110 protein-coding genes and 1 pseudogene (1 of these 111 only partly in view) are annotated in these 108,282 nt (G+C 73.0%); 72 read left to right on the plus strand and 39 right to left on the minus strand.

Annotated features, from left to right (window positions below):
* A protein-coding gene (locus RKE38_RS11015) for an Fpg/Nei family DNA glycosylase (protein WP_316007465.1) crosses the window boundary here: on the plus strand, positions 1-269 show its 3' end. Its footprint begins 559 nt before the window's first position; 269 of the gene's 828 nt are visible here — the last part of the coding sequence; its start codon lies beyond the left edge, outside the window; the stop codon is at positions 267-269.
* Between the two features lie 19 nt (positions 270-288).
* Here the strand turns inward: RKE38_RS11015 and RKE38_RS11020 are convergent, their stop codons facing one another.
* Genes RKE38_RS11020 through RKE38_RS11040 form a run of 5 tightly spaced genes read right to left on the minus strand, consistent with a single transcriptional unit; the run spans position 289 to position 5,230 of the window.
* Positions 289-1,416, minus strand: coding sequence for a vWA domain-containing protein (locus tag RKE38_RS11020; protein WP_316007466.1), 1,128 nt, complete (start codon positions 1,414-1,416; stop codon positions 289-291).
* 1 nt (position 1,417) lies between these two features.
* Positions 1,418-2,401: a vWA domain-containing protein gene (locus RKE38_RS11025; RefSeq protein WP_316007467.1), complete on the minus strand. Its 984-nt coding sequence runs from the start codon at positions 2,399-2,401 to the stop codon at positions 1,418-1,420.
* Complete coding sequence (locus tag RKE38_RS11030; protein ID WP_316007468.1) at positions 2,398-3,294, minus strand: DUF58 domain-containing protein; 897 nt, start codon at positions 3,292-3,294, stop codon at positions 2,398-2,400. Before RKE38_RS11030 ends, RKE38_RS11025 begins: the two co-directional genes overlap by 4 nt.
* The gene (locus tag RKE38_RS11035) at positions 3,273-4,307 is read right to left on the minus strand and encodes a MoxR family ATPase (RefSeq protein WP_316007469.1); all 1,035 of its coding nucleotides are present in this window, start codon (positions 4,305-4,307) and stop codon (positions 3,273-3,275) included. Before RKE38_RS11035 ends, RKE38_RS11030 begins: the two co-directional genes overlap by 22 nt.
* Before the next feature lie 59 nt (positions 4,308-4,366).
* Entirely contained in the window at positions 4,367-5,230 is an 864-nt protein-coding gene (locus RKE38_RS11040; RefSeq protein ID WP_316007470.1) for a S1C family serine protease, read from the minus strand.
* A gap of 155 nt (positions 5,231-5,385) precedes the next feature.
* Here RKE38_RS11040 and paaK point away from each other — a divergent pair, with 155 nt between their 5' ends.
* From paaK to RKE38_RS11070, 6 genes are all read left to right on the plus strand, one after another.
* A complete protein-coding gene (paaK, locus tag RKE38_RS11045) occupies positions 5,386-6,666 on the plus strand; it encodes a phenylacetate--CoA ligase PaaK (RefSeq protein WP_316007471.1) in 1,281 nt (426 codons plus the stop codon).
* A 138-nt stretch (positions 6,667-6,804) separates the two neighbouring features.
* Positions 6,805-7,317, plus strand: a complete 513-nt coding sequence (locus tag RKE38_RS11050; protein ID WP_316007472.1) for a hypothetical protein — start codon at positions 6,805-6,807, stop codon at positions 7,315-7,317.
* A 309-nt stretch (positions 7,318-7,626) separates the two neighbouring features.
* Entirely contained in the window at positions 7,627-10,149 is a 2,523-nt protein-coding gene (locus RKE38_RS11055) for an ATP-dependent Clp protease ATP-binding subunit (RefSeq protein WP_316007473.1), read from the plus strand.
* Positions 10,150-10,503: 354 nt separating this feature from the next.
* The gene (locus RKE38_RS11060) at positions 10,504-11,523 is read left to right on the plus strand and encodes an LCP family protein (protein ID WP_316007474.1); all 1,020 of its coding nucleotides are present in this window, start codon (positions 10,504-10,506) and stop codon (positions 11,521-11,523) included.
* On the plus strand, positions 11,516-12,016 hold the full coding sequence (locus tag RKE38_RS11065) for an amino-acid N-acetyltransferase (protein ID WP_316007475.1): 501 nt from the start codon (positions 11,516-11,518) through the stop codon (positions 12,014-12,016). The genes RKE38_RS11060 and RKE38_RS11065 overlap by 8 nt, the downstream gene beginning before the upstream one ends.
* Positions 12,017-12,104: 88 nt before the next feature.
* Positions 12,105-12,560, plus strand: coding sequence for a hypothetical protein (locus tag RKE38_RS11070; protein ID WP_316007476.1), 456 nt, complete (start codon positions 12,105-12,107; stop codon positions 12,558-12,560).
* 77 nt (positions 12,561-12,637) lie between these two features.
* On the opposite strand, the gene RKE38_RS11075 is transcribed toward RKE38_RS11070, so the two are convergent.
* From RKE38_RS11075 to RKE38_RS11120, 10 genes are all read right to left on the minus strand, one after another.
* Positions 12,638-13,054, minus strand: coding sequence for a VOC family protein (locus RKE38_RS11075; RefSeq protein ID WP_316007477.1), 417 nt, complete (start codon positions 13,052-13,054; stop codon positions 12,638-12,640).
* Complete coding sequence (locus tag RKE38_RS11080) at positions 13,051-14,541, minus strand: MFS transporter (protein ID WP_316007478.1); 1,491 nt, start codon at positions 14,539-14,541, stop codon at positions 13,051-13,053. Before RKE38_RS11080 ends, RKE38_RS11075 begins: the two co-directional genes overlap by 4 nt.
* Positions 14,538-15,458, minus strand: coding sequence for an A/G-specific adenine glycosylase (locus tag RKE38_RS11085; RefSeq protein ID WP_316007479.1), 921 nt, complete (start codon positions 15,456-15,458; stop codon positions 14,538-14,540). The genes RKE38_RS11080 and RKE38_RS11085 overlap by 4 nt, the downstream gene beginning before the upstream one ends.
* Positions 15,455-16,531 carry a DNA integrity scanning diadenylate cyclase DisA gene (gene disA, locus RKE38_RS11090; RefSeq protein ID WP_316007480.1) on the minus strand — a complete coding sequence of 359 codons (1,077 nt, stop codon included), beginning with the start codon at positions 16,529-16,531 and terminating at the stop codon, positions 15,455-15,457. Before disA ends, RKE38_RS11085 begins: the two co-directional genes overlap by 4 nt.
* 40 nt (positions 16,532-16,571) lie before the next feature.
* Complete coding sequence (gene radA / locus RKE38_RS11095; protein WP_316007481.1) at positions 16,572-17,954, minus strand: DNA repair protein RadA; 1,383 nt, start codon at positions 17,952-17,954, stop codon at positions 16,572-16,574.
* Positions 17,955-18,081: 127 nt separating this feature from the next.
* Positions 18,082-18,549, minus strand: coding sequence for a GyrI-like domain-containing protein (locus RKE38_RS11100; RefSeq protein ID WP_316007482.1), 468 nt, complete (start codon positions 18,547-18,549; stop codon positions 18,082-18,084).
* A 70-nt stretch (positions 18,550-18,619) separates the two neighbouring features.
* Positions 18,620-19,048, minus strand: coding sequence for an SRPBCC domain-containing protein (locus tag RKE38_RS11105; protein ID WP_316007483.1), 429 nt, complete (start codon positions 19,046-19,048; stop codon positions 18,620-18,622).
* 44 nt (positions 19,049-19,092) lie between these two features.
* Complete coding sequence (locus RKE38_RS11110; protein ID WP_316007484.1) at positions 19,093-19,791, minus strand: class I SAM-dependent methyltransferase; 699 nt, start codon at positions 19,789-19,791, stop codon at positions 19,093-19,095.
* Positions 19,788-20,591 (minus strand): hypothetical protein, encoded by an 804-nt coding sequence (locus RKE38_RS11115; protein ID WP_316007485.1) that lies wholly within the window; start codon positions 20,589-20,591, stop codon positions 19,788-19,790. Before RKE38_RS11115 ends, RKE38_RS11110 begins: the two co-directional genes overlap by 4 nt.
* Positions 20,592-20,616: 25 nt before the next feature.
* On the minus strand, positions 20,617-21,120 hold the full coding sequence (locus RKE38_RS11120) for a hypothetical protein (RefSeq protein WP_316007486.1): 504 nt from the start codon (positions 21,118-21,120) through the stop codon (positions 20,617-20,619).
* A gap of 66 nt (positions 21,121-21,186) precedes the next feature.
* Between RKE38_RS11120 and RKE38_RS11125 the strand changes: the two genes are divergently transcribed.
* The 9 genes from RKE38_RS11125 to RKE38_RS11165 all read left to right on the plus strand — a co-directional run bounded on the left by RKE38_RS11125 (position 21,187) and on the right by RKE38_RS11165 (position 28,108).
* Complete coding sequence (locus RKE38_RS11125; protein ID WP_316007487.1) at positions 21,187-22,113, plus strand: Ppx/GppA phosphatase family protein; 927 nt, start codon at positions 21,187-21,189, stop codon at positions 22,111-22,113.
* A 55-nt stretch (positions 22,114-22,168) separates the two neighbouring features.
* The gene (locus RKE38_RS11130; protein WP_316007488.1) at positions 22,169-22,999 is read left to right on the plus strand and encodes a sugar phosphate isomerase/epimerase family protein; all 831 of its coding nucleotides are present in this window, start codon (positions 22,169-22,171) and stop codon (positions 22,997-22,999) included.
* 40 nt (positions 23,000-23,039) lie between these two features.
* Positions 23,040-23,633: a TetR family transcriptional regulator gene (locus RKE38_RS11135; RefSeq protein WP_316007489.1), complete on the plus strand. Its 594-nt coding sequence runs from the start codon at positions 23,040-23,042 to the stop codon at positions 23,631-23,633.
* Between the two features lie 51 nt (positions 23,634-23,684).
* The gene (locus tag RKE38_RS11140; RefSeq protein ID WP_316007490.1) at positions 23,685-24,410 is read left to right on the plus strand and encodes an ABC transporter ATP-binding protein; all 726 of its coding nucleotides are present in this window, start codon (positions 23,685-23,687) and stop codon (positions 24,408-24,410) included.
* Positions 24,407-25,141, plus strand: a complete 735-nt coding sequence (locus tag RKE38_RS11145; protein ID WP_316007491.1) for an ABC transporter permease — start codon at positions 24,407-24,409, stop codon at positions 25,139-25,141. The genes RKE38_RS11140 and RKE38_RS11145 overlap by 4 nt, the downstream gene beginning before the upstream one ends.
* Before the next feature lie 69 nt (positions 25,142-25,210).
* Complete coding sequence (locus tag RKE38_RS11150; protein ID WP_316007492.1) at positions 25,211-26,161, plus strand: proline dehydrogenase family protein; 951 nt, start codon at positions 25,211-25,213, stop codon at positions 26,159-26,161.
* Positions 26,162-26,198: 37 nt separating this feature from the next.
* The gene (gene proC, locus RKE38_RS11155; RefSeq protein ID WP_316007493.1) at positions 26,199-27,005 is read left to right on the plus strand and encodes a pyrroline-5-carboxylate reductase; all 807 of its coding nucleotides are present in this window, start codon (positions 26,199-26,201) and stop codon (positions 27,003-27,005) included.
* Positions 26,998-27,546 (plus strand): GNAT family N-acetyltransferase, encoded by a 549-nt coding sequence (locus tag RKE38_RS11160; protein ID WP_316007494.1) that lies wholly within the window; start codon positions 26,998-27,000, stop codon positions 27,544-27,546. The genes proC and RKE38_RS11160 overlap by 8 nt, the downstream gene beginning before the upstream one ends.
* A 34-nt stretch (positions 27,547-27,580) precedes the next feature.
* Complete coding sequence (locus RKE38_RS11165) at positions 27,581-28,108, plus strand: GNAT family N-acetyltransferase (protein ID WP_316007495.1); 528 nt, start codon at positions 27,581-27,583, stop codon at positions 28,106-28,108.
* A gap of 16 nt (positions 28,109-28,124) precedes the next feature.
* Here the strand turns inward: RKE38_RS11165 and RKE38_RS11170 are convergent, their stop codons facing one another.
* Positions 28,125-28,790 carry a TrkA family potassium uptake protein gene (locus RKE38_RS11170; RefSeq protein WP_316007496.1) on the minus strand — a complete coding sequence of 222 codons (666 nt, stop codon included), beginning with the start codon at positions 28,788-28,790 and terminating at the stop codon, positions 28,125-28,127.
* Between the two features lie 100 nt (positions 28,791-28,890).
* Here RKE38_RS11170 and RKE38_RS11175 point away from each other — a divergent pair, with 100 nt between their 5' ends.
* The 5 genes from RKE38_RS11175 (at position 28,891) to RKE38_RS11195 (ending at position 33,772) form a co-directional block, all read left to right on the plus strand.
* Positions 28,891-30,087: an acetoin utilization protein AcuC gene (locus RKE38_RS11175; RefSeq protein ID WP_316007497.1), complete on the plus strand. Its 1,197-nt coding sequence runs from the start codon at positions 28,891-28,893 to the stop codon at positions 30,085-30,087.
* A 462-nt stretch (positions 30,088-30,549) separates the two neighbouring features.
* A complete protein-coding gene (locus RKE38_RS11180) occupies positions 30,550-30,750 on the plus strand; it encodes a helix-turn-helix domain-containing protein (protein ID WP_056915613.1) in 201 nt (66 codons plus the stop codon).
* A 177-nt stretch (positions 30,751-30,927) separates the two neighbouring features.
* Complete coding sequence (locus RKE38_RS11185; RefSeq protein ID WP_003792170.1) at positions 30,928-31,026, plus strand: 30S ribosomal protein bS22; 99 nt, start codon at positions 30,928-30,930, stop codon at positions 31,024-31,026.
* 95 nt (positions 31,027-31,121) lie between these two features.
* Positions 31,122-32,171, plus strand: coding sequence for an NAD-dependent epimerase/dehydratase family protein (locus RKE38_RS11190; protein ID WP_316007498.1), 1,050 nt, complete (start codon positions 31,122-31,124; stop codon positions 32,169-32,171).
* Positions 32,171-33,772 (plus strand): lysophospholipid acyltransferase family protein, encoded by a 1,602-nt coding sequence (locus RKE38_RS11195; protein WP_316007499.1) that lies wholly within the window; start codon positions 32,171-32,173, stop codon positions 33,770-33,772. Before RKE38_RS11190 ends, RKE38_RS11195 begins: the two co-directional genes overlap by 1 nt.
* Positions 33,773-33,835: 63 nt before the next feature.
* On the opposite strand, the gene RKE38_RS11200 is transcribed toward RKE38_RS11195, so the two are convergent.
* The 3 genes from RKE38_RS11200 to RKE38_RS11210 all read right to left on the minus strand — a co-directional run bounded on the left by RKE38_RS11200 (position 33,836) and on the right by RKE38_RS11210 (position 36,852).
* A complete protein-coding gene (locus RKE38_RS11200; protein ID WP_316007500.1) occupies positions 33,836-35,032 on the minus strand; it encodes a DUF5667 domain-containing protein in 1,197 nt (398 codons plus the stop codon).
* 111 nt (positions 35,033-35,143) lie between these two features.
* Positions 35,144-35,860, minus strand: coding sequence for a sigma-70 family RNA polymerase sigma factor (locus RKE38_RS11205; RefSeq protein ID WP_316007501.1), 717 nt, complete (start codon positions 35,858-35,860; stop codon positions 35,144-35,146).
* A gap of 182 nt (positions 35,861-36,042) precedes the next feature.
* Positions 36,043-36,852, minus strand: coding sequence for an HAD-IB family hydrolase (locus RKE38_RS11210; protein WP_316007502.1), 810 nt, complete (start codon positions 36,850-36,852; stop codon positions 36,043-36,045).
* A 50-nt stretch (positions 36,853-36,902) separates the two neighbouring features.
* Here RKE38_RS11210 and RKE38_RS11215 point away from each other — a divergent pair, with 50 nt between their 5' ends.
* From RKE38_RS11215 to hemB, 6 genes are all read left to right on the plus strand, one after another.
* Entirely contained in the window at positions 36,903-37,160 is a 258-nt protein-coding gene (locus RKE38_RS11215) for a glutaredoxin family protein (protein WP_316007503.1), read from the plus strand.
* A gap of 182 nt (positions 37,161-37,342) precedes the next feature.
* Positions 37,343-38,032 carry a redox-sensing transcriptional repressor Rex gene (locus RKE38_RS11220; protein ID WP_316007504.1) on the plus strand — a complete coding sequence of 230 codons (690 nt, stop codon included), beginning with the start codon at positions 37,343-37,345 and terminating at the stop codon, positions 38,030-38,032.
* Positions 38,029-39,336 (plus strand): glutamyl-tRNA reductase, encoded by a 1,308-nt coding sequence (locus RKE38_RS11225; protein ID WP_316007505.1) that lies wholly within the window; start codon positions 38,029-38,031, stop codon positions 39,334-39,336. The genes RKE38_RS11220 and RKE38_RS11225 overlap by 4 nt, the downstream gene beginning before the upstream one ends.
* Positions 39,333-40,406 carry a hydroxymethylbilane synthase gene (gene hemC / locus RKE38_RS11230; RefSeq protein WP_316007506.1) on the plus strand — a complete coding sequence of 358 codons (1,074 nt, stop codon included), beginning with the start codon at positions 39,333-39,335 and terminating at the stop codon, positions 40,404-40,406. Before RKE38_RS11225 ends, hemC begins: the two co-directional genes overlap by 4 nt.
* Positions 40,403-42,043, plus strand: coding sequence for a uroporphyrinogen-III synthase (locus RKE38_RS11235; RefSeq protein ID WP_316007507.1), 1,641 nt, complete (start codon positions 40,403-40,405; stop codon positions 42,041-42,043). The genes hemC and RKE38_RS11235 overlap by 4 nt, the downstream gene beginning before the upstream one ends.
* Position 42,044: 1 nt before the next feature.
* The gene (hemB, locus tag RKE38_RS11240; RefSeq protein ID WP_316007508.1) at positions 42,045-43,079 is read left to right on the plus strand and encodes a porphobilinogen synthase; all 1,035 of its coding nucleotides are present in this window, start codon (positions 42,045-42,047) and stop codon (positions 43,077-43,079) included.
* On the opposite strand, the gene RKE38_RS11245 is transcribed toward hemB, so the two are convergent.
* The 3 genes from RKE38_RS11245 to RKE38_RS11255 all read right to left on the minus strand — a co-directional run bounded on the left by RKE38_RS11245 (position 43,069) and on the right by RKE38_RS11255 (position 45,740).
* On the minus strand, positions 43,069-44,007 hold the full coding sequence (locus RKE38_RS11245) for a LysR family transcriptional regulator (RefSeq protein WP_316007509.1): 939 nt from the start codon (positions 44,005-44,007) through the stop codon (positions 43,069-43,071). The two genes, hemB and RKE38_RS11245, sit on opposite strands and share 11 nt — an antisense overlap.
* Positions 44,008-44,180: 173 nt before the next feature.
* On the minus strand, positions 44,181-45,008 hold the full coding sequence (locus RKE38_RS11250) for a hypothetical protein (protein WP_316007510.1): 828 nt from the start codon (positions 45,006-45,008) through the stop codon (positions 44,181-44,183).
* 198 nt (positions 45,009-45,206) lie between these two features.
* The gene (locus RKE38_RS11255) at positions 45,207-45,740 is read right to left on the minus strand and encodes a YceI family protein (protein ID WP_310153709.1); all 534 of its coding nucleotides are present in this window, start codon (positions 45,738-45,740) and stop codon (positions 45,207-45,209) included.
* 141 nt (positions 45,741-45,881) lie between these two features.
* Between RKE38_RS11255 and RKE38_RS11260 the strand changes: the two genes are divergently transcribed.
* From RKE38_RS11260 to RKE38_RS11295, 8 genes are all read left to right on the plus strand, one after another.
* Entirely contained in the window at positions 45,882-46,412 is a 531-nt protein-coding gene (locus RKE38_RS11260) for a MarR family winged helix-turn-helix transcriptional regulator (protein WP_316007511.1), read from the plus strand.
* 74 nt (positions 46,413-46,486) lie between these two features.
* A complete protein-coding gene (gene hemL / locus RKE38_RS11265) occupies positions 46,487-47,821 on the plus strand; it encodes a glutamate-1-semialdehyde 2,1-aminomutase (protein WP_316007512.1) in 1,335 nt (444 codons plus the stop codon).
* 35 nt (positions 47,822-47,856) lie between these two features.
* Entirely contained in the window at positions 47,857-48,471 is a 615-nt protein-coding gene (locus RKE38_RS11270; protein WP_316007638.1) for a histidine phosphatase family protein, read from the plus strand.
* A 29-nt stretch (positions 48,472-48,500) separates the two neighbouring features.
* Positions 48,501-49,097: a TlpA disulfide reductase family protein gene (locus RKE38_RS11275; protein ID WP_316007513.1), complete on the plus strand. Its 597-nt coding sequence runs from the start codon at positions 48,501-48,503 to the stop codon at positions 49,095-49,097.
* Positions 49,098-49,109: 12 nt separating this feature from the next.
* Positions 49,110-49,892: a cytochrome c biogenesis CcdA family protein gene (locus RKE38_RS11280; protein WP_316007514.1), complete on the plus strand. Its 783-nt coding sequence runs from the start codon at positions 49,110-49,112 to the stop codon at positions 49,890-49,892.
* A gap of 1 nt (position 49,893) precedes the next feature.
* Positions 49,894-51,525 carry a cytochrome c biogenesis protein ResB gene (locus RKE38_RS11285; protein WP_316007515.1) on the plus strand — a complete coding sequence of 544 codons (1,632 nt, stop codon included), beginning with the start codon at positions 49,894-49,896 and terminating at the stop codon, positions 51,523-51,525.
* Positions 51,522-52,520 carry a c-type cytochrome biogenesis protein CcsB gene (ccsB, locus tag RKE38_RS11290; protein WP_316007516.1) on the plus strand — a complete coding sequence of 333 codons (999 nt, stop codon included), beginning with the start codon at positions 51,522-51,524 and terminating at the stop codon, positions 52,518-52,520. Before RKE38_RS11285 ends, ccsB begins: the two co-directional genes overlap by 4 nt.
* Before the next feature lies 1 nt (position 52,521).
* Positions 52,522-52,803 (plus strand): DUF4229 domain-containing protein, encoded by a 282-nt coding sequence (locus RKE38_RS11295; protein ID WP_316007517.1) that lies wholly within the window; start codon positions 52,522-52,524, stop codon positions 52,801-52,803.
* A 13-nt stretch (positions 52,804-52,816) separates the two neighbouring features.
* On the opposite strand, the gene RKE38_RS11300 is transcribed toward RKE38_RS11295, so the two are convergent.
* From RKE38_RS11300 to menE, 3 genes are read right to left on the minus strand one after another with little or no spacing between them, the layout of a single operon-like run.
* Positions 52,817-53,704, minus strand: a complete 888-nt coding sequence (locus RKE38_RS11300) for a 1,4-dihydroxy-2-naphthoate polyprenyltransferase (RefSeq protein WP_316007518.1) — start codon at positions 53,702-53,704, stop codon at positions 52,817-52,819.
* 44 nt (positions 53,705-53,748) lie between these two features.
* Positions 53,749-54,021 (minus strand): PLD nuclease N-terminal domain-containing protein, encoded by a 273-nt coding sequence (locus RKE38_RS11305; RefSeq protein ID WP_316007519.1) that lies wholly within the window; start codon positions 54,019-54,021, stop codon positions 53,749-53,751.
* Positions 54,018-55,250 carry an o-succinylbenzoate--CoA ligase gene (gene menE, locus RKE38_RS11310; RefSeq protein ID WP_316007520.1) on the minus strand — a complete coding sequence of 411 codons (1,233 nt, stop codon included), beginning with the start codon at positions 55,248-55,250 and terminating at the stop codon, positions 54,018-54,020. The genes RKE38_RS11305 and menE overlap by 4 nt, the downstream gene beginning before the upstream one ends.
* A gap of 87 nt (positions 55,251-55,337) precedes the next feature.
* Between menE and RKE38_RS11315 the strand changes: the two genes are divergently transcribed.
* Positions 55,338-55,790 carry a hemerythrin domain-containing protein gene (locus RKE38_RS11315; protein WP_316007521.1) on the plus strand — a complete coding sequence of 151 codons (453 nt, stop codon included), beginning with the start codon at positions 55,338-55,340 and terminating at the stop codon, positions 55,788-55,790.
* Positions 55,791-55,812: 22 nt separating this feature from the next.
* On the opposite strand, the gene RKE38_RS11320 is transcribed toward RKE38_RS11315, so the two are convergent.
* Positions 55,813-56,751, minus strand: a complete 939-nt coding sequence (locus RKE38_RS11320) for a 1,4-dihydroxy-2-naphthoyl-CoA synthase (RefSeq protein ID WP_316007522.1) — start codon at positions 56,749-56,751, stop codon at positions 55,813-55,815.
* 171 nt (positions 56,752-56,922) lie between these two features.
* Between RKE38_RS11320 and RKE38_RS11325 the strand changes: the two genes are divergently transcribed.
* Positions 56,923-57,102: a hypothetical protein gene (locus tag RKE38_RS11325; RefSeq protein WP_316007523.1), complete on the plus strand. Its 180-nt coding sequence runs from the start codon at positions 56,923-56,925 to the stop codon at positions 57,100-57,102.
* Positions 57,103-57,111: 9 nt separating this feature from the next.
* On the plus strand, positions 57,112-57,513 hold the full coding sequence (locus tag RKE38_RS11330) for a VOC family protein (RefSeq protein ID WP_316007524.1): 402 nt from the start codon (positions 57,112-57,114) through the stop codon (positions 57,511-57,513).
* Positions 57,514-57,571: 58 nt separating this feature from the next.
* Here the strand turns inward: RKE38_RS11330 and RKE38_RS11335 are convergent, their stop codons facing one another.
* Complete coding sequence (locus RKE38_RS11335) at positions 57,572-58,054, minus strand: glutathione peroxidase (protein WP_316007525.1); 483 nt, start codon at positions 58,052-58,054, stop codon at positions 57,572-57,574.
* A gap of 168 nt (positions 58,055-58,222) precedes the next feature.
* On the opposite strand from RKE38_RS11335, the gene RKE38_RS11340 reads away from it, so the two are divergent.
* The 10 genes from RKE38_RS11340 to RKE38_RS11385 all read left to right on the plus strand — a co-directional run bounded on the left by RKE38_RS11340 (position 58,223) and on the right by RKE38_RS11385 (position 67,983).
* Positions 58,223-59,215, plus strand: a complete 993-nt coding sequence (locus RKE38_RS11340) for an o-succinylbenzoate synthase (protein WP_316007526.1) — start codon at positions 58,223-58,225, stop codon at positions 59,213-59,215.
* A gap of 78 nt (positions 59,216-59,293) precedes the next feature.
* Positions 59,294-60,523, plus strand: coding sequence for an ATPase (locus RKE38_RS11345; protein ID WP_316007527.1), 1,230 nt, complete (start codon positions 59,294-59,296; stop codon positions 60,521-60,523).
* Between the two features lie 15 nt (positions 60,524-60,538).
* The gene (locus RKE38_RS11350; RefSeq protein WP_316007528.1) at positions 60,539-61,453 is read left to right on the plus strand and encodes a hypothetical protein; all 915 of its coding nucleotides are present in this window, start codon (positions 60,539-60,541) and stop codon (positions 61,451-61,453) included.
* Between the two features lie 13 nt (positions 61,454-61,466).
* On the plus strand, positions 61,467-62,612 hold the full coding sequence (locus RKE38_RS11355) for an alpha/beta hydrolase-fold protein (protein WP_316007529.1): 1,146 nt from the start codon (positions 61,467-61,469) through the stop codon (positions 62,610-62,612).
* Positions 62,613-62,622: 10 nt separating this feature from the next.
* Positions 62,623-63,345: an esterase family protein gene (locus RKE38_RS11360; protein WP_316007530.1), complete on the plus strand. Its 723-nt coding sequence runs from the start codon at positions 62,623-62,625 to the stop codon at positions 63,343-63,345.
* Positions 63,342-64,733, plus strand: coding sequence for a M20/M25/M40 family metallo-hydrolase (locus RKE38_RS11365; RefSeq protein WP_316007531.1), 1,392 nt, complete (start codon positions 63,342-63,344; stop codon positions 64,731-64,733). Before RKE38_RS11360 ends, RKE38_RS11365 begins: the two co-directional genes overlap by 4 nt.
* Complete coding sequence (locus tag RKE38_RS11370; protein ID WP_316007532.1) at positions 64,730-65,503, plus strand: VOC family protein; 774 nt, start codon at positions 64,730-64,732, stop codon at positions 65,501-65,503. Before RKE38_RS11365 ends, RKE38_RS11370 begins: the two co-directional genes overlap by 4 nt.
* A 317-nt stretch (positions 65,504-65,820) precedes the next feature.
* Positions 65,821-66,141: a hypothetical protein gene (locus RKE38_RS11375; protein WP_316007533.1), complete on the plus strand. Its 321-nt coding sequence runs from the start codon at positions 65,821-65,823 to the stop codon at positions 66,139-66,141.
* Positions 66,142-66,233: 92 nt separating this feature from the next.
* Positions 66,234-66,560: a hypothetical protein gene (locus RKE38_RS11380; RefSeq protein WP_316007534.1), complete on the plus strand. Its 327-nt coding sequence runs from the start codon at positions 66,234-66,236 to the stop codon at positions 66,558-66,560.
* Entirely contained in the window at positions 66,553-67,983 is a 1,431-nt protein-coding gene (locus tag RKE38_RS11385) for a hypothetical protein (protein WP_316007535.1), read from the plus strand. The genes RKE38_RS11380 and RKE38_RS11385 overlap by 8 nt, the downstream gene beginning before the upstream one ends.
* 78 nt (positions 67,984-68,061) lie before the next feature.
* On the opposite strand, the gene RKE38_RS11390 is transcribed toward RKE38_RS11385, so the two are convergent.
* The gene (locus RKE38_RS11390; protein WP_316007536.1) at positions 68,062-69,261 is read right to left on the minus strand and encodes an ROK family transcriptional regulator; all 1,200 of its coding nucleotides are present in this window, start codon (positions 69,259-69,261) and stop codon (positions 68,062-68,064) included.
* An 86-nt stretch (positions 69,262-69,347) separates the two neighbouring features.
* Here RKE38_RS11390 and RKE38_RS11395 point away from each other — a divergent pair, with 86 nt between their 5' ends.
* Both RKE38_RS11395 and menD read left to right on the plus strand, forming a co-directional pair.
* The gene (locus RKE38_RS11395; RefSeq protein WP_316007537.1) at positions 69,348-70,640 is read left to right on the plus strand and encodes a DUF1479 domain-containing protein; all 1,293 of its coding nucleotides are present in this window, start codon (positions 69,348-69,350) and stop codon (positions 70,638-70,640) included.
* Between the two features lie 45 nt (positions 70,641-70,685).
* Positions 70,686-72,467 (plus strand): 2-succinyl-5-enolpyruvyl-6-hydroxy-3-cyclohexene-1-carboxylic-acid synthase, encoded by a 1,782-nt coding sequence (gene menD / locus RKE38_RS11400; protein ID WP_316007538.1) that lies wholly within the window; start codon positions 70,686-70,688, stop codon positions 72,465-72,467.
* Here the strand turns inward: menD and RKE38_RS11405 are convergent.
* Complete coding sequence (locus tag RKE38_RS11405; RefSeq protein ID WP_316007539.1) at positions 72,464-73,759, minus strand: isochorismate synthase; 1,296 nt, start codon at positions 73,757-73,759, stop codon at positions 72,464-72,466. The genes menD and RKE38_RS11405 overlap by 4 nt on opposite strands.
* Positions 73,760-73,868: 109 nt before the next feature.
* Between RKE38_RS11405 and RKE38_RS11410 the strand changes: the two genes are divergently transcribed.
* The 20 genes and pseudogenes from RKE38_RS11410 to RKE38_RS11505 all read left to right on the plus strand — a co-directional run bounded on the left by RKE38_RS11410 (position 73,869) and on the right by RKE38_RS11505 (position 97,523).
* Positions 73,869-74,579, plus strand: a complete 711-nt coding sequence (locus RKE38_RS11410) for a demethylmenaquinone methyltransferase (protein WP_316007540.1) — start codon at positions 73,869-73,871, stop codon at positions 74,577-74,579.
* Positions 74,580-74,679: 100 nt separating this feature from the next.
* The gene (locus tag RKE38_RS11415; protein WP_316007541.1) at positions 74,680-76,002 is read left to right on the plus strand and encodes a geranylgeranyl reductase family protein; all 1,323 of its coding nucleotides are present in this window, start codon (positions 74,680-74,682) and stop codon (positions 76,000-76,002) included.
* 148 nt (positions 76,003-76,150) lie between these two features.
* A complete protein-coding gene (locus RKE38_RS11420) occupies positions 76,151-76,513 on the plus strand; it encodes an NADH-quinone oxidoreductase subunit A (protein WP_310153794.1) in 363 nt (120 codons plus the stop codon).
* Positions 76,514-76,589: 76 nt separating this feature from the next.
* A pseudogene (locus RKE38_RS11425) lies at positions 76,590-77,138 on the plus strand (NuoB/complex I 20 kDa subunit family protein); the annotation flags it as partial.
* Between the two features lie 131 nt (positions 77,139-77,269).
* Positions 77,270-78,160, plus strand: a complete 891-nt coding sequence (locus RKE38_RS11430; RefSeq protein ID WP_316007542.1) for an NADH-quinone oxidoreductase subunit C — start codon at positions 77,270-77,272, stop codon at positions 78,158-78,160.
* Positions 78,160-79,512: an NADH-quinone oxidoreductase subunit D gene (locus RKE38_RS11435; RefSeq protein WP_316007543.1), complete on the plus strand. Its 1,353-nt coding sequence runs from the start codon at positions 78,160-78,162 to the stop codon at positions 79,510-79,512. Before RKE38_RS11430 ends, RKE38_RS11435 begins: the two co-directional genes overlap by 1 nt.
* Positions 79,512-80,408, plus strand: a complete 897-nt coding sequence (gene nuoE / locus RKE38_RS11440) for an NADH-quinone oxidoreductase subunit NuoE (RefSeq protein WP_316007544.1) — start codon at positions 79,512-79,514, stop codon at positions 80,406-80,408. Before RKE38_RS11435 ends, nuoE begins: the two co-directional genes overlap by 1 nt.
* Complete coding sequence (gene nuoF / locus RKE38_RS11445) at positions 80,405-81,718, plus strand: NADH-quinone oxidoreductase subunit NuoF (protein WP_316007545.1); 1,314 nt, start codon at positions 80,405-80,407, stop codon at positions 81,716-81,718. Before nuoE ends, nuoF begins: the two co-directional genes overlap by 4 nt.
* Positions 81,715-84,225 carry an NADH-quinone oxidoreductase subunit G gene (locus RKE38_RS11450; RefSeq protein WP_316007546.1) on the plus strand — a complete coding sequence of 837 codons (2,511 nt, stop codon included), beginning with the start codon at positions 81,715-81,717 and terminating at the stop codon, positions 84,223-84,225. The genes nuoF and RKE38_RS11450 overlap by 4 nt, the downstream gene beginning before the upstream one ends.
* 47 nt (positions 84,226-84,272) lie before the next feature.
* Positions 84,273-85,631: an NADH-quinone oxidoreductase subunit NuoH gene (gene nuoH, locus RKE38_RS11455; RefSeq protein ID WP_316007639.1), complete on the plus strand. Its 1,359-nt coding sequence runs from the start codon at positions 84,273-84,275 to the stop codon at positions 85,629-85,631.
* Positions 85,624-86,328 (plus strand): NADH-quinone oxidoreductase subunit NuoI, encoded by a 705-nt coding sequence (gene nuoI, locus RKE38_RS11460; protein WP_316007547.1) that lies wholly within the window; start codon positions 85,624-85,626, stop codon positions 86,326-86,328. Before nuoH ends, nuoI begins: the two co-directional genes overlap by 8 nt.
* Positions 86,325-87,095 carry an NADH-quinone oxidoreductase subunit J gene (locus tag RKE38_RS11465; RefSeq protein ID WP_316007548.1) on the plus strand — a complete coding sequence of 257 codons (771 nt, stop codon included), beginning with the start codon at positions 86,325-86,327 and terminating at the stop codon, positions 87,093-87,095. Before nuoI ends, RKE38_RS11465 begins: the two co-directional genes overlap by 4 nt.
* Complete coding sequence (nuoK, locus tag RKE38_RS11470; RefSeq protein WP_310153813.1) at positions 87,092-87,391, plus strand: NADH-quinone oxidoreductase subunit NuoK; 300 nt, start codon at positions 87,092-87,094, stop codon at positions 87,389-87,391. The genes RKE38_RS11465 and nuoK overlap by 4 nt, the downstream gene beginning before the upstream one ends.
* A gap of 13 nt (positions 87,392-87,404) precedes the next feature.
* Complete coding sequence (gene nuoL, locus RKE38_RS11475) at positions 87,405-89,342, plus strand: NADH-quinone oxidoreductase subunit L (protein ID WP_316007549.1); 1,938 nt, start codon at positions 87,405-87,407, stop codon at positions 89,340-89,342.
* Entirely contained in the window at positions 89,342-90,874 is a 1,533-nt protein-coding gene (locus RKE38_RS11480) for an NADH-quinone oxidoreductase subunit M (protein ID WP_316007550.1), read from the plus strand. Before nuoL ends, RKE38_RS11480 begins: the two co-directional genes overlap by 1 nt.
* An 8-nt stretch (positions 90,875-90,882) precedes the next feature.
* Positions 90,883-92,484: an NADH-quinone oxidoreductase subunit NuoN gene (gene nuoN / locus RKE38_RS11485; RefSeq protein WP_316007640.1), complete on the plus strand. Its 1,602-nt coding sequence runs from the start codon at positions 90,883-90,885 to the stop codon at positions 92,482-92,484.
* 41 nt (positions 92,485-92,525) lie between these two features.
* Positions 92,526-93,566, plus strand: a complete 1,041-nt coding sequence (locus RKE38_RS11490; protein WP_410055443.1) for a polyprenyl synthetase family protein — start codon at positions 92,526-92,528, stop codon at positions 93,564-93,566.
* Positions 93,567-93,778: 212 nt separating this feature from the next.
* Entirely contained in the window at positions 93,779-94,930 is a 1,152-nt protein-coding gene (locus RKE38_RS11495) for an amino acid deaminase/aldolase (protein ID WP_316007551.1), read from the plus strand.
* Positions 94,927-96,261 (plus strand): D-arabinono-1,4-lactone oxidase, encoded by a 1,335-nt coding sequence (locus RKE38_RS11500; RefSeq protein ID WP_316007552.1) that lies wholly within the window; start codon positions 94,927-94,929, stop codon positions 96,259-96,261. Before RKE38_RS11495 ends, RKE38_RS11500 begins: the two co-directional genes overlap by 4 nt.
* 62 nt (positions 96,262-96,323) lie before the next feature.
* Positions 96,324-97,523 (plus strand): alpha-L-fucosidase, encoded by a 1,200-nt coding sequence (locus tag RKE38_RS11505; RefSeq protein ID WP_316007553.1) that lies wholly within the window; start codon positions 96,324-96,326, stop codon positions 97,521-97,523.
* A 7-nt stretch (positions 97,524-97,530) separates the two neighbouring features.
* Here the strand turns inward: RKE38_RS11505 and rarD are convergent, their stop codons facing one another.
* The 10 genes from rarD to RKE38_RS11555 all read right to left on the minus strand — a co-directional run bounded on the left by rarD (position 97,531) and on the right by RKE38_RS11555 (position 106,600).
* Positions 97,531-98,463 (minus strand): EamA family transporter RarD, encoded by a 933-nt coding sequence (gene rarD / locus RKE38_RS11510; protein ID WP_316007554.1) that lies wholly within the window; start codon positions 98,461-98,463, stop codon positions 97,531-97,533.
* Between the two features lie 22 nt (positions 98,464-98,485).
* A complete protein-coding gene (locus tag RKE38_RS11515) occupies positions 98,486-99,565 on the minus strand; it encodes a 2-oxoacid:ferredoxin oxidoreductase subunit beta (protein WP_316007642.1) in 1,080 nt (359 codons plus the stop codon).
* A 17-nt stretch (positions 99,566-99,582) separates the two neighbouring features.
* Positions 99,583-101,490, minus strand: coding sequence for a 2-oxoacid:acceptor oxidoreductase subunit alpha (locus tag RKE38_RS11520; protein ID WP_316007555.1), 1,908 nt, complete (start codon positions 101,488-101,490; stop codon positions 99,583-99,585).
* Between the two features lie 127 nt (positions 101,491-101,617).
* The gene (locus RKE38_RS11525; RefSeq protein ID WP_310153840.1) at positions 101,618-101,866 is read right to left on the minus strand and encodes an SCO4226 family nickel-binding protein; all 249 of its coding nucleotides are present in this window, start codon (positions 101,864-101,866) and stop codon (positions 101,618-101,620) included.
* 69 nt (positions 101,867-101,935) lie between these two features.
* The gene (locus tag RKE38_RS11530) at positions 101,936-102,763 is read right to left on the minus strand and encodes an urease accessory protein UreD (RefSeq protein WP_316007556.1); all 828 of its coding nucleotides are present in this window, start codon (positions 102,761-102,763) and stop codon (positions 101,936-101,938) included.
* Positions 102,764-102,809: 46 nt separating this feature from the next.
* The gene (gene ureG / locus RKE38_RS11535) at positions 102,810-103,502 is read right to left on the minus strand and encodes an urease accessory protein UreG (RefSeq protein WP_316007557.1); all 693 of its coding nucleotides are present in this window, start codon (positions 103,500-103,502) and stop codon (positions 102,810-102,812) included.
* A complete protein-coding gene (locus tag RKE38_RS11540) occupies positions 103,495-104,163 on the minus strand; it encodes an urease accessory protein UreF (protein WP_316007558.1) in 669 nt (222 codons plus the stop codon). The genes ureG and RKE38_RS11540 overlap by 8 nt, the downstream gene beginning before the upstream one ends.
* A gap of 26 nt (positions 104,164-104,189) precedes the next feature.
* Positions 104,190-105,899 (minus strand): urease subunit alpha, encoded by a 1,710-nt coding sequence (locus tag RKE38_RS11545; protein WP_316007559.1) that lies wholly within the window; start codon positions 105,897-105,899, stop codon positions 104,190-104,192.
* A gap of 50 nt (positions 105,900-105,949) precedes the next feature.
* A complete protein-coding gene (gene ureB / locus RKE38_RS11550) occupies positions 105,950-106,288 on the minus strand; it encodes an urease subunit beta (RefSeq protein WP_316007560.1) in 339 nt (112 codons plus the stop codon).
* Between the two features lie 9 nt (positions 106,289-106,297).
* Positions 106,298-106,600, minus strand: a complete 303-nt coding sequence (locus tag RKE38_RS11555) for an urease subunit gamma (RefSeq protein WP_316007561.1) — start codon at positions 106,598-106,600, stop codon at positions 106,298-106,300.
* Positions 106,601-106,738: 138 nt separating this feature from the next.
* On the opposite strand from RKE38_RS11555, the gene RKE38_RS11560 reads away from it, so the two are divergent.
* Positions 106,739-107,041, plus strand: coding sequence for a DUF2087 domain-containing protein (locus tag RKE38_RS11560; RefSeq protein WP_316007562.1), 303 nt, complete (start codon positions 106,739-106,741; stop codon positions 107,039-107,041).
* Positions 107,042-107,073: 32 nt separating this feature from the next.
* Entirely contained in the window at positions 107,074-108,048 is a 975-nt protein-coding gene (locus tag RKE38_RS11565; RefSeq protein WP_316007563.1) for a glycoside hydrolase family 68 protein, read from the plus strand.
* The last annotated feature ends 234 nt before the right edge of the window (positions 108,049-108,282 follow it).

The raw sequence follows: 108,282 nt of genomic DNA on the forward strand, positions 1-108,282 counted from the left end.
GCCGCACCACCTGGGACGCCATCTGGCGCGACCTCGTCGACCTGCTCCCCATGGGCGTGGCGACCGGTCGCATCGTGACGGTCGAGAAGCAGGTCGAGCAGGTCAGGGCCGAGCTGGCGGGTGGGTCCGCGACGCCGCTCCTCGAGCGCACCTCCTACGTCTACCGCCGCCAGGGCGAGCCGTGCCGCGTCTGCGGCTCACGGGTCCGGACGCAGGTCGTGGCCGGCCGGAACCTCTTCTGGTGCGGCCGCTGCCAGCGTCGTCGCTGACCCCACCGCAGCTGCCACCTCACTGGGGGTGGGTGACCCACCTGCCCCCGAGGGCGAGGCCGAGCACCAGCACGAGGGCGGCGAGGGCCGCGAAGCCGACGCTGATGTCGACGGTGCGCTCCTGGCGGTCCACCTGCGCCGGCAGGTCCTTCAGGACGTCCTGCAGCTGGCCGGCGTCCTCCGCCTTGAAGTAGCGCCCACCGGTGGTGTCGGCGACGTTCTTGAGCGCGGCCTCGTCGACGACGAGGAAGTTGCGCCCGCCGGGACCGATCGCCCCGCCGAAGCCGCCCCCGAATCCCCCGGGCGGCCCGTCGAGCGCGCCCCCACCGAGCTGCTGGCGGGTGCAGACCATCTGGGTGGGCTGGGTCGTGCCGAAGCCGATGGGGAAGACCCGCACGCCCCGCTGGGCCGCCTGCTGGGCCGCGGCGGCAGGCGTGACGCCGCGGGTGTTCGCCCCGTCGGTGAGCAGCACGACGATCTCCGGCGCGGTGCGCACGCCGCTGGGCGGTCCCGGCGTCGGCGACCCGGGCGCCGGCTCGGTGGGCACCGGCTGGGCGGGATCGGTCTGCGGCATCGCGGCGGTCGGGTCGGACGGCGCGACCTCGGGGTTGATCTCGGAGATGGCGTCGATGGACTTGAGGATGGCCGAGCCGATGGCGGTGCCGCGCCCGGTGGTGAGCGCGTCGACCGCCTGGCGCAGCTGGTCGTGGTCGGTCGTGGGCGCGACCGCGAGCTCGGAGAACCCCGAGAAGACGACGAGCCCGATCCGCAGGTCGCCGTCCTGCCGGTCGATGAACTGGCGCACCGCCTGCTGGGCGGCCGTGAGCCGGTTGGGCTGCACGTCGGTGGAGCACATCGACCCCGAGACGTCGATGGCGAGGATGACCGCCGAGCTCGACACCGGCACCTGCGCCCTGACCTGGGGCCGCGCCCCGGCGACCGCCAGGAGGGTCAGCGCGGCCAGCACGAGGGCCACCGGCACGTGCCGACGCCACCGGCGCTGCCGCGGGAGCGCCGCGCGCAGGAGGGAGACGCTGGAGAACCGGATCGCCTGGCGCCGGCGTCGGCGCAGCTGCCACACGTATGCCGCGGCGAGCGCCGGCACCGCCAGGAGTGCCAGCAGTGCGTATGGGAGCCCGAAGCGCATGTCAGACCACCCGTCCCGACCGCAGGATCGACAGGGCGGCACCGGCGAGCAGCAGGACGGCAGCAGCAGCCGCGAACCACGAGGTGACCTCGCGCTTCTCGCTGCGCGCCGTCCAGGCGAGGTGGATCGAGTCGTAGACCTTGGCCAGCGCGGCGGCGTCCGTGGCCGACCGGTACTGCCCGTCGGTCCGCTGGGCGATCTGCTGCAGGGTGGCCTCGTCGAGGGCGGTCGAGATGGAGAAGCCGTCGACCTGCAGGACCGTTCCCTGGGGGCTGCCGAGCCCCACCGGGTAGACGCGCACCCCGGCTGCGGATGCGAGGTCGGCGGCCGCGAGCGGGTCCGGCGGGGTGGTGTTCTCGCCGTCCGACAGCAGCACCATGACCGCCGACCCGTAGTAGCCGACGTCGACACCGTCGAGCGAGCCGCTGTCGTCCTGCGGCACCGTGATCGGCTTGCCCGCGATGGCCCCGAGCGCGGCGACGATGCCCTGCCCCAGCGACGTCCCGCCCTGGGGGCTCAGCCGGTCGATCGCGGCCAGCACCATGGTCCGGTCGTCCGTGGGCTGCTGGGCCACGACCGCGCTGTCGCCGAACGCGACGACCCCCAGGCGGATGCCGGCGGGCTGGCGGCGCACGAACGAGGCCGCGGCGGCCTTGGCCGCCTCCAGGCGGGTGGGCGTGACGTCCTTGGCCCCCATGCTCGTCGAGACGTCGAAGGCCAGGACGACCGTGCCCTCCCGGTGCGGCTCGGTGATCGTCGCCTCCGGCCGGGCCAGCGACAGCAGCAGCAGCGTCAGCGCCGCGAGCATCAGGGCCGCCGGCACGTGCCGCCCGCGGCCCGGCTGCGAGGACTCCGGCACGACGAGTCCCTGGGCGGCCAGGCGCGCCCGGCCCGCGGCGCGACGACGCTCCTGGCCCCGGTACGCCACGACGAGGACGGGGACCACGAGGAGGGCCAGCAGGGCGAGCGGCCAGACGAACGTCATCCGCGCCTCCGGCGGCGCAGCTCGGAGATCCTGGCGAGGGAGCGCACGAGGTCGTCGTCGGTGGCCACCCGGTGCAGGTCGGTGCCCGCCCGGCGTGCCGTCGCGACCAGCTCCTCCTGGCGCTCCCCGGCCGCCGCGGCCAGGCGCTCGCGGAAGACGGGGTCGCTCGTGTCGACGAAGATCTGCTCCCCGGTCTCGGCGTCCTCGACATAGACCATGCCCACCGACGGCAGGTCGGTCTCGCGGGGGTCGGCCACCTGCAGGGCCACGACGTCGTGGCGGCGGGTGAGCAGCGACAGCGGCCGTTCCCACCCCGGCTGGCTGATGAAGTCGGAGACCACCACGACCAGCGAGCGCCGCCGGGCCACCCCGAGGCCGGCGTGGAGCAGCACTCCGAGGTCGGTGGTCGTGCGGTCGGCCGGCTCGCGCGGCGGCTCGAGCAGCGCCCGGGAGATGCGCAGCACCTGGTTGCGCCCCGAGCCCGGTGGGATGGTCCGGACTCCGTCGTCCAGCAGCAGCGCGCCGATCCGGTTGCCGCCGCGGGCCAGCAGGTAGGCGAGGGTGGTGGCGACCTCGGCGGTGACGAGCGACTTCTGCCGGTCCACGGGGCCGAACGACATCGAGGCGGACCGGTCGAGCAGCAGCCACGCAGTGACTTCACGGTCCTCGACGTACTCGCGGACGTACGGGGTGTCCATCCGCGCCGTGACGTTCCAGTCGATGTGCCGCAGGTCGTCCCCGGCCTCGTACTCGCGCAGGTCGGTGAAGTCCAGGCCGCTGCCCCGGAACAGCGTGCGGTAGTCGCCCTGCAGCCGCCCGTCGAGGCGGCGCACGACCCGCCACTGCAGCCGGCGCAGCAGGCTCTCCGGGGTCAGCGTGGCTGCGGCGTCCACGGTGCCTCGCTGGTGTGGTGGCGGCGGTCGCGCAGCGGCACGTCCGGCATACCGACCGCGTCGAGGACCGGCCCGAGCAGGTCGTCCGCGGAGATGCCCTCGGCGAGCGCCTCGTACGACAGGACCAGCCGGTGGCGCATCACGTCGCGGGCGAGGTCGCGCACGTCCTGCGGGCGGGCGAAGTCGCGCCCGCGCAGGAACGCCAGGGCCTTGCCGGCCAGCACCAGGTTGATCGACGCGCGCGGGCTCGCGCCGAAGGAGATGAACCGCGCCAGCTCGCCCAGGCCCACCTCGGCCGGTGCACGGGTCGCGCTCGCGAGCCGCACGGCGTACTCGATCACCGCGGGGTCGACGTAGACCCGGTCGGTGCGGCGCTGGTACTCGATGAGCTGCTCGGTCGTCAGCACCTGCTGGGCCTTCTCGAACGTCGTCGTCATCCGCTCGACGACGACGAACTCCTCTGCGGCAGTGGGGTACCCGATGAGGACCTTGAGCATGAACCGGTCGACCTGCGCCTCCGGCAGGGCGTACGTGCCCTCGGACTCGATCGGGTTCTGGGTCGCCATGACGAGGAACGGGTCGGGCGCCTGGTAGGTCTCGCGCCCGATGGTCACCTGGCGCTCCTGCATCACCTCGAGCAGCGCGCTCTGCACCTTCGCCGGCGCCCGGTTGATCTCGTCGGCGAGGACGAGGTTGGCGAACACCGGGCCGAGCGAGACCTGGAAGTCGCCCTCCTTCTGGTTCCAGATGCGCGTGCCGACGACGTCGGCGGGCACGAGGTCCGGCGTGAACTGGATCCGCTGGAACTGGCCGCCGACGGCCTGCGCGAGCGTCTTGACCGCCATCGTCTTGGCCAGGCCGGGCACGCCCTCGACGAGCAGGTGCCCCCGGGCGAGGAGCGCGACGAGCATCCGCTCGAGCAGCTGGTCCTGCCCGACGATCGTCTTCTTCACCTCGTAGAGCGCCTGCTCGAGCGGGTGCTGCCGGCCGGGCTCGGGTCGGTGCGGGTCCATGCGGTGCTCCTCCGGGTTTCCGACGGGGTCGTCGCGGTCGTGCGGACTGGGAAGTGTGGTCACTGCGGCGGGGCTCCGGCGGCGCCGCCGGCGGTGGCGATGGGCACCGCGAAGCCGATGCCGACGAAGAAGCTCTGGCGCGAGGGGTTGGCCAGGCCGGTGACGACACCGACGACCTGCCCGTCCCGGTCGAGCAGAGGGCCACCGGAGTTGCCGGGGTTGACGGCGGCGTCGAACTGGATGAGGTCCTTGAGGGTCCGGCCCTGCTCGACCTCGACGGTGCGACCCGTCGCCGAGACCACGCCCGCCGACAGGGAGTGGGTGAGCCCCAGCGGGTTCCCGAGGGCGAAGACCGGGTCGCCGACCTGCACCCCGCCGCCGAGGACCGCCGGGACGAGCACCTGCGGCAGCCGGCTCGGCAGGAGCACGGCGATGTCGGAGGCCGCGTCCTGCTTCTCGACCGTGGCCGGCGAGCGGGTGCCGTCGGCGAAGGTCACCTCGATGCTCGACGCCTTGGCGACCACGTGCAGAGCAGTGAGCACCGTGCCGTCCTGGGCGATGACGGTGCCCGCCCCGGTGGAGGTGCCGCCCGCGAGCCTCCCCTCGACCGTGACGAGGGACGGCCGGGCGGTGTCGTATGCCGTGGCCGCGTCGGGGGGTGCCTGCCGCGCCTTCTTCTCGGCGTCGGCGATGCCGTTGCGCACCGCCGCGTTGACGTCGGCCCTGGTCAGCGGCGGCGTGCCCGGACCGCGGGTGAGCGCCCACGTGCCGACGGCCAGGAGGGCGACGAGGAGCACGACGGTGGCCACGAGGGCGCGGCCGCGGAGGCGGGGCAGCCGGTCGCGCCAGGGGCGGCGTGCGGGGTCGTCGACCGTCTCCCCCCTGGGCTCCCGGTCGACCGCAGGGAGCCCCAGCCGGTCCACCCTTGCGAGCGTACGTCCGAACGTCCCGGCGCGACACGGGTGCAGCGGTTTCACCGGAAGTTCTCAGGGTTGGGGGGGGGGGCGGCCGGCCACGGGGCCACGGTCGCGGGCACGCGGCATACCGGCGGGGGAGGAGCCGGTGCGAGGATGCGGCCATGGACACCGTCGTCTCCACCGTCGAAGAGCTGCGCGCCCTCCAGCTGGACCGGCTGCGCTGGAGCCTTGCCCACGCGTACGAGAACGTCCCGCACTACCGCAAGGCCTTCGACGACGCCGGCGTGCACCCGGACGACCTGCGCGAGCTGTCGGACCTCGCCCGCTTCCCCTTCACCGCCAAGGCGGACCTGCGCGACAACTACCCGTTCGGCATGTTCGCGGTCCCACGGGAGCAGGTCGTGCGCGTCCACGCCTCCAGCGGCACCACGGGACGCCCCACGGTGGTCGGCTACACCAAGGACGACATCGACACCTGGGCGGACGTCATGGCCCGCTCGATCGAGTCGGCCGGGGGCCGGCCGGGTGACGTGCTGCACGTCGTCTACGGCTACGGGCTGTTCACCGGTGGGCTCGGCGCGCACTACGGTGCCGAGCGGCTCGGCTGCACGGTGGTGCCCATCAGCGGCGGCATGACCGAGCGGCAGGTCCAACTCATCGTCGACTTCCGGCCGCGCGTGATCATGGTGACCCCGTCGTACTTCCTCGCGATCCTCGACGAGATGGAGGCGCAGGGGATCGACCCCAAGGACACCTCGCTCGAGATCGGCATCTTCGGGGCCGAGCCGTGGACCGAGGCGATGCGCGAGGAGGTGCAGCGCCGCTCGAACATCCGGGCCGTCGACATCTACGGCCTGTCCGAGGTCATGGGCCCCGGCGTCTCGCAGGAGTCCGGCGAGACGCAGGACGGGCTGCACATCTGGGAGGACCACTTCTACCCGGAGGTGGTCGACCCGATCACCGGTGAGGTCCTGCCCGACGGCGAGGAGGGCGAGCTCGTCTTCACCTCGCTCACCAAGCAGGCGATGCCGGTCGTGCGCTACCGCACCCGCGACCTCACGACGCTGCTGCCCGGCACCGCGCACCCGCAGTTCCGCCGCATGGCCAAGATCACCGGCCGCACCGACGACATGATGATCGTGCGCGGGGTCAACGTGTTCCCGTCGCAGGTCGAGGAGCACCTGCTCACGATCGAGGGGCTGACGCCGCACTACCTGTGCGTCCTCACCCGCCCGGGCCGGATGGACGAGCTCACGGTCCAGGTCGAGGCCGCGTCCGCGTCGTCGACGCCGGAGCAGCGTGCCGGTATGGCGCGCGACCTCGCCGCCCGAATCAAGCACCGGATCGGGGTGACCGTGCGGGTCGAGGTGCTCGACCCGCACAGCCTCGAGCGGTCGCTCGGCAAGGCCAAGCGGATCAGCGACCAGCGCCACCTGCGCTGACTGACCGGCCCGCCCGGCCCGCCCGGCCCTGGTTCGGGGCCCGGCGGGCGGGCCGCTGTGACCGCTCGGTGCGGGCGTTCGCCGTGGGCGGACGCGCCAGCACTTCCGTATGCCGTGTCGATGAGTAATTCTTATTACATGACCACACGCACTACTGCCGAGGCGTGGCTGGCCGGCCGCCTCCCGCAGGACTGGTTCACCGGCCCCGTCGAGGTCAGCCGCGACCGCGACGAGCTCATCCTCTGGGGCGACCTCGCCGTCCCCGAGCTGCCCGACGACGCCGACGAGGCCGACCGCGAGGTTGCGGCCCGCGCCCGCGCCAAGACCTTCCGCGAGGAGACCCGCGAGCGCCGCGTCGAGATCGCCCGCGAGCTCGAGCACCTCTCCGGCCGCAAAGTCAGCTGGGGTGTCCGCGTCGGCGGCCACGACGTGCTGTTCACCCACCTCGCCGCGCCGGTGATGACCCGGCTGCGCCAGCCCGAGCGCAGGGTCCTCGACACCCTGGTCGACGCCGGGGTCGCACGCTCGCGGGCGGATGCGCTCGCCTGGTGCGTCAAGCTGGTCGGCGAGAAGTCGGACGCGTGGCTCGGAGAGCTGCGGGCGGCGATGGAGCACGTCGAGGAGGTCCGTCGCAAGGGCCCCGGCGACTGACGACGGCGCTCTCGTCCGCCCGGGGCGGCGTGGCCTCTTGTCCGCCCACGGCGACGGAGCCCTGTGTCCGCCCACGGCGACGGAGCCCTTTGTCCGCCCACGGCGGAATTGAGCCGACCCGACTCAGGGCCGGGAACAGGGTGGCGAACCGCCGCGTTGCGCACGGTGAGCCACCTGACCGGCCCGCAGGACGGACGTGGGAGGGGTGGCCCGTTCGTCCCGATCCCGTATCGGTCGCCGAATGGGACGCGCCACGGTCAGGCAGCACGGATAGCATCGAGATGATCTCGATAGGCAGGAGCAGAAGAGATGTTTGAACGGTTCACCGATCGGGCCCGGAGGGTGGTCGTGCTCGCGCAGGAAGAGGCGCGCATGCTCAACCACAACTACATCGGGACCGAGCACATCCTGCTCGGCCTCATCCACGAGGGTGAGGGTGTCGCCTCCAAGGCCCTTGAGAGCCTTGGCATCTCGCTGGAGTCGGTCCGCGAGCAGGTCCAGGAGATCATCGGCCAGGGGCAGCAGGCCCCGAGCGGCCACATCCCCTTCACGCCGCGTGCGAAGAAGGTCCTCGAGCTGAGCCTGCGCGAGGCGCTGCAGCTCGGCCACAACTACATCGGCACCGAGCACATCCTGCTCGGGCTCATCCGCGAGGGCGAGGGCGTCGCCGCCCAGGTCCTCGTCAAGCTGGGCGCGGACCTCAACCGCGTGCGCCAGCAGGTCATCCAGCTCATCTCCGGCTACCAGGGCAAGGAGGGTGGCGCGACCGCCGGCGTCGGCGCAGGCGTCCAGCAGGAGGGCACTCCCGCCGGTTCGCTGGTGCTCGACCAGTTCGGCCGCAACCTCACCATGGCCGCCCGCGAGGGCAAGCTCGACCCGGTCATCGGGCGCGAGAAGGAGATCGAGCGGGTCATGCAGGTGCTGTCCCGCCGCACCAAGAACAACCCCGTCCTCATCGGCGAGCCCGGTGTCGGCAAGACGGCGGTCGTCGAGGGCCTGGCCCAGGACATCGTCAAGGGCGAGGTGCCCGAGACCCTCAAGGACAAGCAGCTTTACACCCTCGACCTCGGCGCGCTCGTCGCCGGCAGCCGCTACCGCGGTGACTTCGAGGAGCGGCTGAAGAAGGTCCTCAAGGAGATCCGCACCCGTGGCGACATCATCCTGTTCATCGACGAGATCCACACCCTCGTGGGTGCGGGTGCCGCCGAGGGCGCGATCGACGCCGCCAGCATCCTCAAGCCGATGCTGGCCCGGGGTGAGCTCCAGACCATCGGTGCGACCACCCTCGACGAGTACCGCAAGCACATCGAGAAGGACTCGGCGCTCGAGCGCCGCTTCCAGCCGATCCAGGTTGCCGAGCCCACGCTGAGCCACGCGATCGAGATCCTCAAGGGCCTGCGCGACCGCTACGAGGCGCACCACCGCGTGTCCATCACGGACGCCGCGCTGGTCTCCGCGGCCAACCTCGCCGACCGGTACATCAACGACCGGTTCCTGCCGGACAAGGCCATCGACCTCATCGACGAGGCGGGCGCGCGACTGCGCATCCGCCGGATGACCGCACCGCCGGACCTGCGCGAGTTCGACGAGAAGATCGCCTCGGTGCGGCTCGAGAAGGAGTCGGCCATCGACGGGCAGGACTTCGAGAAGGCCGCGCGCCTGCGCGACGACGAGAAGAAGCTGCTCGCCCAGAAGGCCGAGCGTGAGTCGCAGTGGAAGTCCGGCGACATGGACGTCGTGGCCGAGGTCGACGAGGAGCTCATCGCCGAGGTCCTGGCTGCCAGCACCGGCATCCCGGTCTTCAAGCTCACCGAGGAGGAGTCCTCGCGGCTGCTCCACATGGAGGACGAGCTGCACAAGCGCATCGTCGGCATGGATGACGCCATCAAGGCGCTGTCCCAGGCGATCCGCCGCACCCGCGCCGGCCTGAAGGACCCGCGTCGTCCCGGTGGCTCGTTCATCTTCGCCGGCCCGACCGGTGTCGGTAAGACCGAGCTGGCCAAGACGCTCGCCGAGTTCCTCTTCGGCGACGAGGACAGCCTGATCCAGCTCGACATGAGCGAGTTCTCCGAGAAGCACACCGTCTCGCGGCTGTTCGGCTCGCCTCCCGGCTACGTCGGGTACGAGGAGGGCGGCCAGCTCACCGAGAAGGTGCGGCGCAAGCCGTTCTCGGTCGTGCTCTTCGACGAGGTCGAGAAGGCCCACCCGGACATCTTCAACAGCCTGCTGCAGGTGCTCGAGGACGGCCGCCTCACCGACTCCCAGGGTCGGATGGTCGACTTCAAGAACACCGTGATCATCATGACCACGAACCTCGGCACCCGTGACATCGCCAAGGGCGTCTCGCTCGGCTTCTCCGCCGGGCCGGACTCCCGCAGCGACTACGAGCGGATGAAGAACAAGGTGCAGGACGAGCTCAAGCAGCACTTCCGCCCCGAGTTCCTCAACCGGGTCGACGACACGATCGTCTTCCCGCAGCTCACGCAGGCCGAGATCGTCGCCATCGTGGACCTCGAGATCGCCAAGCTCGACAAGCGGCTCAAGGACAAGGACATGGGCATCGAGCTCACCATCGACGCCAAGAACCTCCTGGCGAAGAAGGGCTACGACCCGGTCCTCGGCGCCCGTCCGCTGCGTCGCACGATCCAGCGCGAGATCGAGGACGTGCTCTCCGAGAAGATCCTCTACGGCGAGCTCAAGGCCGGCGAGCTGGTCCTGGTCAAGACCGAGGGCGAGGGCAAGGCGGAGACGTTCACCTTCACCGGCACCCCGCACCCCGGCAGCCTCGACCTCCCGGTCGTGGAGACCGTGGGCGACGCCGCCGAGGGCTGAGCCGAGACCTCCCAGCCGGTATGCCGCGTGGGCGACCACGCGGCATACCGGAACCGCACGAAGGGGCGGCACCCCGAACGGGTGCCGCCCCTTTCGTCGTCGTGGCGGCGGTCAGGCCAGCCGCTGGTCGGGCGACACGGGCGGCGGTCCGGACCCTCGTGGTCCGGGCCGCCGTGGTGTCCCCCTACTCTGGTGACCGTGCGTTTCGAGAACCTTCCCCGTCGTTCCGTGGTCCTGGGCGGTGCCGCAGCCTCACTGGTGCTGGCCGCCTGCTCCAAGGCGAAGCCCAAGCCAGCCCCGTCGAGTACTTCCTCGACGACGACGACACCGACGACCCCCCTAGCCAAGCCCCGTGTGAGCGGTGCCGGCCTGCCGGCGGACCTGCTGACCGTGCTGACCTCCCTCTACCTCGGTGGCTCCGTACCCGCCTCGGGCGCCGTCGCCGCCGCATTGGGCAAGCGCAAGCCGGTCGCCCAGCCGCCGAAGGTCGTGGGCACGACGGGGGCGTGGAAGGGCACGCCCATCGCCACCGTCACCTCCGGCAAGGACGTCACCCTGCTGGTCAAGGGCGGCAAGGGCTGGACCGTCGCCGGCGGCTGGTGGCCGTCGCTGGCGGTGGTACGTCCCCCGATGAAGGTCATGAAGGTTCTCGCTATCGGGTCCGACGCGCGCAACCCGCAGCCGGTGACCAAGTGCCGCGGCGATGCGATCCACATCATCGGCGTTGACCCCGCCAGGGGAGTCGGGGGCATCGTGGGCATCCCGCGGGACTCGTGGGTCCCGCTGGCCGGCGGCGGCAGCGCAAAGATCAACGCCGCCCTCGTCTTCGGCGGCGTGTCCGGGATGGTGCACTCGGTAGAGCATGTGTCGGGAGTCGCGATCGACGGCTACGTCATCACCGGATTCAAGGGATTCCGCGGCATGGTCTCCAGTCTCGGCGGCATCGTGGTGAGCTATCCTCGAGCGCTCAGGAGCAACGACGGCTACCAGATTCTGAGGGCCGGGACAAACCGGCTCGACGCCAAGCACGCCCTGGGCTTCGCCCGCGAGCGAAAGCACCTGCCGAACGGTGACTTCGGCCGGTCGGCCAACCAGGGCCTGCTCATCAAAGCGGGGGTGGCGATGGCACAGCGGGCAGGCATCGCCGGCCTGGCCGGTCTCCTGTCGAAGATGGGCCCGTGGCTGCAGACGAATCTGTCGGTCGAAGAGGTCCTCAACCTGTCGGCGAGCCTGTACCTCTCGCCGGCAGCGAAGATCCCCAACAAGGTCGTCCCCGGTGACGTCGGCACCCGCGACGGCCAGTCGGTCGTCCTGCTGGGCGGCGGGGCCAGGTCGGTCTTCGCCGACATGCGGGACGGCCACCTCCGTGCCTGACGTCCTCGTCCGGCCGGCACGCGCGGCGGACATCCGGACGATCCGGGAGATCGTCCGGCCCCTTGCCGAGTCCCGGGTGCTCGTCTCCAAGGACGCGGTGACGTACTACGAGGCGCTGCAGGAGTTCCGCGTCGCCGAGCTCGACGGGATCGTCGTGGGCTGTGGTGCCCTGCACGTCATGTGGGAGGACCTCGCCGAGATCCGCACGCTGGCCGTCCGACCCGAGGCCAAGGGATCGGGGGTCGGTGGCCGGCTGCTCGACGCGCTGGTCGAGGACGCGAGGGCGCTGGGGCTGAGCCGGTTGTTCTGCCTCACCTTCGAGGTCGACTTCTTCGCCCGCCACGGGTTCGAGGTGATCGAGGGCCAGGCCGTGGACCCCGCGGTGTATGCCGAGCTCGTGCGCTCCTACGACGAGGGGGTGGCCGAGTTCCTCGACCTCGAGCGGGTCAAGCCCAACACCCTCGGCAACACCCGCATGCTGCGGACCCTCTGAACCGCGTCATCGGCCCCGCCCGACCTCCTCGGCGCCCTAGGGTGGCGGCGTGGCCGGGGGACGGCCGCAGTGACAGGAGGGGATCGGGATGTTCCGGAGCGCGGAGGAGAAAGAGTCGGAGCGCCAGGCCCGCGAGGCCGCACGAGCCCGCGAGGAGCAGGAGGCGCAGCAGCGGCGGCGGGCGGTCGAGGCTGAACGCCACCACGCGGCATTCCTCGCCTCGCCCCTAGGCCGCGCGACGGCTGCCCGGGACGCAGGTGACCGGTTCCTCGAGCTGCAGCTCGAGGTGGGCGCCCGCACGGGTGACGCGTCGTTCGGGCAGGTCACCACGACCGGCTCCGTGGGAAGCTCGGCGCAGGTGCTCGCCGAGGTCGAGGACGTGGGCTGGCGGCTCGAGCACGCGTCGTACTTCTTCGTCGTGACGAGCCAGACGAGCACGGACCGGGTGTTCCTGTCCGGGGAGAACACCGCCGTCCAGGGGGTGACGATGGGCGCCTACCTGTTCCGTCGCTCGCCCACGGCCGCCGGCGGCCCCACGGGGTGACGGCGCCCTGGCCCGGCCGCCCGGGACGCGGGAAGCGTGCTGCAGCCGGCAGGAACCCGCGAGCGGAGGGCGCCGCCTCAGTCGCTGTCGCGGTCCTCGTCGACGTACAGGCAGAAGGGGTGGCCGTCGGGGTCCAGCATCACCCGGACGTCGTCCTGCGGCTGGTACCCGGCGACGGTCGCCCCGGCGGCCTCGGCGTGCTCCACGGCCGGAGCCAGGTCGCGGACCCCGACATCGAGGTGCGACATCATCTGCTGCTCGCCGGGACGGCCCGGCCACGTCGGCCGCCGGTAGTCCTCCTCCCGCTGGAACGCGAGGTTGGCCCTGGCACCGGGGACGGGGATGGTGCACCACTGCGGGGTGTCGGTGTCGACCGGCCAGCCCAGCAGTTCCTCGTAGAACCGGGCCAGCGCCTGGGGGTCCGGGCTGTCGAGCACGGTGCCCAGCCGGCCCGTGAGGTGGGGGCGGGGTGCGGGGGTGTGGCGGTCGCTCACGGCATACCTCCTGGTGGGTGGGGTCCACCACCGTCCCAGGCGCCGCCGACACGGGCCCGTCGCGTTGAGAGGCGGATCCGCACGGTGGCCGCCAGGACCAGGACCAGCAGCCCGCTCACCACGCCGAAGCCGAGCTGCGGCACGAGCGGCAGCGCGATCCCGATGGCGCCACCGACGACCCAGGCGGTCTGCAGCACCGTCTCGGACCAGGCGAAGACCCGGGTGCGCACCGACTCCTCGATGTCGCGCTGCACGACCGCGTCGCTGCTGAGCTTGATGAGCTGCCCGGTCAGGCCCGCGCACAGGCCCAGTGCGAGCAGGGTGCCGAGCGAGTAGAAGACCGCGGCAGCCAGGGCGGCGAGGACCTCGGCGAGGAGGGCCACGGCCACGATGACGTCCGGCCGCCGCCTGCGCAGCGCGTTGCCGACGACGGTGCCCAGGGCGTTGCCGGCGCCCGCGGCGCCCACGACCAGACCGAGCACGAGGGTCCCGTTGTGGCCCGGGATCGGGTGCTCGCGCATGAGGAAGGCCATGAACAGGGTCAGGAACCCCGTGAGCAGCCGTGCGCCGATGGCGGCGCACAGGGCGGCCAGCACCGTCGGCGGGAGGGCGGAGACGCGGGCTCGGGCCCGGCGAAGGAAGCCGCCGCCGGGCTCGAGGTCCGCCGTGCGTGGCAGGTGCAGGGGCACCGTGTCGGCGATGTCGTGCTCCCCGGCGCTGGAGTCCACCCGGGCCGGCAGCCGGATCGCCATGACGGTCGCGACGACGTAGATGAGGAACGCCAGCCGCAGCGACCACTCCGGCCCGACCCGGGCGGCCGCACCGGCCAGCCCGCCGCCGATGGCCATCCCCGCCACACCGGCGAGGGCGCTGCGGGAGTTGGCGTTGACGAGGCTGAAACCCGCCGGCAGCAGGCGCGGGACGGCGGAGGACCGGGTGACGCCATAGGCCTTGGACGCCACGAGGCACCCCAGCGCCGCCGGGAAGAGCCAGGCCGAGTGCTCGGCGACGGCCCCGGCGAGCACCCAGCACAGGAACGCGCGCAGGGCCAGGGTGGTACCGATCGCCCAGCGGCGACCGTGCCGGAAGCGGTCGAGCAGCGGCCCGATGAACGGTGCCAGCAGGACGAACGGCGCCATGGTGAGCGCCAGGAACTGCGCCACCTGGCCGCGGGCCTCGTCGGTGGGGATCGCGAAGATGGTGCCGGCGAGGGAGACGGTGAGCGCGGCGTCGCCCATGAGGTTGACGAAGTGCAGCTCGATGAGACGGGCCAGCCCGGTCTCGCCCGCGCCGGCCGACGCGGTGTACGCCCGCGCCCGCTGGGCGCCTGCCCTGCCGCCCCGCCCGGCCAGGCGTACCCCGGCCACGGTGCCCCGCCCGATGGCGCGACCCGTCCGCGTCGCCCGGTCACGCAGCGATCCGGTCCCCTTCCGGTGGTCCGGCGAGCCGGGTGGCTGCCGACCCGTCGCGCCAGGCTTCTCGGTCATGTCGACGCGCTCCCCCCGGGCAGCGCGAAGAGGTCGTCGTCGAGCGGCTCGACCAGGCCGTCGGCCACGAGGGAGTCCAGGCAGCGCTCGCGCTGGACCACGTCGTCCGACAGCGCCTCGAGGGCGGACCGGTGGACGGGCTCGGTGCTGTGGCGCAGGGCGGCGAGCAACCTCCCGCGCAGCTGCCGGTCGGTGCCGTGCCAGGACTGCCCCCGCCGCGCGGGTCCCGCGTGCGGCGGGTGGCCGGCGAGCCGCCAGGCGCACACGTCCACGAGCGGGCACTGGTCGCACCGGGCCGTCCGCGCGGTGCAGACGAGGGCGCCGAGCTCCATGACGGCCACGCTCCACGTCCGCGCCTCCCCGGGAGCCACCGGCACGAGCGCCTCGGCGCGCGTGAGCTCGGCCCGGGTGGGCGACGCGGCGGGGTACTCGACGCCCTCCACGGCGCGCGCCAGCACCCGGCGGACGTTGGTGTCGACCACGGTGGTGCGTTCCCCGAAGGCGAAGGTCGCGACGGCAGCGGCGGTGTACGTGCCCACACCCGGCAGGGTCAGCAGCTCCGCCTCGGTGCCCGGCACGGCTCCGTCGAAGCGCGACATCATCGCCGCGGCCGCCGCGTGCAGGCGCAGCGCGCGACGGGGGTAGCCCAGCCGGCCCCACTCCCGCACCGCCTCGCCGGGCGCCACTGCCGCGAGGTCGGCCGGCGTGGGCCACCGCTGCAGCCACTGCTGCCACACGGGCAGGACCCGCACGACCGGGGTCTGCTGGAGCATGACCTCGGAGACGAAGATGCCCCACGGCGTGGCGTCGTCACGGCGCCAGGGCAGGTCGCGGGCGGCGGAGGCGTACCAGGGCAGGACCCGGGCGTGCAGCAGCTCTGGAGCGTGCAGCAGCTCGGCAGCCGACGGGCGGCTCACACGTAGCGTTCGAGGATGCTCGACTCGGCGAGGCGCGACAGGCCCTCGCGGACGGCGCGGGCGCGGCCCTCGCCGACGCCCTCGACGTCCATGAGCTCCTCGAGGTTGGCGGCGAGCAGCTTCTGCAGGCTCCCGAAGTGGTCGACGAGGCGGTCGACGATGGCGCCGGGGAGGCGCGGCACCTTGCTGAGCAACCGGTAGCCGCACGGGCTGACGGCCGAGTCGAGGGCGTCGCCGCCGATGGTGAACCCGACCGCCTTGGCGCCGGCGGACAGGTCGAGCAGCTCGGTGGAGGTCAGCGCCTCGAGGGCCTCCATCGCCTCCTCGAGGGTGAGCTCGGCGCGGGCCTCGGGCAGGTAGTCGCGGATCACGAGCTCGCGGTCGTTGCCGAGGCCACCGGTCAGCTCCTCGAGCTGCAGGGTGAGCAGGCGGCCGTCGACCCCGAGCTCGACGACGTAGCCGGAGATCTCGTCCTTGATGCGCCGCACCATCTCCAGGCGCTGAAGGACGCTGGCGACGTCGCGCACGGTGACGAGGTCCTCGATCTCGAGGGCCGACAGGGTGCCGGTGACCTCGTCGAGGCGGGCCTTGTACCGCTCGAGCGTCTGCAGGGCCTGGTTGGCGCGCGACAGGATCGCGCTGGAGTCCTCCAGGACGTGGCGGCGGCCGTCGACGTAGAGCGCGACGATCCGCATCGACTGGCTCACCGAGATGACGGGGTAGCCGGTCTGTTTGGCCACGCGCTCGGCGGTGCGGTGGCGGGTGCCGGACTCGCTCGTCTCGATCGAGGGGTCGGGGACGAGCTGGGTGGCGGCGCGCAGGATCCGCGACGCCTCGCGGTCCAGGACGATGCCGCCGTCCATCTTGGCCAGCTCGCGCAGGCGCGTCGCCGAGAACTCGACGTCGAGCGGGAAGCCGCCGGTCGACAGGCTCTCGACCATGCGGTCGTGGCCCAGCACGATCAGGGCGCCGGTGCGCCCGCGCAGGATCCGCTCGAGGCCGTCCCGCAGCTCGGTGCCGGGTGCCACGGCGGCGAGGGTGGCGCGCAGCGCATCGTCCTCGCGAAGTTCCACTCAGGGCCCCTTGTTTTCTGCCGGTCGGTCTGGCGGGAGTCTAACCGGGAGGGGACTGCAGTGCGGAGCGCACCGCGGAGCGGATGTCGGGGCACTCCACGACGGCCATCCCCTCCGGCGCCGGGCCGTTGCCCGCGGTGCCGGCAGGCACGTAGGCCGTGCGGAACCCCAGGCGTGCCGCCTCGGCCAGCCGGCGCGGTATGCCGGTGACCGGGCGCAGCTCGCCGGCGAGCCCGAGCTCGCCGAAGGCGACGGCGTCCGGCGGCAGCGGCTGGTCCTTCACCGCGCTCGCCATCGCGAGCGCGACGGCCAGGTCGGACGCGGGCTCGGTGAGCCGGACGCCCCCGACCGTGGACAGGTAGACGTCGCTGCCCCCGATCGGGGCGCCCGCGCGCTTGGCGATGACCGCCACGATCATCGCCACCCGGGCGGAGTCCAGGCCGCTGGTCGCCCGGCGGGGCGTGGGGATCTCGGACTTCGCCACGAGCGCCTGGACCTCGGTCATGAGCGGACGCCGTCCCTCGAGCGTGACGGTGACGCAGGTGCCCGGCACGGAGAGCGTGTTGCGCGACAGGAAGAGGCCGCTGGGGTCGGAGAGCCCGACGATGCCCACGTCGGAGAGGTCGAAGCAGCCGACCTCGTCGGTGGGGCCGTAGCGGTTCTTCACCGCACGCACCAAGCGCAGCCGGGAGTGCCGGTCGCCCTCGAACTGCACGACGACGTCGACGAGGTGCTCGAGCACCCGTGGGCCGGCGATCGACCCGTCCTTGGTGACGTGGCCGACGAGCAGGGTGGCGATGCCGCGCGCCTTGGCGACGGCGATGAGCGACGCCGTCACCTCACGCACCTGGGTGACGTTGCCCGCGGCGCCCTCGACCTCGCCGCTGGCGATGGTCTGGACCGAGTCGACGACGAGCAGGTCCGGCTGCACGGCCTCGACCTGCCCCAGCACGGTGGCCAGGTCGGTCTCGGAGGCCAGGAAGAGCGAGGAGGCCATCGCCTCGATCCGCTCGGCGCGCATGCGCACCTGCGCGGCCGACTCCTCGCCGGTGACGTAGAGGACGGTGCGCCCGGTCTCCTGCCGGGCGGCGCGGGCGGCGACGTCGAGCAGGAGGGTGGACTTGCCGATGCCGGGCTCCCCGGCCACGAGGACCACGGCGCCCGGGACGAGCCCGCCGCCGAGGACCCGGTCGAACTCGCCCACCCCCGTGGGACGCGCTTCCGCCCGGCGGACGTCGACCTGCCCGATCGGCAGCGCGGGACGGTCCACGCGGGCGGCCGGGGTCGTGCGGGCGCTGACCGCCCCCACCTCGCTCACGCTGCCCCACGCCTGGCACTCGCCGCAGCGGCCGACCCACTTGACCGTGCTCCAGCCGCACTCGGAGCAGCGGTAGCCGCTCGAGGTCCTCGTCTTCGCCGCCATGGCCCAGAACCTACGTGGCAGCGCCGACAGCGCTCCGCAGGCGCTCCCTCACGGGTCCGAGCGGGCCCGGGCGGGTCCGGGGTGCGGCCCCCGACGGCTGGGCCGTCCTGGCCCGTCCCCGGCTGCCTCAGTCGTCCTGGGGCACGACGGGCCAGCACACGACCGTGCGGGTCTGCTCGGGCGGCGTGCCCGGTGGGCTCCAGTACTCCTCCCACATGATCCCGTCCTCGACAAGCCGCCGGCCGTGCGCCAGCACTCCGGCGCGCAGGGCGTCGTACGCCTTGGCCAGCTCGTCGTAGGGCCCCGCGTGGGTGGTGGTCGCGATGTCGCAGCTGGGCAGCTGGCACTGCTCCACGCCGTCGCCGGGCTGGACCTCGCCCTCGACCACGAAGCCGGACGCGACGTCGAAGACCTCCGGTCCCGTGGTGTAGCAGGACACCGCGGGGCCGGTCACCGGCGTCCCTGTCCTGGCGAGGTGCTCGGCCACCCTCCCGAACGCCTCACCCGCCTTGGCGCCGATCTCCTCGGCCCGGGCCTGGTAGCAGACGACCGCGACGCGGCGACCGCTCTCGCGGGTGAACGTGACGTCGTACACGGCGACCTCCCTCCGTCCACCTCAACGCTAGGCACGCGTCGGGTGCGGGGGCAGGGACCATCGACCCGGCTCAGCCGGCCTCGACGACCCGTTTCATGCCGTCGAGCATGCCCTGCCAGCTCTGGGAGAACTGCTCGGCCTGCTCCTCGTCGGTGCACCCGTCCTGGGTGAGGGTGACGACCGTCCCGGTCTCGGACTGCGCCAGCTCGTAGCGGACCGTGTGGTAGTTCTCGGGCCGGTCCTCCTGCCCCATGAGCGGGCTGTAGTGCGTGACCTCGAGCAGCCAGCCCGGGTCGGCGCGGAGCACCTCGCCCTTGTCCTGGTAGGGCTTGCCGTCGAGCTCGCCCGACCACGTGATCGGGCTGCCGACCTGCCAGTCGGTCTCGACGCGGCTGCCCATCATGTACCGCGCGACCTGGTCGGGGTCGGTCAGCGCCTCCCACACCCGATGCGCGTCGGCGGCGACCTCGGTCTGCGCCCTGGCGATGGAACCGGTCATGGCGAACCTCCGTTCGTTGCGGTGCCCCACATCCTGCGCCGGTCTCAGAACCGGCGCCACCACAGGTTGACGGCGTAGTCGACGGACGTCCCCTCGTGCTCGGCGAGGATCCCCTCCGCGGCGGTCTCCGGGAACTCGATCCGCACCACGGCCTCGAAGTCCTCCCGGCTGTCGTGCTCCCACGTGATCGTGAGCGGGTGTCGCTGCCAGCCCTGGCGGGTCCAGAACCGCTGCACCGCGAGGGCGTCGTACCCCGGGTAGGCGCGGGCGAACCAGCGCCCGAACGTCGAGCGCGTGGCGTCGTTGTCGATGACGTATGCCGTGCCGCCCGGCCGCAGGACCCGCGCCACCTCGGCGAGGCCCGGCTCGCACCCGGCGCCGAAGAAGTACGCCCACCGCGCGTGGACGATGTCGACGGAGTCGTCGGGGAGGGGCAGGTCCTGGGCCACACCCTCCTCGACGCGGACACCCGGCATACCCGAGACCCGTTGGCGCGCAAGGGAGACGAGGGGAGGGTGGGGCTCCACGCCGACCACAGAGGCGCACCCGAGGGCGAGGAAGCGCGGCAGGTGGTAGCCGCTGCCGCAGCCGACGTCGAGCAGGTCGGCGCCCTCGAACCGGTGGTGCTCGGCCATCGCCGCCTCGACGAGGCCGGCCCGGTCGACGCCGCGGTTCTCCAGCTCGTAGACGTCCGGGCTGTCCCAGATGTTCGGGCTGCGGGTGGGCTCGTGCTGCTCGGTCACCGGCGGTTGCGGGCGGCTTCCTGGGCGGCGAGCGTCGCCGGGTGGACGAGGAGCGGCAACATCTTGCGGGAGTAGGCGTTCCGCGCCGCCTTCACGCTCGCGAGGTGTGCCTCGCAGCGGAGCTCCAGCTCGGCATACGCGGCCTCGCCCATGAGCTCCACCAGCTCGCCCTTGTTGCTGCGGAAGACCGGCTCGCGACCCACGTGGGCCTCGGGGTTGCCCGAGCAGTACCAGTCCAGGTCGTGGCCGCCGGGCCCCCAGCCGCGGCGGTCGTACTCGGTGATCGTGACCTCCTGCCACGACGAGCCGTCGGGCAGCTCGACCGTGCGGTAGGTGCGGCGGATCGGCAGCTGCCAGCAGACGTCGGGCTTGACGGTGTGCGGCTCCTTGCCGGTGAGGACGGCGTGCTGGTGCAGCGCGCACCCGGCACCGGCGGGGAACCCGGGCCGGTTGAGGAAGATGCAGGCGCCGTCGACGACCTTGGTCTTGAGCGCGCCGTCCTCGAGCTCGGTCCAGGCGCCCTGCTTGGTGGAGCCGGGGTGGTGCTGCCACTCGTCCTCGCCGAGCTCCCTGGCCACCTTCTTGACCCGCTTGACGTCGTCGTCGTCGGTGAAGTGCGCGCCGAGGGTGCAGCAGCCGTCGTCGGGCCGGTCGGCGTAGATGCCCTGGCACCCGCTGCCGAAGATGCAGGTCCAGCTCGAGGTGAGCCAGGTCAGGTCGCAGCGGAAGCGCTGGTTGCCGTCGGCGGGGTCGGGGAACTCCACCCAGATGCGGGCGGTGTCGAGGGGGGTCTCAGCCACCCGGCCACCCTACGTCCCGCCCTTGTCACGCCTGCGGATCCGGCCGGCTGCCGGACTGTCGCACCCGCCGGGCCACCACGGCTGCCAGCGCGAGGAGGAGGACCGCGGCCGCGAGCCAGTTGAGCCGCGTGAGGTCGGCGACGAGGTCCGTGGCGGCGAAGGGGCGCCGTGGGTCGGGGTCGGCGGGGTCGCCCGGGCTTCCCGCCATGTCGGCGCCGAGCACCGCGACCACCGCGGCGGGGACCGCGAGGAACAGCAGCCCGAGCCGGCAGCGCGACAGCAGGCCGATGGCGCAGAGCAGCAGCACCGGCACCATCGCGGTGAGCAGGACCGCCCCGGACTCGGCGTAGCGGTCACGCGACGGGATGTCGCCGAAGAAGGGCGCCGAGTTGATGCCCGCCGCGAAGACGTCCCAGGCGAGCAGCAACCAGCCGAGGAGCACCAGCGCGGCGGTCCGGGGCCAGGTCCGGGCGGGCGCGTCCGCCGGCCGGGCGGGGTCGTGGGTCGTGGTGCCTGCTGCGGAGGGCATCCCCCATGATGACCACCGTCCGGCCGTTCCCGCCTGAGCACGGCTACCCGGGACTACGGTCGGTCCATGCGCCTCGGAGTGGTCGACGTCGGGTCCAACACCGTGCACCTGCTCGTCGTCGACGCCCACCGCGGCGCGCAGCCGCTGCCGGCGACGTCGCACAAGATCGAGCTGCGGCTCTCCGAGCACGTCACCGACGACGGCCACATCGCCGACTCGGGCGAGGAGGCGCTCGCGCGCTTCGTCCGCGACTGCCTCGGCGTGGCGGAGGACCAGGGCGTGGAAGAGGTGATGGCCTTCGCCACCAGCGCGATCCGCGAGGCACCGAACGGCGAGCAGGTGCTCGAGCGCGTGCGCGCCGACACGGGGATCGACCTGCAGGTTCTGTCCGGCGAGGACGAGGCGCGGCTGACCTTCCTGGCGGCACGCCGCTGGTTCGGCTGGTCGAGCGGCACCCTCGCGGTCGTCGACATCGGCGGCGGCTCGCTCGAGCTCGCCGCCGGCATGGACGAGGACCCGGACGCCGCGGTGAGCCTGCCGCTGGGGGCCGGCCGCCTCACGCGGGACCTCCTTCGCGGCGACCCGCCCACGCCCGACACGGTCCGCGAGGCGCGCCGCTGGATCCGCCAGCGGCTCGCCGCGTCGGTGCGGCCGATCAGCAAGGTCGGGCCGGTCGACCGCGCCGTCGGCACCTCCAAGACGATGCGCTCGCTGGCGCGGATCGCGGGTGCGGCCCCCAGCAGCGAGGGCCCGTACGTGCCGCGCTCGCTCGCGCGCGACGACGTCACCGAGATCGTCGGCCGGGTCGCGACGATGACGGCGGCACAGCGGGCGCAGCTGCCCGGGGTGTCGCGGGAGCGCTCGCGCCAGCTGCTGGCCGGCGCGCTCGTGGCCGAGGCGGCCATGGACCTGCTCGACCTCGAGCGGCTCGACATCTGCCCGTGGGCGCTGCGCGAGGGGGTCCTGCTCGACCGCCTCGACGCCATGCGCTGACGCGGCTCCGGCGGCCCCCGGGCCGGTGCGGGAGGCCCTCGGTACGCTCGTGGCCATGGCCGGAGCGGTGTCGATCCCAGGTGCCACGGTGGCCCTGTCGACCGCGTCGGTCTACCCCGAGTCCTGCGCGTCGGCGTTCGCCACCGCGGCCCGTCTCGGCTACGACGGCGTCGAGGTCATGGTCTGGACCGACCCGGTCTCGCAGGAGGCCGGCGCCCTCGCGGCGCTCTCCGAGCTGCACGGCATACCGGTCGTGTCGGTGCACGCGCCCACGCTGCTGCTCACCCAGCGGGTGTGGAGCACCGACCCCTGGACCAAGGTGGACCGGTCGATCGAGCTGGCCCAGGACCTCGGGGCGTCGACCGTCGTGCTGCACCCGCCGTTCCGCTGGCAGAAGGAGTACGCCCGCGACTTCGTGGAGGGGATCGCGCTGCGCGAGCGCGAGAGCGGGGTCGCGCTCGCCGTCGAGAACATGTTCCCGTGGCGCGCCCGCCAGCGGGAGTTCGAGGCGTACCTGCCGCACTGGGACCCGGTCCTGCAGGCGTACGACAACGTCACCCTCGACCTCTCGCACACGGCGACCGCGGGCTCGGACGCGATGGCGATGGCCGCCGCCCTGGGGGCCCGGCTGCGGCACGTGCACCTGGCCGACGGGCTCGGCTCCCTCAAGGACGAGCACCTGGTCCCCGGCCGTGGCGGGCAGCCGTGTGCCGAGTTCCTCGAGCTGCTGGCGACCCGCGGGTTCGCCGGGTCGGTCGTCGTCGAGGTCGGCACCCGGCGCGTGACGCCCGAGCAGCGCGACGTCGACCTCGCCGAGGCGCTGGCCTTCGCCCGGCTGCACCTGGCGACCGCCAGCCCGGCGCAGGCCCCCGCGAGCCCCCGATGAGCCCCCGATGAGCCCCCGATGAGCCCGAGGTGATCCCGCGATGAGCCCCCGTGGCCGGCGCCCCGGCGGGGCGGACACCCGGGCGGGCATCGTCGCCGCGGCCCGGGCGGAGTTCGCCGAGAACGGGTACGACGCCACCTCGCTGCGTGCCGTCGCCCGGCGCGCCGAGGTGGACCCCGCCCTCGTCCACCACTACTTCGGCGGCAAGCCGCAGCTGTTCGCGGCCGTCATGGACGTCCCGGCCGACCCCGCGGCCCTCGTCGACCGCGTGGTCGCCGGGCCCCGCGAGCAGGTCGGCGAGTCCCTGGTGCGGACCTTCCTGGCCCTGTGGGACTCCCCGGAGGGCCGACCGCGCTTCCAGGCGCTGATCCGGGCGGCGGTGAGCCACGACGAGGCGACCCGGATGCTGCGCGAGTTCCTCACCCGGGAGATCTTCGGCCGGGTCACGAACGCCCTGGCCGCCGACGGTGAGCCGGCGGCCGACCTGGAGCTGCGGGCCGGCCTCGCCGCCTCCCAGATGATCGGCGTCGCGATGATGCGCTACGTCGTGGAGTTCCCCGCCGTGGTGGCCGCGAGCCACGAGGAGCTGGTGGCCCAGGTGGGCCCGACCCTCCAGCGGTACCTCGCCCCCTGACCGCCCGAAAGACCCTTGTGCGGGCCCCGCCGTCGGCGTACATTTCAACACATGATGAAAAACGTCATCGAGATCGACCACCTCCGGGTGGTGCGAGGGGGTCGCACGGTCCTGCCCGACCTGTCGGCGCGCATCCCCGCCGGGCAGGTCATCGGGCTGCTCGGCCCCAGCGGCAGCGGGAAGTCCACGCTCATCCGGGCGATCGTGGGGGTGCAGGTCGTCGAGGCGGGGGACGTGCGCGTCCTCGGCGAGGTGGCCGGGTCCCCGTCGCTGCGCCGCCGCGTCGCCTACGTGACCCAGTCGCCGAGCGTGTACGACGACCTCACCGTGCGGGCCAACGTCCGCTACTTCGCCGACGTGCTCGGCGCGGACCGCTCCACCGTCGAGTCCGCCATCGAGTCGGTCGACCTCATGAGCCACGCCGACGTGCTCGTGGGCCGGCTGAGCGGCGGCCAGCGCTCGCGGGTCTCGCTCGCGGCGGCCCTGGTCGACGACCCCGAGCTACTGGTCCTCGACGAGCCGACCGTGGGCCTCGACCCGGTGCTCCGACGCGACCTGTGGAACCTCTTCAAACGCCTTGCGGCGCAAGGCCGCTCGCTCCTCGTCTCCAGCCACGTGATGGACGAGGCCTCCCGCTGCGACCGGCTGCTGCTGCTGCGCGAGGGCGAGGTGCTCGCCGACGCGACCCTCGAGGAGCTGCTCCACCGCACCGGCGCCGACGACGCCGAGGGCGCGTTCCTCGCCCTCATCGACCGAGCCGAGGAGAACGCCCGATGAACCCCCGCCGCACCGCCGTCACCGCCGGCCGCGTCCTGGCCCAGCTGAGGGCCGACCACCGCACGATCGCGCTGATGCTGGTCGTGCCGCTCGTCCTCATGGGCCTGCTGGCCTGGGTCTTCAGCGGCACCCCGGTCTTCGACGCGATCGGGGCCGCCCTGCTCGGCGTGTTCCCGTTCATCGTCATGTTCGTCGTGACGAGCGTGGCCACCCTGCGCGAGCGCACCTCCGGCACGCTCGAGCGGCTGCTCACGACGCCGATGGGCAAGGGCGACTTCATGCTCGGCTACGCGATCGCGTTCGGCCTGATGGCCGTCGTCCAGGCGCTCGTCACGACCGCGTTCGCCGTCTGGGTCTGCGGCCTCGACGTGGCCGGCTCGTTGTGGCTGCTGGTCGTCGTGGCGGTGCTCGACGCCGCGCTCGGGACCGCGCTCGGCCTGCTGGCCAGCGGGTTCGCGCGCACCGAGTTCCAGGCGGTGCAGTTCATGCCGGCGTTCGTGCTGCCGCAGTTCCTGCTGTGCGGCCTGCTCGTGGCGCGCGACCAGCTCCCGGACTTCCTGCGCTGGGTCTCGGACGTGCTGCCGCTGTCGTATGCCGTGGACGCGATGAAGTCGGTGACGACCAGCTCCGCGGCAGGCGGCGACGTGGCCTCCGACGCCGGGATCATCGTGCTCTGGGTCGTGGTCGCCCTCGTCCTCGGCAGCCTCACCCTGCGCCGGCGCACGGCCTGACGCCCGCGGTCGTGGCGGGGGCCGCCCACCGTTAGCCTTGTCCGCGGCCCCCGCCGCGAAAGGAACCCCGTGGACGCCAGTGACCTGCTGCGCAACAGCCTGCTCCAGCTCTCCAAGAGCGACGCCGTGCGCCGCACCATCGAGAAGGCGCCGGTCAGCCGCCAGGTCGTGCACCGGTTCATCCCCGGCGACAGCACCGCCGACGTCGTGCGGGCGACCGCCGAGCTGCGGACGACCAACCGGCTGGCCACGATCGACTACCTGGGCGAGGACACCACCGACCTCACCCAGGCCATCCGCACGCGCGACGCCTACCTCGAGCTGCTGCGGGCCCTCGCCGACGCCGACCTGTCGCAGCACGGCATGGGCGAGGTCAGCCTGAAGCTGTCGGCCCTCGGCCAGTACCTGCCCGGCGACGGCCACAAGATCGCCCTCGAGCACGCCCGCGAGATCTGCGAGGCGGCCTCCGCCGCCGGCACCACGGTGACCCTCGACATGGAGGACCACACCACCACCGACGCGACCCTGGAGACGCTGCGCGAGCTGCGCAGGGACTTCCCGTGGGTGGGCGCGGTGATCCAGTCCTACCTGCGCCGCAGCGAGGGCGACTGCCGCGACCTGGCCCACGAGGGCAGCCGGGTCCGCCTGTGCAAGGGCGCCTACAAGGAGCCGGAGTCCGTGGCGTACCAGTCGGGCGCCGAGGTGGACCAGAGCTACGTGCGCTGCCTCAAGGTGCTCATGGCCGGCGACGGCTACCCCATGGTGGCCAGCCACGACCCGCGGCTCATCGAGATCGCCGGGGCCCTCGCGGCCCACCACGAGCGGGACGCCACGAGCTTCGAGTACCAGATGCTCTACGGCATCCGGCCCGAGGAGCAGAAGCGGATCGCCGACCGGGGCGACCAGATGCGCGTCTACCTGCCCTACGGCGAGGAGTGGTACGGCTACCTCATGCGTCGTATGGCCGAGCGCCCCGCCAACACGGCGTTCTTCCTGCGCGGTCTCGTCACCAGGAACTGAGGGGCGCCGCCGGGCCACCGGCTGGAAGACTGCCCCCATGTCCACAGTCGCGATCCTCGGCGCCGGCGTGATGGGGGAGACCCTGCTGTCCGGCCTTGTCCGCTCCGGCCGCAGCGCCGCCGACCTCGTGGTGACGACCCGTCGCCCGGAGCGCGCCGAGGAGCTCGTCGAGCGCTACGGCGTGCGGGCGATGTCCAACACCGAGGCCGCGGAGGCCGCCGACACCCTCGTCCTCGTCGTCAAGCCCCAGGACATGGCCGGTCTCGTCGAGGAGATCCGCGACCACGTCCAGCCGGGCAACCTCGTCGTCAGCCTCGCCGCCGGCATACCGACCTCGTTCCTCGAGAGCCGCCTCCCGGAGGGCGTCGCGGTGGTGCGCGTCATGCCCAACACGCCCGCGCTCGTCGACCAGGGGATGGCCGCGATCAGCGGTGGCCGCAGCGCCGACGCCCCGCACCTGGCCGAGGCGGCGGAGCTGTTGCGCTCGTGCGGCCGGGTGGTGGAGGTCGCCGAGAAGCACCAGGACGCCGTCACGGCCATCAGCGGGTCGGGACCGGCCTACATCTTCTACGTCGTCGAGGCGATGATCGAGGCCGGCGTCGTGCTGGGCCTGCCGCGGCCCACCGCCACCGAGCTGGTCGTCCAGACGCTCTTCGGCGCCGCGACGATGATCCGCGAGACCGGCCAGCACCCCACCGTGCTGCGCGAGCAGGTCACGTCGCCGGGCGGCACGACCGCGGCGGCGCTGCGCACCCTCGACGACCACAAGGTCAGGGCCGCGTTCATCTCCGCCATGGAGGCCGCGGCCCGCCGCTCCCACGAGCTCGCGAGCGGCCATGACTGAGCCTGCCCGGGACGACCTGCGAGTCGTCCGCGTGGACGACTCGAACTGGCGGACCTACCGGGACGTCCGGCTCGCCATGCTCCAGGATGCGCCCCGGGCCTTCTGGACGACGTATGCGCAGGCCGCCGCCCGCAGCGACGAGGAGTGGCGCCGCATGGTCGGGCAGTCCCACACCTGGCTCGCCCTCGGTGGCGCCGAGCCGCTCGGCTCGGTCGCGTGCGTGCGCCTGCCCGAGCAGCCCGAGGACGAGTGCGTGCTCGTCGGCATGTGGGTCGCACCGTCCGCCCGGGGGCGTGGCGTGGGGGAGCGCCTCGTCCGCACGGTCCTGGAGTCGGCCGCGCAGCGGGGGCTGTCGCGGGTGCTCCTGGAGGTGGCGCACGAGAACGCCCCGGCCCGGGCCCTCTACGAGCGGATGGGTTTCACGCCGACCGGCCGCACCGGGGAGATGCCGCACGACCCCTCGATCACCGAGCTGGAGATGGAGCTCGTCCTCAGCGACGACACGGTGCGCTCTTGGCAAACTCTGGGCAAACCCATCTGACTTCCCGACCCTCGCGCATGCGAGAGTGGGGCGCATGAGCGAGATCACCGTGCGCGGGCTGACCGAGGACGAGTGGGAGACCTACCGCTCCGTGCGCCTGGCTGCGTTGGAGGAGTCGCCCGAGGCGTTCGCGGCGACCCTGGCCGAGGAGCAGGGCTACGACGAGGACCTCTGGCGCCTGCGGATGCGGCGCTCGCAGCGGCTCCTCGCCGAGGACGCCGACGGCAACGCGGTGGGCGTGGCGAGCGTGGGCCATGCCGAGGACGCGCCCGAGCGGGTGGCCGAGCTGTTCGGGCTGTGGGTGCGCCCGCAGGCCCGGGGGACCGGGGTCGCGACGCAGCTCGTGCAGGCGGGCGCCGACACGGCGCGGGCCCAGGGCCGCAGCCACCTCGCCTACTGGGTGGGCACGGACAACGGTGCCGCGGTGGCCTTCGCGAGCGGGTTCGGGTTCCGCCCCACGGACAGCCGCCGCCCGATGCGGGTCAGCAACGGCGCCGACGAGGACGAGATCGCCATGGTGCTCCCGCTGGGGGACGACCGCGGTGTGCCGACGCTGGCCTGACGCCCCGGTCCTGCCGTCAGGGACGGGACGCGAGCCGCTCGATGAGGGACGTCGGACCGCTCACGATGAGGGTGTCGTGCCCGCTCACCTTGGTCTCCGGCACGGCATACGTGAAGTCCTGGCCGGGGGACTTGACCCCGACCACGGTCACGCCGTACTTCGAGCGGATCGCGCTCTGCGCCAACGTGAAACCGATCGCCTCCTGCGGCGGTCGCATCTTCACGATCGCGAACCCGTCGTCGAACTCGATGTAGTCCATGAGCTTGCCGTTGAGCAGGTGTGCGACCCGGCGGCCGCTATCGGCCTCGGGCGCGATCACGTGCTGCACGCCGATCCGCTCGAGGATCCGCTGGTGCTCCGGCGTCAGGGCCTTGGCCCAGATGGTGGGGATGCCGGCGTCGACGAGGTTCATGGCGCACAGGACGCTCGCCTCGACCGAGGAGCCGATGCCCACCACGGCCAGCTTGAAGTTGCGGGCCTTGAGGTTGCCCATCGCAGCCGGCTGGCTGGCGTCGACCTGGACGATCTTGGCGACCTTCCCGAGGAAGGTCTCGGCGCGGGCGGCGTCGAGCTCGACGGCGACCACCGTGTGCCCGAGCCGCTGCAGCTCGACCGCCACGGCGCCGCCGAAGCGGCCGAGGCCGATGACCAGGACGTCGTCCTCGTAGAGCTTCTTCGCCACGGGGGAACGCTACCGCGTGTTCGCGGCCCGTATGCCGGGCCGTCCGGCCGCGGTGGCCCGGTGGATGCCTGGCCCTGCTGCGGCGGGTAGCGTGCGGGCCATGCCCTCACAGGTGCGGGTGGTCTGGGACCCCGGGTTCACCGCGTACGACTTCGGTCCGGGGCACCCCATGAACCCCGCGCGCCTCGACCTGACCGCGCGGCTCTGCGACGCCCTCGGGGTGTTCGACGCCGAGGGCGTCGAGGTCTTCTCGCCGGGGGCGCCCGAGGACGAGCTCCTCCTGACGGTCCACGAGCCCGCCTACGTCGAGGCGGTCCGCGCCGCGTCCGAGGACCCCCGGGCGGCCGACACCTCGCGCGGCCTGGGGACCGACGACGACCCGGCGTTCCGCGGGATGCACGAGGCGAGCGCGCGGGTGGTCGAGGGGACGCGCCAGGTGTGCGCCGACGTGTGGGAGGGCAGGGCCGCGCACGGCGTGAACTTCTGCGGCGGGCTGCACCACGCCATGGCAGGGAACGCCTCGGGGTTCTGCATCTACAACGACATCGCGGTCGGCATCCGCTGGCTGCTCGACCACGGGGCGCAGCGGGTGGCGTACGTCGACGTGGACGTCCACCACGGCGACGGGGTCCAGAGCGTCTTCTGGGACGACCCGCGCGTGCTGACGATCTCGGTGCACGAGTCCGGCCGGGCGCTGTTTCCCGGCACCGGCTGGCCGTTCGAGACCGGGGGCGAGGGCGCGGAGGGCTCGGCCGTCAACGTCGCCCTGCCGCCGGGCACCGGTGACTCGGCCTGGTTGCGGGCGCTGCACTCCACCGCCCTGCCCCTCGTGCGGGCCTTCCGTCCCGACGTGCTCGTCACCCAGCACGGCTGCGACACGCACGTGCAGGACCCGCTCGCCCACATGGCGTTGTCGGTCGACGCCCAGCGCGGCGCGGCCGACGCCCTGCACCGCCTCGCGCACGAGGTGTGCGGTGGGCGCTGGGTGGCCCTCGGCGGGGGAGGCTACGAGCTCGTGCACGTGGTGCCGCGCACGTGGACGCACCTCACCGCGATCGCCGCGCACGCGCCCGTGCCGCTCACCGCACCCGTCCCGGAGGACTGGCTGGAGCACGTGCGCACGGCATACGGCCGCGAGGGGCCGCGCCGGATGGGTGACCTCGACCCCGCCGAGGGCCCGATCTGGCACCAGCCGTGGGACATGGGCTACAACCCGCACAGCGAGGTCGACCGCGCCATCATGGCGACCCGCGAGGCGGTCTTCCCGCTGCACGGCCTCGACCCCTGGTTCGACTGACGACGACAGTCCGAGGATCGCAGCGAGCGCCAGCGAGCGAGGACCGGAGGACGGAGGAGTCGGTCGCATTGGTTCGACTGACGACGACAGTCCGAGGATCGCAGCGAGCGCCAGCGAGCGAGGACCGGAGGACGGAGGAGTCGGTCGCATTGGTTCGACTGACGACGACAGTCCGAGGATCGCAGCGAGCGCCAGCGAGCGAGGACCGGAGGACGGAGGAGTCGGTCGCATTGGTTCGACTAGGCACGGCGTCTGCTGCAGGGGTGGCCGGGGGCGCCGTGGTGTGCGAGTCTCGAAGGAAATCCCGGTCGGGGTGCGGCGTGTCGGCTGGACTTCGGCAGGGAGTTTCCTGAATGACTTCCCCACTGGTCACATCTGCCCCTACAGTTCACTCTGCACGAGCGTAGAGGTCCGCCGGAGGGGAAGCCGGCGATGCGAACGTGTGAGAGATCGAGGTGACACATGTCCAACGAGCGACAGCTCGCCGAGGTGCGGTTCCTGACCGTGGCCGAGGTGGCCTCGATCATGCGCGTGTCGAAGATGACGGTGTACCGCATGGTGCATGCCGGGGAGCTTCCCGCCATCCGCGTGGGCCGGTCCTTCCGGGTTCCGGAGGACGCCGTGCACAAGTACCTCCGGACGTCGTACGTCGACACCGCGTGACGATGTGCTGACCGCACGAGACGGGGGCGGGTCGGGCCGGTCGGCCGGGCCCGCCCCCGTTCGTGTGCCGGGCCCCGGGTTTGGGCTCCCCGGCCATCGCCGCTAGAGTGTCGACCACTGTTCGGCGTGGTGCGTTGTTGCCCCGTCCGGCAACACGACCACGACCAAGAGGACACCATGGGCTCTGTCATCAAGAAGCGCCGCAAGCGCATGGCGAAGAAGAAGCACCGCAAGCTCCTTCGCAAGACGCGTCACCAGCGTCGCAACAAGAAGTGAGAAACGGCCCCCGCCACGGCGGGGGCCTTCTCGTTCCCCGGGCTGCGACGGACGTCACCCGGCCGTGTGCCGCCGGTCTCGGTAGGGTTTCGTCCGTGGCTGACGTCGTCCTGGTGACCGGGGTCTCCCGCTACCTCGGCGGGCGGTTCGCGCGTGCCCTGACGCAGGACCCGGCCGTGTCCCGGGTGATCGGCGTGGACGTCATCCCGCCCCCGCACGACATCGGGCGGGCGGAGTTCGTCCGGGCCGACATCCGCAACCCGATGATCGGCAAGATCATCGCCCAGGCCGAGGTCGACACGGTCGTGCACATGAACGTCATCGCGACCCCGGTGCACGCCGGTGGGCGGGTCTCCCAGAAGGAGATCAACGTCATCGGCACGATGCAGCTGCTGGCCGCCTGCCAGAAGGCGCCGAGCATCAGGCGCCTGGTCGTCAAGTCCTCGGCCGCGGTCTACGGCTCCAGCCCGCGCGACCCCGCCATGTTCACCGAGGACATGGGGCCCAAGTCCCTGCCGCGAGCCGGCTTCGGCAAGGACTCCGTCGAGGTCGAGGGGTACGTCCGCGGGTTCTCCCGCCGCCGGCCCGACGTCGAGATCTCCATGCTGCGGTTCGCCAACATCATCGGGCCGGTGATCCGCACCGCCCTCACCGACTACTTCTCGCTGCCGGTCGTGCCCGTGCCGTTCGGGTACGACGCGCGGCTGCAGTTCGTGCACGAGAGCGACGCCGTGGGTGCCCTGCTGCGCGCGACGACCGGTCCGGCCACCGGCATCACCAACATCGCCGGCGACGGCGTCATCACCGTCACCCAGGCGGCCAGCATGGCCGGGCGGCCCGTCCTGCCCGTCCCGATCCAGGCCGCCGGCCTGCTCGGCGGGCTCGTCAAGCGCTCGGGCCTGGCCGACTTCAGCAGCGACCAGGTCCAGTTCCTCGCCTTCGGGCGTGGGCTCGACACCCGCCGGATGCGCGAGGAGATGGGCTTCGTGCCGGCATACACGACCCGGGAGGCCTTCGCGGACTTCGCGAGCGGCCTCGGTCCGGTGGTGCCGGGCAGCGCCGCCGTCGGCTCGGCCGTCTCCGGTGTCGCCGGCACGGCCGCACACGCGATCGGCTCCGTCTGGGCCGCGGGGAGGAACGACTGATGCCCGGCTCCACCCGGAAGTCCGCCGCGAAGAAGGCGACCACCACGACGAGGACGGCCGCCACCAGGAAGTCGGCGGGGACCAAGGCCGCCGCCCCGAGGAAGTCGGCGACGGCGAAGACCGCCGGCACGCAGAAGGGCGCCGCGGCGAAGAAGTCCGCGACTGCCGCGGCTGCCGGCCGTGGGTCGCGCGGGGCAGCACGCCCGGGAGCCCTGGCCGCCGGCGCCGCCCGCGCGTCCGGGGAGCGCGCGAAGCGCAGGAGCACGCCGCTGCTGGGCGCTGCCCCCGCGGCCGGGACCGGGACCACCGCCGCCGGGCAGGGTCGCACCGCGACGACGGACGCGAGGACCACGAGCCCGACGACCGCAACCACCTCGAGCGCACCGACGTCGAGCGCAAAGACCGCGACCGCAGAGACCTCGACGTCGGCGACCTCGACGGCCAAGCACCGTCCGCGGCCGGTGGCCAAGGCCGTGCCGTCCAGCAAGGCGGTGGCACGGTCCGGTGTCCGGGCCCCGCGGACCGCGACCTCGCGGCGGCGCACCCGGGGCGGCGGCGGCTCGGCCGCGCGCGCCCAGGACGCGCCGGTCCGCGTGCTCGCGGCGGTCCGCGACGAGCCGGACGAGGCCGCGTTCCGCACCGGCCCGCCGCCGGTGGGCGCCCCCGCCGGCGCGACTGAGACCGGCCCCGGCGTCGAGGAGCTGCTCACCGCCGGCATCAGTGCCATCCGTGTCGCGGCCGAGGCGGCCGGGCTGTCACCCGACGACGTCGAGCGTCACCTCGCGGCCATGCTGGCGTTCGTGCGGCGTCGGCTCACCGGTGACTACACCGTCGACGACTTCGGCTTCGACCGCGACTTCACCGAGCACTTCTACCTGCCGGTGCTGCGCCCGCTGTACCGCCGCTGGTTCCGGGTCGAGGTGCGCGGCGTCGAGAACATTCCCGCCGAGGGCGGCGGCCTCGTCGTGGCCAACCACTCCGGCACCATCGCCATGGACTCCCTCATGACGCAGGTCGCCGTCCACGACGAGCACCCCGCCCACCGCCACCTGCGCATGCTGGGCGCCGACCTCGTGTTCCAGACCCCGGTGATCGGGAACGTCGCCCGCAAGTCGGGGTCCACCCTCGCGGCGAACCCCGACGCCGAGCGGCTGCTGGCGTCCGGCGAGCTGTGCGGCGTCTGGCCGGAGGGCTTCAAGGGGGTCGGCAAGCCGTTCAGCGAGCGGTACAAGCTGCAGCGGTTCGGGCGGGGCGGCTTCGTCTCCGCCGCCCTGCGCACCGGGGTGCCGATCATCCCGTGCTCGATCGTCGGCGCCGAGGAGATCTACCCGATCCTGGGCAACGTCAAGACGGTCGCCCGGCTCCTCGGCGCACCGTACGCCCCCATCACCCCGACCTGGCCGCTGCTCGGCCCGCTGGGCCTGGTCCCGCTGCCGAGCAAGTGGATCATCGAGTTCGGGGCGCCGGTGTCGACGGCGGACCTCGGGCCGAGCGCCGCCGACGACCCGATGCTCGTCTTCGACCTCACCGACCAGGTCCGCGAGACGATCCAGCAGACGCTGTACTCGCTGCTGATGCAGCGCCGCTCCGTCTTCTTCTGACGAGCCGGCGCCGTGGCGTCCGGCGCGGCAAGCGCTCCGGGGCGTCGGGCGAGGCGGGCTTCGTCAGGGGAGCGTGAGGGTGACGCCCGGGAGCGTGACCGGCCCGAGGGTCGAGTTCGGCACCGTGGCGCTGACCCCGCCGGTCCCCAGCGTCGCCGAGGGGAGGGGAACCGTGGCCGAGGCCGACGGCAGGGGCACGGTGGCGCTGACGGTGGGCAGCCCGACGCCGACGCCACCCGTGCCGGCGGTGACGCCACCGCCACCGGCACCTGCGGTGACCCCGCCGACGCCCACGCTGGCCGAGGGGCCGGTCAGGGACCCACCCGCGCCGGAGCCGGACTGGGTGGCGCTCGCCCGGGGGACCGTGGCCACCACGGTGGGAGCACCCGAGGGCCGGGTCGACGACGACGTCCCGCTCGGGGCGGCGCTCGTGGTCAGCGACGGCAGCGTGGCCGGGCCGATGGTGGACGCGAGCTCGGAGCAGGGCGAGCCACAGGCCGCGATCCGCCGGGCTGTCTGCTGCTGCGACTGCAGGAGGAGCGACTCGAGCTCGGCCACGAGCGGGATCGACTGCTGCGGCACCTCGCGGCGCAGCACGTCGACCTGCGGCAGCGCCCGCGCCGTGAAGTCGCGCATCGAGAGCAGTGCCTGCGGGTTGCCCGTGGTGGCGTATGCCGTGTCGAGCGACTGCTGCCCGCGCCGGACGGAGGTGATGGCGGCCCGCAGGGCGACGTCGACGTTGTCGTGCGGGGACTGGTGCTCGGCGAGGTCGCGGGCGTCGGAGATGTGCTCCTGCGCCTGGTCGAGGTAGGTCCGGCCACGGTCGAGGTCGTTGTCGGCGAGGCGCACCTGGACGCCGTCGAGCCAGCTCTTGACCGGGTAGAGGGCCTGCCCCGGCACGGCGCTGCGGGAGGCGGCGCCCACGATGCCGCCGACGAGCACCGCGGAGGCCGCCACCCCGGCGACGAGCCTCGGGGTGCCGCGGCCGAGCACCACGACCACGGGGGTGGTGCGAGCGGCGGCGCGACGGGCAGCAGCGGCCTTCGCGGCGGTGGGCGAGGGTGCCGGCATACGCTCCGCCTCGGCCATCAGCCGCGTGCGCAGCGCCGCGACGAAGTCCGGGTCGGGCCCGGCGACGTGCGTGCCGGCGCCGGCGAGCCGGTGGCTGGTGCGGACCAGCTGCTCGAGCTGGGGGTCGGCGACGCGCTCGCCCTCCAGCGCTCGCTGGAAGCGGTCCGCCGAGCGGTTCAGCAGTGGCATGCCGGCACCTCCCTCCCCAGCTCGGTCACGGTTGTCCGCGCTGAGAACGAGCGGGTGGCGCGGAAGTTACGCGCCGAGTCGTAGCGATATCCGTCGGCTGCGTGCGACGGCCTACAGCTCCACATCGGCCAGCTCCCGGTGCAGCGCCCGGACGGCCCGCAGCTGCAGCTGCTTGACCGCCCCCTCGGACTTGCCGAGGACCTTTGCCGTCTCGGCCAGGGACAGGCCCTGGAGGAACCGCAGGACCACGCACTCCGCCTGCTCGGGCTTGAGGGTCTTGACCGCCTGCAGGAGGCGCTCGTCGCGCAGCCGCTCGAGCACCTCGCCCTCCGGGGCGGCCTCCACCCGCGGGTCGGCGTCCAGCATGTCGGCCGTGCTGACCTCCATGCGGAACCGCGCCGACTTCGCGTTGTCGGTGATGAGGTTGCGCGCGATGGTGATGAACCACGCGGCGATGTCACGACCCTGCCAGGAGAAGGAGTCCATCCGGCGCAGGGCCCGCAGGAACGTCTCGGAGGTGAGGTCCTCCGCGAGCTGGCTGGTCCCGACCCGCACGTAGACGTAGCGGTACACGGTGTCGACGTACCGCTCGTAGAGCATGCCGAAGGCCTCGGCGTCCCCGCGCTGGGCGAGCTCGACGAGGGCCGCGACACGCTCGAAGTCCTGCGGGGCCTCGCCCGGACCGAAGCCTGCGCGGGCGGCGCCCCCTCCGGTCCCGCGCCCGTCGCCCGACAGGGTGCCTGCGTCGCCGGCGACACTGAGCAGGACGCGCAGGGTGGAGAGGAAGTCGGCAGTGGCCGGACCCATCCCGTGCCCGGCGTAACCCACGGCGGGGACGGTCGTTGTCAGGGTGGGGACAGCCCGACCCGGCACCGCGAAGGGTGCTGCGGGCGCGTTCCGGCGTGGGCGAGATCGGATAGGGGACACCTCCTGACCGAGGGACAGTTTCCCCGATTGCGGAGCATTTGTCAGGAGACCCCGGTCACATCGCCCTGCTCGCGCGGATCCGTTCAGCGCCGCCGTCGACGGGCGGCTGCCGCGAGGACCCCGGCGAGCGCGGTGGCGCCGACGGCCTGGGCGCCGACCTTCGCCGCGCGCCGGCCGGTGCGGTAGTCGTGGATGGTCCAGCCGTGCGCCCGGGCGTGGTCGCGCAGCGCGCCGTCGGGGTTGATGGCCACCGGGTGCCCCACGAGGGAGAGCATCGGGATGTCGTTCGCAGAGTCCGAGTAGGCGGCGCACCGGGACAGGTCGAACCCGCGCTCGGCCGCCAGCGCCTCGACGGCGCGCGCCTTGGCGGCACCGTGCAGGAAGTCGCCGACCATGCGCCCGGTGTAGATGCCGTCCACCGACTCGGCCACCGAGCCGAGGGCGCCGGTGAGGCCGAGCCGGTCGGCGATGACCGTGGCCACCTCGACCGGGGTGGCGGTGACGAGCCAGACCTCCTGCCCGGCCTCGAGGTGCGTGCGGGTGAGGGCCTGGGTGCCCGGCCAGATGCGGTCGTGCATGGCCTCGTCGAAGACCTCCTCGCCGATGGCGTGGATCTCTGCGACCGAGTGCCCGGCGATGAACCCCAGCGCCTGCTGCCGGATCTGCTCGACGTGGGCGAGGTTCTCCCCGAGGAGGGCGAAGCGGACCTGCTTCCAGGCCATCGCGCTGACGTCGCGCAGCGTGAAGAAGTCGCGCCGCCACAGGCCGAGGGCGAGCTGCCAGATGCTCGCGCCGCGGATGACCGTGTTGTCCACGTCGAAGAACGCGGCCGCCCCGGGGTCGCGGGGCGTCGCCGGCTCGGTGTCCAGCTCGGTGGCGGCGGCCTCGGTCATGGCCCCGAGCCTAGGGCTCGCCCAGGTGCGCCGCGGCATACGCTGGAGCGGTGTCCGCCACACCCGCACCGCAGCCCCGCATCACCCTCATCGGCAAGCTCGGGTGCCACCTGTGCGACGACGCCCGCGTCGTCATCGAGCGCGTGGCCGGCGACCTCGGGGTGGGCTGGCACGAGGTGTCGATCCTGGAGGACAAGGACCTGTTCGAGCGGTACGCGGAGCAGATCCCGGTGACCCTCGTCGACGGCCGGCAGCACGACTACTGGCGGGTCGACGAGGCCCGTCTGAGGGCCGCGCTGGGGGCCTGACGGCGGCGCGGCCGCAGCAGGTCGACGGCCTCCGCGGCCCTGCCGGGGTGACCTGTCTCACGCACGGGACGGGGGCCTGCTTGTGACTTTGTGCATCCGTTCACAAAAGCGTAACCTGCAATGGCTCCCGTCCGCTCCAGCCAGGTGCGGGCTGCCTGTGTCGAGAAGGAGCCCGAGAGAACGTGTCAGCCGAACCGAGCGCCCGTCGGGGCATCCCCGACGCCACGGTTGCCCGGCTACCCGAGTACCTCCGAGCCCTGACCGGGTTCGCCGAGCGGGGCATCACCTCCGTCTCCTCCGAGGAGCTCGCGGCAGCTGCGGGCGTGCGCAGCGCCAAGCTCCGCAAGGACCTGTCCCACCTGGGGTCCTACGGCGTGCGTGGCGTGGGCTACGAGGTCGACCACCTCGCCTACCAGATCTCGCGCGAGCTGGGGCTGACCCAGGACTGGCCGGTCGCCATCGTCGGGATGGGCAACCTCGGGCACGCGCTCGCCGCCTACAGCGGCTTCGCCACCCGCGGCTTCCGTGTCGTCGCCCTGCTCGACCAGGACGAGAAGCTCCACGGCCAGGAGATCGCGGGCATCGCGGTGCAGTCCATGGACGCCCTGCCCAGCCTCGTGCAGGAGCAGGGTCTCGCGATCGGCGTCATCGCCACGCCCGCCGCCTCCGCCCAGGACGTCTGCAACCAGCTCGTCGCCGCCGGCGTCTCCTCCATCCTGAACTTCGCGCCGAGCGTTCTCGTCGTGCCCGAGGGCGTCGACGTGCGCAAGGTGGACCTGTCCACCGAGCTGCAGATCCTCGCCTTCCACGAGCAGCGCAAGGCGCTCGCGGGTGAGGGCCTGCGACCGCTGGCCAAGGCGGTGGTCCGGTGAGCCTCGTGATCCTGGGCCTGTCCCACCACACCGCCCCGCTGCCGCTGCTCGAGGCGATGTCGCTGGACCCGTCGCGCCGCGCCGACCTCGAGAACCGGCTCACCGCGCGCGAGAACGTCTCCGAGGCCATCGTCGTCTCCACCTGCAACCGCACCGAGGTGTATGCCGAGTCGCTCACCTTCCACGGTGCCGTCAGCGACATCACCGAGGCGCTCACCGAGGCCACCGGCGTCGACAACGTCCAGCTGCGCGAGCACCTCTACGTGCACTACGAGGACCGCGCCATCGCGCACGCGTTCACCGTCGCCTGCGGCCTGGACTCGATGGCCGTCGGCGAGGCCCAGATCCTCGGGCAGATGCGCACGGCGCTGCGCGACGCCCAGCGCACCGGGCACGCGGGCCCGGCCCTCAACGCCCTCTTCCAGCAGGCCCTGCGGGTGGGCAAGCGTGCCCACACCGAGACCGGGATCGACGCCGTCAGCGTCTCGCTCGTCGAGGCCGGGATCGCCCGCGCCGAGTCCCACCTCGGGCCCCTGCAGGACCTGTCGGTCCTCGTCGTGGGCGCGGGCGGTATGTCCTCGCTGGCCGCCACCACGATGACCCGCCGCGGCGTCGGGTCGCTCACCGTCGTCAACCGGACGCTGTCCAAGGCGCAGCGCCTGGCCGAGCGCACCGGTGGCACCGCCCGCCCGCTCGCCGAGCTGGCCGACGCCCTCGCGACCGCCGACCTCGTCGTGTCGTGCACCGGCTCGACCGGTGTCGTCGTCGACCTCGCCACGGCCGCCGACGCCCAGGTCGCCCGCGCCGGGCGCCCGCAGGCGTACGTCGACCTCGCCCTGCCGCACGACGTCGCACCCGAGGTCGCCTCGCTGCGCGGTGTCGTCGTCGCCGGCCTCTCCGCTCTCGGCGACGACCTGTCCGCAGGCCAGGCCTCCGCCCAGGTGCAGGAGGTCGCGGACCTCGTCATCGGCGAGGTCGCGGCATACCTCACCTCGCGCGCCGCCGAGTCGGTGGCGCCGACGGTCGCCGCGCTGCGCCGGCACGCCGCCGACGTCGTGGCCGGCGAGCTCGGCCGGCTCGAGCAGCGCCTCCCCGGCCTCGACGAGGCCACCCGCGCCGAGGTGCAGCTCGCGGTTCACCGGATCGTCGAGAAGCTGCTCCACACCCCGACCGTCCGCGTCAAGGAGCTGGCCGTGGGCGGACAGGGCGACGACTACGCCCAGGCGCTGCGCGAGCTCTTCGACCTGCGTCCGGGACAGACCGCCACCGCGTCCGTGCCGCCCTCCCAGGGAGGTATGCCGTGAGCAGCCGGCGCACCCTGCGCCTCGGCACGCGCCGCAGCGCCCTCGCCACCACGCAGTCCGGCTGGGTGGCCGACCGCCTGCGCGCGCTCGGCCACACCGTCGAGCTCGTCGAGGTCGTGACCGAGGGCGACACCTCGACCGCCTCGTTGTCCTCCCTCGGCGGCACCGGCGTTTTCGCGGCGGCCCTGCGCCGCGCCCTGCTCGCCGGTGAGGTCGACCTCGCCGTCCACTCGCTCAAGGACCTGCCCACCGCACCGGAGCCCGGCCTGGTCGTGGCCGCGGTGCCGACGCGCGAGGACCCGCGCGACGTGCTCGTGTCCGCCGACGGGCGCACGCTCGGCGAGCTCGGCGACGGCGCCGTCGTCGGCACCGGGTCGCCGCGCCGGGTCGCCCAGCTGGCAGCCCTGGGAATGGGCCTGTCGTTCAAGGACATCCGCGGCAACGTCGACACCCGCGTGGCGATGGTCCGCGACGGCGCGCTCGACGCGGTCGTCCTGGCCCGGGCCGGCCTGGCCCGCCTCGGCCGGCTCGACGAGGTCGCCGAGGCGATCGACCCGCTGCAGGTGCTCCCGGCCCCCGGGCAGGGTGCCCTGGCGGTGGAGTGCCGCGCCGACGACACCGACACGCTCGCCGTCCTCGCCGCCCTCGAGGACGCTGACACCCGCGCCTGCGTCACCGCCGAGCGGGCCCTGCTCGCGGCGCTCGAGGCCGGCTGCTCCGCCCCGGTGGGCGCGCTCGCCGAGGTCGTCGAGGGCGAGGACGGCCTCGAGCTGTCCCTGCGCGGGTTCGTCGGCTCGGTCGACGGCTCGTTCGACCTGCGCCGCTCCCTCGTGGGCCCGGTCGGCGAGGCCGAGTCGCTCGGCCGTCGCCTGGCTGCGGTCCTGCTCGAGGACGGTGCCGCCGAGATCGTCGGCCCCGAGCCACGACCACCGGCCGGTGGTGACCCCGGACCGCGCACCGACCCCCGCCCGCCCGACCCAGCCGGGGCGACCGGACCGCATTCGGTCGCCGCCGTCGACAGCAGCAACCCCCGCAGCCCAGAACGAGACAGCACGGAGCGTGCACTGTGAGCCCCACGCGCTCGACCCAGCCCACCCAGACCCGCCCCACCCGCGCCGCCAAGGCGCCCGGTCGCGTCGCCTTCGTCGGCGCCGGCCCGGGTGACTCCGGCCTCATGACCGTCCGCTCGGTCGACCTGCTGGCCGCGGCCGACGTGGTCGTCATCGACCAGGTCGCCCGCGAGTCGGTCGTCGCCCGCTACTGCGGCCCGGACGTCGAGGTCGTCGACGCGGGCCACGGCGACCACGGCCAGCCGCTGACCCACGCCATGCGCGCCAAGCTCGTCGTCAAGGCCGCCAAGTCCGCTGCCGGCGGCCTCGTGGTGCGGCTCATGGACGGCGACCCGGCCCTGTTCAACGGCCTGGCCGAGGAGGCCCTGGCCTGCCACAAGGCAGGCATCGGGTTCGACATCGTCCCCGGCGTGAGCGCGGTCTCGGCCGTCCCGGCATACGCGGGCATCCCGCTGACCTCGAGCAGCTCGCCCGCGGTCCACGTGATCTCCGCCAACGACCGCAACGTCGACTGGGCGGCCTCCGCCGCCGACTCGGTGACGGTCGTCCTGCTCGGCCCGCCCGAGGACCTCGGCGCCGCCCTGGCGAAGCTGCTCGACGCGGGCCGTCCCGCCGACAGCCCGGTCGCGCTGACCGAGCGCGGCACCACCATCCGGCAGTCGACCCGCGTCACCACCCTCGGCGAGGTCGCCAAGGTGATGAAGTCGGTCGAGTTCCCGGCCCTCGCCGTGGTCGGCTCGACCGTGGCCATGCGCTCGGAGCTCTCCTGGTTCGAGACCAAGCCGCTGTTCGGCTGGAACGTCCTCGTGCCGCGCACGAAGGAGCAGTCCGGCCGCACCATCGCCCGGCTCGAGTCGTACGGCGCGACCGCCGAGGTCGTCCCGACCATCTCGGTCGAGCCGCCGCGGACGCCGCAGCAGATGGAGCGCGCGGTCAAGGGCCTGGTCACCGGCCGCTACGAGTGGATCGGCTTCACCTCCGTCAACGCGGTCAAGGCCGTCCGTGAGCGGTTCGAGGAGTTCGGTCTCGACGCCCGCGCCTTCGCCGGTCTCAAGATCGCGGCCGTCGGCGGCGTGACCGCCGAGGCGCTGCGCGAGTGGGGCATCGTGCCCGACCTCGTGCCGTCCGGTGAGAACTCGGCCCAGGGCCTGCTGGCCGACTGGCCGCCGTTCGACGAGGTGCTCGACCCGATCAACCGGGTCTTCCTGCCCCGCGCGGACATCGCCACCGACACGCTCGTGGCCGGCCTGCAGGAGATGGGCTGGGAGGTCGACGACGTCACGGCCTACCGCACCGTGCGCGCCGCCCCGCCGCCCGCGCCCGTCCGTGAGGCGATCAAGGGCGGCCAGTTCGACGCGGCCGTCTTCACCTCGTCCTCGACGGTGCGCAACCTCGTCGGCATCGCCGGCAAGCCGCACCCGTCGACGGTGATCGCCTGCATCGGCCCGGCCACCGCCAAGACCGCCGAGGAGCACGGCCTGCGGGTCGACGTCCTCGCGCCCGAGGCGTCCTCCGACGCCCTGGTCGACGCCCTGGCCGACTACGGACTGGGCCTGGCGGCTGCGGCGCTCGAGGCCGGCGAGGAGGTCGTGCGCCCCTCGCGCAAGAAGGCCTCGGCGCGCCGGCGGGCCCGCTGACGTGGAGCACCTGAGCAGCACGCCGCGGCCGGAGCCGGCCGGTCCGGTCCTCCGTCCGCGGCGGCTGCGCCAGTTCCCGGCCCTGCGCCGGCTCGTCGCCGAGACGCGCCTGCACCCGGCCGAGCTGGTGCTGCCGGTGTTCGTCCGTGAGGGCATCACCGAGCCGCAGCCGATCTCGGCCATGCCCGGGGTCGTGCAGCACACGCTGGACTCGCTCGTCGAGGTCGCGCAGGAGGCGGTCGAGGCCGGCATCGGCGGCCTCATGCTCTTCGGCGTGCCCGAGCACAAGGACGCCGTCGGCTCGGGCGCCGACGACCCGGACGGCATCCTCAACGTCGCCCTGCGGCGCGTGGTCGAGGCCGTCGGCGACCGCACCGTCGTCATGGCCGACCTGTGCCTCGACGAGTTCACCGACCACGGCCACTGCGGGGTGCTCACCGAGCGCCGCCCCGGTCACCTCGTGGTCGACAACGACGCCACGCTCGAGCGGTATGCCGCGATGGGCCTGGCGCAGGCGCGTGCCGGTGCCCACGTGCTGGGTCTCTCCGGGATGATGGACGGCCAGGTCGCGCACGTCCGGGCAGCGCTGGACGCCGAGGGCTTCACCGACACGGTGATCCTCGCGTACGCCGCGAAGTACACCTCGGGGCTCTACGGCCCGTTCCGCGAGGCGGTGCAGTCCTCGCTGCAGGGTGACCGCGCGGCCTACCAGCAGGACCCGGCCAACGCGACGGAGTCGCTGCGCGAGCTGGAGCTGGACATCGCCGAGGGTGCCGACATGGTCATGGTGAAGCCGGCCATGCCGCACCTCGACATCGTGGCCGCCGCGGCGGCGATGTCGCCGGTTCCCGTTGCGGCGTACCAGATCTCGGGGGAGTACTCGATGATCGAGGCGGCTGCGGCGAACGGGTGGATCGAGCGCGAGCGGGCCGTCATGGAGTCGCTGCTCAACATCCGTCGTGCCGGCGCGCAGGTCATCCTGACCTACTACGCGCTGGAGGCGGCCGCGGTCCTGCGCCGGTCCGTCACGGGCTGACGCCTCCGCCCGGAGCGGGGTCGAGCGGGCTCCCCAGCACCCACGGCCCGATCTCGCGGACGATGTGCCGCGCCTCGACGTGCATGGCCTGCACCACCTCGGGCGGTTGCGGCCGGGACAGCAGCCGCACCCCGGCCGCGGGGTGCTCGGCCAGCCGCGCCGTGCCGTACTCGGGGGAGCCGAGCACCCGGGCCACCCAGCCCGGTCCGAACGCCCCGACGGTGCCGGAGAGGATCGCGTCGCGGGTCTGCTCGATCCCGCCGACCGGCGGACCGGCTCGCCGGTAGTCCGCAGCCCCGTTGGTGAGCCAGGCGAGGGTCCAGAAGCGTGTGACCGCCTGCCCGGTCTCGGCTGCGAGGTCGGCCAGGGGCAGCCGCAGCGCGTCCTCCAGCCTGATCACGCCGGGCCGGTCGGGGAGCAGGTTCCACGGGTAGGCCAGGACGACCTCGTCGTCGAGCAGCTCGGTCACGAGCAGCTCGCGGTCAGGCCACGGCGGGCTGGCGACGAGCAGGTCGAGCTCGTCGCAGAGGTCGTCGTGCCAGGCGCGCAGCTCGACGTCCCGGACGACGACGTGCACCCCGGGGAAGCGGCTGGCCAGGCCGGTAAGCAGCGGCGTGGTCAGCTCGGCTGCCCCGCCGGGCATGAGTCCCACGGTGACCGTGCCGGTGTGGCGCAGGTTGGCGGCGGTCCTGCGGGCGCTCTCGACCGCGTCGACGAGGTGCTGCGCGGGACCGAGGAGGGCCGCGCCGGCGGCCGTGAGCTCGACGCCGTCCGTGCGGCGGACCAGCAGGGTCACGCCGAGGCCGCGCTCGAGGTCGCGCACCTGGGCCGACAGGGCGGGCTGGCTGACGTACGTGCGCGCCGCCGCGCGGCGGAAGCCCCCGTGCTCGGCCACGGCGAGGAACGCCTGCACCTGCCGCAGCTCCACGCGACCACCCCTCCCTGCGCGTCCTGGGGTGCAGCCCATGGTGCGCTCGTGCGGGGGCGCCCGCAAGCAGATTCGCCGAGGTCAGGGGCCCGGCTCCCGATCGTCACGCGTGGTGGGGGAGCGTCCCCGGGCGGGCCGTTTCCCCCGTGCCCCTGTCGGCCCGCCCGGGGGGTCTAGGGCACCAGGGTGTACGTCCCCGTCCACGAACCCCTGGTGAAGGACGCCGAGGGCCGGGTGAGGACCACCGGCTGGGCGAGGTGCGCGAAGTACGGCGCGAGGCCGCTGTCCGGCGGCACGGTGACCACCGAGCTGGCGGTGGAGGTCGGTCGGAGGCTGTTGTCGAACGCGACCTGCACGAGCCCCTTGTCGCCCGCCACGGCATACCGGAAGCTGCCGGCCGGGGACGTCGTCACGGGCTCGGTCGCCGGCTCGACGGCCGTCGCCTCGCGGCTGTGGGCCACGGCGCTGTCCCCGACCCGGTAGGTGACCCGGCTCCGGCCGCCGCCGAGGTCCGTGACCGTCGCGTCCGCGTCCTGCAGCACCGTGGTCGGCGCCCCCAGCCGGGTGAGCACGGACGCGAGCTGGGGGTTGGTCGTGCCGTGCCAGAGCATGTACGCGCCGCGGGTGCCGGTCGCCCTGTCGAGGACCTGGACGATGCCGATCGTGGTGAGGCTGGCGCGGGGCCAGGTCGCCGACCCGGGGCCTACCGACGTCTCGTCGCAGACGTAGTCCACGAGGTAGAGGAGCGTGCGCGTCGGGTTGGTGGGGACCAGCACGGGCGTGAACCGCTCGAAGAGGGCGGCCGGGAGGGTGCTCGTCGGGACGCCCTGGCTCTCGCCGAACTCGAAGCAGTCCTGCTCGCTCGTCACGACGCTGCGCGCCGCGCCGCCGTACGCCTCGGCGGTCGCGGCCGGCGCCGTGAGCAGGGCCGCAGCGCACGCGCCCACGAGGGCCGTCGCGGCGGCGAGGACCGGCCGGGCGACGCGTCGGGAGCTGTTCACGCGGACAGGCTCGCAGCGACCGGCCCGGGGCGGCAGGGGGTCGGGCCAGGTTCGTGATCGCGATTCCTGATCGGTTCGCTGTCACCCGGACGGGGGCGGTCGCCCGGCACACAAAACGGCGGTTGCTCGGCAACACTCGGGAAAGGATCCCGCGGTATGCCGGGCAACCGCCGTTTCGCGGTGGGGCGCAGTCCTGGCTCAGGCGGCCTTGAGGAGCTGCACGTCCAGGGTGATCTTGATCTTCTCGGAGACGAGCACGCCGCCACCCTCGAGGGCGACGTTCCACTCCAGGCCCCAGTCCTTGCGGTTGATCTCCGCGGTGGCCTCGAAGCCGGCCTTCTGGTTGCCCCACGGGTCGGTGGCCAGGCCGTTGAAGTCGAGGTCGAAGACGACCGGCTTGGTGACGCCCTTGATGGTCAGGTCGCCCTTGAGGGAGTCCTCGGTGACCTCGGTGGAGGTGAAGCTCATGGTGGGGTTGTTCTCGACGTCGAAGAAGTCGGCGGACTTCAGGTGGGCGTCGCGGTCGGCCGACCCGGTGTCGACCGAGGCGAGCTGGGCGACGGCGGTGACCTGCGAGTCGCTGATGACGTCGCCGACCTTGACGCTGCCCTCGAACTCCTTGAACTGTCCGCGGACCTTGCTGACCATGAGGTGGCGGGCGGTGAAGCCGAGCTCGCTGTGCGAGGCGTCGACGGTCCAGGTGCCGGCGGGGAGGTCGTGGATGCTGGCCATGGTGGTGGTCTCCTGTGGTTCGTGTTCTGCCGGGGAGGTCCCGGCTGGTTCGTCCTCTTCAACCTAGCAGACGTCGTTTATATTTCAACTACAGCGAAGTGACGTGGGTCACACCTCTGCCCGGTGCCATACTTCGGGGCCATGAGCACCCAGGGGGAACCGCGCTGGCTCAGCGCCGAGCAGCAACGGGCGTGGCGCGCCTACCTGCGCGGCAGCCGGCTCATCGAGGAGGCCCTCGACCGGGACCTGCAGTCGCACGGCGTCCAGCTCACCGAGTACGAGATCATCTCGATGATCTCCGAGGCGCCCGGCCGAAGGCTGCGGATGTCCACCCTGGCCGACCTCGTCGTGCAGTCCCGGAGCCGCCTCACCCACACCGCGTCCCGGCTGGAGAAGCGCGGCTGGGTCCGCCGCGAGTCGTGCCTGGAGGACAAGCGCGGCGTCGAGCTCGTCCTGACGCCGGCCGGCTGGGACGCCGTGCGCGAGATGGCCGTCGTCCACGTCGACAGCGTCCGCAAGAACGTCATCGACCCCGTGCCACCGGAGCTGTTCCTCGCCCTCGGCCAGGCCATGGACCACATCCGGGCCGTGCTCGCTCCCGACAACGACGGGCCGCACCCCGCGGTGACCGCCGAGGCCCGCGACCACGGGCCGTTCCCCGCCGACAGCTGACCCCGCCGAGGGCTGGCCCCGGCCGCGCCCTCCCACCCATCGGGCACTCAGGGACGGCTGGGACAATGGCCGGCATGACGGCATACCCCCTCGACGCCCCCGTCTCGCAGGCGCTGCTGGACCGCGCGACCTCGGTGACCCCGGGAGGCGTGAACTCGCCGGTGCGCGCCTTCCGCGCCGTCGGCGGCACGCCGCGGTTCATGGAGTCGGGCAGCGGCCCGTACCTGTGCGACGTCGACGGCCGCGAGTACGTCGACCTCGTCTGCTCCTGGGGCCCGATGATCCTGGGCCACGCCCACCCGGCCGTGCTCGACGCCGTCCGCGGCACGATCGAGAAGGGGTTCTCCTTCGGGACGCCGAGCGAGAACGAGGTCGCCCTCGCCGAGGAGATCGTCCGCCGGGTCGAGCCGGTCGAGCAGGTGCGCCTGGTCTCCAGCGGCACCGAGGCGACGATGAGCGCCATCCGCCTGGCCCGCGGGTACACCGGCCGCTCGCTCGTCGTGAAGTTCGCCGGCTGCTACCACGGCCACGTCGACTCCCTCCTCGCCCAGGCCGGCTCCGGGGTCGCGACCTTCGCGCTGCCCGACTCCGCCGGCGTGCCCAAGGAGATGGCCGCCGAGACGATCGTGCTGCCCTACAACGACCTGGCCGCCTTCGAGGAGGCGTTCGCCGAGCGCGGCGCCGACATCGCGGCCGTCATCACCGAGGCCAGCCCCGGCAACATGGGCGTGGTCCCGCCCGCCCCGGGCTTCACCGAAGGCCTGCGCCGGGTCACCGCGCAGCACGGTGCCCTGCTCATCTCCGACGAGGTGATGACGGGCTTCCGCTGCTCGGCGAGCGGGTGGTACGGCCTGGAGGGCCCGTATGCCGCGGGCGCGCCCGACCTGTTCACGTTCGGCAAGGTCATGGGTGGCGGCTTCCCGGCGGCCGCGTTCGGCGGCCGGGCCGACGTCATGGCGCTGCTCGCTCCGCTCGGCCCGGTCTACCAGGCCGGCACCCTCAGCGGGAACCCCGTCGCGACGGCCGCCGGCCTGGCCACGCTTCAGCAGTGCACCCCGGACGTCTACGACCGCCTCAGCGCCGTCGCCGATACGCTCACCGCTGCCGTCGGCGAGGAGCTGTCGAAGGCCGGTGTGCCGCACGTCGTGCAGCGCGCGGGCAGCATGTTCAGCGTCTTCTTCCGCAACGGCGCCGTCACCGACTACGACGAGGCCCGGGCCCAGCACGTGCCGGCGTTCGCCGCGTTCTTCCACTCGATGCTGTCGCAGGGCGTCTACCTGCCGCCGAGTGCGTTCGAGTCCTGGTTCGTGAGCGCGTCGCACGACGACGCCGCGGTCGAGCGCGTCGTGGCGGCCCTGCCGGCGGCGGCGTCGGCGGCCGCAGAGGCGTTTGCGACAATCGAGTCGTGAGCTCCGCCCCCCACGACCGCACCGTCGTGCACCTGATGCGCCACGGTGAGGTGCACAACCCCGAGGGCGTCCTCTACGGCCGGCTCGACGGCTACCACCTGTCCGACCTCGGCCGCCAGATGGCGCAGGCGGTCGCCGACCACCTGGCCGACCACGACGTCACCCACGTCGTCGCCTCGTCCCTGCTGCGCGCCCAGGAGACCGCCGCGCCGGTGGCCGCCGCCCACGGCGTCGCCGTGACGACCGACGACCGCGTCATCGAGTCGACGAACGTCTTCGAGGGCCACCGGGTCGGCGCGATGCGCCCCGTCGACTTCCTCCACCCGCGGCACTGGAAGCTGGTCACCAACCCGTTCAAGCCGTCCTGGGGTGAGCCGTACGCCGACGTCGCCGGCCGCATGCTCGCCGCCATCGCCGACGCCCGGGACGCCGCCCGCGGCCACGAGGCGGTCGTGGTCTCCCACCAGCTGCCGATCTGGACGGCCCGCAACGAGCTGCTCGGCAACCGGCTCTGGCACGACCCGCGCAAGCGGGAGTGCCGCCTCGCGTCCCTGACCACGCTCACCTGGGTCGGCGACGAGCTCGAGTCCATCACCTACTCCGAGCCGGCCGGCGCGCTGCTCGCCCACTCCCAGGGAGGGGCGGGATGAGCCGCCTTCGTATGCCGCATGTGCGGGGTGTGGCACGCAGGTCGCGCGTGCTCGCGCTGCTCGCCGTGACCGTCCTCGCCGCGGGCCTCGCCGCCTGCGGCAGCGACCCGAACTCCATCGCCGCCCAGGCCAAGGACGGCAGCCGCAAGGGTTACATCTCGCAGGACGGTGCGGTCGAGGTCATCGCCCCCGCCGACCGTGGCAAACCGGTCGGGCTGTCGGGCACGATGCTCGACGGCAAGCCCTGGGCGCTGCCGGACGCCGGTGGCGACGTCGTCGTGCTCAACGTCTGGGCCTCCTGGTGCGGCCCGTGCCGCACGGAGGCCCCCGAGCTGGAGAAGTCGTTCCAGGCCGCCCAGAAGGCTGGCAAGCCGGTGACCTTCATGGGGATCAACACCCGCGACAACACCTCCTCGGCGATCACGTCGTCGAAGCAGTGGGGGATCACCTTCCCCTCCCTCGCGGACCCGTCCGGCGTGCTCATCCTCAACCTGCAGGGCAAGGTCAGCGCGCCGCCCACGACCCTGGTGCTGGACAAGACCGGGCGGATCGCCGCCCGGGTCAACGGCGAGGTCAAGGCCTCGACCCTGACCGGGCTCGTCGACGACGTGCTGGCGAAGGGCTGAGGCAGCTCGACGATGACCAGCTCGATCCCCGTCGTCGCGGCGACCGCTGCCGGCGTGCAGGACACGGTGACCTCCGGTGCGCTCCCGGTGGCCCTCGCCGTCGCCATGGTCGCGGGCTTCGTGTCCTTCGCCTCGCCGTGCGTGCTCCCGCTCGTGCCGGGCTTCCTCGGGTACGTCACGGGCCTGTCGGACGAGACGCTCGAGCAGCGCCGCCGGCACCGCCTGGTCCTGGGCGCGCTGCTCTTCGTCCTGGGGTTCACGGTCGTCTTCATCCTCGTCACGGCCTTCCTCGCCGGGGTCGGGGCAGCCCTGGTCGAGCACCGTGGCCTGCTGATGCGGGCCGGCGGGGTGCTCGTCCTGCTCATGGCCGTGGTGTTCCTCGGTGCGGGCACCCAGCGCGAGCTCAAGCTGCACTGGCGCCCCGCGTCGGGCCTCGCCGGTGCCCCGCTGCTGGGCGCCGTGTTCGGGCTCGGCTGGGCGCCGTGCACCGGGCCGACCCTCGGCGCCGTGACCATCCTGGCGACGACGACGGGGAACTCCTCGGCCGTCACGCGCGGCATCGTCCTCGCGGTGGCGTACTCACTGGGCCTCGGCGTGCCCTTCCTGCTCATCGCGGCCGGGTTCGAGCGCTTCGGCGCGGTGTCGGCGTTCCTGCGGCGGCGCCAGCGCGCCATCCAGCTCTTCGGTGGCGCGCTGCTGCTCGTCATCGGCCTCATGCTCGTGACCGGGGTCTGGGAGAGCTGGACCCGCTACCTCCAGACCGCCCTCGTCGGCGGCTTCCAGACGGTGATCTGACATGGCCGACTCCACGACGATCACCCAACCGCGCCTCGGCGCCATGGGCTGGGCCCGCTGGACCTGGCGCAACCTCACGAGCATGCGCACCGCGCTGTTCCTGCTGCTGCTGCTGGCGATCGGCGCGCTGCCCGGCTCGATCTGGCCACAGCGCAGCATCGACCCGGCGCGCACGTCGGACTGGATCGCCCAGCACCCCAAGGCCGGCCCGGTCCTGGACCGGCTCGGCTTCTTCGAGGTCTACGCCTCGCCGTGGTTCGCCGCCATCTACCTGCTGCTGTTCATCTCGCTCGTGGGCTGCGTGCTGCCGCGCAGCCGGGTGCACTGGCGCGCGATGCGCTCGACCCCGCCGCGCACGCCGTCGCGCCTGGAGCGGCTGGACGACTCGGCCCGCGCCGAGGTCGGCGCGACGCCCGAGCAGGTGGTCTCGGCCGCCCGCGAGGTCCTGCGCGGCCGGCGGTTCCGCGTCCACAGCCACGACGCCGCCACCGTCAGTGCGGAGAACGGCTACCTCAAGGAGACCGGCAACCTCGTCTTCCACCTGGCCCTCATCGGCGTCATCGTCGGGGTCGCCATCGGGCACCTGCTGGGCTGGAAGGGCGACGTCATCGTCCCGGTCGGCAAGTCGTTCTCGAACACGCTGTCCCAGTACGACACCTTCGCCCCGGGCCCGTGGGTGAACCCCGACACGCTCCAGCCGTTCACCATCACCGTGGACAAGCTCGACGCCAAGTTCGAGGAGAACGTCACCGGCCGGGGCCAGTTCGGCCAGCCGCGCGACTTCACCGCCCACCTCACGACCACGACCAGCCCCGGTGCGAAGCCCACGACGGAGACGGTCAAGGTCAACCACCCGCTGGAGATCGGCGGTGCGGGGGTGTTCCTGCTCGGCAACGGGTATGCCCCGGTCGTCACCGTCAAGGACGCGAAGGGTCAGGAGACCTACAGCGGCCCCGTGCCCTTCCTCGCCCAGGACAACAACTACCGGTCCGTCGGCGCCATCAAGGTCACCGGCGCCGACCCCAAGCCGCTCGGCTTCTCCGGCCTGTTCCTGCCGACCGCGGTCATCGACAAGGAGCAGGGCCCGATCTCGATCTTCCCCGACGCCAAGCGCCCGGCGCTGGCGCTGACGGTCTACGAGGGCGAGCTGCTGCCCGGCGGCCGCCCCCAGTCGGTCTACGTCCTGGACACCTCGGAGATGACCCAGCTCAAGGACGCCAAGGGCTCGCCGCTGCGGATCTGGCTCGAGCCCGGCCAGACCTACCAGCTGCCCGGCGGCCGCGGGTCGATCACCTTCGACTCGGTCGACCGGTTCGCCGGCCTGTCGATCCGGCACGACCCGGGCAAGGGCATCACCCTCGTCGCGGCGCTGCTGGCCCTCGCCGGGCTCATCGCCTCGCTCGTGGTGCGCCGCCGCCGGGTGTTCGTCCGGGTTTCCCCCGCCGAGGGTGGGGGACGTACCGTGGTGACCGTCGCCGGCCTCGCGAAGGGTGACGACGACGGCCTGCGCAAGGTCGTCGAGCAGGTGCTCGGCGAGGTCACGACACGAGCCACCGCGGCAGCCGGCACCACGGCCGACAGCCGGCCTCGAGCCACCGCCCCCACCGGCACGGAGATGGACCCACGCTCATGACGAACGAGACCCTCGCGGGCTACGCCAACCTCAGCCTCTACTCGGCCATGGCGGTCTTCACCATCGCCATGGTGTGCCACGCGATCTACCTCGCCGGCCTGCTGCCGGCCCGTGACCGCGCGGTCGCCAAGGACGCGACCTCGGCGCGGGAGCGCGAGCTGGTCGGCGCGGGTGCGCCAGCCGAGACGGTCTCCGCACCCGCCGTGGCCGCGGCGGCAGGCAGCCCCACCGACGGCCCCGAGCTGTCGAAGCGGGCCCGCTCCGCGGCCGGCATCGCCTCGACCACGACCTGGCTCGGCGGCCTGCTGCTGCTGGCGTCGGTCGTCCTGCGCGGCCTGTCGGTCGACCGCTGGCCGCTGGGCAACATGTTCGAGTTCGCGGTCATGGGCTCGATGTTCACCTCGCTCGCGTACTCGATCTGGTCCACCCGCCGCGACCTGCGCTGGCTCGGCCTGTTCATCACCGGCCCGGTGCTGCTCGTCCTCGGCATGGCCGTCGCCGTCTGGTACACCGAGGCGGCCGAGCTGCTGCCGTCGCTGAAGTCCTACTGGCTCGTGATCCACGTGACCGTCGCCGTGATCTCCACCGCGCTGTTCACCCTCGCCGCCGCCGCGACCGGCATCTACCTGCTCAAGGACGCGTTCCAGCGTTCCGGCCGGGCCTCGGTGCTCGACCGCTTCCCGGACGCCCCCTCGATCGAGCGCACGGCATACGGGCTGCACATCGTGGCCTTCCCGCTGTGGACGTTCACCCTCATCGCCGGCGCCATCTGGGCCCGGCAGGCCTGGGCGTCCTACTGGAACTGGGACCCCAAGGAGGTGTGGACGTTCGTGATCTGGGTCGTCTACGCCGCCTACCTGCACTCGCGCGCGACGAGCGGCATCAGCCGGCAGACCGCCGCCTGGATCTCGCTGGCGGGCTACGCCTGCGTCATCGTCAACTTCGCCGTGGTCAACGTGTTCTTCGTCGGCCAGCACTCCTACTCGGGGCTCTGACATGCTGCGCTACTCGGTCCTGCGGCTGCTGATCTTCTTCGGCGTCGTCTGTGCGCTCTGGCTGCTCGGCCTGCGTGACCGCGGCCAGGAGTGGATGCTCCTCGTGCTGTCGGCGCTGATCTCGATGGTGATCTCGTACTTCGTGCTGGCGCGCTTCCGCGAGGAGTCGACCCAGCGTCTGCAGGAGCGGATCGAGCGCCGCACCCAGGCCCGTCAGGCCGCGGCCGCCCACGGCGACGAGGCGGCCGAGGACGCCGAGGACGAGCGCTCCGAGTACCGCTGACGCGGTCCCGGCGTCAGCCGGTGACCGCGCGGCCGACGACGAGGCCGACCGCGAGCAGCACGGCATACGCGACCTCGAACAGTCCGGTGGCGGCGAGCACCGGGACGAGGTCGCGGCCGGTCGCGCCGCTGCGCAGCACCTGCACGGGCTTCCACGCCAGGCCGAAGGCCGGGAGCCCCAGCAGGGCCCACGGCTGGTCCAGGGCCGCCACGACGACCATCGCGAGGGCGACGGCGAGCAGTCCCACGTAGAGCACCCGGGTGCCGCGGTCGCCCAGGCGCACGGCGAGGGTGAGCTTGCCGTTCTCGCGGTCGGTGGGGATGTCGCGCAGGTTGTTCGCGACCAGGATCGCCGAGGCGATGGCGCCGACGCCGACGGCCAGCGCCAGGCCGGTCCAGGAGAGCTGCCCGGCCTGCGTGTAGAGGGTGCCGAGGGTGGCCATGAGGCCGAAGAAGACGAAGACGTAGAGCTCGCCCAGCCCGCGGTAGCCGTAGGGGTTGTCGCCGCCGGTGTACCGCCACGCCGCGAGCACGGCCAGCGCCCCCAGCGGGATCATCACCCACGCCTGGCTGAGGGCCACGAGAGCGAGCCCGACCAGCGCCGCGAACCCGAAGAACGCGAACGCCATGAGCTTGACGTTCTCGGGGGCTGCCTTGTGCTGGCCGACGAGCCGCACCGGGCCGACCCGGTCGGCGTCGGTGCCGCGGATGCCGTCGGAGTAGTCGTTCGCGTAGTTGACGCCGACCTGCAGCGACACCGAGACGAGCAGGGCGAGCAGGGCCAGGCCGAGGTTGGCCTTCTCGAGCAGGTATGCCGCGGCGGTGCCGACGACGACGGGGGCGATGGCGGCGGGCAGGGTGCGCGGGCGGGCGCCGGCGACCCACTGGGCGGGAGTGGCCATTCGGTGTGCGATCTCGCTTCGGGTGGTGCGGGCGGGGCTGTCGGTCAGAGCCTACGGAGGAAGTCCGGGTCGTCGTCGGGGCCACGCGGGGCCTGCGGACGCTGTCTGCCGCCCGGGCCTGCCGGACCGGTGGCACCCCGCTGGGGGCGCCCGGCGATGAACCAGACGATCGGCCCGACGATGGGGAAGACGAGGACGACCAGCAGCCACATCAGCTTGGGCAGGTTCCGGACCCGGCGCTCGTCGGTCTGCACGCAGTCGACGGCGGCGTAGATCGTCAGCGCGATCGTCAGCAGCCAGGGCAGGACCCGGATCATGCCTCCATGGTCGCACGCGCGGCCCGGTCCGCCTCGAGCAGGTTGGTGACCGCGAGGCGGTCCGGCTTGCCCGGTCCGCGCAGCGGGAGGGCGCCGAGGACGAGCAGGTGGCGGGGGAGGGCGTGGGCGGGCAGGGTGCCGCGCAGGGCATCGCGGGCGCCGGTCAGCGTGGGCGGGTCGGCCCCGGGCGAGAGGACGAGGGCGGCGGCGACGACCTGGCCCCACTCGGCGTCGGGCAGCCCCACGACGACCGCCTCCGCGACCCCCGGGACCACCTCGGTGAGGGCGTCCTCGACCACACGGGGGGCGACCTTGAGGCCGCCGGTGTTGACCAGGTCGTCCAGACGGCCGTCGACGTGCCAGCGCCCGACGCCGTCGCGGTGGCCCACGTCGTCGGTGCGGAACCAGCGGGTGCCGTCGGCGTCCGTGGAGAAGGCCGCCGCCGTGAGGTCGGGGCGGCCGAGGTAGCCGGTCGCCAGGGTCGCCCCGCCGAGGCTGAGCCGTCCCTCGGCATCGGTGCGGACCAGCGCGCCGCGCAGGGGCTCGCCGTCGTAGACGCAGCCGCCGCAGGTCTCGCTCATCCCGTAGGTCGTGACGACACGGATCCCCTCGGCCCGGGCGGCGGACAGCACCGACGGCGGGGTCCCGGCGCCGCCGACGAGGACGGCGTCGAGGTCGGCCAGGGCCGCGGTGGCCCCCGGGTCGGCCAGCACCCGGACCAGCTGGGTGGGCACGAGGGCGGTGTAACGGCGGGCGGTCGCAGGGCCCATCGATGGCCCCCCGGGCGTCGGGTCCGCTGCCGGCGTCATCCGCGCCACGGCTCGGGCCAGGGCGTCCGGGGTGAAGCCGCCCGACAGGTCGACGAAGTGCGGCTCGGTGCCGGCGGCCACGCAGCGGAGCATCACCTGCACCCCGGCGATGTGGTGCGGCGGCATGGCCAGCAGCCAGGTGCCCGGCCCCCCGAGCCGGTCGTGCGTCGCGTCGGCGGAGGCGCCCAGGGCCGTGGCGGGGAGCATCGCCAGCTTGGGCGTCCCGGTCGAGCCGGACGTCCCGACGACGAGAGCGGTGCCGTCGTCGGGAACGGCGCCGTCGGGCAGCTCCGGCAGTGGCCCGTCCGCGGCGCACGGCAGGACGGCGGGCCCGCTGCCGTCGAGCGCCGCCCGCAGCGCCGGAAGCGCCTCGCGCGCCCGCTCCCCGGCAGGGATCGGCAGCGGTCGGACGGCGGTCACGGGTCGACGCTACTGGTCGCCGCAGCGATGGACGCCCCGAGGGTTCGGCGGGACCATGGGTCCGGGACCACGCGCGGGAGGTCGGGGATGGACGATCAGCTCACGGCATACCTCGACCGCGTGCGCACGCACCGTGCGGAGCTGCGCGAGTCCGTCGCGGCCGTCGACGAGGCGCTCGCCTCGCCGATCGCCCGCGGCGGGGCGTGGCGCGAGCGGGTGCGGGCCGCGCTGGCCGAGCTGGCGCACGACTTCCGCGACCACGTCGAGCTGACGGAGGGCCCGGGCGGGCTGTACGAGTCGGTGAGCCGGGACAGCCCGCGGCTCGCCGGGCAGGTGCGGCGGCTGCGCCGCGAGCACGACCGCTTCCGCGAGGACATCGACGCCTACCTCGCCGTGCTCGAGCACGGCGGCACCATGGCGGACCTGCCGGTCTTCCGCGAGGAGGTGACCACCCTCATGGGGCAGCTGGTGCGGCACCGGCAGAAGGGCGCCGACCTGGTCTACGAGGCCTTCGAGGTGGACCTGGGCGGCTCGGGGTAGCGGCCTTCCCGCAGGGACCGGCTCAGAAGTACCAGGGGAAGGGGGACCAGTCGGGGTCGCGCTTCTCGAGGAACTGGTCGCGACCCTCGACGGCCTCGTCGGTCATGTACGCCAGCCGGGTGGCCTCGCCGGCGAACACCTGTTGCCCCATGAGCCCGTCGTCGACGAGGTTGAACGCGAACTTGAGCATGCGCTGGGCCTGCGGGCTCTTGCCGAGGATCTCGCGGGCGACCTCGAGCGCGGTGGCCTCGAGCTCGGCGTGGTCGGCGACGAGGTTGACCGCGCCCATCCGGTGCATGTCCTCGGCCGAGTAGGTGCGGCCGAGGAAGAAGATCTCGCGGGCGAACTTCTGCCCGACCATGCGCGCGAGGTAGGCCGAGCCGTAACCGCCGTCGAAGCTGCCCACGTCGGCGTCGGTCTGCTTGAACCGGGCGTGCTCGCGGCTGGCGATCGTCAGGTCGCACACGACGTGCAGGCTGTGACCGCCGCCGGCCGCCCAGCCGTTGACGACGGCGACGACGACCTTGGGCATGGTGCGGATGAGGCGCTGCACCTCGAGGATGTGCAGCCGCCCGCCCGCGGCCTTGACCCGCGCCTGGTCGACGGTGTCGGCGGTCTCGCCCGCGGCGTACTGGTAGCCCGAGCGGCCCCGGATGCGCTGGTCGCCGCCGGAGCAGAAGGCCCACTTGCCCTCGCTGCCGGTGCCGGCCGGGCCGGGGCCGTTGCCGGTGATGACCACGCAGCCCACGTCGGGCGTCATGCGGGCGTGGTCGAGCGCGCGGTAGAGCTCGTCGACGGTGTGCGGGCGGAACGCGTTGAGCACCTCGGGCCGGTCGAAGGCGATCCGGACGGCACCGACGTCCTTGGCCCGGTGGTAGGTGATGTCGGTGAAGTCGAACCCCTCGACCTCGTCCCACGCCGCCGGGTCGAAGGTGTCGCTCACGCTCGTCTGCTCGCTCACCCGGGCGAGCCTAACGGCGGGGTGCAGGCGGTATGCCGCGTGGTCGCGCAGGCGGGAGGTCGGGCGCGGCGCGTGGCCGGGAGGGGGTGACGAGTCGTGGCTCGCGTACTGGGTCACTGATGCGCCTGACGCATCAGTGACCCAGCCCTGTTCGCCCCTGGTACTGGACTGATGGCCGGTTGTGGGTACCCATCTCGAAGGCCGCGCGGTGCCGGCTCGGCCACCCCGGACCTGCTCGAGCTGGCCAGTGCCGACCTCCTGGTCGCGCGCCTGCGCCGGTTCCTGGCCGTCCTGCGCGACATCGCCCTGACGGAGCAGAAACGCCTGGCCGCTGTCGGTGGGACGCCCTAGCGTCCCGGTATGGCTCTGCGCTGGTACTCCGTCGTCGTCGACTCCCACGACATCGCCGCCCAAGCGCGGTGGTGGGCACAGACCCTCGACTACGTGATCGTCTTCGAGAACGACGAGGAGGTCGCCGTGATCCCGAGGCACATGTCGCAAGACCCCATCACGGACTCGGCCGAGTGGATGCGGCAGGCGCAGGGCCTGGTGTTCGTCCGGGTGCCCGAGGAGAAGACGGTGAAGAACCGGCTGCACATCGACCTGGCGCCGCACAGCAGCCAGGACCGCGACGCCGAGATCCGGGCACTGCTCGACCGCGGCGCCACCCTGGCAGACGTGGGGCAGGGCGACGCCCCCTGGACGGTGCTGCGCGACCCCGAGGGCAACGAGTTCTGCGTGCTGTCCAGCCGCGAGCGCTGACGTCGCTGGCGGTTCGGCTCCGCGGGCGGACCAGGTACCTCTGCGGGGCGCGCAGGGGTCAGGCGGCGAGCGCCTTCTCGATGTCCTTGGCGATGTCCGCGGGCTTGGTCGTGGAGCCGTAGCGCTTGACGACCTGGCCGTCGCGGCCGACGAGGAACTTGGTGAAGTTCCACTTGATCGCGCTGCCCAGCAGGCCGCCCTTCTCCGAGCGGAGCCACTTCCACACGGGGTGGGCGCCGTCGCCGTTGACCTCGACCTTGTCGAACATCGGGAAGCTCACGCCGTAGTTGCGCTGGCAGAACTGCCCGATCTGCTCGGCGTCGCCGGGCTCCTGGCCGCCGAACTGGTTGCAGGGGAAGCCCAGCACGACCAGCCCCTGCTCGCCGTACTCGCGGTAGAGCTGCTCGAGCCCCTCGAGCTGGGGCGTGAAGCCGCACTCGCTGGCCGTGTTCACGACCAGGGCGACCTTCCCGGCATACGTGGAGAGGTCCTGCTCGGCACCCTCGAGGGTGGTGGCGGAGAAGTCGGACAGCGTGGGCATGGGGCTCCTGACGTCGGGGGGACTCGTCCGAACGCTATTCGGCGTGCGGGTGCGCCCGGATTGCCGGGTGTGCCCCGACGCGGGCGGCCCGCACCGCAGTGCCGGATGTGCCCCGACGCGGGCCGACCGCGCGGGACCGGCCTCCCGGTCGTCTGGTGGAATGACGCCATGACCGACCTCCCGCCGCTCGAGGAGCTGCTCGAGGGGATGCGGGTGGTGTCGATCCCGATGCGGACCCGGTTCCGCGGGGTCACGGTGCGCGAGGCGGTCCTGCTGCAGGGACCCGTCGGGTGGGGCGAGTTCTCGCCGTTCCTCGAGTACGCCGCGCCGGAGGCTGCGCGCTGGCTCGCCGCGGGGGTCGAGGCCGCCTGGCGCGGGTGGCCCGCGCCCGTGAGGGCCGAGGTGCCCGTGAACGCGACCGTGCCCGCGGTGCCGGCCGCAAGGGTCCCGGAGGTGTTGGCGCGGTACGACGGGACCACCACCGCCAAGGTGAAGGTCGCCGAGCCCGGCCAGTCGCTGGCCGACGACCTCGACCGGGTCGCGGCCGTGCGCGACGTGCTGGGTCCGCGCGGTCGCATCCGGGTCGACGCCAACGGCGCCTGGTCGCTCGACGACGCCGTCCGTGCCCTGACCGCCCTCGCAGCGCACGACCTGGAGTACGCCGAGCAGCCGTGCGCCACCGTGCCCGAGCTGCGCGACCTGCGCCTCGCGCTCGCCCGCGGCGGCGTCGACGTCCCGGTCGCGGCGGACGAGTCGATCCGCAAGGCGGACGACCCGATCCGGGTGGCGCGCGAGGGCGCCGCCGACGTCGTGGTGGTCAAGGTCGCCCCGCTGGCGGGGGTGCGCCGGGCGCTCGAGGTCGTGGCCGAGTGCGGCCTGCCGGCGGTCGTCTCCTCCGCCCTCGACACCAGCATCGGCATGCGTGCAGGCGTGGCCCTGGCCGCGGCACTGCCGGACCTGGACCACGCGTGCGGCCTCGGGACGGTGGCGCTGCTCGAGGGCGACGTCACGACCGACCCCCTGGTCCCCGTCCGTGGTGTCCTCGCGGGGCGCGACGTCGTGGGCGACGAGGCGCTGCTGGACCGCTGGGCGGCCGCCGACGACCGGGTCGCGTGGTGGCGCGAGCGGGTGGCCGCGGCGCACGCCGTGCTCGCCGGCTGAACCGGACCCTGAAGCGGCCCCAGCGACCACGTCCGGCGCGACGCGACGGGGGACCGGATCGCCGCTACGGTCGGACGGGTGAACATCGTCTTCGTCGAGCCGGGCTTCCCGGCCAACCAGCGCCGGTTCGCACTCGCCCTCGCCTCGGTGGGGGCGAACGTCTTCGGGATCGGCGAGTCCGACGAGTGGGCGCTCGACGACGAGCTGCGCGGCGCCCTGTCCGGCTACTACAAGGTCGGCTCGGTGACGAACCTGCGCGAGATGACAGAGGCCACGAGGTTCATCCAGTCCAAGGTCTGGGTCGACCGGCTCGAGGCCACGGTGGAGGCGCACACGATGGTCGCCGCTCAGGTGCGCGAGGCGACCGGCATACCGGGCACCTCGGTGCACACGACGTGGCTGTGCCGCGACAAGCCTTCGATGAAGGAGGCGCTGCGCCAGGCGGGCGTCCCGACGGCGGCGTCGGCCGCGGTCGACCACGCCCACGAGGCCTGGGAGTTCGCCGAGCGCGTCGGCTACCCGCTCGTGCTGAAGCCGCGCGACGGCGCCGGAGCCAAGGACACGGTGCGTGTCGACGACGACACGGAGCTGGGGCACGCCCTCACCGACTTCGGGTCGCACGGCGCGACCTCGATCGCGATCGAGGAGTTCGTCGAGGGGCACGAGGGCTTCTACGACACCATCGCCCACGACGGGCAGGTGGTCCACGACTGGACGACGCACTACTTCCCGAACGTCCTCGAGGCGATGCGCACCCGGTGGATCTCGCCGCAGTTCGTCACGACGAACCGGATGGCGGACTCGCCGTTCTACGACGAGGTGCGCGAGCTGGGGCAGCGGGTCATCGAGGCGCTCGGCATCGGCACCAGCGCCACCCACATGGAGTGGTTCCACGGGCCCAAGGGACTGAAGTTCTCCGAGATCGGCGCCCGGCCTCCCGGCGTGGGCTGCTGGGACCTGTACTCGGCGAGCAACGACGTCGACGTCTACCGCGAGTGGGCCCACGTCATCGTCCACGGGACGCCGGAGCGCCGGATGCACCGCCCCTACTCAGCGGGCATCATCGCGCTGCGCCCCGACCGCGACGGGCGCATCGTCGGCCACAGCGGGCTGCACGAGATCCGCGACCGCTACAACGAGTGGGTCATCGACGCGTACTTCCCGCCCGAGGGCCACCTGACCCAACCGGTGGAGGCCGGCTACATGGCGAACGCCTACGTCCGGATGCGCCACCCCGACTACGACGTGCTCCGCGGGATGCTCGACGACGTGGGCCGCACGGTCCAGGTCCACGCGGTGCCCTGCTGAGGCGCCCGCTGCACCATGCGAACCGTCCTGCTGGGTCCCCAGCGCTTCATGACGACTGCGGGCACCGCCCTGCGCTCCCTCGGCGTCGACGGCCCGGTCGCGACGATCAACGCCGGCTGGGAGGAGCGCGAGGACGACGTCGCCGAGCTCGACGGCGTCCTCGGTGGCGACACCCGGCACCTGCGCCTGCACCACCGGATGTTCGACGTCCTCGAGAAGGACCCCGCCTTCGCCGCGGCCGGGCTCGCCTTCCGGGACCGGCACGACGCACTGCTGTCGGTCTACCGCTCGAGGCTGCAGAGCGCCCTCGACGACGCCTACGCGCTCCAGCGGCGCGGGGCCGGCTTCGACGCCCTCGACGACGCCGTGGAGGTCGTGCGGCACGTCGACCGCTGGTATGCCGGCAAGCTCAAGGAGCTGTACGCGGACCTCGACGCCACGGCGCCGATCGACGACAGCGGGGTGATCGGCTGGCACCGCGGGGAGATCGCGGCCCTGCTGGCGGGGTCGGCGGCGCTCGCGCTCACCGGCGGCCACGTCGGCACGCTGCTGCGGGCCTTGCGGCTGTTCGCGATCCGCATCCCGGACGAGCTGCCCGTGGTCGCCTGGTCGGCCGGCGCGATGGCGCTGACCGAGCGCGTCGTGCTCTTCCACGACCACGGGCCGGAGGGGGCGAGCGAGGCCGAGGTGTACGACCGCGGGCTGGGTCGCGTGCGCGGGGTCGTCGCGCTGCCGCACGCGCGTCGGCGGCTGCGGCTCGACGACCCGGCGCGGTGCTCGGTGCTGGCGCGCCGGTTCGGGGAGCAGCACTGCGTCCTGCTCGACGACGGCACGGCGCTCGAGCTCGGCGAGGACGGCGGCCTGCCGCCCGGGGCGCGGATCCTCGGGCTCGACGGAGCGGTCCACGACATGCGCGAGGCGTTGCGGTGACAGGGGTGCGGCGGTGAGCGGGCGGCTGGCGGTCAACCGGCTGCGCGACCGCCTGCCCGTGGGGCCGGCGGCGGTGGACCGGTTCGTCGCCCGGCACGGCGCGCCGATCGTCGAGGGGGAGCGCGTCACGTTCCTCTTCCGGGGCGAGGCCGACGAGGTGCGGGTCCGGCACCGGGTCGTCGGCCTGACCGACCCGCTGCCCATGCGGCTGCTGCCCGGCACGGACCTGTGGGCCGTCACGACCGAGCTGCCGAGCGGGTCGCGGGTCGAGTACCAGCTCGAGACCCGCCGCGGCGAGCACTACGAGACGTTCAACGACCCGCTCAACCCTCGGGTCGCGCACTCGCCCGTCGGGTCGAGCTCGGTCTGCGCTGCGACCGGCTACGAGGTGCCCGACTGGGTGCACCACGACCCCGAGGCGCGGCAGGGGGAGATCGTCGAGGACACGTTGCGCTCCAAGGCGTTGCGGCGCGAGCAGCCGGTCAAGCTGTACCTGCCCGCCCGGTACACGACGGCCCAGCGGTACCCGCTCCTCGTCGTCCACGACGGCACCGACTACCTCGACTACGCGGCGATGAAGACCGTGCTCGACAACCTCATCCACCGGCTCGACGTGGCCCCGCTGGTCGCGGCGTTCGTCCCGCCGCGCGACCGGCTGAAGGAGTACCCCAACCACGCCCCGCACGCCCGGTTCGTCGCGCGGGAGCTGCTGCCGACCCTGGCCGAGCGCCTGCCGCTGGTCGACGACCCGGCCGGCCGGTGCCTCATGGGCAGCAGCTTCGGCGGGATCGCGTCGCTGTCGACGGCTGTGCGGTACCCGGGGGTGTTCGGGTCGCTGTTCCTGCAGTCGGCCTCGCTCGTCTTCACCGACATCGGGACGGACCACGGTGGTGGGCCCCCGTTCGACCCGGTGGTGAAGTTCGTGAACCGCTACCGCGCCAAGCCGACGGCACCGGTCGAGCGGATCTTCATGTCGTGCGGCACCTACGAGCCGCTCATCACGCCCAACCGGTCGATGGTGCAGGTGTTCCGCGCCGCCGGCATGGACGTGAAGTACGTCGAGGCGCGAGACGGCCACAACTGGGAGGACTGGCGCGACCGCCTGCGCGACGGCCTCTCGTGGCTGTTCCCCGGTCCCCAGAAGTTCGTCTACGAGTGAGGAGCCCGACGTGAAGGTGACCGAGCGCTGGCACTCGGACCGCATGGACCGCGACATCACGCTGGTCCGCTGGGGCCACTACGGCACGCCCGTCCTGCTCCTGCCGACGGCGGGTGGCGACGCCGAGGAGGTCGAGCGCAACCAGCTCGTCGGCCACCTGTGGCCGATGGTCGAGGCCGGCCGGGTCAAGGTCTACTCGTGCGACAGTGCGGCGGGGCAGGCGATGATGCGCCGCGAGGGCTCGACCGACCACCGTCGCTGGCTGTTCGACGCCTACCAGCGCGCGGTGGCGGAGGAGGTCGTGCCGGCGATCCACGCCGACTCCTCCGCGTCGCCCGTCGTCGTCGCCGGAGCCTCGATCGGCGCATTCAACTCCCTCGCCCTGCTGTGCCGCTTCCCCCACCTGTTCGGTGCTGCCGTCTGCATGAGCGGGACGTACTCGATCGAGCGGTTCATCGGTGGCGGCTTCACCGACGACTTCTACTACGCCTCGCCGCTGCACTTCCTGCCCGGGCTCGAGGGACCCCAGCTCGACACCCTGCGCAGCCGGTTCGTCGTGCTGGCAACGGGATCCGGCCGGTGGGAGGACCCCGGCGGCGCGTGGGAGGTGGCCGGGGTGCTGGGCGACAAGCGTGTGCCCAACCGGGTCGACGACTGGGGCCCGTCCTACGACCACGACTGGCCGACGTGGTGGGAGATGCTGCCGCTCTACCTCGACGACCTGGTCCCGTGAGCGGGGACCTCGCCGGGCGGCTGGCCGCGGCCGTGGAGGCCGGTATGCCGCGGGTTCGCGGCGACCTCGCGCGGCTCGTCGGGTGCCGGTCGGTCGCCAACGCGGCGATCGAGCCGGTGGAGGAGTGCCGGCGCGCGGCGTCGCTGGTCGCGGAGCTGCTGCGCGACGTCGGGCTGGACGGAGTGGAGGCGCTGCCGGCGCCTGACGGGTCACAGGCCGTCGTGGGCCGCACTGCCGGACCGGCCGGCGCCGCTCGCGTCCTGCTGTACTCCCACCACGACGTCGTCCCGGTCGGGGACCCCGGTGCCTGGACGGTGCCGCCGTGGGAGCTGACCGAGCGTGACGGGCGTTGGTACGGCAGGGGATCCGCCGACTGCAAGGGCAACCTCATGGCCTCCGTCCTGGCCCTGCGGGCGCTGCGCGAGGTGCTGGGGTCGTGGCCGGTCGAGGTCGCGGTCGTGTGCGAGGGCTCGGAGGAGCAGTCGAGCGGCGGCATGGAGGCGCTCGCGCGGCAGTCGCCCGAGCTCGTCGACTGCGACGCCCTCCTCATCGCCGACACGGGCAACGTCGAGCGGGGGCTGCCCACGCTGACCACGTCGCTGCGTGGCACGGGCAGCGTGCTGGTGACCGTCCGCACCATGGCGCACGCCGCGCACTCGGGGATGTTCGGCGGCGCCGCGCCCGACGCGCTGCAGGCCCTCGTCGCGACGCTGGCGACCCTGCGTGACGCCACCGGCGAGACCACCATCGACGGCCTCGACCGCTCGGGGACGTGGGACGGCAACCCGTTCGAGGAGGACAGGTTCCGCCAGGACACTGCCCTGCTGGACGGCGTCGACCCGCTTCGGGGCGACGGCACGGTCGCCGACCTCCTGTGGGCGCGACCGGCCGCCACGGTGATCGCCCTCGACGCCACGCCGGTCGCACAGGTCACCGCGGCGGTGCACGCCGAGGCGCGTGCGGTGGTGAACCTGCGCGTGCCACCGGAGGTCGACGCCGCCCGTGCCCAGCAGCTCCTGGTCGAGCACCTGGTCCGGCACACCCCCTACGGCGCCCACGTCGAGGCCAGGCCGGTTTCGCTGGGACAGGGCTTCCGCGCCCGCACCGACGGCCCGGCATACGCGGCCATGGGGCGGGCGATGCGCACGGCGTTCGGGCGCGACGTGGTCACCACGGGCCAGGGCGGCTCGATCCCGCTCGCCACGGCGTTCGCCGAGCTGGTGCCGCACGCCGAGATCCTCCTGCTCGGGGTCGAGGAGCCGGCCTCCCGCATCCACGCCGTCGACGAGTCGGTCGACCCGGGAGAGCTGCAGGGCACGGCCCTGGCGCAGGCGCTCTTCCTCGCCGACCTCGGAGGCCTGCTCGGCGGGGAGGGGGACGGCGGATGAGGGTGCGCTGGGTGTGGGCGTTCCTCGACCTGCCGGAGCCGGGGTTCGAGGAGTCGGTCGAGTTCTGGCGGGCCGTGACGCGGACCCGCGTCTCCACGCGCCGGGGGGACGAGGGCCAGTTCGCCACGCTCCTGCCGCAGCAGGGGGACCCGTGGGTCAAGGTGCAGCGGGTCGGCGGCCCGGGCGGCATCCACGTCGACCTCGACGTCGAGGGCCCCCTGGAGCAGGCGCGCGACGAGGCTGTCGCGGTGGGGGCGACGGTGCTGCGCGAGGACCTTGAGGACGGCGTGCTGGGCGTCGTCGTGTGCCGGTCGCCGGGCGGCTTCGTCTTCTGCCTCACCCGGTGGCGGCCCGAGGAGCGCGGAGAGGGGCAGGTGCGAGCCGGGCAGGACAGCCTGCTCGACCAGGTGTGCCTCGACATCCCACCGAGCCGGTATGCCGCGGAGGCCGCGTTCTGGTCGGCCCTCACCGGGTGGGCGGTGCAGGGCGTGGACTCGCCGGAGTTCGAGCGGCTGGAGTGGCCGGGCGGGATGCCGGTCCGGTTCCTGCTGCAGCGGCTCGACTCCGACGAGGGACCGGTGCGCGGCCACGTCGACCTCGCCTGCCTCGACCGCGAGGCCGAGGCGGCCCGTCACGTCGAGCTCGGCGCCGAGCGCGTCGGCCCCGGCGACGGGTGGGTCGTCATGCGGTCGCCCGTCGGACACGCGTACTGCTGCACCGGTCGCCACCCGGTGACGGGAGGTGCGCCGCCCGGCCCCGTCCGCGGTTAGCGTGTGCGTGTGGTGGGGACCGGGGTGCGAGGGGTGCGCAGTCAGGTGGCGGTCGCCATCGCCGCGCTTGTCTTGGGCGGACTGGGTGGGATCGGGCTGCGGGCGATCGCGCCGTACACGGACGCCTACCACCGCCGGCCGTTGCTGCTGGTGGGGCCGCTCGACGCGGGCCAGGCGCAGATCGGCCTGTGGGCGCTGGTGTGGCTGGCTGCGACAGCCATGGGGTGCTCGGTCGTCGGTGTGGTCCGTCGGCGGGTCGCCCCGGGCCGGCTACGCCTCCTGGCAGTCGCCGTGCCGGTCCTCGGCACCGCCGGGCGTTGGTCGCCGCCGCCGGCTGCATCGTCCTCCTCGGGGTGGGGTGGGGCCTCTCGCCGACGTACACGCGGCTGCGGGTACCGGGCGGAAGCGCCGTGACGTGGGTCGTCGCGGAGCAGGCCGGGGGTCATGCCCCGGGCACGAGCTGGCGCATCTACCGCGGAGGGCCGTTCGTCTACGACGAGCTGCCGGGGCTGTACCGGGAGACGGACAGCAGGGTCACGCCCATGTCAGACGGGGACTACGCGGTGCGGGTCGAGCCCGACGGCACGCCGGTGCTCCGCTTCCCCGCCGGCGGTGGGCAGGACCTGCCCCTGCGCTGAGGTCGTCCACAGCCTCGGTCCCGCCCCTGCGTCGTCCACAGGCGGAGGCCGCAGGGGGTGGCCGGCGCGAGCGCCTTGGCCATGCTCGTGGGGTGGAGGTGGACTCGAGCAGGCTGCGCAGGCTGGCGGCCGCGGTGCGGGAGGAGGCCGTGCGGGTGCGCGGTGCGGCCCGCCGGCTCGACGCCGTGCGTGACGTGGTGTGGCACTCGCCCGCCGGCGCGCTGTTCCGCGACCGTGTCGGCGAGCGGGTCCATGCCCTGCGTGTCACGGCGACCCGTCTGGACTCCGCTGCCGACCACCTCGACGCCCATGCCGGGCAGGTCGACGCCGCGCTGGCCGCCCTGGCGTCCGCTGCCGGAGCGGCCGCCCACGCCGTCGACGAGGTCGGGCGCACGGTGCGGAGGGGTCTCGATGGCTGAGCCGCCGGGAGCCCCGGCGGTCCGGGTGCGGGGCGGGGCCGCGGGCACGACGGTGGAGCTCACCGCGGTCGACGACGCGGCACGGGTCCTGGCGCTCGAGGCGGCAGCAGTGGGAGCGGTCTGCGTGCGGCTCACGGCGGTGGCCCTCGACCCGTGCCTGGTGGCCAGCGCCGCACTGGCCCCGGTCAGTGCCGCGCAGGCCCAGGCGGCGCTGGCCCTCGCCCGGGGGCCGGCCGGTGCCGGTGGGCAGGCCGCCGCCCTCCTGGGGCTCTCGGCCGGGGCGGCAGGGGCGGTCGAGGCGTACCGCGCGACCGAGCAGGCCGTGGCGGCCTCCGTCGAGGTGGCCCAGGACGTCGCGTTCGTCGCGCTCGTCCGTGCGGCCCCCGAGCTCACCGTCGGGGTGCTCGCCCTGCACGCGCTGGGGGTCGACGTCGTGGGCGCTGCGGACGAGGCGGCGTTCGTCGTCCCGGGGGTGGCCGACCTTGCCGGAGGCGTCGACGGGCTGGTCGAGCTGGCGCCGACGCTGCCCCCGCTGGGCCGCTGGCTGCCGACGGCGGACCGGCCGGCCGGCGACTACGAGACGGCACTGCGCGTCATCGCCGAGACCGCCGCCGCGGCGGGGTTGCTGCGCGAGTCCGGCGGGGCGGTGGTCACCAGGGAGGCGCACCCGCGGCAGGGGGCGGCGGCGCCCCACGACCTCGCCTCGCTGGCGGGCGACCTCGGGAACCTCAGCGACGGCGAGCGCTACCCGGGGCACGTGCGGGTGGTCGAGGTGCCGCAGGGCGACGGCAGCTCGGCCTGGCTGGTGGAGGTCAGCGGCACCCAGGAGTGGGGCGTCGAGCCGGGCGCCAACCCGTTCGACGCCACGTCGGACGTGCGGCTCATGGCCGGCCAGTCCACGGCGCTCGCGCAGGGCGTGACGGCGGCGCTCGACGAGGCCATGGCCGAGACCGGCCGTGACACCTCGGGTGAGCCGGTCCTGCTCGCCGGGCACAGCCTGGGCGGGATCGTGGCTGCCGGGCTCGCGTCGTCCCCGCGGTTCCGGGCGTCCCACCACGTCACGCACGTCGTCACCATGGGGTCGCCGGTCGGTCGCATGCCGGTCCCCGCGGACGTGTCGGTCCTGTCGCTGGAGCACCAGCAGGACGCCGTGCCGCGCCTGGAGGGCCAGGCCAACCCCGACCGGCGGGGCTGGGTCACGGTCACCCGCGACCTGCGTGGAGGCTCCGTCCGCACCGCCAGCGGTGCCCACGCCACGAGCGAGTACGCCCGCACGGCCGCCCTCGTCGACTCCGCGACGGACGGGTCGACCGTCGCGTGGCGGGAGGGCAGCTCACGGTTCCTGTCCACACCCGGCGGGGCCGCCCCCACGGTGCGCGACTTCCGCGTCGCCCGCGTCCCGGGTCTGCCCGAGGCGCCCTGATGGCCACACGACGTCCGCGTCCCGGGTCGTCACCGTCGACGGCGGTGCCGCTCCGGGTGGACCAGTGACCGCGCGACGTCAGGGGGTGGCCCGCCCCGCCCCGCGGTCCACGAGGTGGCTCCGCAGGGACGCCACGGCCCGTGACCGGGCACCGGCGAGCGCGGCATCCGGCACGGTCGCGGGGCTGACGACGACCGGGCGCTTGGCGCCCCGGACGTGCTCCAGCACCGCGTCCACGACGGACCGGTCGCCACCCCAGGGGCCACCGAGGACGACCTCCCGAGGATCGGTGAGGGCGACGAGGGCCGTCACGACGTCCGTGACCGCCGCTGCGAGGGTGCGCAGCGTCCGGTCGCCGCCTGTGCCGCCTCCGTGCACCGCCTCCAGCAACCGGGCCACGTCGATCGCGGTGCCTCCCTCGTGCCGCCGCAGCCCCAGCTCGGCGAACACCTCGGTGAATGCCGTCGCGCGCCCCCGAGCACCGGTGACGACCACGTGCGCCACCTCGCCTGCCAGGCCGTGCGCGCCCTCCAGCACCCGCCCGTCCGCGACCACGGCGCACCCCAGCCCCTCGCCGAGGTACAGGTAGGCGAAGTCCGCAGGTGCCGCCTCCGGGCCGGTCGGGGCGTCGGCTGCAGCGCCAGGGACGCGAGGCGCCCGCGCGGCGAGCTCGGCCAGGGCGGACCAGTTGACGTCGTTGCCCACCACGACCGGTCCGTCGACGAGGCCCGACAGCACCGCGGCGGGGTCGAGCGCGCCCACGAGGAAGGGGGCGTCCGGCAGGTGCACGAGCCGGCCCGTCGCCCGGTCCACCGGGTCCGCGGCGCTGACCACCGACAGCCGCACGGGCCCGGTCCCGGCCGCCCCGGCCTCCTCCACGGCGGAGCGGACCGCCCGCTCGAGCGCGCGCGAGGCCGTCGCCGGCCGGGCGGGCCGGCGCACCTGTGCCGTGGCCCGCGAGACGACCGCGCCCCGGACGTCGAGCACCTCCGCGACGACACCCTCGGGTGCGATGGCGACCGCGAGCGCCGTGCCGGTCCCGTGGGCCAGGTCGTAGTAGAGCCCGGCGCGCCCGGGGCCGCCGCTGCGCTCGCCGGTGTCGGCGAGGACCCCGGCCGACTCCAGCCGCCGCACGCTGTCGGCCACCGTCGGCTTCGACAGGCCCGTGGTGACCGCCAGCTCCGCCCGGGTCAGCCGTCCGTGGTCGACGACGGCGCCGACGACGTGGCTGTCGGTGAGCCGGCGCAGGAGGTCCAGCGACGGCTTCTCGGGAGTCATGCCGCCATCTTAGTAAGGACTGTTGCCCAAGCGACGGGAAGCGACTAGCCTCCCGTTTGGTAAGGAGTCCTACCCAAGGAGCTGTCATGACCTCGCCGGCGTTCACCACCACCCGCCCCGAGCTCCCGCACTGGGAGACCGTCCCCGCCGACCTGTCCGGCGCCATCCGCGAGGTCAAGGTCGCGCTGCGCGCCCGGATCGAGGCCTCGGGCCGGACCGTCGACGAGGTCTTCGGAGTCGTCGAGCGGCTGGTCGCCGACCGGGTCGCCGAGATCTCCGCGGCCAGGGAGCGCGGCGAGCAGGTCTGGCCGGTGATCGACTACGCCGACATCGAGGCCGGCACCGTCACCCCCGAGCAGGTGGCCCTGCTCAAGCGACGCGGCTGCCTCGTCGTGCGCGGCCACTTCCCCCGCGAGCAGGCCCTGCAGTGGGACCGCGACATCGTCGACTACGTCGAGGGCAACGGCTTCTTCGAGGCCTACCGCGGCCCCGGCGACGACTTCTTCGGCAGCGTCGGCTCCAAGCCCGAGATCTACCCGATCTACTGGTCGAGCGCGCAGATGCAGGCCCGCCAGAGCGAGCGGATGGCGGCCGTGCAGGGCTTCCTCAACTCCCAGTGGGTGTCGGAGTCCGACGGCGTCCGGTGGTTCGACCCGCACCGCGACTCGCTCTACCCCGACCGCATCCGCCGCCGCCCCGAGGGCGCGGGCTCCGCGGGCCTCGGCACCCACCTCGACCCAGGCACGCTCGACCTGTGGATGACCCAGGCCTACCAGCAGGCCTTCCGCCACCTCTTCGACGGCACCGTCGAGCAGTACGACCCCTGGGACGCCAGCCACCGCACCGACGGCCCGCAGTACCCCGGCTCCACGATGTGCTCGGTCTTCCGCACCTTCCAGGGCTGGACGGCGCTGTCCGACATGGACCACGACCAGGGCGTCCTGCACACCGTCCCGATCCCCGAGGCGATGGCATACCTCATGCTCCGCCCCCTGCTCGACGACGTGCCGGACGACGAGATGTGCGGCGTCACCGTCAACCAGGTGTTCCCCGCCGACTGGAAGTGGCACTCGCTGCTCATGGAGGGCCTCGCCGGCATCCCCGACGTCAGGGCCGGCGACTCGGTCTGGTGGCACTGCGACATGGTCCACAGCGTCGCGCCCGTCCAGGACCAGAAGGGCTGGGGCAACGTGATGTACATCCCCGCCGCCCCGTGGTGCCCACGCAACGAGCGGTATGCCGAGAGCGTCCGCGAGGCGTTCCTCACCGGCTCCAGCCCGAGCGACTTCCCCGAGGAGCACTACGAGCGCGAGTGGCCGGACCGTTTCCACCTCGAGGACCTCAACGAGATCGGCCGCCGCGGCTTGGGCCTGGAGTGACGGGGCTCGGTCGCCGGCTACCCGCTGGCTGACACAATCCCCGGTGTGAACCCGTCCACCGCGCTGGCCACCGTCGTCGTCGACGAGCTGGTGCGGCAGGGAGTTCGGCACGTCGTGCTGTGCCCCGGGTCGCGGTCCGCCCCCTTCGCGTATGCCGTGCTCGCGGCCGAGCGCGCCGGTCGCCTCACCATGCACGTGCGGGTGGACGAGCGCTCCGCCGGGTTCCTGGCGGTCGGGCTGGCGAAGCTGACGCGGGTGCCGGCCGTGGTGGTCACGACGTCCGGGACCGCGGTGGCGAACCTGCACCCCGCCGTCCTCGAGGCGCACCACGGCGTGGTCCCGCTGGTCGTGCTGTCCGCCGACCGGCCGGTCGAGCTGCGGGGCACAGGTGCGAACCAGACCACGACCCAGCCCGGGATGTTCGCCGACGCCGTCCACTGGTCCGCCGACCTCGCCGCACCGCAGGCCGCCGGTGCCGACGAGGCCGCAGCGGAGGCGGTCGCCTGGCGAAGGGCGGCACGCGAGGCCGTGGCGGCCGCGACCGGAGCCGGTGTCGCCGGCACGCGTACTGCGGGTGCGCTGCGCGGGACGGAGCCCGGCCCGGTGCACCTCAACGTCCAGCTGCGCGAGCCGCTGGTGCCCACCGACGAACCTGCCTGGCCCGGCCCGCTGGAACCGCTCGCCGATCCGGCTGACGCCGCCCCGGCCGTCGAGGAGGCCTCGCCCACCGCTGCCGGTGCGAGGCCCTCGGGGCAACTCGCGGCAGTCGACCGTGAGCCGGCGCGCACGCTCGTGGTCGTCGGCGACCTGCCCGAGCCGGGCCAGTTGGAGCGCGCGGTCCGGTGGGCGACCAGCCACGGGTGGCCGGTCCTGGCCGAGCCCTTCGGTCCCCATCCCCGTGACGGCGTCCTGCCCCACGGCCACCTCGTCCTCGCCGACCCCGACTGGCTCGACGCGCACGCCCCCGAGCGCGTCGTCACGGTCGGCCGTCTCACCTTGTCGCGGCCGGTGTCCGCGCTGCTTCGACGGCCGGGGACCCGGGTCGAGGCCGTCGGGACGCACGCCTGGGTGCGGGCGCGTCCCTCCGTTGCCGTCGTCCATCCCGCCGCTGTGCTGGACCACCTCGGCGACGTCGGTGGTGCGTCCGCGGAGACGGACTGGGCCCGCGAGTGGCGCAGTGCGGGGGAGCGCGTCGCCGCAGCCCTCGACGGGACCGGGCCTGCCTGGCCCAGCGGCGGCGCAGTCGCCCGCACCGTGCTCGAGGCCCTGCCGGGCGGCGCCACCCTCTTCCTAGGGTCGTCGAACTCCGTCCGCGACGTCGACGTCGCCGCCGGCCGCCACCGTGGCGGTCCCGTCACCGTGGCGGCGAGCAGGGGCCTGGCCGGCATCGACGGGTGCGTCTCGACCGCGTCGGGGCTTGCCCTGGCAGGCGCCGCACCGGCATACGCGCTCATGGGCGACCTGACGTTCCTGCACGACTCCAACGGGCTGCTGGTCGGGCCGCTCGAGCGGCACCCGGACCTCACGGTCGTCGTCGTCAACGACGACGGCGGTGGCATCTTCACCCTGCTCGAACCGGGTGCGCCAGAGCTCGCCCGCGACTTCGAGCGGGTCTTCGGCACCCCCACCGGCACGGACCTCGCGGCCCTGTGCGCCGCCCACGGCGTGCGCCACGTGGTCGCCGGCGACGCAGCGGAGCTCGCCGGGCTGGTGGCCGAGGAGCCGGCCGGGACGACGGTGGTCGAGGTGCGCCTGGACCGGTCCCGCCACCGCGACGAGGGCGCCCGGCTGACCGCCCTCGCCCGCGAGGCGCTGCAGTCCGGCTAGCGGCCGGTGAGGGCGTCGCGCATCGGGACGAGCTTGGCGTCCGACTCGGCGACCTCGGCGTCGGGGTCCGAGCCGGCGACGATGCCGCACCCCGCGAACAGCCGCATCGACGTGGTGGACCCCGGCTCGTAGGCGCCGCTGCGCAGCGCGATCGCCCACTCGCCGTCGCCGCTGGAGTCCATCCAGCCCACGGGCCCCGCGTAGCGGCCGCGGTCCATGTGCTCGAGCTCGGTGATGACGGCGTCGGCGCGGTCCGAGGGCGTCCCGCAGACCGCGGCCGACGGGTGCAGCGAGGCCGCCAGCACCAACGACGTCGAGCCGTCGGCCAGCACCCCCGCCACGTCGGTGGCCAGGTGCATGACGTTGGACAGGTGCAGGACGAACGGCGACTCGGGCACGTTCATCGACGAGCAGTGCGGGCGCAGGGCGTCGGCCACCGAGCGCACGGCGTACTCGTGCTCCTCGAGGTCCTTGCTCGACCGGGCCAGTGAACCCGCCAGCGCCAGGTCGTGCTCGTCGTCGCCGGTGCGCCGGATCGTGCCGGCCAGGACCCGCGAGGTCACGAGCCCGCGCTCGAGCCGGACCAGCATCTCCGGGGACGCGCCGACCAGCCCGTCGACCGCGAAGACCCACGTCGTGTCGTAGCGCTCGCCCAGCCGCTGCAGCAGCCAGCGCGCGTCGACCGGCTCGGTCGCCTGCACCCGCAGGTCACGCGCCAGGACGACCTTGTCGAGCTCGCCCGCGGTGATGCGGCGGACCGCCTCGTCGACGGCGACCGCCCACCGGGCGGGCGAGAGCGACCCGTCGGCGAAGGTGACCCCCACCGGCTCGGCCGGCTCGGGCTGGGGCGTGGGCGCGACCGGCGCCGGCAGCTCGGCAGCGGTCCCGATTGTCGTCACCCACCAGCGCCCGTCGCGCGCGCCCACGACCACCTCGGGCACGACCAGGGTCGCGCCGGCGGGTGAGCCCGCGGCATACGAGATGGAGCCGAAGGTGACCGGCCCGGTGCCCGGCACCCGGACGTCGTCGCGGACCACGGCGGTGTCGACCACCTGGCGCCACCAGCGCTCGCACGCCGCGAACCGGTCCTCGCCGTGGGCGGTGAACTCCAGGGCGCGGCCCCAGCCGACGAGGCCCTCGCCGCGGCGCACCCAGCTGGTGAGCGCACGCGGGTCGCCGAGGTCGGGGAGCAGCGAGAGCAGGGCGCCCGGGTCGTCCAGTGCGACGGTGCGCGCCACGACCGGGGTGGGCTGGGCGCTCGGCGCGCCGGTGGGCGAGGGCAGGCTGCTCATGTCGGGGGCAACGATACGACCGGGGTCGGGGCGCGCGGCGACGGGACGGTGTGAACCGCGGCACGGGCTCGGCGAGGCGGCCCGGCGGCGCTCTGGGAGGATGGGCGCCATGACCCGCGCCAGCCTGGACAAGGACCCCCGCGACGTCGCTGCGATGTTCGACGACGTGGCCGGCAAGTACGACCTGACCAACGACGTCCTGTCGCTCGGGCAGGACCGGCTCTGGCGGCGCGCGGTGCTCAAGGCCGTGGCGGCGCAGCCGGGGGAGACGGTGCTCGACATCGCAGCCGGCACGGGCACGAGCAGCGAACCGTTCGCCGACGCCGGGGTGCACGTGGTGCCGGCCGACTTCTCCCTCGGGATGCTGCGGGTCGGCAACCAGCGCCGGCCCGACCTGGGCTTCACGGCCGCGGACGCGATGCGGCTGCCGTTCGCGGACGACAGCTTCGACGCGGTGACGATGTCGTTCGGGCTGCGCAACGTCGCCTCGGTCGAGACGGCGCTCGCGGAGTTCCTGCGGGTGACCCGGCCGGGTGGGCGGCTGGTGGTGTGCGAGTTCAGCCACCCGACCAACGGGGCGTTCCGCAAGGTCTACACCGAGTACCTCATGCGCTCGCTGCCGCCGATCGCCCGCAAGGTGTCCTCGAACCCGGAGTCCTACGTCTACCTCGCCGAGTCGATCCAGGCCTGGCCCGCGCAGCGCGAGCTCGCCGAGGCGGTCCGCCGCGTCGGCTGGGACGCCGTCGAGTGGCGCAACCTGTCGGGCGGCATCGTCGCCCTGCACCGAGCGGTGAAGCCCGCGGTGAAGCCGGTCTCCTGAGCCCCTCAGGTAAGGCTGCCCTCACTGGTGACCATCGCCGGGGAGCGGAGTAGTCTCCGCAGGAGCAGTTCGTGAAGACGTTCACAAGCGAGGCACGAGGGTGACTGAGACGACCAGCGCGGCGAGTTCGGCCGCGATCCCGACGGAGACGGCCGACGTCATCGTCGTCGGCGCCGGCCCTGCCGGGTCGGCCACGGCGGCGTACCTCGCGATGGCGGGGCTCGACGTCCTCGTCCTGGAGAAGACCGCGTTCCCGCGCGAGAAGGTCTGCGGCGACGGCCTCACCCCGCGGGCGGTCAAGGAGCTCATCACCCTGGGCATCCCCACGCCCGAGGAGGACGGCTGGATCCGCAACCACGGGCTGCGGATCATCGGCGGCGGCATGCGCCTGTCCCTGCCGTGGCCCGACCTCGCGAGCTTCCCGCCCTACGGCCTGGTGCGCACGCGGCAGGACTTCGACGACATCCTCGCCAAGCACGCGGTCAAGCACGGGGCCCGCCTGCGCGAGTCCACCAACGTCACCGGCCCGGTCCTCGACGACCGCGGCCGCATCGTCGGGGTCACCGCCCGCGCGACCGACGAGAAGGGCCGCTCCACCGGCCCCGAGCTGCGGTATGCCGCGCCCCTCGTCGTCGCCGCCGACGGCAACTCCTCGCGCCTGAGCCTGTCCATGGGCCGGGAGAAGCGCGAGGACCGCCCGATGGGCGTGGCCGTCCGCACGTACTACACGAGCCCGCGGCACGACGACGACTACCTCGAGTCCTGGCTCGAGCTGTGGTCGACCGACGAGCAGGGCAAGAAGGTGCTGCTGCCCGGCTACGGCTGGATCTTCGGCGTCGGCGACGGCACCTCCAACGTCGGGCTCGGCATCCTCAACACCTCCAGCGCCTTCGGCAAGACCGACTACAAGGACGTCATGCGTCGCTGGGTCGCGACGATGCCGGAGGAGTGGACCTACAACGACGAGACCATGGTCGGCCCGATCCGCGGCGCCGCGCTGCCGATGGGCTTCAACCGCCAGCCGCACTACGACAAGGGGCTGCTCCTCGTCGGCGACGCCGGCGGCATGGTCAACCCGTTCAACGGCGAGGGCATCGCCTACGCGATGGAGTCCGGCCGGCTCGCGTCCGAGGTGATCGCGCAGGCGTTCGCCCGCGGCACCGACGCCCAGCGCGAGCGGGTGCTGCAGAGCTACCCCAAGGTCATGAAGGACTCGCTCGGCGGCTACTACACGCTGGGCCGCTGGTTCGCCCAGATGATCGGCAACCCCGAGGTCATGCGGCTGGCGACCAAGTACGGCCTGCCCCGCACCACGCTCATGAAGTTCCTGCTCAAGGTGATGGCCAACCTCGCCGAGCCGCACGGCGGCGACGCGAGCGACCGCCTCATCACGGCCCTGTCGAAGATGGCGCCGGACGCATGAGGACCGCTGGGGGGCCCGCGCGTGCATTCTCCGGGCACGCTCCTAGGATTGGGCACTGCGTGACCGTCGTCACGGCGTCCGCATACCCCCAGGCAGACCACGACGAACGCCCCTCCGGGCACACGAACAGAAGGGAAGTGGCACGGCGATGAGCAACCCCTACGTCCCGCTGCTGTTCCTGCTGGCGATCGGTGGGGGCTTCGCGGTCTTCTCCGTCTTCGCAGCCGCCATCTCCGGCCCGAAGCGCTACAACCGGGCCAAGCTCGACGCGTACGAGTGCGGCATCGAGCCGACGCCCCAGGCGGCCGGTGGCGGGCGCGTGCCGATCAAGTACTACCTGACGGCCATGCTGTTCATCATCTTCGACATCGAGTCGGTGTTCCTCTACCCGTTCGCGGTGGCCTTCGACAAGCTCGGCCTGTTCGCGCTCGTGGAGATGGTGCTGTTCATCCTGACCGTCTTCGTCGCGTACGCCTACGTGTGGCGCCGCGGCGGCCTGGACTGGGACTGATCCGTATGCCGTGCACTCGCCGTAGGCACGACCGCCGGACCGCGCCCGGTTCGCCCTCGAAACGAAGGATCGCCTGATGGGTGTTGAGGAGAAGCTGCCCGCCGGCTTCCTGCTGACCACGGTCGAGCAGGTCGCGGGCTACATGCGCAAGAGCTCGGTCTGGCCGGCCACGTTCGGCCTCGCCTGCTGCGCCATCGAGATGATGGCCGTCGGCACGCCCGACTACGACATCGCCCGGTTCGGGATGGAGCGGTTCTCCGCCACCCCGCGCCAGGCCGACCTCATGATCGTCGCCGGCCGCGTCAGCCAGAAGATGGCTCCCGTCGTGCGCCAGGTCTACGACCAGATGCCCGAGCCCAAGTGGGTCATCTCGATGGGTGTCTGCGCCAGCTCCGGTGGCATGTTCAACAACTACGCGATCGTGCAGGGCGTCGACCACATCGTGCCCGTCGACGTGTACCTGCCCGGCTGCCCGCCGCGCCCGGAGATGCTGCTCAACGCGATCCTCACGCTGCACGAGCAGATCCAGGGCTCCAAGCTCGGCGTCAACCGGGTCAAGGCCGCCCGTGCCGCGGAGGAGGCCGCCCTCGCGGCCACCCCGACGCACCAGATGACCGGCCTGCTCGCGCAGGGCGCCGGCAGCCGCAGCCCGCACCAGCTGCCCGTGTCGGCGGTCGGCCACACCCACGACCACGGCCACGCCCAGCCGCACGGCCATGCCCACTCGCACGACACCGCTCGTGGAGGTGTGGCCTGATGGCCGACGAGAAGGACGACGTGACGCCCGAGAAGGACCCGACCCAGGCGACCGCGAACAGCGACGTGCTGGGCAACAAGGCGAAGGACGCCGCCGCCGACAAGGGCGCCGCCACCGACCAGCCGGCCTCCGAGATCGCCGCCTCGACCGCCGCGACCCAGCCGGGCACCGTGGTCGACCGCGAGACCGACCAGCGGCTGCCCGCTGCCCCCGGCACCGGCCCCGACCCGGTCGTCATCGGCGAGCGGCACGGCATGTTCGGCGCCCACGACACCGGTGACACCACGGGCTACGGCGGCATGGTCCGCCCGATCCTGTTCCCCGCAGCAGCCACCCGGCCGTACGGCAGCTACTTCGACGAGCTCGCGGACCGGCTCGAGACCGCCCTCGTCGGCGGCACCGCGTCGTACTCCGAGGCCATCGAGCGCGTGGTCGTCGACCGCGGCGAGCTCACCCTCTTCGTGCGCCGCGAGCACCTGCCCGCAGTGGCGCGCGCGCTGCGCGACGACGCGAGCCTGCGGTTCGAGATCTGCACCGGCGTGTCCGGCGTGCACTACCCGCAGGAGGAGGGCCGCGAGCTGCACGCGGTCTACCACTTCCTGTCGATCACCCACGGCGGCCGCCGGGTCCGGGTCGAGGTGACCTGCCCCGACGCCGACCCGCACATCCCGTCGATCGTCGAGACGTACCCGGCGAACGACTGGCACGAGCGCGAGACCTGGGACATGTTCGGCATCCAGTTCGACGGCCACCCCTCGCTCACTCGCATCCTCATGCCCGACGACTGGCCGGGCCACCCGCAGCGGAAGGACTACCCGCTCGGCGGCATCCCCGTCGAGTACAAGGGCGCCACCGTCCCGCCGCCGGACCAGCGGAGGTCTTACAGCTGATGACCACGACCCACGACGACATCTACGCGACCTCCGGGGCCGACGCGGCCGCCGCCGAGGGCGCGCACGTGTTCAACGCGAGCGGCGGTGACTGGGACCAGCTCGTCGACGAGGCGGCGGCACTCCACGAGGAGCGCATCGTCGTCAACATGGGCCCGCAGCACCCGTCGACCCACGGCGTGCTCCGGCTCATCCTCGAGCTCGACGGCGAGACGGTGACCGAGACCCGCGCGGGCATCGGCTACCTGCACACCGGCATCGAGAAGAACATGGAGTTCCGCACCTGGACGCAGGGCACCACGTTCTGCACCCGGATGGACTACCTCACGCCGCTGTTCAACGAGACGGCCTACTGCCTGTCGGTCGAGAAGCTGCTCGGCATCACCGAGCAGATCCCCGAGCGGGCCAGCGTGATCCGCGTGCTCATGATGGAGCTCAACCGCATCACCTCCCACCTCGTGGCGCTGGCCACCGGTGGCATGGAGATGGGCGCGACCACCGTCATGACGGTCGGCTTCCGCGAGCGCGAGCGCATCCTGTCGATCTTCGAGATGGTCACCGGCCTGCGGATGAACCACGCGTTCGTCCGCCCCGGCGGCGTCGCCCAGGACCTGCCCCCGGGCGCCATCGACAAGGTGCGCGACACCATCCCCCTGGTGCGCAAGGGCCTCGGGGAGCTCGAGCTGCTGCTCAACGAGAACCCGATCCTCAAGGGACGCACCGTCGACGTCGGCTACCTCGACCTCGCCGGCTGCATGGCCCTGGGCATCACCGGGCCGATCCTGCGCTCGACCGGCCTGCCCCACGACCTGCGCAAGCTCGACCCGTACTGCGGCTACGAGACCTACGACTTCGAGGTCATCACCCGCACCGAGGCCGACGCCTACGCCCGCCTGCGGATCCGCATCGACGAGATGTACGAGTCGCTGAAGATCGCCGAGCAGGCCATCGACCGGCTGGCGTCGACGCCGGGCCCGGTCATGGTCGAGGACAAGAAGATCGCCTGGCCGGCGCAGCTGGCCATCGGCGGCGACGGCATGGGCAACAGCCTGGACCACATCCGCGAGATCATGGGCACCTCGATGGAGTCCCTCATCCACCACTTCAAGCTGGTGACCGAGGGCTTCCGCGTCCCGCCGGGCCAGGCGTACGCCGCGGTCGAGTCGCCCAAGGGCGAGCTGGGCTGCCACACGGTGTCCGACGGGGGCACGCGGCCCTACCGCGCGCACTTCCGGGACCCCTCGTTCAACAACCTGCAGGCCACGGCCGTGATGTGCGAGGGCAGCCAGGTTGCCGACGTCATCGTCGCCGTCGCCTCGATCGACCCGGTGATGGGAGGAGTTGACCGCTGATGGCTGGTGACAACTTCGGGATGCAGACCGCGGCCGGCCACCTCACGGTGGCTGCCGAGTCCAAGGAGCCGTATGCCGCGGACGTCCTCGCGCAGCTCCATGAGGACGCCGCGCAGGTCGTGGCCCGCTACCCCCAGAAGCGCTCGGCCCTGCTGCCGCTGCTGCACCTGGTGCAGAGCGTCGACGGGTACGTCACCGGCCGGGGCATCGACTTCTGCGCCGAGGTCCTCGACCTGACCACGGCCGAGGTCTCCGGCGTCGCGACCTTCTACACGCAGTACAAGCGCCACCCCAACGGTGAGTACACCGTCGGCGTCTGCACCAACACGCTCTGCGCGATCATGGGCGGCGACCAGATCTGGGACGAGGTCTCCGAGCACCTCGGCATCGGCCACGACGAGACGACCCCCGACGGCAAGATCACCCTTGAGCGGGTCGAGTGCAACGCGGCCTGCGACTACGCGCCGGTCGTCATGGCGAACTGGGAGTTCTTCGACAACCAGACGCCCGAGTCGACCAAGCAGCTCGTCGACGACCTGCGCGAGGGCAAGGACGTCCGCCCGACGCGCGGCCCGGCCCGCGTCTGCACCTTCAAGCAGGTCTCGCGCGTCCTCGCCGGCTTCCACGACGGGCTCGCGGACGAGGGCGTCGGCGCCGGCCCGGCCTCCCTGGAGGGGCTGCGCCTCGCCAAGCAGAACGACTGGACGGCTCCCGACGGCGGCGCCTCGCGCGAGGAGCACCAGCCCGAGGCGACGTCGGACCGCACGGCCCCCGGCCTGAGCGGCTCCACCGACAGCCCCGCGAACGCGCCGGACGAGAAGCCCGGTGAGGGCTCGGTCGCCCCGGCGACCCTGTTCGACGCCGACGACAAGGGCGACGGGAAGGACGCGAAGTGAGCACCACGCTGACCCCGATCCTCACGAAGTTCTGGGACGACCCGCAGTCCTGGACCCTCGCGACGTACGAGAAGCACGAGGGCTACCAGGCGCTGAAGAAGGCGCTCGGGATGAAGCCGGCCGACCTGGTCCAGATGACCAAGGACTCCGGCCTGCGCGGCCGCGGCGGCGCAGGCTTCCCCACCGGCATGAAGTGGGGCTTCCTGCCCCCCGACGACGGCGGCCCCCGCTACCTCGTCGTCAACGCCGACGAGTCCGAGCCCGGCACGTGCAAGGACATCCCGCTGATGATGGCGGCGCCGCAGTTCCTCATCGAGGGTGTGGCGATCACCTCCTTCGCTATCGGCTGCAACCACGCCTTCATCTACCTGCGCGGCGAGGTCGTGCACGTCTACCGGCGCCTGCTGCGCGCGGTGGAGGAGGCGTACGCCGCCGGTCACCTGGGCAAGAACATCCACGGCTCCGGTTTCGACCTCGAGGTCACCGTGCACGCCGGCGCCGGCGCGTACATCTGCGGTGAGGAGACGGCGCTGCTCGACAGCCTCGAGGGCCGTCGCGGCCAGCCGCGCCTCAAGCCGCCGTTCCCCGCCGTCGCGGGCCTGTACGCGCGACCGACCGTCGTCAACAACGTCGAGTCGATCGCCTCGGTCCCGCCGATCCTGCTCCACGGTGCCGACTGGTTCTCCGGCATGGGCACCGAGAAGTCGCAGGGCTTCGGCATCTTCAGCCTGTCGGGCCACGTCAAGCGCCCCGGCCAGTACGAGGCCCCGCTCGGCATCACGCTGCGCGAGCTGCTCGACATGGCCGGCGGCATGCGCGACCCCAACAAGAAGCTGAAGTTCTGGACCCCGGGGGGCTCGTCCACGCCGCTGTTCACCGACCAGCACCTCGACACCCCGCTCGACTTCGAGTCGGTGGCCGCGGCCGGGTCGATGCTCGGCACCCGCGCGCTGCAGATCTTCGACGAGACGACCTGCGTGGTGCGCGCCGTCGACCGGTGGACCGACTTCTACAAGCACGAGTCCTGCGGCAAGTGCACCCCGTGCCGCGAGGGCACCTGGTGGCTCAAGCAGATCCTCGGCCGGCTCGAGCACGGGCAGGGGTCCGAGGAGGACCTCGAGAAGCTGCTCGACATCTGTGACAACATCCTCGGTCGGTCGTTCTGCGCGCTGGGTGACGGCGCGACCAGCCCGATCACCAGCAGCATCCAGTACTTCCGCGAGGAGTACCTGCAGCACCTCGAGCTGGGCCACTGCCCGTTCGACCGTCGAGACTCGACCCTGTTCGCGAAGGATTCGGTGTCCGCATGACCGTCCAGACCTCCCCGGCCGCCGGCGGCAACGCCGTCAGCAAGGGTGGCGACGCCAGCACGCCGCCGCCCGTCGACCTGGTGAACCTCACCATCGACGGCGTGGCCGTGTCCGTCCCCAAGAACACGCTGGTGATCCGTGCGGCCGAGGAGGTCGGCGTCGAGATCCCCCGGTTCTGCGACCACCCGCTGCTCGAGCCGGTCGGCGCGTGCCGCCAGTGCCTCGTCGACATCGCGACGCCCGGCCCGGACGGGTCGATGCGGGCGATGCCCAAGCCGCAGGCCTCGTGCACGATCACGGTGTCCGAGGGCATGGAGGTCAAGACCCAGCACACGTCCAAGGTCGCCGACAAGGCGCAGCAGGGCGTCATGGAGCTGCTGCTGGTCAACCACCCGCTCGACTGCCCGGTCTGCGACAAGGGCGGCGAGTGCCCGCTGCAGAACCAGGCGATGAGCAACGGTCGTGCGGTGTCCCGCTTCGAGGACGTCAAGCGCACCTACCCCAAGCCGATCAACATCTCCTCGCAGGTGCTGCTCGACCGCGAGCGCTGCGTCCTCTGCGCCCGGTGCACCCGCTTCTCCGACCAGATCGCCGGTGACCCGTTCATCGCCCTGGTCGAGCGGGGCGCGCTGCAGCAGGTCGGCATCTACGAGGAGCAGCCGTTCGAGTCCTACTTCTCGGGCAACACGGTCCAGATCTGCCCGGTCGGCGCACTGACCGGCGCGGCCTACCGCTTCCGCAGCCGCCCGTTCGACCTCGTGTCGACCCAGAGCGTCTGCGAGCACTGTGCATCCGGCTGCTTGATCCGCACCGACCACCGTCGCGGCGCCGTGCTGCGCCGGATGGCCGTCAACGACCCGGCCGTCAACGAGGAGTGGAACTGCGACAAGGGTCGCTGGGCCTTCCAGTACGCCACCACCGGTGACCGGTTCGAGTTCCCGATGGTGCGCGACGAGGACGGCGAGCTGCAGGTCGCGTCGTGGCCCGAGGCGCTCACCGCCGCGGCCCGCGGGCTCGCGGCCGCCAAGGCCGTCGGCGTCCTGACCGGTGGGCGCGTGTCCGCCGAGGACGCCTACGCCTACGGCAAGTTCGCCCGTGCGGTCCTCGCGACCAACGACGTCGACTTCCGCGCCCGGCCGCACTCGCAGGAGGAGGCCGACTTCCTCGCCTCCACCGTCGTGGCGACCGGCCCCGAGGGCGGGGCTGTCACCTACGCCGACCTCGAGAAGGCCAAGACCGTCGTCCTCGTGGGCTTCGAGCCCGAGGAGGAGAGCCCGATCGTCTTCCTGCGCCTGCGCAAGGCGCACCGCAGGAACAAGACCGCCGTGTATGCCGTGGCGCCGTTCGCGACGCGTGGCCTCGAGAAGCTCGGCGGCACCCTGATCCCGTCCGCCCCCGGCACCGAGGCCGAGGTGCTCCGCGCCCTCGGCGACGGCGTGACCGGCGACGGCGCGGCCGCGAAGGCTGCGGCGGCGCTCGAGGGCGACGGCGTGGTCGTGCTCGTCGGCGAGCGCCTGGCCACCGTCCCCGGCGCCCTGTCCGCGGCCGCGGCGCTGGCCTCGTCCAGCGGCGCGCGCCTGGCCTGGGTGCCGCGTCGGGCCGGTGAGCGCGGTGCGCTCGAGGCCGGCGCGCTGCCGACCCTGCTGCCCGGCGGTCGCCCGGTCGGCGACGCCGCGGCGCGCGAGCAGGTCGCCGACGTCTGGGACGTCGTGGGCCTGCCCGACCAGCCCGGTCGCGACAGCGCTGGCATCCTGCGCGCGGCCACGACCGGCGAGGTCGACGCCCTGGTCGTCGGCGGCGTGGACGCGGCCGACCTGGCCGACCCGCGCAGCGAGGAGGCCCTGGCCAAGACGTTCGTCGTCTCGCTGGACTTCCGCCCGTCCTCGGTGACCGAGGTCGCCGACGTCGTGCTGCCGGTCGCCCCCCACGCCGAGAAGGGTGGCACGTTCGTGGACTGGGAGGGCCGCCCCCGCCCGTTCGCGACCGCGCTCGACACCAACGCGATGTCCGACTACCGCGTCCTGGACATGCTGGCCAGCGAGATGGGCTCCTTCCTCGGCACCCGCACGCTCGCCGAGGTCCGCTCCGAGATGGCGGCGCTCGGCCCGTGGGGCGGCGGCCGCCTGCCGGCGCCCGACGTCGAGCCGGCCGCGGTGCCGACCTTCGGCGAGGGCGAGGTCGTCCTGGCCACCTGGCACCACCTGCTCGACCGCGGGTCGCTGCAGGACGGCGAGCCGTTCCTCGCCGGCACCGCCCACCGCACCCTGGCCCGCGTCTCGCCGGCCACGGCGGAGGCGTTCGGGCTCGTCGACGGCGACACCGTGCGCGTCTCCGGGCCGGCCGGTGCGGTCACCGTCCCCGTGGCGGTCACCGAGGACATGGTCGACCACGTCGTGTGGCTGCCCACGAACTCCGCGGGCAGCGCCGTGCGCGCCACCCTGGCGGTGGGCGCGGGGGCCGTCGTCACCCTGGCCAAGGCCGAGACCACCCTGGAGGTCACCCCGTGAGCACCGTGACGTATGCCGGCGAGGTGCTCGCCGGCGTACCGCACCTCGTGGCGCCCCTCGCCGGAGCCGCGCCGGGCGGGGACAACCCGACCGCGGACTTCAGCGACACCCCCTGGTGGCTGCACCTGGTCAAGGCGCTGTTCGTCTTCGTCTTCCTGCTGGTGAACACGCTCATCGTCATCTGGTTCGAGCGCCGCGTCATCGGCCGGATGCAGCAGCGCCCGGGCCCGAACCGCACCGGCCCGTTCGGCCTGCTGCAGACGCTGGCCGACGGCATCAAGCTGGCGCTCAAGGAGGACCTGACCCCCAAGAACGCCGACAAGTTCGTCTTCGCGCTCGCCCCGGCGATCGCGGGCGCGATGGCGTTCGTGTCCTTCGCGATCATCCCGCTGGGGCCGACGGTGTCGATGTTCGGCCACCGCACGCCGCTGCAGCTCACCGACCTGCCGGTCGCGGTGCTGCTGGTGCTCGCGGTCGCGGGCGTCGGTGTCTACGGCATCGTGCTCGCCGGCTGGTCCTCGGGCTCGACCTACCCGCTGCTCGGTGGCCTGCGCTCGACCGCGCAGGTCATCTCCTACGAGATCGCGATGGGCCTGTCGCTCGTCGCCGTCTTCCTCTACAGCCGGTCGATGTCGACCTCGCAGATCGTGGCGGCCCAGTCCGACCTGTGGTTCATCATCCCGGCGTTCTTCAGCTTCTTCGTCTACGTCATCACGATGGTGGGCGAGACCAACCGACTGCCGTTCGACCTCGCCGAGGGTGAGGGCGAGCTCACCGGTGGCTTCCACACCGAGTACTCCTCGCTGAAGTTCGCGATGTTCTTCCTCGGCGAGTACGTCAACATGTTCACCGTCTCGGCCCTGGCCACGACGATGTTCCTCGGTGGCTGGCAGGCGCCCCCCGGTATCGCGGCGATCAACTCGGGCATGTTCAACCACGGCTGGTGGGGCCTGCTCTGGTTCGTCATCAAGCTCTGGCTGTTCATGTTCTTCTTCGTCTGGCTGCGCGGCTCGCTGCCGCGAGTCCGCTACGACCAGTTCATGCGGTTCGGCTGGCGGTTCCTCATCCCCGTCACCCTCGCCTGGGTCGTCGTCGTGGCCTTCATCCGCGGCAGCCAGCTCGGCTACTTCGGGAGCGCGGCGTTCACGCTCGGCAACCGCAAGTTCCCGGTCTTCAGCATCGTCTTCGTCGTGCTCGTCGCCCTCGCGGCGCTGCTCGTCGTGTGGATCTGGGACAACAAGAAGATCGAGCGCGACGCGGCCCGCAACACCGCGCCGCCGGAGGAGATCGACCCGTTCGCGGGCGGTTACCCGGTGCCGCCGCTGCCCGGCCAGCGCCTGCGCGAGCCCTCGCTCTCCCTGAGCGACCGGGCGTCCGACCCCACCGAGGAGGACATCCATGCCTGACCGCCCCACCGAGGAGAAGAAGGGCGGCTTCTTCGCCGACCTCTTCGCGCCCGTCGGCGGCTTCGGCGTCACGTTCGCGACGATGTTCCGCAAGCTGGAGACGGAGGAGTACCCCGAGGAGAAGCGGCCGACCCAGCCGCGCTTCCACGGCCGGCACCAGCTCAACCGCCACCCCGACGGGCTCGAGAAGTGCGTCGGCTGCGAGCTGTGCGCGTGGGCGTGCCCCGCGGACGCGATCCTCGTCGAGGGCGCGTCCAACGACGACAGCGAGGGCGGCACCGGGCGGTTCAGCCCCGGCGAGCGGTACGGCCGCGTCTACCAGATCAACTACCTGCGCTGCATCTTCTGCGGCCTGTGCATCGAGGCCTGCCCGACGCGCGCCCTGACGATGACCAACTTCTACGAGCTGGCCGACCACAACCGCGGCGACCTCATCTTCACCAAGGAGCAGCTGCTCGCGCCGCTGCAGGAGGGGATGCTGCTGCCGCCGCACCCCATGGTGGACGGGCTCGAGGAGCGCGACTACTACCAGGGCAAGGTCGCCCGCGCGACCGACGAGCAGGAGGAGTGGGTGAAGGCGCACCACGCCCAGCCCGAGGAGGGCCTGGCCCCCAGCGGTGACCCGGTGGAGGGTGTCGACGTCGTCGAGCACGGCCGTCAGGCGACCCGCGAGACCACCGAGGCGGTGCACCGATGACCGGCCTGGGCGAGCAGATCATGTTCTGGATCCTCGGCCCCATCTGCGTGCTCGCGGCCCTGGGCCTGCTCTTCGCCAAGAAGGCCGTCCACGCCGCCCTCGGCATGGCGCTGGTCATGGTCAACCTGGGCATCTTCTACATCGCCCAGGAGGCCGACTTCCTCGGCATCATCCAGATCTTCGTCTACACCGGCGCGGTCATGATGCTGTTCCTCTTCGTGCTCATGCTCGTCGGCGTCGACTCCTCGGACTCCCTCGTCGAGACGCTCAAGGGCCAGAAGGTCGCCTCGCTGCTGCTCGGCCTGGGCCTCGCGGTCCTGCTCTTCAGCGCCGTCGGCCGGGTCCAGTTCGGCCCGATGAAGGGCCTGTCCGAGGTCAACGCCTCCAAGGGCAACGTCTCCGGTGTCGCCGAGCTGATCTTCGGCCAGTACGTCTGGGCCTTCGAGGTCACGTCCGCTCTGCTCATCACCGCGGCCCTCGGCGCGATGGTCCTCGCCCACCGCGAGCGGATCGGCACCAAGCCGACCCAGCGCCAGCTGTCCGAGCGCCGGATCCGCGAGAACCGCAACGTCGCCGGCCTGCCGGTCCCGGGCGTCTACGCCCGCCACAACGCGGTCGACACCCCGGCCCTGCTTCCCGACGGCACCCCGAGCGAGCTGTCCGTCTCGCGCGTGCTCAACGCCCGTGAGCAGGTGGCCGTGCCGACCCGCCACGTCGACGCCGAGCACGCCATCGAGCACGAGATCGAGGAGGGCGACGCCCGATGAACCTCGTCAACTACATCTACCTCGCGACCATCCTGTTCGCGATCGGTGGTGCGACGGTGCTCATGCGCCGCAACGCCATCGTCGTGTTCATGGGTGTCGAGCTCATGCTCAACGCGACGAACCTGATGTTCGTGACGTTCGCGCGGATGCGCGGCAGCCTCGACGGGCAGGTGATCGCCCTGTTCGTCATGGTGGTCGCCGCGGCCGAGGTCGTCGTGGGGCTGGCCATCATCATGGCCATCTTCCGTGCCCGCCGGTCGGCCTCGGTCGACGACGCCAACCTGCTGAAGCTGTAGAAGGGGCCACCCGGTGACTTCCCTCGCAACCCTCGCCACCGCCGGCGGGGCCGCCTCCGCGGCCACCGGCGTCACGGCATACGCCTGGCTGCTCGTCGCGCTGCCGCTGCTCGGCGCCGCGGTCCTGCTGCTCGGTGGCCGCGCCACCGACAAGTGGGGCCCGCTCTTCGCGGTCGCCATGTCCTGGGCGGCGTTCGTCGTCGGCCTGCTCGTGTGGATCGCGATGCTCGGCCGCCACGGCGAGGCCCGGGCCGAGCACCTGCACCTGTTCACCTGGGTGCCGGCCGGGTCTTTCAACCTCGACGCCGGCATGCTCGTCGACCAGCTGTCGGTGGTGTTCGTCCTGCTGATCACCTTCGTCGGCTCGCTGATCCACGTGTACTCCCTCGGGTACATGGAGCACGACCCCGACAAGCGCCGGTTCTTCGCCTACCTCAACCTGTTCGTCGCGGCGATGCTCCTGCTCGTCCTCTCGGACTCCTACCTGCTGCTCTACGTCGGCTGGGAGGGCGTCGGCCTCGCGTCGTACCTGCTCATCGGGTTCTGGAACCACAACCCGGCGTATGCCACGGCCGCCAACAAGGCGTTCGTCGTCAACCGCGTCGGTGACTTCGGGCTCTCGGTCGCGATCATGATCATGTTCGCGGCGTTCGGCACCGTCACCTTCGCCGGTGTCGCGCAGGCGTCCGGCAAGGCAGGGGAGGGTGTCCTCACCGCGATCGGCCTCATGCTGCTGCTCGGCGCCTGCGGCAAGTCGGCGCAGTTCCCGCTGCAGTCCTGGCTCGGTGACGCCATGGCCGGCCCGACCCCGGTGTCCGCGCTGATCCACGCGGCGACCATGGTCACCGCCGGTGTCTACCTCGTGGTCCGCAGCAACTTCATCTTCGACCACGCGCCGAACGCCCAGCTCGTCGTCGTCATCGTCGGTGCGATCACGCTGCTGTTCGGTGCGGTCGTCGGCTGCGCGAAGGACGACATCAAGAAGGCGCTGGCCGCCTCGACCATGAGCCAGATCGGCTACATGATGCTCGCCGCCGGCCTCGGCCCGGTCGGGTACGCGTTCGCGATCTTCCACCTGCTCACGCACGGCTTCTTCAAGGCCGGCATGTTCCTCGGTGCCGGGTCGGTCATGCACGGCATGAACGACCAGGTCGACATGCGCCGCTTCGGCAACCTGTCCGGCGCCATGAAGATCACCTGGGTGACCTTCGGCCTCGGCTGGCTCGCGATCCTCGGTGTCCCGCCGTTCTCCGGCTTCTGGTCCAAGGACAAGATCATCGAGGCGGCGTTCGTCGGCGAGGGCTGGCGCCCGTGGGTCTTCGGCGGTGCCGCGCTCATCGGCGCCGGCATCACGGCCTTCTACATGTCCCGCCTGTTCTTCATGACCTTCCACGGCAAGAAGCGCTGGACCGACGACGTGCACCCGCACGAGTCGCCGCTGACCATGACCGTGCCGATGATGGTGCTGGCCGTCGGGTCGGCGCTCCTCGGCCTCGTGCTGGCCATCGGCAACACGTTCACGCACTGGCTCGAGCCGGTGGTGGGCGCCCACGACGAGAACGAGCACGCCGTGCTCTCCGTGCCGGTGCTCATGACCCTGACGCTGCTGCTCGTCGCGGGCGGCATCGCCCTGGCGTGGATGCGCTACTGGCGCGACGAGGTCCCGCAGGTGCAGCCGACCGGCTCGCTGCTGACCCGGGCCGCCCGTCGTGACCTCTACCAGGACGACGTCAACGAGGGTGCGTTCATGCGCCCCGGCATCCACCTGACTCGCGCCCTCGTCTTCGCCGACAACCGCGGCGTCGACGGCGGCGTCGGTGGCCTGGCGGCCCTGGTCGGCGGCACCTCGAGCCGCCTGCGCCGCCTCCAGAACGGTTTCGCGCGGTCCTATGCCCTGACGATGCTCGCCGGCGTCGTCGTCCTCCTCGGTGCTGTGTGGGTGATCAACTGATGTCCAACTTCCCCTGGCTGACCGTGATTGGGCTCGTCCCGCTGATCGGTGCGGTCGTCGTCGCGGCGCTGCCGGCCTCCGTGGCCGACCAGGCCAAGCGGGTGGCCCTCGGCTTCTCGCTGGTGACGCTCGTGCTGGGTGTCGCGGCCGCGCTGCAGTTCGACACCGGTTCGAACCAGCAGTTCCAGCTGTCCGAGCGGCACGAGTGGATCCCGCAGTTCGGCGTCTCCTACGCGCTGGGGGTCGACGGCCTGGCGCTCGTCATGATCCTGATGGCCCTGGTCCTGCTGCCGGTCTGCATCCTCGCCGCGTGGCACGACGTGCCCGAGGGCGGTGCGCGCGAGAAGAACTACTTCGCGCTGATGCTGTCGCTCGCCACCTTCATGGTGGGCGTCTTCGCCGCGACCGACGTGTTCCTCTTCTACGTCTTCTTCGAGGCCATGCTCATCCCGGTGTACTTCCTCATCGGGTCCTTCGGCGGCCCGCGCCGGCAGTACGCCGCGGTGAAGTTCCTGCTGTTCTCCCTCGCCGGTGGCCTGGTGATGCTGGTCGGCGTCATCGCGCTCTACCACTACGGCCCCGGCGGCTCCGACGGCTTCCTCGTCAGCAAGCTCACCGGGCTCGACCTGCCGGTGGGCGCCGGCCGCTGGATGTTCGTCGCGTTCTTCTTCGCCTTCGCGGTCAAGGCGCCGATGTGGCCCGTCCACACCTGGCTGCCCGACGCCGCCACCGAGGCCAAGCCCGCGACCGCCGTGCTGCTCGTCGGCGTGCTGGACAAGGTCGGCACCTACGGGATGATCCGCTTCTGCCTCCAGCTGTTCCCCGAGGCCTCGAAGTGGGCGACCCCGGTCGTGCTCGCGCTGGCCGTCATCTCGGTGCTCTACGGCGCGCTGCTGGCCATCGGGCAGACCGACCTCATGCGCCTGATCGCCTACACGTCGGTGAGCCACTTCGGCTTCATCGTCCTCGGCATCTTCGCGTTCACCACGACCGGCGGCGCCGGCTCGACGCTCTACATGCTCAACCACGGGTTCACGACGGCGGCGCTGTTCCTCGTCGGCGCGATGCTCGTCGCCCGCCGCGGCAGCAAGCGGATCCCGGACTTCGGCGGCTGGCAGCGGATCACCCCCGGCCTGGCCGGCGTCTTCCTGGTGTCCGGCCTCGCCGGCCTGGCGCTGCCCGGCCTGAGCCCGTTCGTCTCCGAGATCATGGTGCTGGTGGGCACGTTCCAGCGGTACCGGTTCCCGGCCGTGGTCGCGACCGCCGGCATCGTGCTCGCGGCGCTCTACATCCTGCTCATGTACAAGCGGATGATGACCGGCCCCAAGCCGGAGCTCGAGGGCGCCGCGGTCCGCGACATCACGACGCGCGAGAAGCTCGTCGTGGCGCCGATCCTCGCCGTCCTCATCGTCCTCGGCTTCTACCCCAAGCCGGCGCTCGACCTGCTCAACCCGGCCGTGAAGACGACGCTGCACCACGTGGGCGTCTCGGACCCGGCACCCTCCTCCGCTGCTGACGGGAGCACGAAGTAATGCCCGCCATGACGGTCCTCGCCACGACGGCCCTGCCTGCCGCCGTGCCCGCCGCCTTCAAGGCCGCCGACGTGAACTACGGCGCCGTGGCGCCGATGCTCGTCGTCGTCGCCGGCGCCCTCGTCGGGGTGCTCGTCGAGGCCTTCGCGCCCCGCCGCGTGCGCCACACCACCCAGGTCGCGGTCGCGCTCGTCACGCTCGTCGCGGCCTTCGTCGTGCTCGTCACGATCTCCGTGCAGAGCGCGCACCAGGGCGTCACGCTGGCCCGCGCGGTCGTCATCGACGGGCCGGCCCTGTTCCTGCAGGGCGCCATCCTCGCGATGGCCGCCCTCGGTGTGCTGACCATGGCGGAGAAGTTCGGCGGCCAGGGTGCCGACGCCTTCACCCCCATGGGTGCCGCGATCCCCGGCTCGGCCCACGAGGCGGCCGCCCTGCGCGCCGGCCTCGCCACCAGCGAGGTCTTCCCGCTGACGCTCTTCGCCGTCGTCGGCATGATGCTCTTCCCGGCCGCCGGCGACCTGCTGACGATGTTCATCGCGCTCGAGGTGCTCTCGCTCCCGCTGTACCTCATGTGCGGCCTGGCCCGTCGTCGCCGCCTGCTGTCGCAGGAGGCCGCGCTCAAGTACTTCCTGCTCGGCGCGTTCAGCTCGGCGTTCTTCCTCTTCGGTGCGGCGCTGCTCTACGGGTATGCCGGGTCGGTCTACCTCAGCGACATCGCCGCCGCCGTCACGGCCGCCAACGGCCAGATGGAGGGGCTGCTGCTCCCGGGCGTCCTGCTCGTGCTGATCGGCCTGCTGTTCAAGGTCGGCGCGGTGCCGTTCCACTCCTGGACCCCGGACGTCTACCAGGGTGCCCCCACCCCGGTCACTGGGTTCATGGCCGCCTGCACCAAGGTCGCGGCGTTCGGCGCGATCCTGCGCTTCGCCTACGTCGCCGCCCAAGGCAACCGGTGGGACTGGCGTGGTGGCGTCATCGCCGTCGCTGCCCTGACCATGGTCGTCGGCGCGGTGCTGTCGGTCACCCAGACCGACGTCAAGCGGCTGCTCGCCTACTCCTCGATCGCCCACGCCGGGTTCATCCTCGTGGCGGTGCTGGCCTTCGACAAGACCGGTGTCAGCGGCACGCTGTTCTACCTGGTCGCCTACGGCTTCATGACGATCGCCGGCTTCGCGGTGGTCTCGATGGTCCGCCAGGGCGGGTCCGAGGCGTCGCACCTGTCGCAGTGGGCCGGCCTCGGCCGTCGCCACCCGGTGGTCGCGGGCGTGTTCGCCTTCCTGCTGCTGGCGTTCGCCGGCATCCCGCTGACCTCCGGCTTCGCCGCCAAGTACGCCGCGTTCTCCCCGGCGATCTCGTTCGGCGGCACGTCGGGCGTGGCGCTGGTCGTCATCGGTGTCATCGCCTCGGTCGTGACGGCGTTCGTCTACGTGCGGCTCATCGTCCTCATGTACTTCACCGAGCCGCCGGCCGGTGAGGCCGTGGTGGCCGAGACCGCCTCGCCCTTCCTCACCGTCGCGATCACCATCGGCACGCTCGTCACCCTGGCGCTCGGCGTCATGCCGACGCAGGTGCTCGACCTCGCCGACCGGTCCTCGCAGTTCCTGGTGAAGTGACCCGGTCGACACAGGCTGATGAAGCGACCCAGGCTGGTGACGTGACCCGGTCCGCTGGGGTGACGCAGCCGGCGCCGTCGACCGGGTCGGTGCCAGGGCTCACGTTGCCGTCGGTGCCCGACGACCTGTCCGACGAGCTCGCGCGCGGGCTCGCCGAGGTCGACGCGCTCCTGCGGCGCGAGGTCGACCACGACGACCCGTTCATCGCGGGGGCGAACAGCCACCTCATCGAGGCGGGGGGCAAGCGGTTCCGGCCGCTGCTGACCCTGCTCGCGGCGCAGCTCGGCAGCGGCACGAACCCCGACGTCGTGGCCGCGGCCGCCGGCGTCGAGCTGACGCACGTCGCCTCGCTGTGCCACGACGACGTGATGGACGAGGCCGACGTGCGCCGCGGTGCGCCGAGCGCCAACGCCCGCTACGGCAACTCGACCGCGATCCTCGTCGGCGACCTGCTCTTCGGCACCGCGTCCTCGATCATCGCCGACCTCGGCGCCGAGGCGGTCAAGATCCAGGCCGAGACGTTCGTGCGACTGTGTGCGGGCCAGATCCGCGACACCCGCCACGCGCCCGAGGGCACCGACCCGGTCGAGTACTACCTGGGCGTGCTGGCCGACAAGACGGGCGTGCTCATCGCCACCGCGGCACGTTACGGCGCGATGTTCTCCGGCTGTGACGCCGCCACGGTCGAGGTGATGCGCGAGTTCGGCGAGCGGATCGGCATGGCCTTCCAGCTCGCCGACGACCTCATCGACGTGTCGTCCGACGAGGCCGAGCTGGGCAAGACCCCCGGCACCGACCTGCGCGAGGGCAAGCGCACCCTGCCGGTCCTCTACGCGCTGGCCTCGGACGATCCTGCCGACGCGCGCCTGCAGGAGCTGCTGCAGCGCGACCTGCGCGAGGACGAGGACGCCCTCGCCGAGGCGCTGGAGCTGCTGCGCGGTAACGCCGCCATGGAGCGGGCACGCGAGCACACCGCCGCCGTCGCCCGCCGTGCGCAGGAGGTGCTGGAGCCGCTGCCCGAGGGAGCGGCCAAGGACGCCCTGCACGCCCTGGCGACGAGCGTCGTCACCCGCGTCGGCTGATCCAGTCCGGCGCCCCCCGTCCTAGCCGGCCGACCCGGCATTACCCCCGCGCCCGCCTTCCCACTTGTTGCCACCTGGTGGTCACGCCGGTCCCGAAACAGGTGTCCGGTGACGATCTGCTGGCAACAAGTGGAAAGGCGGGGGTCGTCGAGCACCTGGCGTTTCGCGCGTGCCGGGGCCGCGGCACGAGGGGCGTGGGTATCGTCGCGCGTGTGACCTCCGTGGACCGCTGGGACGCCGCCACCGCCGACCTGCAGCCGCCACTGGCGGTCGTCGACCTCGACGCGTTCGACGCCAACGCGGCCGACCTGGTCCGCCGGGCCGGCGGCACCCCGATCCGGATCGCCTCCAAGTCGGTGCGCTGCCGCAGCCTGCTCCAGCGCGCGCTGGCGACGGAGGGCTTCCGCGGGGTCATGGCGTATGCCGTGCGCGAGGCGGCCTGGCTGGTCGCCGAGGGGTACGAGGACGTCTTCGTGGCGTACCCGAGCGTCGACCGCGCCGCCATCGGGGAGATCGCGGCCGACGAGCGCCTCGCAGCGCAGGTGACCCTGACCGTCGACAGCGCCGAGCACGTCGACCTGCTCGCCTCCCTCGACCGCCCGCACGGGCTGCGCGTGGCGGTCGACGTCGACTCCTCGCTGCGCCTGGGCCGTGTCCACCTGGGCGTGCGCCGGTCACCGGTGCGCACCCCCGAGGACGCCGTGGCAGTGGCCCGGGCCGCGCAGGCGGCGGGGCTGTCGGTGGTCGGCACGATGTTCTACGACGCGCAGATCGCAGGGCTGCCGGACTCCTCGCCGGCCGTGCGCGTGGTGAAGCGGAGGTCGGCGGCGAGCCTGCTCGAGCGCCGCGCCGCCGTGGTGGCGGCCCTGCGCGAGGTGGCCGACCTCGAGTTCGTCAACGCCGGCGGCACCGGGTCGCTGCACGTGACCGGCCGCGACCCCGTCGTCACCGAGCTCGCCGCGGGCTCGGGTCTCTACGGGCCGACGCTGTTCGACGGGTACGACGACTTCTCGCCCCGCCCCGCAGCGGCCTACGCGCTCTCGGTCGTGCGCCGGCCGGGGCCGGGCTTCGCGACGGCCTTCGGTGGTGGCTACGTCGCCTCGGGGCCCGCGTCCCGCTCGCGCCTGCCGCGTCCGTACGGTCGGCCCGGCGTCGGGCTGGTCGCCCGCGAGGGAGTCGGCGAGGTGCAGACTCCGTTGCAGGGCAGGGGAACCCGCGACCTGCGGGTGGGTGACCGGGTCTGGTTCCGGTACGCGAAGGCGGGCGAGATGTGCGAGCGGTTCGACACCCTGCACCTGGTCCGTGGTGGGCAGCTCGTCGACACCGTGCCCACCTACCGCGGCGAGGGGAGGAACTTCGGATGACCACCCGGACGCCGCGGCCGGGGATGCCCCCCGCAGCGTGGACCAACTGGGCGGGCAACCAGACCTGCCACCCGGCCGAGGTGGCGGCCCCTCGCAGCACCGAGGAGCTGGCTGCCGTCGTGCGTGACGCAGCCCAGCGCGGGCTCGGCGTCAAGCCCGTCGGCACCGGCCACTCGTTCACCGCTATCGCCACGACCGACGGGGTGCAGCTGCGGCTCGACAACCTCCGCGGCGTCCTGCACGCCGACGCGGTCACCAGTCGCGTCCGCGTCCTCGGGGGCACGCCGCTGCACGTCCTCAACCCCGCCCTGCAGGCGCTCGGTCTGGCGCTGCCCAACCTCGGCGACATCGACCGCCAGACGATCACCGGGGCCATCTCCACCGGCACCCACGGCACCGGCCTGCGGTTCCAGGGGATCGCGTCGGCGGTGCGCGGCCTGACCCTCGTCCTCGCCGACGGGTCGGTCCTGACCTGCTCGCCGGACGTCGAGCCCGAGGTGTTCCAGGCGGCCCGGGTCGGGCTCGGTGCGCTCGGGGTGGTGACCGAGGTCGAGCTGCAGTGCGTACCCGCGTTCCGCCTGCACGCGCGCGAGTTCGGCGCCGACCTGCACGACGTCCTCGACCGCCTCGACGACGACCTGGCCGCGCACGACCACGTCGACATGCACTGGTTCCCGCTCACCGACCGGGTCCTGGTCAAGCACAACGACCGGGTGGGGGCCGAGGCCCAGGGCGACCCGCTGCCCGGGTGGCGGGCCTGGCTGGACGACGACTTCCTCTCCAACCGGCTCTACGAGGTGACGAACCGGGCGGCGACCCGCTTCCCCCGGATCGTCCCGCCGCTCAACACGGTCAGCGCCCGCCTGCTCGGCGCGCGCGAGTACACCGACGACTCGTGGCGCGTGTTCGTCGCCGAGCGTGCGGTGCGCTTCCGCGAGAGCGAGTATGCCGTGCCGAGGGCCCACGCCCGCGACGTCGTCCTCGCGGTGCGCGACTGGGTCGAGCGGCACCGGCCGCCGCTGACGTTCCCGCTGGAGCTGCGGTTCACGGGGGCCGACGACGTCTGGCTGTCGACGGGCTACGAGCGCGAGAACGCGTACATCGCGATGCACCAGTACCACCGCATGGACGACGCGGGCGCCTTCGCGGCCTTCGAGGAGATCGTCGGCGAGCACGAGGGCCGGCCGCACTGGGGCAAGCTGCACACCCTCGACGCCGAGCGGCTGCAGCGCCTGTACCCGCGGTTCGACGAATTCCGTGCCGTGCGCGACCGCCTCGACCCCGGTCGCGTGTTCGCCAACGACTACCTGCGCCGCGTCCTCGGCGACTGAGCTCGGTGTCCGTCCCGCGGCCCACGCCACAGCAGCTGCGGTGGCAACAGCTCGGTACCGGCATGTTCGTGCACGTCGGGCTCAACACCTTCCACGGCGTGGAGTGGAGCGACGGGACGCTGCCGGCCGAGAGCTTCGACCCCCAGCACCTCGACGCCGACCAGTGGGTGCGCACGGCCGCCTCGTTCGGCGCGCGCTACCTCGTCCTCACCGCCAAGCACCACGACGGCTTCTGCCTCTGGCCGACCGCCACCACGGACTACTCGGTGCGCTCCTCCCCGTGGCGCGACGGAGCCGGGGACGTCGTCGCGGAGGTGGCCGACGCCTGCCGCCGCCACGGCATCGGCCTCGGCCTCTACCTGTCGCCCTGGGACCGCAACGCGCCCTGCTACGCCGATCCGGCGGCCTACAGCGACTTCTACGCCCGCCAGCTCACCGAGCTGTGCACCGGCTACGGCCCGCTCGTCGAGGTGTGGTTCGACGGGGCGGGCTCGGAGGGGTACGAGTACGACTGGGACCGCATCATGGGCGTGGTCGAGCGGCACCAGCCGGGCGCCATGGTGTTCAACATGGGGCGACCGACGATCCGGTGGGTGGGCAACGAGGACGGCCTCGCCCAGGACCCCGTGCGGTATGCCGTCGGGTCCACCGCCCTGAGCCAGTACAGCGACGCGTCGGGCCGGCTGGGGCAGCGGCGCTACCTGCCGCCGGAGTGCGACGTTTCGCTGCGGCGCGGGTGGTTCTGGAGCGGGGACGACGAGCCCAAGACGCTCGAGCACCTGCTCGCCATCCACGAGCGGTCGGTGGGGCTGGGCGCGGGGCTGCTGCTCAACGTCCCTCCGGCGCCCGACGGCCTGGTGTCGCCCGAGGACGCCCACCGGGTGGCGGCGTTCGGCGCCGAGGTGGCCCGGCGCTACGGGCAGCCGGTCGCGGCCCGGGTCGAGCCGCAGGGCACCGGCGTGTGGCTCGCCGAGTGGGACGGGCCGGCGACGTTCGACGTGGTCGAGCTGCGCGAGGACCTCACCGATGGCCAGCGGGTGGAGGGCTTCCGGATCCTCGTCGACGGCGCGGAGGTCGCGCGTGGCGGGTCGGTCGGGGTGCGGCGGCTCGTCCGCGTGCCGGAGACGACGGCGCGGCGCCTCACGGTCGAGGTCGACGGCCACGGCGCGCGGCTGCTCCTCGTCGCGGCGCACCGCGCCGGGCCGGAACCGCAGCTCCCGCAGGGGTATGCCGCGCCGACCACCCGCCCCGACGAGCTCTAGCCGCGGGTCAGGGCGCGATGTCGGCGAGCTCGGCAGCGCGTGCCCGCGCCAGCCCTGAGCGGTGCCGCAGGGTGTCGACCGTGAGCACCACGAGGGCGAGCCAGACGATGGCGAAGCCGGTCCAGCGCGCCGCGGACATGTGCTCGTCGAGCAGCAGCACGCCGCACAGCAGCTGCAGCACCGGCGTGATGAACTGCAGCAGGCCGATCGTCACCAGCGGCACCCGGCGGGCCGCCGCGGCGAAGAGCAGGAGCGGGGTGGCGGTCGCGACCCCGGCCAGGACGAGCAGAGCCGTGTGCCACGCGCCGTCGGTCGTGAACGTCGTGTCACCGCGCACGGTGAGCACGGCCAGCATCACCACGGCGACGGGCCCGAGGACGAGCGTCTCGGCCGACAGCGACTGCATGGCCGTCAGGGAGACGCCGACCTTCTTCTTGACGAGGCCGTAGCCGCCGAACGAGAAGGCGAGCGTCAGCGCGATGACCGGCACCGACCCTGCCGCGACGGACAGGTACACCCCGGCCAGCGCACCGATCGCCACAGCGACCCACTGCAGCGGCCGCAGCCGCTCGCGCAGCACCAGCACCCCGAGGGCCACGGTGACGATGGGGTTCAGGAAGTAGCCGAGCGCGGCCTCGGTCGTGTGGTCGTTCAGGACAGCGGCGACGTACACCACCCAGTTCACGCCGATCAGCAGGGCCGCGGCGGTCACGCCCCCGGCGAGCCGTGGCCGGCGGGCCAGGTCGCGGAGCCAGGCGAGGTCCCGCCGCAGCCCGAGGACCACGAGGCACAGCAGCAGGGTCCACAGGATGCGGTGGGACAGGATCTCCCACGCGCCGGCCGGCTTCAGCGCGGCGAAGTAGAGCGGGAAGAGGCCCCACACGGCATACGCGGTGAAGCCGTATGCCGCGCCGCGCCGCTGCTCGTCCGCCTCGCTCACGCGGCGGGCCCGGGGCCCTGAGTCACGCCACGGTCCAGGTGTCGCGCCCGCGGATGAGCGCGTCGAGGTCGGCGTCGGTGGCCCGGCCCCCGGCCGTGTCGACGGCGGCCGCGACCTGGCCGCGCACGAGGTCGTCGTAGGTGGGCCGGTCGACGTCGCGGAAGATCCCCATGGGGACGTGCGTCATCTCGGGGGAGTCCAGCCGCGACAGCGCAAACGCCTGCGTCGGGTCGGGCGCGCCCACGTCGTGCACGACCACGTCGCGGCCCTCGGCGTCGGCCTCGGGGACGAACTCCATCCCGCCGCCGGCCGTGCGGACGAGCACCTGGCGGTCGCCCTCGGGACCCACCCGCACCGGCTCGCCGTCGGCGAGGTGGACGATGCGCGCCTCCTGCTGGCTGCGGTCCTTGATGAGGTCGAACGCGCCGTCGTTGAAGATCGGGCAGTTCTGGTAGATCTCGACGAGCGAGGTCCCGCGGTGCTCGGCCGCTCGGCGCAGGACCTCGGTGAGGTGCTTGCGGTCGGAGTCCATGGTGCGCGCGACGAAGGTCGCCTCGGCGCCGAGCGCCAGCGACACCGGGTTGAACGGGTGGTCCACCGAGCCCATCGGGGTCGACTTGGTGATCTTGCCGACCTCGGAGGTGGGGGAGTACTGGCCCTTGGTGAGTCCGTAGATCTGGTTGTTGAACAACAGGATCGTGAGGTTCACGTTGCGGCGCAGCGCGTGGATGAGGTGGTTGCCGCCGATCGAGAGGGCGTCGCCGTCGCCGGTGACGACCCACACCGACAGGTCGCTCCGGCTCGTCGCCAGACCGGTCGCGATCGCCGGCGCGCGGCCGTGGATCGAGTGCATGCCGTAGGTGTCGAGGTAGTACGGGAACCGCGACGAGCAGCCGATGCCGGAGACGAAGACGATGTTCTCGCGCTTGAGGCCGAGGTCGGGCAGGAAGCCCTGCACCGCGGCGAGGATCGCGTAGTCACCGCAGCCGGGGCACCAGCGCACCTCCTGGTCGGAGGTGAACTCCTTCTTGGTCTGGCGGGCGGCGTCGTCGGGCAGCCGCGGCACGCCGGCCGTGCCGCCTTCCGGTGCGCTGCCCGGCATACCCAGGTCTGTGGCGCTCACGCGCGGACCTCCTGCGTGCTGTCGGTGGTGGCGGAACCGGTCTCCTCGAGCAGCGACACGACCGCGTCGGCGAGCTCGACGGTCGTGAACGGCAGGCCACGCACCTGGGTGAACGAGTGGACGTCGACGAGGTACTTGGCGCGCAGCAGCATCGCGAGCTGGCCCATGTTCATCTCGGGCACGAGGACGCGCTCGTAGCGGCGCAGCACCTCGCCGGTGTTGCGGGGGAACGGGTTGAGGTGGCGCAGGTGCGCCCGGGCGACCTTGGCGCCGGTGTTGCGGACGCTGCGGACGGCCGCGGCGATCGGGCCGTAGGTCGAGCCCCAGCCGAGGACCAGCACGTCGGCCTCGCCGCTGGGGTCGTCGACCTCGAGGTCCCCGATGGTGTCGGCGATCCGCTCCACCTTGGCGGCGCGGAGCCGCGTCATGAGGTCGTGGTTGTCGGGGTCGTAGGAGATGTTGCCGGTGACGTCGGCCTTCTCGATGCCGCCGACACGGTGCTCGAGGCCCGGGGTGCCGGGCACGGCCCATGGCCGGGCCAGCGTGGTCTCGTCGCGCAGGAACGGGTGGAAGACGGGAGTGCCGTCGGCGGCGGTGCCGTTGGGCTCGGTGGCGAACTGCACGGTGAGGTCGGGGAGGTCCTCGACCTGCGGGACGGCCCACGGCTCGGACCCGTTGGCGAGGTAGCCGTCGGACAGCACGAACACCGGGGTGCGGTAGGTCGTCGCGATCCGCACCGCCTCGAGGGCTGCGGGGAAGCAGTCGGCCGGCGACTGGGGCGCCACGATCGGCACGGGCGACTCGCCGTTGCGGCCGAACATCGCCTGCAGCAGGTCGGACTGCTCGGTCTTGGTCGGCAGGCCGGTCGACGGGCCGCCGCGCTGGACGTCGACGATGACGAGCGGCAGCTCGAGGCTGACGCCCAGGCCGATCGTCTCGGACTTGAGCGCGACACCGGGGCCGGAGGTCGTCGTGACGCCGATGGCGCCGCCGAAGCTGGCGCCCAGCGCCGCGCCGATGCCGGCGATCTCGTCCTCGCACTGCATCGTGGTCACGCCGTAGCGCTTGAAGCCGCTGAGGGTGTGCAGGATGTCGGATGCGGGGGTGATGGGGTACGAGCCGAGCACGAGCGGTATGCCGGCTCGGTGCGCCGCGGTCGTGAGGCCGAGCGCGAGGGCGAGGTTGCCGGTGATGTTGCGGTAGGTGCCGGGGGACATCTTCGCCGGGGCGATCTCGTAGGAGACGGCGAAGTCCTCGGTCGTCTCGCCGTAGTTGAGGCCGGCTTTGAGGGCCGCGAGGTTGGCGGCGAGGATCTCCGGCTTGCTGCCGAACTTCTTCGCCAGGAACGACTCGGTGCCGCTCGTCGGCCGGTGGTACATCCACGACAGCAGCCCGAGCGCGAACATGTTCTTCGCGCGCTCCTTGTCCTTGCGGGACAGCCCGTCGAACTCGGCCAGCGCCTCGACCGTGATGCTCGTGAGCGCGACCGGGTGGACGTGCCATGACTCCAGGCTGCCGTCCTCGAGCGGGTTGGCGGCGTAGCCGACCTTGCCGAGGTTGCGCTTGGTGAACTCGTCGGTGTTGGCGATGATCGTGGCGCCGCGCGGCAGGTCGCGCAGGTTGGCCTTGAGCGCGGCCGGGTTCATCGCGACCAGGACGTCGGGGGCGTCGCCCGGGGTCAGCACGTCGTGGTCGGCGAAGTGGAGCTGGAAGCTCGAGACGCCGGGCAGGGTGCCCTGGGGCGCGCGGATCTCCGCCGGGAAGTTGGGGAGGGTCGACAGGTCGTTGCCGAGGGCCGCGGTCTCGCTCGTGAACCGGTCCCCCGTCAGCTGCATGCCGTCACCCGAGTCCCCGGCGAACCGGATCACCACTCGGTCGAGCTGCTGGACGGACTTGCTGCTCATGTGCGTTTCCCCGCCACCTGTTCTCCATGTCGTTCCCGCTGGTGCGGGCGTTCTTCCATGGTAGATCGGGGCCGGAGGAGAGCAGGTGGCCACCCGCCTTTCGGACGCGGGCGGGTGGCGACCCCGGTCAGGCGGTGACGGTGATCTCGTGGATCTCGTCGTACGGGTGCCCGGCGCGCTCGTGGATCCGCTGGATCGCCTCGGCGTCGGGGCCCTCGGACAGGCAGAACACGTGACCGGTGTTCGGGTCGCCCCACGCCTGCTTGAAGTCCACGCCCTCCTCGCCCTGGATCGCGAGGTCGGCTCGGTGCGCCTCGAGCAGGGCCTCCGCCGTGACTCCCTGCATGCTCGTGTGGACGTCCATGAACTGGGCCATGACCTGCTCCTTCTCGCTGGGTCCCCTGAGGCTCCGGACGCTACGCCGGGCGGGTGCGGGCCGGATCCGTCACAAGGATGGTTCGCCGCCGCGCCCCCGGCCGTCGCCGCGACCCCGGCCGTCGCCGCGACCCCGGCCGTCGCCGGGCGCCGGACCGTCACCCACCTCGAGCTGCGCCCGCCACCGGTCCCAGAGGGTCCGCAGGCCCGACTCGTGCGCCTCGCCGGCGAGGACGCGGGCGACGACGCCCCCCTGCTCGAGGGTGTAGACGTCCGCCCCGGGGACTGCGGGGGTCGCCATCGGCTGCCACCCCAGGGCGGTGACGGTGTCGACGACCCGGGCGTGCCCGAGCACCCCCGGGCGCGAGCGCGCCGACGGGCCCAGCCGCAGCTGCTCGACCAGGGCCGGGCGCCCGGCCACGGTGGTCCCCGTCGTGCACCGCAGGTCGCCACCGGACTCGCCGGTGCGCCCCAGGGCGACGGTGTCGCGCAGCAGCAGCCGTCCGCCCTCGGCGACGTCGACGTCGAGGGTGCGCGTGACGTCGGCGCCGCCCGACACCACGAGCGGCTCGCCCGCCCAGGTGAGGGTCGCCCCCGGCGCCACACGCAGCCAGACGTCGACCCGGCATGCCCTGCCACGGCCGTGGTACGCCACGGTGCCGGCGACGTCCCGGAGGTCCAGCCAGGTGCCCGGTCCCACCTCCACGTCGAGCCGGACCTCGTCCCCCCCGAGCAGCGTCGCGGTCGTCGCCACGAGGGCGACCTCGGCCCGCGAGCCTGCGACCCGGACGACCTGGGGAGCCAGCAGGCCGGTGGCCAGCTCGAGGCGCGGGCGCCCCTCCTCGCCGGCGACGAGGGCGACCCGGGTGCGCCGCGACGCCGGGGGCGCCGGCGACACCGGCGCCGGTGCCCTCGACGGCCCGGGCGGGACGGCCGCGCCCGCCTCAGTGGGTGTGTGCGGTGCCATCGGCGTGGGAGTGCGGCGCCATCGGGCCCGGGTCGACGGGGGTGTGCGCGCCGGAGCGGTGGTGGTCGAGCAGGTGCAGCAGCCACGACCGCAGCTCGGCGACCGAGGCCGGGTCGTGCCGCGACAGGGCGATCACGGGGCGGCCGCCACGGGCCTCGCGCCCCTGCTGCGCCATGAGCGCCGCGTCGACGCCGACGTGCGGTGCGAGGTCGGTCTTGTTGACGACGAGCAGGTCGGCGCGGGCGATCCCGGGGCCGCCCTTGCGCACGACGTCGCCGCCGCCCGCCACGTCGAGGACGAACACCTGCGCGTCGACCAGTGCGGGTGAGAACGTCGCCGTGAGGTTGTCCCCGCCCGACTCGACGAGCACGAGGTCGAGCGGCGCGAAGTCGGCCTCGAGGTCCTCGACCGCCAGCAGGTTCGCCGTGACGTCGTCGCGGATCGCGGTGTGCGGGCAGGCCCCGGTCTCGACCGCGCGGATCCGCTCGGGATCCAGCACCCCGGCCGCGCGGAGCATCCGGGCGTCCTCGTCGGTGTAGATGTCGTTGGTGACGACGCCGATCTGCAGCTCGCCGGCCAGCTCGCGACAGACCATCGCGATGAGGCTCGACTTGCCGGTGCCGACGGGGCCGGCGACGCCGAGGCGGAACGAGCGGGTGCTCTCAGGCACGGAACAACCTCCGGGGTGCGGAGCCGTGGCGGTGCTGCCAGGACTCGAGGAGCGGGGCGGAGCCGGCGGGTATGCCGGCGGGCTCGGTGAGGTCGGCGACCTCGGCGACGAGGGCCTCGACCGCCGGCCCTGCGGCCAGCAGCCACTCGGTCGTCTCCGCCGGGTCGAGCGGGCAGAGCTTGAGCGCGGCGCTGCACAGCGACTGGACGTCGTCGTACGCCACGAGCCGGGCAGTTCGCGCACCGTCGAGCCCGCCGGCGGCGGCCATGGCGCCGACCGCCACCGGTCGGGAGGGCTGCGCGAGCGGGGCCAGGGCGGCGCACGCGGCGCTCCCGGGCCACAGCCGCCGGCAGAGCCTGCGCTGGCCGCGGCCGACGGCGCGGCTGGCCTCCCGTGCGACCCCGCTGGGGGTGCGGGCTGCCCAGGCCTGCTCGACCTCGGCCAGCGGCAGGCCGGCCAGGACGTGGTGCCGGGCGACGACGGCGGTTCCCGCCTCGACGGCGACGACCGTCGCGAGGCGGGTCGCCACCAGGTCGGGCACGTCGGCCGGGTCGAGGCCACCGAGCAGGGCCGGCTCGAGCCCGGCGGACTGGGTGTGCGCGCCGACGGGCAGCCGGCCGTCGGCCAGCATCATCGCCGCGAACTCGGGGTGGGGGAGCATGGTCGTGGTCGGCTCGCAGGCTCGGCTCAGAACAGCGAGTAACGCTGGGCGAGCGGCAGCTCGGTCGCCGGCGCCGGCTCGACGAGCTCGCCCTCGACCCGGATCGCGAACGACTCGGGGTCGACCTCGATCCGGGGCGTCGCGTCGTTGTTGACCATGTCGGCCTTGGTGACGTTCCGGGTGGGCCGCACGGCCTCGAGCCGGCGTCGCAGGCCGAGCCGGTCGGCCAGCCCGTCCTCGAGGGCGGCCGGCGCGACGAACGTGACGGAGCGGTCCGCGCCGGCCCCGCCCTCGGCCACGAGGGCCGGCCGCATGAGCACCGGCTGCGGGGTGGGGATGGAGGCGTTGGGGTCGCCCAGCGCGGCATACACGATCGCACCGCCCTTGATCACGACGTCGGGACGCCAGCCGAAGAACTTGGGGTCCCACAGGACGAGGTCAGCGAGCTTGCCCGGCTCGACCGATCCGACGAGGTGGTCGATGCCGTGCGCGACGGCCGGGTTGATCGTGTACTTCGCGACGTACCGGCGCGCGCGCTCGTTGTCCGCGGGCAGGGTGCCGCCGAGCGGGCCGAGCCGGTGCTTCATGACGTGGGCGACCTGCCAGGTGCGGGTGACGACCTCGCCGATCCGGCCCATGGCCTGCGCGTCCGAGCTCGTCATCGACAGGGCTCCGAGGTCGTGCAGGACGTCCTCGGCGGCGATGGTGGTCGCGCGGATCCGGCTCTCGGCGAACGCGAGGTCCTCCGGGACGGCCGGGTTGAGGTGGTGGCAGACCATGAGCATGTCGAGGTGCTCGGCGACCGTGTTGACGGTGTGCGGAAGCGTCGGGTTCGTCGAGCCGGGCAGCACGTTGGGCAGCGACGCGACGGTGATGATGTCCGGCGCGTGCCCGCCGCCTGCGCCCTCGGTGTGGAAGGCGTGGATGCCGCGGCCGCCGATCGCGCGGATGGTCGAGTCGACGTAGCCGGCCTCGTTGAGGCTGTCGCTGTGCAGCGTCACCTGCAGCCCCCAGCGGTCGGCGGCGCGCAGGGCCGCGTCGATGGCCGCCGGGGTGCTGCCCCAGTCCTCGTGCACCTTGTATGCCGCCGCGCCGGCCAGGGCCTGCTCGGCCAGGCCCGCCTCGCTCACCGTGTTGCCCTTGGCCATGAGCAGCACGTTGACGGGCAGGTGGTCCAGGCCCCGGTGGACGTTCGCGAGGTGCCACGGTCCCGGGGTCACGGTGGTGGCCTTGGAGCCCTCGGACGGTCCGGTGCCGCCGCCGCCGAGGGTCGTCAGGCCGGCTGCCAGCGCCTCGTGCACCTGGCTCGTCGACAGGAAGTGCACGTGCAGGTCGATGCCCCCGGCGGTGAGGATGCGGCCCTCGCCCGAGATGACGTCGGTGCCGGGGCCGATCTCGAGGTCGGGGTGCACGCCGTCGGCGACGTCGGGGTTGCCGGCCCGGCCGAGGGCGACGATCCGGCCGTCGCGGATGCCGACGTCGGCCTTGACGACTCCCCAGTGGTCGAGGACGACCGCGTTGGTGATCACCGTGTCGAGGGCGCCCTCCGCGCTGGTGCGGGTGCCCTGCGCCATGGACTCGCGGATCGACTTGCCGCCGCCGAAGACGGCCTCCTCGCCGCCGATCGTGAGGTCGTCCTCGACCTCGACCCACAGGTCGGTGTCCCCGAGGCGCACCTGGTCCCCGGTCGTCGGCCCGTACAACGCGGCATACCGCTCACGGTCGATGTCAGCCATGCTCCGGCCCCCTGCCGCGCGACGCGACCATGTCCTCGTCTCTGTCCAGCTCAGCCATCGAGGGCTCCGTCCCCCTCGCGCACCTGCAGGCCCGGGACGCGGCGGCGCCCCTTGAACGCCACGGCGGCCACCTCCCGGCTGACGCCGGGCTCGAACCGCACCGACGTGCCGCTGGGGATGTCGAGGCGGAACCCGTGGGCCGCGTCGCGGTCGAAGTCCAGCGCGGCGTTGGCGTCGGGCAGGTGCAGGTGGGAGCCGACTTGGATGGGGCGGTCGCCGGTGTTCACGAGCACGAGGGTGATCCGCTCGGCGTCGGTGCGGTCGGCGTTGAGGGTCACGGTGCCGGGACGGACCCGGACCGCGCCCGGGCCGCTGCTGCTGGTGGCCATGGGTGCTCCTCAGGCGATCGGGTGGTGGAGGGTGACGAGCTTGCGGCCGTCGGGGAACGTCGCCTCGACCTGAACGTCGGGCAGCATCTCCGGGACGCCGTCCATGACCTGCTCGCGGGTGAGCACCGTGCGCCCCTCCTCCATGAGGTCGGCGACCAGGGCGCCCTCGCGGGCACGCTCGAGCACCCAGGTCGAGAGCAGCGCCACCGCCTCGGGATGGTTGAGCCGCACGCCCCGGGCCAGCCGGTCGCGGGCGACCATGCCGGCCACGGACAGCAGCAGCTTCTCGGTGTCGGCGGGCGACAGGTGCATCGGCGGCCTCCTGGGGTGTGACGGGCCCGGCGTGCGGGTGCGTGGCCAGTAGACCAAGCCGGTGTTTCGCGCGCATTTCGTCGTCACGGCGTGGGAAATGCGTGGCCCGCGCGTGCCGAGGCTCGTTAGCGTCGAGGCATGGACCGACCCGCCCTGACCGACGCCCTGCAGGACCGCGACGCCGTGCTGCGCGCCTTCGTGGCGGACGACGGCTCGCTGCGCTCGATGCCGACGAAGATCCGCAAGCGGCTGGTCGTGCTCGACCTGCTCGCGCAGGACTTCGCGCCGGGCGAGACCTACGACGAGACGCAGGTGAACAACCTGCTGCGGCCTCGCCACCCCGACGTCGCAGCCCTGCGCCGGTACCTCGTCGAGGAGGGATTCCTCGAGCGCCGGGACGGCAGGTACTGGCGCGCCGGCGGGACGGTGGACGACCGCTAGCGAAGGCGCGGCCGCACCGCCACACTGTGCGCATGCTGCGGCTCGACGACCTCTGGGTCTGGGACTCCTGGGTGGCCGACGACGGCGACCTCTACCACCTGTTCTTCCTGCAGGCGCCGCGGTCGCTGGGCGACCCCGCCAAGCGCCACACCGCGGCCCGGGTCGGCCACGCGACCTCGCGTGACCTGGTCACCTGGGACTACCTCGGTGAGTGCCTCGGCCCGGCCGAGACCGGCTTCGACGACCTGGCGATCTGGACCGGGTCGGTCGTGCGGGACGGCGACCGGTGGCGGATGTTCTACACCGCGATCTCGACGGCCGGGCACCACGTCTACGACCAGCGGGTCGGCTCGGCGGTGTCCGACGACCTGCACCACTGGACCCGCGTCTCCGACCAGCCCTCCCTGCGGGTCGACGGCACCTGGTACAAGAACCTGGCCAACACCCCCGCGCCCACGGAGGGCCCGGACCTCGAGGGCTCGAGCGAGACCTGGCGCGACCCGCTCGTGCTGCCCGACCCCGGCGGCGACGGCTGGCACATGCTGATCACGGCCCGGGGTGTCGGCGCGGGCCGCAACGACGACGGCGTCGTGGGGCACGCCACCAGCACCGACCTCGAGCACTGGACCCTCGGGCCACCGCTGAGCGGGACCGGCACCGGGTTCGGCCAGCTGGAGGTGCTCCAGGACAAGCAGGTCGACGGCCGCTGGGTGCTCGTCTTCACCTGCCACCCCCAGGAGATGACGCCCGAGCGCATCGCCCGCACCGGCGAGTACTGCACGTGGTCGGTGCCCGGGCCCGGGCCGCTCGGGCCGTGGGACGTCGACGCCGCCCGGCCGTTCGCCGCCGAGCCGAACCTGTTCGCCGCGCCGCTCGTGCAGCAGCGCGACGGCTCGTGGGTGCTCATCGGCTTCCGCAACCTCGAGTCGCAGGGCCTCGACGGGTTCGAGATCATCGACCCGGTGCCCGTCACGGTCGACGCCGACGGCTACCTCGTCGCCCGCTGAGCGACTCGTCCACCGCCTTGACCGCTCCACCGGCGCCGGCATCGGCGCCGGCCGTCACCTCACCAATTCGGTTGCGCGGCAACGCAATTCCCTGTGGATGGACATGGCGTCGGGGTTCGAACAGGTGTACGATTGAGTCATGTCTCCCACCCCGCTCGCGCTGGCCCGCGATGCCCGGCAGCGCGAGCTGTGGGCGCGCACGGCGCAGGTGGCCGGGCGGCTCAACCGGGCGCA

Source organism: Phycicoccus sp. M110.8, assembly GCF_032464895.1.
Lineage (GTDB): Bacteria > Actinomycetota > Actinomycetes > Actinomycetales > Dermatophilaceae > Pedococcus.

What these genes read in the sequence shown, in the direction of transcription:
- RKE38_RS11020 (WP_316007466.1), bottom strand. Translation starts at nt 1,416, where the DNA reads ATGCGCTTCGGGCTCCCATACGCACTGCTGGCACTCCTGGCGGTGCCG.
- RKE38_RS11025 (WP_316007467.1), bottom strand. Translation starts at nt 2,401, where the DNA reads ATGACGTTCGTCTGGCCGCTCGCCCTGCTGGCCCTCCTCGTGGTCCCC.
- RKE38_RS11035 (WP_316007469.1), bottom strand. Translation starts at nt 4,307, where the DNA reads ATGGACCCGCACCGACCCGAGCCCGGCCGGCAGCACCCGCTCGAGCAG.
- paaK (WP_316007471.1), top strand. Translation starts at nt 5,386, where the DNA reads ATGGACACCGTCGTCTCCACCGTCGAAGAGCTGCGCGCCCTCCAGCTG.
- RKE38_RS11050 (WP_316007472.1), top strand. Translation starts at nt 6,805, where the DNA reads ATGACCACACGCACTACTGCCGAGGCGTGGCTGGCCGGCCGCCTCCCG.
- RKE38_RS11055 (WP_316007473.1), top strand. Translation starts at nt 7,627, where the DNA reads ATGTTTGAACGGTTCACCGATCGGGCCCGGAGGGTGGTCGTGCTCGCG.
- RKE38_RS11070 (WP_316007476.1), top strand. Translation starts at nt 12,105, where the DNA reads ATGTTCCGGAGCGCGGAGGAGAAAGAGTCGGAGCGCCAGGCCCGCGAG.
- RKE38_RS11080 (WP_316007478.1), bottom strand. Translation starts at nt 14,541, where the DNA reads ATGACCGAGAAGCCTGGCGCGACGGGTCGGCAGCCACCCGGCTCGCCG.
- radA (WP_316007481.1), bottom strand. Translation starts at nt 17,954, where the DNA reads ATGGCGGCGAAGACGAGGACCTCGAGCGGCTACCGCTGCTCCGAGTGC.
- RKE38_RS11105 (WP_316007483.1), bottom strand. Translation starts at nt 19,048, where the DNA reads ATGACCGGTTCCATCGCCAGGGCGCAGACCGAGGTCGCCGCCGACGCG.
- RKE38_RS11120 (WP_316007486.1), bottom strand. Translation starts at nt 21,120, where the DNA reads ATGCCCTCCGCAGCAGGCACCACGACCCACGACCCCGCCCGGCCGGCG.
- RKE38_RS11125 (WP_316007487.1), top strand. Translation starts at nt 21,187, where the DNA reads ATGCGCCTCGGAGTGGTCGACGTCGGGTCCAACACCGTGCACCTGCTC.
- RKE38_RS11130 (WP_316007488.1), top strand. Translation starts at nt 22,169, where the DNA reads ATGGCCGGAGCGGTGTCGATCCCAGGTGCCACGGTGGCCCTGTCGACC.
- RKE38_RS11135 (WP_316007489.1), top strand. Translation starts at nt 23,040, where the DNA reads ATGAGCCCCCGTGGCCGGCGCCCCGGCGGGGCGGACACCCGGGCGGGC.
- RKE38_RS11140 (WP_316007490.1), top strand. Translation starts at nt 23,685, where the DNA reads ATGATGAAAAACGTCATCGAGATCGACCACCTCCGGGTGGTGCGAGGG.
- RKE38_RS11145 (WP_316007491.1), top strand. Translation starts at nt 24,407, where the DNA reads ATGAACCCCCGCCGCACCGCCGTCACCGCCGGCCGCGTCCTGGCCCAG.
- proC (WP_316007493.1), top strand. Translation starts at nt 26,199, where the DNA reads ATGTCCACAGTCGCGATCCTCGGCGCCGGCGTGATGGGGGAGACCCTG.
- RKE38_RS11160 (WP_316007494.1), top strand. Translation starts at nt 26,998, where the DNA reads ATGACTGAGCCTGCCCGGGACGACCTGCGAGTCGTCCGCGTGGACGAC.
- RKE38_RS11165 (WP_316007495.1), top strand. Translation starts at nt 27,581, where the DNA reads ATGAGCGAGATCACCGTGCGCGGGCTGACCGAGGACGAGTGGGAGACC.
- RKE38_RS11175 (WP_316007497.1), top strand. Translation starts at nt 28,891, where the DNA reads ATGCCCTCACAGGTGCGGGTGGTCTGGGACCCCGGGTTCACCGCGTAC.
- RKE38_RS11180 (WP_056915613.1), top strand. Translation starts at nt 30,550, where the DNA reads ATGTCCAACGAGCGACAGCTCGCCGAGGTGCGGTTCCTGACCGTGGCC.
- RKE38_RS11185 (WP_003792170.1), top strand. Translation starts at nt 30,928, where the DNA reads ATGGGCTCTGTCATCAAGAAGCGCCGCAAGCGCATGGCGAAGAAGAAG.
- RKE38_RS11195 (WP_316007499.1), top strand. Translation starts at nt 32,171, where the DNA reads ATGCCCGGCTCCACCCGGAAGTCCGCCGCGAAGAAGGCGACCACCACG.
- RKE38_RS11200 (WP_316007500.1), bottom strand. Translation starts at nt 35,032, where the DNA reads ATGCCACTGCTGAACCGCTCGGCGGACCGCTTCCAGCGAGCGCTGGAG.
- RKE38_RS11210 (WP_316007502.1), bottom strand. Translation starts at nt 36,852, where the DNA reads ATGACCGAGGCCGCCGCCACCGAGCTGGACACCGAGCCGGCGACGCCC.
- RKE38_RS11255 (WP_310153709.1), bottom strand. Translation starts at nt 45,740, where the DNA reads ATGGCCAGCATCCACGACCTCCCCGCCGGCACCTGGACCGTCGACGCC.
- RKE38_RS11260 (WP_316007511.1), top strand. Translation starts at nt 45,882, where the DNA reads ATGAGCACCCAGGGGGAACCGCGCTGGCTCAGCGCCGAGCAGCAACGG.
- hemL (WP_316007512.1), top strand. Translation starts at nt 46,487, where the DNA reads ATGACGGCATACCCCCTCGACGCCCCCGTCTCGCAGGCGCTGCTGGAC.
- RKE38_RS11270 (WP_316007638.1), top strand. Translation starts at nt 47,857, where the DNA reads ATGCGCCACGGTGAGGTGCACAACCCCGAGGGCGTCCTCTACGGCCGG.
- RKE38_RS11280 (WP_316007514.1), top strand. Translation starts at nt 49,110, where the DNA reads ATGACCAGCTCGATCCCCGTCGTCGCGGCGACCGCTGCCGGCGTGCAG.
- RKE38_RS11285 (WP_316007515.1), top strand. Translation starts at nt 49,894, where the DNA reads ATGGCCGACTCCACGACGATCACCCAACCGCGCCTCGGCGCCATGGGC.
- ccsB (WP_316007516.1), top strand. Translation starts at nt 51,522, where the DNA reads ATGACGAACGAGACCCTCGCGGGCTACGCCAACCTCAGCCTCTACTCG.
- RKE38_RS11295 (WP_316007517.1), top strand. Translation starts at nt 52,522, where the DNA reads ATGCTGCGCTACTCGGTCCTGCGGCTGCTGATCTTCTTCGGCGTCGTC.
- RKE38_RS11300 (WP_316007518.1), bottom strand. Translation starts at nt 53,704, where the DNA reads ATGGCCACTCCCGCCCAGTGGGTCGCCGGCGCCCGCCCGCGCACCCTG.
- RKE38_RS11305 (WP_316007519.1), bottom strand. Translation starts at nt 54,021, where the DNA reads ATGATCCGGGTCCTGCCCTGGCTGCTGACGATCGCGCTGACGATCTAC.
- RKE38_RS11315 (WP_316007521.1), top strand. Translation starts at nt 55,338, where the DNA reads ATGGACGATCAGCTCACGGCATACCTCGACCGCGTGCGCACGCACCGT.
- RKE38_RS11325 (WP_316007523.1), top strand. Translation starts at nt 56,923, where the DNA reads ATGGCCGGTTGTGGGTACCCATCTCGAAGGCCGCGCGGTGCCGGCTCG.
- RKE38_RS11330 (WP_316007524.1), top strand. Translation starts at nt 57,112, where the DNA reads ATGGCTCTGCGCTGGTACTCCGTCGTCGTCGACTCCCACGACATCGCC.
- RKE38_RS11335 (WP_316007525.1), bottom strand. Translation starts at nt 58,054, where the DNA reads ATGCCCACGCTGTCCGACTTCTCCGCCACCACCCTCGAGGGTGCCGAG.
- RKE38_RS11340 (WP_316007526.1), top strand. Translation starts at nt 58,223, where the DNA reads ATGACCGACCTCCCGCCGCTCGAGGAGCTGCTCGAGGGGATGCGGGTG.
- RKE38_RS11350 (WP_316007528.1), top strand. Translation starts at nt 60,539, where the DNA reads ATGCGAACCGTCCTGCTGGGTCCCCAGCGCTTCATGACGACTGCGGGC.
- RKE38_RS11370 (WP_316007532.1), top strand. Translation starts at nt 64,730, where the DNA reads ATGAGGGTGCGCTGGGTGTGGGCGTTCCTCGACCTGCCGGAGCCGGGG.
- RKE38_RS11385 (WP_316007535.1), top strand. Translation starts at nt 66,553, where the DNA reads ATGGCTGAGCCGCCGGGAGCCCCGGCGGTCCGGGTGCGGGGCGGGGCC.
- RKE38_RS11390 (WP_316007536.1), bottom strand. Translation starts at nt 69,261, where the DNA reads ATGACTCCCGAGAAGCCGTCGCTGGACCTCCTGCGCCGGCTCACCGAC.
- RKE38_RS11395 (WP_316007537.1), top strand. Translation starts at nt 69,348, where the DNA reads ATGACCTCGCCGGCGTTCACCACCACCCGCCCCGAGCTCCCGCACTGG.
- RKE38_RS11405 (WP_316007539.1), bottom strand. Translation starts at nt 73,759, where the DNA reads ATGAGCAGCCTGCCCTCGCCCACCGGCGCGCCGAGCGCCCAGCCCACC.
- RKE38_RS11410 (WP_316007540.1), top strand. Translation starts at nt 73,869, where the DNA reads ATGACCCGCGCCAGCCTGGACAAGGACCCCCGCGACGTCGCTGCGATG.
- RKE38_RS11420 (WP_310153794.1), top strand. Translation starts at nt 76,151, where the DNA reads ATGAGCAACCCCTACGTCCCGCTGCTGTTCCTGCTGGCGATCGGTGGG.
- RKE38_RS11430 (WP_316007542.1), top strand. Translation starts at nt 77,270, where the DNA reads ATGGCCGACGAGAAGGACGACGTGACGCCCGAGAAGGACCCGACCCAG.
- RKE38_RS11435 (WP_316007543.1), top strand. Translation starts at nt 78,160, where the DNA reads ATGACCACGACCCACGACGACATCTACGCGACCTCCGGGGCCGACGCG.
- nuoE (WP_316007544.1), top strand. Translation starts at nt 79,512, where the DNA reads ATGGCTGGTGACAACTTCGGGATGCAGACCGCGGCCGGCCACCTCACG.
- RKE38_RS11450 (WP_316007546.1), top strand. Translation starts at nt 81,715, where the DNA reads ATGACCGTCCAGACCTCCCCGGCCGCCGGCGGCAACGCCGTCAGCAAG.
- nuoI (WP_316007547.1), top strand. Translation starts at nt 85,624, where the DNA reads ATGCCTGACCGCCCCACCGAGGAGAAGAAGGGCGGCTTCTTCGCCGAC.
- RKE38_RS11465 (WP_316007548.1), top strand. Translation starts at nt 86,325, where the DNA reads ATGACCGGCCTGGGCGAGCAGATCATGTTCTGGATCCTCGGCCCCATC.
- nuoK (WP_310153813.1), top strand. Translation starts at nt 87,092, where the DNA reads ATGAACCTCGTCAACTACATCTACCTCGCGACCATCCTGTTCGCGATC.
- RKE38_RS11480 (WP_316007550.1), top strand. Translation starts at nt 89,342, where the DNA reads ATGTCCAACTTCCCCTGGCTGACCGTGATTGGGCTCGTCCCGCTGATC.
- nuoN (WP_316007640.1), top strand. Translation starts at nt 90,883, where the DNA reads ATGACGGTCCTCGCCACGACGGCCCTGCCTGCCGCCGTGCCCGCCGCC.
- RKE38_RS11500 (WP_316007552.1), top strand. Translation starts at nt 94,927, where the DNA reads ATGACCACCCGGACGCCGCGGCCGGGGATGCCCCCCGCAGCGTGGACC.
- RKE38_RS11505 (WP_316007553.1), top strand. Translation starts at nt 96,324, where the DNA reads ATGTTCGTGCACGTCGGGCTCAACACCTTCCACGGCGTGGAGTGGAGC.
- RKE38_RS11515 (WP_316007642.1), bottom strand. Translation starts at nt 99,565, where the DNA reads ATGCCGGGCAGCGCACCGGAAGGCGGCACGGCCGGCGTGCCGCGGCTG.
- RKE38_RS11520 (WP_316007555.1), bottom strand. Translation starts at nt 101,490, where the DNA reads ATGAGCAGCAAGTCCGTCCAGCAGCTCGACCGAGTGGTGATCCGGTTC.
- RKE38_RS11525 (WP_310153840.1), bottom strand. Translation starts at nt 101,866, where the DNA reads ATGGCCCAGTTCATGGACGTCCACACGAGCATGCAGGGAGTCACGGCG.
- RKE38_RS11540 (WP_316007558.1), bottom strand. Translation starts at nt 104,163, where the DNA reads ATGCTCCCCCACCCCGAGTTCGCGGCGATGATGCTGGCCGACGGCCGG.
- RKE38_RS11545 (WP_316007559.1), bottom strand. Translation starts at nt 105,899, where the DNA reads ATGGCTGACATCGACCGTGAGCGGTATGCCGCGTTGTACGGGCCGACG.
- ureB (WP_316007560.1), bottom strand. Translation starts at nt 106,288, where the DNA reads ATGGCCACCAGCAGCAGCGGCCCGGGCGCGGTCCGGGTCCGTCCCGGC.
- RKE38_RS11555 (WP_316007561.1), bottom strand. Translation starts at nt 106,600, where the DNA reads ATGCACCTGTCGCCCGCCGACACCGAGAAGCTGCTGCTGTCCGTGGCC.
- RKE38_RS11560 (WP_316007562.1), top strand. Translation starts at nt 106,739, where the DNA reads ATGGACCGACCCGCCCTGACCGACGCCCTGCAGGACCGCGACGCCGTG.
- RKE38_RS11565 (WP_316007563.1), top strand. Translation starts at nt 107,074, where the DNA reads ATGCTGCGGCTCGACGACCTCTGGGTCTGGGACTCCTGGGTGGCCGAC.